At 45.2% G+C, this 115,343-nt stretch carries 75 protein-coding genes and 4 tRNA genes (1 of these 79 running past the window's edge); 42 read left to right on the top strand and 37 right to left on the bottom strand.

What is annotated here, in order from left to right; all coding sequences use genetic code 11:
• From K1X61_14760 to K1X61_14710, 11 genes are all read left to right on the top strand, one after another.
• Positions 1-587 carry the 3' end of a hypothetical protein gene (locus tag K1X61_14760; GenBank protein ID MBX7109907.1) on the top strand. It extends 847 nt beyond the left edge of the window, so 587 of the gene's 1,434 nt are visible here — the last part of the coding sequence; its start codon lies off the left edge, out of view; the stop codon is at positions 585-587.
• A gap of 55 nt (positions 588-642) precedes the next feature.
• Positions 643-1,509, top strand: coding sequence for an alpha/beta hydrolase (locus K1X61_14755; protein ID MBX7109906.1), 867 nt, complete (start codon positions 643-645; stop codon positions 1,507-1,509).
• Between the two features lie 134 nt (positions 1,510-1,643).
• Entirely contained in the window at positions 1,644-2,990 is a 1,347-nt protein-coding gene (locus K1X61_14750) for a sigma-54 dependent transcriptional regulator (GenBank protein MBX7109905.1), read from the top strand.
• A 66-nt stretch (positions 2,991-3,056) separates the two neighbouring features.
• A complete protein-coding gene (locus K1X61_14745) occupies positions 3,057-3,263 on the top strand; it encodes a hypothetical protein (GenBank protein ID MBX7109904.1) in 207 nt (68 codons plus the stop codon).
• Positions 3,264-3,374: 111 nt separating this feature from the next.
• Complete coding sequence (kdpF, locus tag K1X61_14740) at positions 3,375-3,452, top strand: K(+)-transporting ATPase subunit F (protein ID MBX7109903.1); 78 nt, start codon at positions 3,375-3,377, stop codon at positions 3,450-3,452.
• Positions 3,453-3,577: 125 nt separating this feature from the next.
• The gene (kdpA, locus tag K1X61_14735) at positions 3,578-5,278 is read left to right on the top strand and encodes a potassium-transporting ATPase subunit KdpA (GenBank protein ID MBX7109902.1); all 1,701 of its coding nucleotides are present in this window, start codon (positions 3,578-3,580) and stop codon (positions 5,276-5,278) included.
• Positions 5,279-5,799: 521 nt separating this feature from the next.
• Complete coding sequence (gene kdpB / locus K1X61_14730) at positions 5,800-7,839, top strand: potassium-transporting ATPase subunit KdpB (protein MBX7109901.1); 2,040 nt, start codon at positions 5,800-5,802, stop codon at positions 7,837-7,839.
• A 12-nt stretch (positions 7,840-7,851) separates the two neighbouring features.
• Positions 7,852-8,421, top strand: a complete 570-nt coding sequence (locus K1X61_14725) for a K(+)-transporting ATPase subunit C (protein ID MBX7109900.1) — start codon at positions 7,852-7,854, stop codon at positions 8,419-8,421.
• Between the two features lie 48 nt (positions 8,422-8,469).
• Positions 8,470-9,648 (top strand): porin, encoded by a 1,179-nt coding sequence (locus K1X61_14720; GenBank protein MBX7109899.1) that lies wholly within the window; start codon positions 8,470-8,472, stop codon positions 9,646-9,648.
• The gene (locus K1X61_14715; GenBank protein MBX7109898.1) at positions 9,648-10,772 is read left to right on the top strand and encodes a sensor protein KdpD; all 1,125 of its coding nucleotides are present in this window, start codon (positions 9,648-9,650) and stop codon (positions 10,770-10,772) included. The genes K1X61_14720 and K1X61_14715 overlap by 1 nt, the downstream gene beginning before the upstream one ends.
• A 351-nt stretch (positions 10,773-11,123) precedes the next feature.
• Positions 11,124-12,860: a cell wall metabolism sensor histidine kinase WalK gene (locus tag K1X61_14710; GenBank protein MBX7109897.1), complete on the top strand. Its 1,737-nt coding sequence runs from the start codon at positions 11,124-11,126 to the stop codon at positions 12,858-12,860.
• Positions 12,861-13,005: 145 nt separating this feature from the next.
• Here the strand turns inward: K1X61_14710 and K1X61_14705 are convergent.
• From K1X61_14705 to K1X61_14685, 5 genes are all read right to left on the bottom strand, one after another.
• A tRNA-Leu gene (locus tag K1X61_14705) sits at positions 13,006-13,089 on the bottom strand.
• Between the two features lie 64 nt (positions 13,090-13,153).
• The gene (hscB, locus tag K1X61_14700; GenBank protein ID MBX7109896.1) at positions 13,154-13,681 is read right to left on the bottom strand and encodes a Fe-S protein assembly co-chaperone HscB; all 528 of its coding nucleotides are present in this window, start codon (positions 13,679-13,681) and stop codon (positions 13,154-13,156) included.
• A 90-nt stretch (positions 13,682-13,771) separates the two neighbouring features.
• A complete protein-coding gene (gene rseP / locus K1X61_14695) occupies positions 13,772-15,094 on the bottom strand; it encodes an RIP metalloprotease RseP (protein ID MBX7109895.1) in 1,323 nt (440 codons plus the stop codon).
• Between the two features lie 45 nt (positions 15,095-15,139).
• Entirely contained in the window at positions 15,140-16,333 is a 1,194-nt protein-coding gene (locus K1X61_14690; protein ID MBX7109894.1) for a 1-deoxy-D-xylulose-5-phosphate reductoisomerase, read from the bottom strand.
• Between the two features lie 94 nt (positions 16,334-16,427).
• The gene (locus K1X61_14685; protein MBX7109893.1) at positions 16,428-18,071 is read right to left on the bottom strand and encodes a T9SS type A sorting domain-containing protein; all 1,644 of its coding nucleotides are present in this window, start codon (positions 18,069-18,071) and stop codon (positions 16,428-16,430) included.
• 512 nt (positions 18,072-18,583) lie between these two features.
• On the opposite strand from K1X61_14685, the gene K1X61_14680 reads away from it, so the two are divergent.
• The 3 genes from K1X61_14680 (at position 18,584) to K1X61_14670 (ending at position 26,191) form a co-directional block, all read left to right on the top strand.
• A complete protein-coding gene (locus K1X61_14680) occupies positions 18,584-22,012 on the top strand; it encodes a T9SS type A sorting domain-containing protein (GenBank protein MBX7109892.1) in 3,429 nt (1,142 codons plus the stop codon).
• Positions 22,013-22,128: 116 nt separating this feature from the next.
• Positions 22,129-22,839, top strand: coding sequence for an endonuclease III (locus K1X61_14675; GenBank protein ID MBX7109891.1), 711 nt, complete (start codon positions 22,129-22,131; stop codon positions 22,837-22,839).
• A 484-nt stretch (positions 22,840-23,323) separates the two neighbouring features.
• Positions 23,324-26,191: an SBBP repeat-containing protein gene (locus tag K1X61_14670; GenBank protein MBX7109890.1), complete on the top strand. Its 2,868-nt coding sequence runs from the start codon at positions 23,324-23,326 to the stop codon at positions 26,189-26,191.
• Positions 26,192-26,348: 157 nt separating this feature from the next.
• Here K1X61_14670 and K1X61_14665 read toward each other — a convergent pair.
• From K1X61_14665 to aroC, 5 genes are all read right to left on the bottom strand, one after another.
• Positions 26,349-26,430: transfer RNA gene (locus K1X61_14665), tRNA-Leu, on the bottom strand.
• A 126-nt stretch (positions 26,431-26,556) separates the two neighbouring features.
• On the bottom strand, positions 26,557-29,181 hold the full coding sequence (locus K1X61_14660) for a gliding motility-associated C-terminal domain-containing protein (protein ID MBX7109889.1): 2,625 nt from the start codon (positions 29,179-29,181) through the stop codon (positions 26,557-26,559).
• Positions 29,182-29,210: 29 nt separating this feature from the next.
• Positions 29,211-31,820, bottom strand: a complete 2,610-nt coding sequence (locus K1X61_14655; GenBank protein MBX7109888.1) for a gliding motility-associated C-terminal domain-containing protein — start codon at positions 31,818-31,820, stop codon at positions 29,211-29,213.
• Between the two features lie 45 nt (positions 31,821-31,865).
• Positions 31,866-34,085, bottom strand: coding sequence for a T9SS type A sorting domain-containing protein (locus K1X61_14650; GenBank protein ID MBX7109887.1), 2,220 nt, complete (start codon positions 34,083-34,085; stop codon positions 31,866-31,868).
• A 246-nt stretch (positions 34,086-34,331) separates the two neighbouring features.
• Positions 34,332-35,429, bottom strand: coding sequence for a chorismate synthase (aroC, locus tag K1X61_14645; GenBank protein MBX7109886.1), 1,098 nt, complete (start codon positions 35,427-35,429; stop codon positions 34,332-34,334).
• Positions 35,430-35,606: 177 nt separating this feature from the next.
• Between aroC and hutI the strand changes: the two genes are divergently transcribed.
• The 4 genes from hutI to K1X61_14625 all read left to right on the top strand — a co-directional run bounded on the left by hutI (position 35,607) and on the right by K1X61_14625 (position 40,141).
• Positions 35,607-36,851, top strand: a complete 1,245-nt coding sequence (gene hutI, locus K1X61_14640; protein MBX7109885.1) for an imidazolonepropionase — start codon at positions 35,607-35,609, stop codon at positions 36,849-36,851.
• A 37-nt stretch (positions 36,852-36,888) separates the two neighbouring features.
• Complete coding sequence (locus tag K1X61_14635) at positions 36,889-37,296, top strand: DoxX family protein (GenBank protein MBX7109884.1); 408 nt, start codon at positions 36,889-36,891, stop codon at positions 37,294-37,296.
• A gap of 557 nt (positions 37,297-37,853) precedes the next feature.
• A complete protein-coding gene (gene ftcD, locus K1X61_14630) occupies positions 37,854-39,512 on the top strand; it encodes a glutamate formimidoyltransferase (protein ID MBX7109883.1) in 1,659 nt (552 codons plus the stop codon).
• A gap of 122 nt (positions 39,513-39,634) precedes the next feature.
• Positions 39,635-40,141: a hypothetical protein gene (locus K1X61_14625; GenBank protein ID MBX7109882.1), complete on the top strand. Its 507-nt coding sequence runs from the start codon at positions 39,635-39,637 to the stop codon at positions 40,139-40,141.
• Positions 40,142-40,225: 84 nt separating this feature from the next.
• Here the strand turns inward: K1X61_14625 and K1X61_14620 are convergent, their stop codons facing one another.
• Positions 40,226-40,741, bottom strand: coding sequence for a DinB family protein (locus tag K1X61_14620; protein ID MBX7109881.1), 516 nt, complete (start codon positions 40,739-40,741; stop codon positions 40,226-40,228).
• Positions 40,742-40,996: 255 nt separating this feature from the next.
• On the opposite strand from K1X61_14620, the gene K1X61_14615 reads away from it, so the two are divergent.
• From K1X61_14615 to K1X61_14590, 6 genes are all read left to right on the top strand, one after another.
• On the top strand, positions 40,997-42,145 hold the full coding sequence (locus K1X61_14615; protein MBX7109880.1) for an aminotransferase class I/II-fold pyridoxal phosphate-dependent enzyme: 1,149 nt from the start codon (positions 40,997-40,999) through the stop codon (positions 42,143-42,145).
• Between the two features lie 315 nt (positions 42,146-42,460).
• Positions 42,461-43,732, top strand: a complete 1,272-nt coding sequence (locus K1X61_14610; protein MBX7109879.1) for a hypothetical protein — start codon at positions 42,461-42,463, stop codon at positions 43,730-43,732.
• A gap of 42 nt (positions 43,733-43,774) precedes the next feature.
• Positions 43,775-45,031 (top strand): hypothetical protein, encoded by a 1,257-nt coding sequence (locus tag K1X61_14605; protein MBX7109878.1) that lies wholly within the window; start codon positions 43,775-43,777, stop codon positions 45,029-45,031.
• Positions 45,032-45,064: 33 nt separating this feature from the next.
• The gene (locus tag K1X61_14600) at positions 45,065-55,144 is read left to right on the top strand and encodes a PKD domain-containing protein (protein MBX7109877.1); all 10,080 of its coding nucleotides are present in this window, start codon (positions 45,065-45,067) and stop codon (positions 55,142-55,144) included.
• Positions 55,145-55,343: 199 nt separating this feature from the next.
• The gene (locus K1X61_14595) at positions 55,344-55,754 is read left to right on the top strand and encodes a hypothetical protein (GenBank protein ID MBX7109876.1); all 411 of its coding nucleotides are present in this window, start codon (positions 55,344-55,346) and stop codon (positions 55,752-55,754) included.
• Positions 55,755-55,823: 69 nt separating this feature from the next.
• Entirely contained in the window at positions 55,824-56,246 is a 423-nt protein-coding gene (locus K1X61_14590; GenBank protein ID MBX7109875.1) for a hotdog fold thioesterase, read from the top strand.
• A gap of 4 nt (positions 56,247-56,250) precedes the next feature.
• On the opposite strand, the gene K1X61_14585 is transcribed toward K1X61_14590, so the two are convergent.
• From K1X61_14585 to K1X61_14575, 3 genes are all read right to left on the bottom strand, one after another.
• Positions 56,251-56,505: a SemiSWEET transporter gene (locus tag K1X61_14585; GenBank protein MBX7109874.1), complete on the bottom strand. Its 255-nt coding sequence runs from the start codon at positions 56,503-56,505 to the stop codon at positions 56,251-56,253.
• Between the two features lie 81 nt (positions 56,506-56,586).
• Positions 56,587-57,474, bottom strand: coding sequence for a UbiA family prenyltransferase (locus tag K1X61_14580; GenBank protein MBX7109873.1), 888 nt, complete (start codon positions 57,472-57,474; stop codon positions 56,587-56,589).
• Between the two features lie 67 nt (positions 57,475-57,541).
• Positions 57,542-59,086 carry an acyl-CoA carboxylase subunit beta gene (locus K1X61_14575; GenBank protein MBX7109872.1) on the bottom strand — a complete coding sequence of 515 codons (1,545 nt, stop codon included), beginning with the start codon at positions 59,084-59,086 and terminating at the stop codon, positions 57,542-57,544.
• A gap of 116 nt (positions 59,087-59,202) precedes the next feature.
• Between K1X61_14575 and K1X61_14570 the strand changes: the two genes are divergently transcribed.
• Positions 59,203-59,694, top strand: a complete 492-nt coding sequence (locus K1X61_14570; protein ID MBX7109871.1) for a DUF1572 domain-containing protein — start codon at positions 59,203-59,205, stop codon at positions 59,692-59,694.
• 196 nt (positions 59,695-59,890) lie between these two features.
• Here the strand turns inward: K1X61_14570 and K1X61_14565 are convergent, their stop codons facing one another.
• The 4 genes from K1X61_14565 to K1X61_14550 form a co-directional block, all read right to left on the bottom strand.
• Complete coding sequence (locus K1X61_14565; GenBank protein MBX7109870.1) at positions 59,891-61,105, bottom strand: hypothetical protein; 1,215 nt, start codon at positions 61,103-61,105, stop codon at positions 59,891-59,893.
• A gap of 200 nt (positions 61,106-61,305) precedes the next feature.
• Positions 61,306-62,646, bottom strand: coding sequence for an MATE family efflux transporter (locus K1X61_14560; protein MBX7109869.1), 1,341 nt, complete (start codon positions 62,644-62,646; stop codon positions 61,306-61,308).
• A gap of 146 nt (positions 62,647-62,792) precedes the next feature.
• Positions 62,793-62,866, bottom strand: a tRNA-His gene (locus K1X61_14555).
• Between the two features lie 139 nt (positions 62,867-63,005).
• A complete protein-coding gene (locus tag K1X61_14550) occupies positions 63,006-63,704 on the bottom strand; it encodes a superoxide dismutase (GenBank protein ID MBX7109868.1) in 699 nt (232 codons plus the stop codon).
• A 217-nt stretch (positions 63,705-63,921) separates the two neighbouring features.
• On the opposite strand from K1X61_14550, the gene K1X61_14545 reads away from it, so the two are divergent.
• Together K1X61_14545 and K1X61_14540 are read left to right on the top strand one after the other, a co-directional pair.
• Complete coding sequence (locus K1X61_14545) at positions 63,922-66,060, top strand: cation-translocating P-type ATPase (GenBank protein MBX7109867.1); 2,139 nt, start codon at positions 63,922-63,924, stop codon at positions 66,058-66,060.
• 5 nt (positions 66,061-66,065) lie between these two features.
• Positions 66,066-67,238, top strand: a complete 1,173-nt coding sequence (locus K1X61_14540; protein ID MBX7109866.1) for a glycosyltransferase — start codon at positions 66,066-66,068, stop codon at positions 67,236-67,238.
• Here K1X61_14540 and K1X61_14535 read toward each other — a convergent pair.
• From K1X61_14535 to K1X61_14525, 3 genes are all read right to left on the bottom strand, one after another.
• Complete coding sequence (locus K1X61_14535; GenBank protein MBX7109865.1) at positions 67,223-68,134, bottom strand: sulfotransferase; 912 nt, start codon at positions 68,132-68,134, stop codon at positions 67,223-67,225. The genes K1X61_14540 and K1X61_14535 overlap by 16 nt on opposite strands.
• Positions 68,131-69,465 carry an oligosaccharide flippase family protein gene (locus tag K1X61_14530; GenBank protein ID MBX7109864.1) on the bottom strand — a complete coding sequence of 445 codons (1,335 nt, stop codon included), beginning with the start codon at positions 69,463-69,465 and terminating at the stop codon, positions 68,131-68,133. Before K1X61_14530 ends, K1X61_14535 begins: the two co-directional genes overlap by 4 nt.
• Positions 69,466-69,561: 96 nt before the next feature.
• Positions 69,562-71,157: a gliding motility-associated C-terminal domain-containing protein gene (locus K1X61_14525; GenBank protein ID MBX7109863.1), complete on the bottom strand. Its 1,596-nt coding sequence runs from the start codon at positions 71,155-71,157 to the stop codon at positions 69,562-69,564.
• A gap of 245 nt (positions 71,158-71,402) precedes the next feature.
• Here K1X61_14525 and K1X61_14520 point away from each other — a divergent pair, with 245 nt between their 5' ends.
• The 6 genes from K1X61_14520 to K1X61_14495 all read left to right on the top strand — a co-directional run bounded on the left by K1X61_14520 (position 71,403) and on the right by K1X61_14495 (position 79,830).
• Positions 71,403-72,485, top strand: coding sequence for an adenylate/guanylate cyclase domain-containing protein (locus tag K1X61_14520; protein MBX7109862.1), 1,083 nt, complete (start codon positions 71,403-71,405; stop codon positions 72,483-72,485).
• A gap of 99 nt (positions 72,486-72,584) precedes the next feature.
• Positions 72,585-74,990, top strand: coding sequence for a penicillin acylase family protein (locus K1X61_14515; GenBank protein MBX7109861.1), 2,406 nt, complete (start codon positions 72,585-72,587; stop codon positions 74,988-74,990).
• A gap of 95 nt (positions 74,991-75,085) precedes the next feature.
• A complete protein-coding gene (locus K1X61_14510; GenBank protein MBX7109860.1) occupies positions 75,086-75,871 on the top strand; it encodes a hypothetical protein in 786 nt (261 codons plus the stop codon).
• 7 nt (positions 75,872-75,878) lie between these two features.
• The gene (locus tag K1X61_14505; protein MBX7109859.1) at positions 75,879-76,202 is read left to right on the top strand and encodes an SCP2 sterol-binding domain-containing protein; all 324 of its coding nucleotides are present in this window, start codon (positions 75,879-75,881) and stop codon (positions 76,200-76,202) included.
• A 26-nt stretch (positions 76,203-76,228) separates the two neighbouring features.
• Positions 76,229-78,202, top strand: coding sequence for a glycogen debranching enzyme N-terminal domain-containing protein (locus K1X61_14500; GenBank protein ID MBX7109858.1), 1,974 nt, complete (start codon positions 76,229-76,231; stop codon positions 78,200-78,202).
• Between the two features lie 215 nt (positions 78,203-78,417).
• Positions 78,418-79,830 (top strand): T9SS type A sorting domain-containing protein, encoded by a 1,413-nt coding sequence (locus K1X61_14495; protein ID MBX7109857.1) that lies wholly within the window; start codon positions 78,418-78,420, stop codon positions 79,828-79,830.
• 193 nt (positions 79,831-80,023) lie between these two features.
• Here K1X61_14495 and K1X61_14490 read toward each other — a convergent pair whose 3' ends face one another.
• The 4 genes from K1X61_14490 to K1X61_14475 all read right to left on the bottom strand — a co-directional run bounded on the left by K1X61_14490 (position 80,024) and on the right by K1X61_14475 (position 88,672).
• Positions 80,024-82,735: a T9SS type A sorting domain-containing protein gene (locus tag K1X61_14490; GenBank protein MBX7109856.1), complete on the bottom strand. Its 2,712-nt coding sequence runs from the start codon at positions 82,733-82,735 to the stop codon at positions 80,024-80,026.
• Between the two features lie 128 nt (positions 82,736-82,863).
• Positions 82,864-85,575, bottom strand: coding sequence for a T9SS type A sorting domain-containing protein (locus K1X61_14485; protein MBX7109855.1), 2,712 nt, complete (start codon positions 85,573-85,575; stop codon positions 82,864-82,866).
• A 503-nt stretch (positions 85,576-86,078) separates the two neighbouring features.
• A complete protein-coding gene (locus K1X61_14480; protein ID MBX7109854.1) occupies positions 86,079-86,465 on the bottom strand; it encodes a hypothetical protein in 387 nt (128 codons plus the stop codon).
• Between the two features lie 74 nt (positions 86,466-86,539).
• Entirely contained in the window at positions 86,540-88,672 is a 2,133-nt protein-coding gene (locus K1X61_14475) for a PKD domain-containing protein (protein ID MBX7109853.1), read from the bottom strand.
• Positions 88,673-89,079: 407 nt separating this feature from the next.
• On the opposite strand from K1X61_14475, the gene K1X61_14470 reads away from it, so the two are divergent.
• Positions 89,080-90,969 carry a polysaccharide biosynthesis protein gene (locus K1X61_14470; GenBank protein MBX7109852.1) on the top strand — a complete coding sequence of 630 codons (1,890 nt, stop codon included), beginning with the start codon at positions 89,080-89,082 and terminating at the stop codon, positions 90,967-90,969.
• 101 nt (positions 90,970-91,070) lie between these two features.
• Here the strand turns inward: K1X61_14470 and K1X61_14465 are convergent, their stop codons facing one another.
• Both K1X61_14465 and murQ read right to left on the bottom strand, forming a co-directional pair.
• Complete coding sequence (locus tag K1X61_14465) at positions 91,071-91,643, bottom strand: hypothetical protein (GenBank protein ID MBX7109851.1); 573 nt, start codon at positions 91,641-91,643, stop codon at positions 91,071-91,073.
• Between the two features lie 185 nt (positions 91,644-91,828).
• Complete coding sequence (gene murQ, locus K1X61_14460; protein ID MBX7109850.1) at positions 91,829-92,656, bottom strand: N-acetylmuramic acid 6-phosphate etherase; 828 nt, start codon at positions 92,654-92,656, stop codon at positions 91,829-91,831.
• Positions 92,657-93,006: 350 nt separating this feature from the next.
• Here murQ and K1X61_14455 point away from each other — a divergent pair, with 350 nt between their 5' ends.
• Positions 93,007-94,629: a S41 family peptidase gene (locus K1X61_14455; GenBank protein MBX7109849.1), complete on the top strand. Its 1,623-nt coding sequence runs from the start codon at positions 93,007-93,009 to the stop codon at positions 94,627-94,629.
• Positions 94,630-94,812: 183 nt separating this feature from the next.
• Positions 94,813-97,737, top strand: coding sequence for a T9SS type A sorting domain-containing protein (locus K1X61_14450; GenBank protein MBX7109848.1), 2,925 nt, complete (start codon positions 94,813-94,815; stop codon positions 97,735-97,737).
• Positions 97,738-97,988: 251 nt separating this feature from the next.
• On the opposite strand, the gene K1X61_14445 is transcribed toward K1X61_14450, so the two are convergent.
• From K1X61_14445 to K1X61_14410, 8 genes are all read right to left on the bottom strand, one after another.
• Positions 97,989-98,201 carry a hypothetical protein gene (locus tag K1X61_14445; GenBank protein ID MBX7109847.1) on the bottom strand — a complete coding sequence of 71 codons (213 nt, stop codon included), beginning with the start codon at positions 98,199-98,201 and terminating at the stop codon, positions 97,989-97,991.
• 70 nt (positions 98,202-98,271) lie between these two features.
• Complete coding sequence (gene der, locus K1X61_14440) at positions 98,272-99,576, bottom strand: ribosome biogenesis GTPase Der (protein ID MBX7109846.1); 1,305 nt, start codon at positions 99,574-99,576, stop codon at positions 98,272-98,274.
• Positions 99,573-100,457 (bottom strand): GTPase Era, encoded by an 885-nt coding sequence (gene era / locus K1X61_14435; protein ID MBX7109845.1) that lies wholly within the window; start codon positions 100,455-100,457, stop codon positions 99,573-99,575. The genes der and era overlap by 4 nt, the downstream gene beginning before the upstream one ends.
• Before the next feature lie 115 nt (positions 100,458-100,572).
• Positions 100,573-100,644 (bottom strand) — tRNA-Met (locus K1X61_14430).
• Positions 100,645-100,817: 173 nt separating this feature from the next.
• Positions 100,818-101,984 (bottom strand): acyl-CoA dehydrogenase, encoded by a 1,167-nt coding sequence (locus K1X61_14425; protein MBX7109844.1) that lies wholly within the window; start codon positions 101,982-101,984, stop codon positions 100,818-100,820.
• Positions 101,985-102,094: 110 nt separating this feature from the next.
• Positions 102,095-103,030 carry a helix-hairpin-helix domain-containing protein gene (locus K1X61_14420; GenBank protein MBX7109843.1) on the bottom strand — a complete coding sequence of 312 codons (936 nt, stop codon included), beginning with the start codon at positions 103,028-103,030 and terminating at the stop codon, positions 102,095-102,097.
• A gap of 91 nt (positions 103,031-103,121) precedes the next feature.
• Positions 103,122-103,886: an MBL fold metallo-hydrolase gene (locus K1X61_14415; protein ID MBX7109842.1), complete on the bottom strand. Its 765-nt coding sequence runs from the start codon at positions 103,884-103,886 to the stop codon at positions 103,122-103,124.
• Positions 103,883-104,155: a hypothetical protein gene (locus K1X61_14410; GenBank protein MBX7109841.1), complete on the bottom strand. Its 273-nt coding sequence runs from the start codon at positions 104,153-104,155 to the stop codon at positions 103,883-103,885. The genes K1X61_14415 and K1X61_14410 overlap by 4 nt, the downstream gene beginning before the upstream one ends.
• 182 nt (positions 104,156-104,337) lie before the next feature.
• Here K1X61_14410 and K1X61_14405 point away from each other — a divergent pair, with 182 nt between their 5' ends.
• A complete protein-coding gene (locus K1X61_14405; GenBank protein MBX7109840.1) occupies positions 104,338-104,949 on the top strand; it encodes a PorT family protein in 612 nt (203 codons plus the stop codon).
• A gap of 125 nt (positions 104,950-105,074) precedes the next feature.
• Positions 105,075-105,818 carry an NYN domain-containing protein gene (locus K1X61_14400; GenBank protein MBX7109839.1) on the top strand — a complete coding sequence of 248 codons (744 nt, stop codon included), beginning with the start codon at positions 105,075-105,077 and terminating at the stop codon, positions 105,816-105,818.
• Positions 105,819-105,853: 35 nt separating this feature from the next.
• Here K1X61_14400 and paaN read toward each other — a convergent pair whose 3' ends face one another.
• Positions 105,854-107,515 carry a phenylacetic acid degradation protein PaaN gene (paaN, locus tag K1X61_14395; protein ID MBX7109838.1) on the bottom strand — a complete coding sequence of 554 codons (1,662 nt, stop codon included), beginning with the start codon at positions 107,513-107,515 and terminating at the stop codon, positions 105,854-105,856.
• 106 nt (positions 107,516-107,621) lie between these two features.
• Here paaN and K1X61_14390 point away from each other — a divergent pair, with 106 nt between their 5' ends.
• Positions 107,622-108,395, top strand: coding sequence for a hypothetical protein (locus K1X61_14390; GenBank protein MBX7109837.1), 774 nt, complete (start codon positions 107,622-107,624; stop codon positions 108,393-108,395).
• Between the two features lie 560 nt (positions 108,396-108,955).
• Here the strand turns inward: K1X61_14390 and K1X61_14385 are convergent.
• Positions 108,956-111,382, bottom strand: a complete 2,427-nt coding sequence (locus K1X61_14385; GenBank protein MBX7109836.1) for a zinc-dependent metalloprotease — start codon at positions 111,380-111,382, stop codon at positions 108,956-108,958.
• A 455-nt stretch (positions 111,383-111,837) separates the two neighbouring features.
• Between K1X61_14385 and K1X61_14380 the strand changes: the two genes are divergently transcribed.
• The 3 genes from K1X61_14380 (at position 111,838) to K1X61_14370 (ending at position 114,988) form a co-directional block, all read left to right on the top strand.
• Positions 111,838-112,566: a DUF2807 domain-containing protein gene (locus tag K1X61_14380; protein MBX7109835.1), complete on the top strand. Its 729-nt coding sequence runs from the start codon at positions 111,838-111,840 to the stop codon at positions 112,564-112,566.
• Positions 112,567-112,603: 37 nt separating this feature from the next.
• The gene (locus tag K1X61_14375; protein MBX7109834.1) at positions 112,604-113,506 is read left to right on the top strand and encodes a DUF2807 domain-containing protein; all 903 of its coding nucleotides are present in this window, start codon (positions 112,604-112,606) and stop codon (positions 113,504-113,506) included.
• 222 nt (positions 113,507-113,728) lie between these two features.
• Positions 113,729-114,988, top strand: coding sequence for a dicarboxylate/amino acid:cation symporter (locus tag K1X61_14370; GenBank protein ID MBX7109833.1), 1,260 nt, complete (start codon positions 113,729-113,731; stop codon positions 114,986-114,988).
• Positions 114,989-115,343 lie beyond the last annotated feature (355 nt).

Raw genomic sequence — 115,343 nt, 5'->3', positions numbered from 1 at the left:
ACAACATTGAAATTCTTTATTGTCCTTGGGATGAGAATGATACTGTACCGGAACTCAAAGACTTCCGCGGTTCCACCAACCGCAGAGACTGTTATTTCTTCATACCTGCCGGACAAGCTGAAACAATCGGCTACGGCAATAATCTTAAAGATATTCTCGCCCGGCTGATTCGCGCTGCACCGGATGGATTCAAAGACCTTGCTACTCCTTTACTGGGTGATTACATGCGATTGCGAAAATCATATTCTTCTATGGGCATTCTCACTGCTGATGACTACAAAATCGGGCTCATTACCGGAGACGGCTCCGGCTATTTTCTAACCACAGGTTATACCGTTGACTCAACCGCCGCACAACATGATTTTGAAAAAGCTATGGATGATCTCAAAGCAGTAGCTATCACCAACTATGGCAGGCTCACTTTCGTTGAACAAAGCAAATCATATGTACAGGAAATTGACAATACCATTTACCTGGGTTCATTTGTATTGACAGATCCCGGCAGGCAGGATGTTACCGTGCATGCTGTCAGAATTGATGTAGGAAGCCATTACTATCTGTCCGGAATTTTGATTTCAAAAAATTAAGAAACGCATGGAAAAACGCAGTTCTTTGTCGCGCCCGACATTAAAAAAACAACAGATGAAAATCTTACTCAACCTGCTAGTTATTGTTCAGCTTTTGCCACAAACAATGGCACAAAACAAGAATGATCTCCCATCGTCAAAACCACTTGTTATCGGAACAACGGAAGAAATATTTTCCAGGGAACTTTCGGAAAACAGGATAGTGAATATTTATTTACCCGAAGGTTATAATGAAAAAGACAGCATAAGATATCCGGTAATATATGCGCTTGATGGTGGCATTGACGAAGATTTTCTCCATATAACAGGCATCGTCCAATACAATACTTTGCCCTGGATTAACCGGATTCCTGCATCCATTGTGGTTGGCATCGTAAATGTTGACAGGAAGAGGGATTTTACCGGTCCGACAAATTTCGTGAACGACAAAAAGCATGCACCCACAGGTGGCGGTTCCGCAAAATTTATTGCATTCATAGAAAAGGATCTGCTGCCATACATCAACGCAACGTATAAGACGAACGCGTCACGAACCATCATTGGGCAATCGCTTGCAGGACTATTGGCAACGGAAATATTATTTACAAAGCCAACACTCTTCGACAAGTATATTATTGTAAGCCCCAGCCTGTGGTGGAATGATGGTTCGCTGCTGAAATTGCAGCCGGAAATTCTTAATGCTACCTATTCGCATCCCACAGCTGTTTACATTGGCGTCGGAAAAGAAGGACTGACACCGGGACTTGACAGTCATGTGATGGAAGTTGATGCCAACCTGTTAGCCGACAAAATAAGTCAGTCGAAATCCAAAAATGTAACGGTATATTTTGATTACCTGCCTTCAGAAGACCATGCCACTGTAACGCATCCGGCTGTTTTCAATGCTTTCAGACTACTGTATCCGGACAAAAAAGAGCATTAGCAAATACCAGTTGAACAAAGGCAAATGCGGTCGGGCCGAAAAAAAAAGAGCCGGATCCCCAGCGCTTTATTGCTTCCTGTAGAAAATTCATTGCTTTAAAACTCTACCTTTGCTGCATAAAATATTTAAAGCATCTGAGCCGTATTTTACTTATAGACGATGAAGAAAAACTAAGCAACCTGCTGACTCGCATTATCAGTCTGGAGGGCTTTGATGTGGTTCAGGCGGCAGACTGCAAGTCGGCATGGAAGAAGTTGGATCATTCGGAATTTGACATTGCGCTATGCGATGTAAAACTGCCCGACGGCAATGGCGTGGAACTCTCCGGGAAAATCAAAGACAGGTTCCCGCACATGGAAATTATCCTGCTGACTGCCTATGGCAATATTGCAGACAGTGTGCAGGCAATTAAGAATGGTGCTTTTGACTACATCACCAAAGGTGACGATCACGACAAAATAATCCCGCTTTTGCATCGCGCAATGGACAAAGTGCATCTGTCTAAACGTGTGCAGCAGTTGCAGAAGCAGGTTGGCCACCAATATTCGTTTGACAACATCATTGGCCAATCAAAGGCCATTCTCGCGGCAATTGAAATGGCAAAAAAAGTTGCCGCCACCGACACAACGGTGTTACTGTTAGGTGAAACCGGAACAGGCAAAGAGGTCTTCGCACAAGCCATACATACTGCAAGTAACCGTGCTAATAAACCATTTGTTGCGATTAACTGCTCTGCATTCAGCAAGGAACTTTTGGAGAGCGAGATGTTCGGACATAAAGCCGGAGCATTTACCGGAGCCACTAAAGACAAAAAAGGATTGTTCGAAGAAGCCAGCACCGGCACTATTTTTTTAGACGAAATCGGTGAAATGAGCCTGGAGTTACAGGCAAAGTTGCTGCGGGTGATTGAAACTGGTGAGTTTATTAAAGTCGGGGAAAGTAAAACCAGCAAAACCAATGCGCGCATTATTGCCGCCACACACCGTGACCTGCCAAAAGAAATTGAAGCTACCCATTTCAGGCAAGATCTGTATTACCGCATTTCAGTTTTTCAAATCAGGCTACCTGCTTTGCGCGAACGCGCAGCTGATATTGAATCGCTGGCTAAGCACTTTGCAGTTGTATCATCTGCAAAAACCAATAAGAAAGCTAAATCGCTTTCTGCTGAATTTATCGAAGCGCTTAAACAACATCAGTGGCAAGGCAATATACGGGAACTGAAAAATGTAATTGAGCGCAGCGTTATTCTTTGCAATACTGACGAACTCACCACGGAGGACCTACCGGCAGAACTTCAACCTGCTTATTCTCCTGTAAAGAACCGAAAACAACTATCGGCTTTTGACTTATCCAGTGCCGAAAAACTCCACATTCAAAAAGTGCTGAACTACACCAATGGCAACAAAACCGAGGCGGCACGGCTGCTCAATATTGCCACTACCACCCTTTACCGCAAACTGGAAGAATACAAAATCAGTTAATAGAAGCTATCTCAAAAAAGGCAATCAATGCGGTCATGGCGGATTTATTCCGGCATCTGCCAATATATGGAAGAGATCCTGATCCTGATCAATCAGGACAGGATCACTCCCGGTATTTTTGAGACAGCTTCCAGCAAAATTATAGCGAAACGCTATGCCCGCCCGTTGCAAAATGAAACGGTTGTTTCCCACTCAATCTTCGTTTTGTATACTCAAACCCTTGTCAGCGTGAGGTTTCCGTTCCAATGCACCGAATGGAACGGCTTTGGCTGATCTTCTGCCAAAGCATATCAAAATGACTACAATAATTCTTATCGCAGCCGGGCTATTCTGCTTCGCGCTGTTTTTCAAATCCATCAACTTCTTTGAAAAAATCTGAACTACATGACAGCACTCTTCATTATCGCAATTTTTCTCTTCTGTTACATCGTCTATGTATTACTCAAACCGGAAAGATTCTGAACTATGAATTGGGAGAAAGTAAGAAAGGCCATCGTATTCATCATTTCCATACTATTGGTTGTGTCGATGTACTATCTTCTTTATTGGAAAGCCAAAATCTTATTTAGGTTCTAAAACAAAACAAAATGAATACTGAAATAACCGGAATAATCCTGATGTATGGCGTGATAGTACTGCTTGCCATTCCGCTTGGCAGATACATCGGAAAGATTTTCATGAATGAAAAAACATGGCTGGATAAAGTTTTCAATCCGCTCGACAACCTCTTTTACAAACTGAGCGGCATTGACATAAATAAAGAAATGAACTGGAAACAGCATCTGGCAGCACTGCTTACTATCAATGTTTTCTGGTTTCTCATTTCCATGTTCATATTGACCAACATGAGCTGGCTGCCACTCAATCCTGACGGAAATCCTTCTATGACAGCCGATCTGGCTTTCAACACTTCCGTAAGCTTCGTAACAAATACCAACCTGCAACACTATTCAGGTGAAACCGGCTTGTCCTATTTAGGCCAGTTGATTTTAATGCTTTGGCAATTCATCAGTGCCGGAACAGGTATAGCTATTTGTGCCGTTGTGTTTTTTGCCATGAGAGAAAAGACATCACTAACACTGGGCAACTTCTACTTCTTCTTTGTCCGCTCCTGCACACGCATTTTGTTGCCGCTGGCATTCACAACTGCCATCATTTATGCATTCAACGGCATACCGATGACCTTTGAAGGCAAAGACACCATGACAACTCTGCAAGGTGATACCGTACAGGTAAGCAGAGGGCCTGTTGCCGCATTTGTTGCGATCAAGCAGTTAGGCACAAACGGCGGCGGTTTCTTCGGATCGAATTCAGCCCATCCGTTTGAAAATCCTGGCTACTTCACCAATATCCTGGAGACCATTTCCCTTTTTCTTATTCCGATTGCGATGATTTTTGCAATGGGCTTTGTATTAAAGCGCAGAAAATTAGCACGGACAATTTTCGGTGTAATGACCATCGGTTTTCTGTGTTTTGTGATTCCATCGGTATATTATGAGATGCAGGGCAACCCTGCTATTTCACATTTAGGCATCGCACAAAATTCAGGCAGCATGGAAGGCAAAGAAATCAGGTTCGGCTCTGCCGCGTCGGCTTACTGGGCAATCAATACCACCTGCACCAGTAATGGTTCAGTAAACGCCATGCACGACAGTATGACGCCATTTACCGGAATGTTCACCTTGCTTGGCATGATGATAAATTGCTTTTACGGAGGAGTTGGCGTGGGCTTCCTAAACTTTTATGTGTTCATCATTCTTGCAGTTTTCATCAGCGGCCTGATGGTGGGCAGGACACCTGAGTTTCTCGGAAAGAAAATTGAAGCACGTGAAATGAAAATAGCTATGCTCATCGCTTTACTTCATCCGTTCCTGATTTTAACAGGAACAGCATTAGCAAGTTTTCTTTTTTCAGGTAACCCTGAAGCATACTCCGGTTGGCTTGCCAACCCCGGCTTTCACGGTTTCAGTGAAATGCTTTATGAGTTCAGTTCATCATCTGCCAACAACGGAAGCGGCTTTGAAGGATTGGGCGATAATACGCCATTTTGGAATATAGCCTGTGGTTTGGTCATGTTATTGGCGCGTTACCTTCCTATCATCGGGCCTGTTGCCATTGCGGGAATCTTAGCCTCTAAAAAATTCATACCGGAAAGTAACGGAACATTAAAAACCGATACTGCCACCTTCGGGCTTATGGTTTTCGCTGTCATCGCCATTGTAGCCGCACTTTCATTTTTCCCGGCACTCACATTGGGACCGATTGCAGAATATTTTTCATTACAGTGAAAAGAGATCAGTAAACAGTAAAATTTAAATACTATGCAATTCAACTTATGCCATTTACTAAACCTATCCTCACCGCTCATAATTAAGCCATAAAGAAGCTTTCCAATGAAATCCGATTTTTCGACCAACAAATCTGCTTCACTGTTGTCAATGAAACCAAGCTCCTCGCGAAGTAAAATAACTGTGACAAGTTCGGTCATTGAACCTAATGAAATGCGCACGAAATGGACAAACTCTTTTGGGCTTCTCCTGGCTGCACCCTCAGCAATATTTACAGGAATGGAAACAGCTGCCCATCGCATCTGGGAAACCAATCCAAACTCTTCCTCCGCAGGAAAATTGCTTGTAATGCCCTATATATCCTTTACAAAGCCAAAACTGCTACTCCATGCATGCAATTGCTTATGCGGTTTTATTATTCATGATTTTGTTATCTCAAAATTAAATCATCTCAGCTTCCGTATTTCACATCTCACTTTTCACATAACACATCTTACATTTCAAATTAAGTAAACAGCACCATGAAATCATCACCTGCTTCCTTATTTCAACCTCAGCTGCTGAAAGAGGCACTCATACAATCCTTCATTAAACTGAACCCGAAAACAATGTTCCGCAATCCGGTGATGTTCACCGTTTGGATCGGCACGCTTGTGATGCTCATTGTTTCTTTGTGGACTTTATCCGGTGCAAGCGGACAAGGTTCTTTCATTTACAACTTCCTTGTTTTTAAAGTGCTGCTGCTCACTTTGTTATTTGCCAACTTCGCGGAAGCTATTGCCGAAGCAAGAGGAAAAGCACAGGCAGACAGTTTAAGGAAAACAAGAGAAGAAACACCGGCAAAGAAAATCTCCGCTTTAGGTAAATACTTAACGAGCGATGTAGTAATCATTCCATCCTCACAATTAAAGAAAGGAGATTTATTTTTCTGCGAAGCGGGTGACATCATTCCCACGGATGGAGAAATTTTAGAAGGACTTGCCACAATTGACGAAAGCGCCATCACCGGAGAAAGTGCACCTGTAATCCGTGAAGCCGGTGGCGATAAAAGTTCCGTAACAGGTGGAACAAAAGTTTTAAGCGACAGAATTCAGGTAGTGGTAACTACACAACCCGGGGAAAGCTTCCTGGATAAAATGATAGCCCTGGTAGAAGGTGCAAGCCGGCAGAAAACACCCAATGAAATCGCACTGACCATTTTACTGGCGGGCTTCACACTGGTATTCATAATAGTTTGCATTACCCTTAAACCCTTTGCCGATTACGCCAACACACCAATAACTATTGCAGCGTTCATTTCACTTTTTATCTGCTTAATTCCGACCACCATTGGCGGACTTCTTTCCGCTATCGGCATTGCGGGAATGGACAGGGCTTTACGCGCCAATGTAATTACAAAAAGCGGCAAAGCGGTAGAAACCGCCGGTGATATTGATGTATTGTTGCTGGATAAAACAGGAACGATAACCATTGGCAACCGTAAAGCCACCAATTTTTATCCTGCTCATGATGTGGAACTGAATGCATTTGTGAAATCAGTTGCCTTAAGTTCAATGAGCGATGATACTCCGGAAGGCAAATCAATCATTGAACTGGCAGGAATGAAACCGGGCAGTATTACAATTGAAAATGCACGTTTCATAAAATTCACTGCCGAAACAAGAACCTCCGGAATTGATTTTGAAAACACCCGTATCAGGAAAGGTGCATCCGATGCCATTCGCAACCTGTGTGAAAAAGCCGGGAACACGTTCCCGCGCGAAACCATTGAAATTGTAAACGGAATTTCAAGCAATGGAGGCACACCGCTGGTTGTTTCTGAAAACGAAAAAGTAATCGGTGTAATTGAATTACAGGACATCATCAAGCCCGGAATCCGGGAGCGCTTTGAACGGCTTCGCAAAATGGGCATAAAAACAGTGATGGTAACCGGTGATAATCCGCTAACAGCCAAATTCATTGCAGGAAAAGCAGGCGTGGATGATTTTATTGCCGAAGCCAAACCCGAAGACAAAATGAATTACATCAAAAAGGAGCAGTCAGAAGGTCGCTTAGTGGCCATGATGGGCGACGGAACAAATGACGCTCCTGCTCTTGCACAGGCTGATGTGGGTGTAGCCATGAACAGCGGAACGCAAGCCGCTAAAGAAGCAGGCAACATGGTTGATCTTGACAACGACCCAACGAAACTGATTGAAGTGGTTGAAATCGGGAAACAGCTTTTGATGACACGCGGAACGCTCACCACTTTCAGCATTGCCAATGATGTAGCGAAATATTTTGCCATCGTTCCGGCCTTGTTCATCGCTTCCATTCCTTCTTTACAGGGTTTGAACATTATGCAGTTGCACTCTCCTGAAAGCGCAATTCTATCAGCAGTAATTTTTAACGCTATTATCATCCCCTTGCTCATTCCGCTTGCGCTGAAAGGAGTAGCTTACAAGCCTATCGGTGCCAGTGCGCTGTTACGCAGAAACCTTCTCCTCTATGGTTTGGGTGGCGTTATTGTTCCATTCATCGGCATTAAACTCATCGACTTAGCTGTTTCCCTGTACTTTTAAAACTAACACAATATGAAATCCAATATGCTTCCCGCCATTCGACTCACTTTACTTTGTTTAGTGTTTTTCAGTGGTATCTACACTTTAGCTGTTTACGGAATTTCCCTGTTCGCGCCCAACAACGGCAAAGGCGAAGTCATCTTATACAATGGAAAAACTTATTACGCCAACATCGGGCAAAGCTTTACTGATGATAAATATTTTTGGTCACGCCCAAGCGCGGTAAACTACAATGCAGCCGGAAGCGGAGGCAGCAATAAAGGACCCTCCAATCCCGATTACTTAGCCGTGGTGCAGTCGCGCATTGACACTTTCCTCGTTCATAATCCCGGCATTGACAAATCTGATATTCCTTCCGATTTGGTTACTGCAAGCGGAAGCGGGCTTGATCCGCATATATCCGTACAAGCTGCCAATGTGCAGGCAGCACGTATCGCAAAAATCCGCGGCATTGCCGAAGCCAACATTCAGCAACTCATACTTTCAAACACTGAAAAGCCATTGCTCGGTATGTTTGGAACCGAGCGCATCAATGTTTTACAACTTAATATCGCATTAGATAAATTGCAAATTGAAAAATAAAAAACTGAACTAATAAATCCAGTCAAACATAACGTCATGAAGTCATCAATGAAAATATGGATTACGATTGCAATTTTACACTGTCCATTTTTAACAATCCATTCGCTGAAAGCGCAGACAAATTTGTCGGAATCGGACAGACTGGCCATCATTCAGCAGGTACAACAGGATGTGCTGGATAGTTTGAATACTGAACCGCAAAAACCGGCCGGGCAAATTTCAAATACACTTTCTCTTTCCGGCTACGTCGAAATCTATTACTGTTACGATTTTGCCCAGCCAGCCAATCATGTTCGTCAACCCTTCCTTTATTCTTATAACAGGCATAATGAGATCAATTTAAATGTAGGACTCATTAAACTGGCTTATGCAACCGATAATGTGCGTGCCAACATTGCGCTCATGGCCGGAACATACAGCAATGATAATCTTTCAGCAGAACCGGGTGTTTTAAAAAATGTTTTTGAAGCCAACACAGGTATTAAAATTTCAAAAAATAAAGACCTGTGGGTTGATGCAGGCATCTTTGCATCGCATATTGGTTTTGAAAGTGCCATCGGCAAAGACTGCTGGACTTTAACCCGCAGCATCCTGGCTGAAAATTCACCATACTACGAGACAGGGGCAAAAATTTCCTATAGCACCGACAATGGTAAATGGTTTATCAGTGGCTTACTATTAAATGGCTGGCAGCGAATCTACCGAAAGGATGGAAATAACTTTCCTGCTTTCGGGCATCAGCTTATTTTCAAACCCAATTCAAAAATCATAATTAACAGCAGTTCATTTATAGGTAACGACATGCCGGACAGTGCCAGGCAGATGCGCTACTTTCATGATCTATATGGCCAGTTTCAGCCAGATAAAAGATTCGGAATCATAGCCGGATTTGATATTGGTGCGCAACAGCAATCAAAAGGCAGCAGTGTTTATAACACCTGGTATTCGCCCATCATCATTTTTAAAGTAACCCCAACCGACAAATTAACCATTGCGGCAAGAGGTGAATACTACAGCGATAAAAACGGCGTAATCATTGCCACCGGAACGCCCGGCAATTTTCAGACCTTTGGATATTCACTAAACTTCGACTATCTGATTCACAACCATGTTTTATGGCGGGTGGAAGGAAGAGGCTTTTCCGGTAAAGACAAAATATTCATGCTGAACGATGAGCCAAGCAACAACAATTATTTCATCACTACTTCACTTGCTGTTTCATTCTGATGGAAGAAACAAGAAAGTCGGCGGAAGAATTTCTGAACCTGATTAAAAAATCAAGGCGCGGAAAGTTTAAAATCTATATTGGCATGAGTGCCGGTGTGGGAAAAACATACCGCATGTTGCAGGAAGCCCATTCCCTGCTCCGTAATGGCATAGATATAAAAGTCGGCTATATAGAAACTCACCACCGGAAAGAAACACATGAATTGCTGGAAGGGCTACCGGTTATTCCGCGCAGGAAACTTTTTTACAAAGGAAAAGAGCTGGAGGAATTAGATGTGCAGGCTGTCATCAGCCTCCGTCCGGAGGTGGTGATTATTGATGAACTCGCACACACCAATATTCAGGGCAGTAAAAATGAAAAGCGCTGGCAGGATGTGCTTGAAATTCTGGAAGCCGGAATAAATGTGATCAGTGCCGTAAACATTCAGCATATCGAAAGCCTGAATGATGAGGTTAAAGCCATTACGGGTGTTGAAGTGGCGGAGCGGATTCCTGACAAGATCCTGGCATTAGCCGATGAAGTGGTCAATATTGACCTCACAGCGGATGAACTGATAGTTCGTTTGAAAGAAGGTAAAATTTACCAGGCAGAAAAAATTCAAGCCGCGCTAAACAACTTCTTCAAGCCCGAACACATTCTACAGTTACGTGAACTTGCCCTGAAGGAAGTGGCTTCGCAGGTAGAACGCAAAGTGGATATTGAAGTGCCGAAAAATGCTGCTCTTCGTCATGAAAAATTCCTTGCCTGCATCAGCAGCAATGAAAAAACTGCGAAGAATGTAATCCGCAAAACCGCACGGTTAGCCAGCTATTACAATGCGCAATGGTTTGTGCTGTATGTGCAGATTCCTGCTGAAGACACAGCCAATATTCCACTGGACAAACAGCGGCATCTCATCAACAACTTCAAACTTGCCACTGAATTGGGTGGACAGGTAATACAGGTGCAGGAAAAAAATATACCGCTGGCCATGATTGAGCAAGCAAAGAAACACAACATTACAACCATTTGCATCGGCAAGCCGCATCTCAATTTATTCAGAATCATCCTGGCTACCAATATCTTAAACGAGTTGCTCAAAAATCTATCAGCATCCGATATTGACCTTGTCATATTAAGCTGAAAATGTAAAATTGCAACCATGAAAATCGAGCATATCCTGAAAGCAAAAATTCATGTGTTTGCCATTCATGCTACAAAGCTTTTTCAGTTTTTACAGGCAGGCCAGAAAGAACTAATGCTTTCTAAACATGTATTGCGAAGCGGAACATCCGCCATAGTAAACAATCAAAACAAAGAATGCAGTTGCCGGATGATTTTTTTAAGTTTCAGATTTTACTGCTGCATGTTCCACTGTATTACCGATCATCGATGACGAAGAACCTGATAAACTTCTATGTGTATTCTTTAAAAACTATAAGCATAAAACTATGACAGCATTCCATTTTCCAGTGTCCACTTTCAATTTACTGTCATGAAAATCAAAGCAAAACTTACACTCTGGGTCAGCTTTCTCTTTCTGCTCATCATCATCCTGATTGCGGTGGGTGTTAAATACGCAAATCAGATTTCAAATGATACACAGAATATATTAGCCGACAACTACAACACCATTGACTATTCACGGAAAATGCTCATTGCCCTGGATAACCTGACTGTTTCCGATTCAGCTATTGACATCTTCCGGGAAAATCTGAACAAGCAGCAAAACAACGTAACAGAGAAGGGAGAAGAAGAACTCACTGCCAGGCTCACCCTTGATTTCGAAAAGCTGAAATCCAATCTTCATGACAGTGCATTATATGTAAGCATCCGCGCCGACCTTGCGGATATTATGTTGCTCAACATGCAGGCCATTCAACGCAAAAGTGAAATTGCAAAAAGCACTGCAAGAACAGCCACCATAATGATTTCCATAACAGGAGCTTTTTGTTTCCTGCTTGCCTTTTCACTGCTGCTTAATTTGCCCTCCAACATCGCCAATCCAATTAAAGAGCTTACCGAAAGTGTAAAGGAGATCGCCGCAAAAAATTACAACCAGCGTGTTCACTTTGAACAGCACAACGAATTTGGCGACCTGGCGCATTCATTTAATGTTATGGCAGAAAAATTACAAGAGTACAACGACAGCAATCTGGCTAAACTGATGATGGAGAAAAAGCGCATTGAAACACTAATCAATAACATGCACGACCCTGTTATCGGGTTAGATGAAAACCGCAAAATTCTTTTCATCAACGATGAGGCATTAAAAATTTCAGGGCTGAAACAGGAAGATGTGGTTGGAAAAGCGGCGCAGGAAATTGCAGTGCATAATGATTTAATGCGCTCTCTTATCCAGGAGGTGCTTAAGCCGGGAACCCACGGCAGCAAGCAGCAGCAGCCGCTCAAAATATTCGCAGATAACAAGGAAAGCTTTTTTGAAAAAGAAATCATTCCCATTTCAATCGTTCCCACTGCCGAAGAACAATCCAAACATATTGGTGATGTAATCATCCTTCAAAACATTACGCCATTCAAAGAGCTGGATTTTGCCAAAACAAATTTCATTGCCACGGTTTCACATGAGCTTAAAACACCCATTTCTTCCATCCTCATGAGTTTAGATCTGCTGGTGAATGAAAAAGTCGGCAGCGTAAATTCGGAACAGAAACAACTCATTCAAAGCGTTAAGGAAGACAGTCAGCGGCTTTTAAAAATAACGGGCGAACTGCTTAACATGACACAGGTGGAAACAGGAAAAATACAATTGAGTTTACAGGCCACACCACCGGTGGAAATCATTCGCTATGCTACTGAAGCCGTGAAAGTTCAGGCAGAACAAAAAAACATTGCTATAACAATTGATTGTCCGGATAACATTCCGCCGGTAAATGCCGACCGAGAGAAGACGGCATGGGTGCTGACCAATTTCCTGTCCAATGCTATCCGTTATTCTTACGAAAATTCAAATGTCCTGCTCACAGTAAAAGAGGTTGAAAATAAAATTCTGATCTCCGTTAAAGATTCCGGTAAAGGCATTGAGCCGAAATATAAAGACAAAATATTTGACCGCTATTTCCAAATTCCCGGCAGCAGTAAATCAGGAACAGGACTCGGGCTTGCCATCAGCAAAGAATTTATTGAAGCACAGGGAGGAGAAATATCCCTGCAAAGTGAAATCGGAAAGGGAAGCATTTTTTCAATAGCGTTAAATAAACCAGTTGCATAAAGTGCAATTTCAAAACTGTTTGCACTAGAGAAAAACTACCGGACGCCTCGTTAATATAAACCTGATTAAAAATTGCCTGCGCATCAGATTGGGCATCCGTAGTATCTGTCTTTTAACAATAAAAAAGCCGGCTTTCGCCGGCTTGTGCCCGAGAAGGGAATCGAACCCCCACAGTATTGCTACTACCAGATTTTGAGTCTGGCGCGTCTACCAGTTCCGCCACCCGGGCTGGTGGTGATTACTGCATGCTTGTCAATAATAAAGCACAATATCACTTATCTTCTTCATCCTTATCATTGACGGGCAGCAAAAGTATCTAAACTCTGCTGAATCCGCAACAGGTACCTCCTGCGGTAGTAACAGTCTTTGATTTTCTTTAGAACATTTTCATCAGGCGCATCTTCGCGGTAGGAAATTAATACAGGCCGCACCTCTTCGTCGAGCGATGCTGAAAGCGTTGCCACCTGTTTGCGTAATGCTGCTGCTTTGTCCGCATCCTTGTCATGCTCCAGTTCCATCAAAGCTTCATTGATCTCCATCATTTCCATTAAAAACGCCGGCGACAATTCATAGCGTTCACCCGCTGAAATCACTTGCTTCAATTCAAGAATATACTGCATCCGCCGGTCGAAATCAGACAAGACCTGGTAAGCACGTGTAATTATGGTTGACATTGCAAGCGCTTCCTGTTGTTCTGCTTCACTTTCATTAACAAAAAAATCAGGATGGAATTTTTTACTGAGCGCCAGGAACTTTCTTTTGACGGCTGCCTCTTCCAGCATAAAAGAAACAGGCAATTCATATAATTCGAAGAAATTCATAATATTAATTTACGGGCAGGTCGCTTCGGCTTGCTCCTCTGCAGTTAATCAGTATCCGGCAATGATTAACATGCCACACACAGAATGGTGTTACCGGAACAATCCGACAATATCGTTTCCATTAGCATAAACGAGTAAGCTCAGCAGGATGATCATACCGGCCACCTGAGCATATTCCAGGAATTTTTCATTGGGTTTGCGGCGCGTGATCATTTCGTACAGGGTGAACATGACATGTCCGCCATCGAGAGCCGGTATCGGTAACAGGTTCATGAATGCCAATGCAATGGAAAGAAAACCGGTGAAGGACCAGAATGATAACCAGTTCCAGGTGGGTTCAAATGCATTGGCAATGCTGATGAAACCGCCTACGTGTTTATACCCTTGCACCTTGGATGAGAAGATCAGCGCAAATTGTTTTACATAGTTGCTCAGTGTTTCCCACGCTTTATGAATACCGGCAGGAAGCGCGCTGATGAGCGAATACTTAATCACTTTCGTTTCCATGAAATCTGTTCCGGGCGCCACCTGCACGCCGAGCATACCATCGGAGGCAAGCGTGATTTTTTTTGCAATCGTGTCCGTCTTACGCTTCACGGTTACTTCAATTTCCTTTCCCTTATTCGCCATCAGGCTGTTGCGCACCTCATCATAAAAGAAAGCAGGCTGTTGGTTGATGGCAAGCACCTGGTCTTCGGCTTCCAGCCCGGCAGATTTCGCGACGGAATTCGGTGCAAAGGCTTTGATGACAAAAGGCATGCGGGCAGAAATAAAATCCACCGACTTGCTGTCAATGGCTTTTTTAATCATCAGCTCATCAATCGGCACCTTCACCTCCTGACCGTTCCGTTCCACCGTGACAACTTTGGCCATGTCAATAATAATAGTGGAGGTAACCCTGCTGAAATTTTCAACCGGCTTACCGTCAACAGCCAGGATCTTATCACCATTCTGAAATCCCATTTCCCAGCCGATAGAATCAACGGCTATACCATATTTAAGGCTGGTAGTCGGAATGTATTCTTCCCCGGAAAAGAACAACAACATCCAGTAAATAAAAATACCGAGCAGCACATTCATGATAATGCCTCCCAGCATAATGATAAGCCGCTGCCATGCAGGTTTGGAACGGAATTCATACGGCTGTGCAGGCAATTTCATCGCTTCCTTATCCATCGACTCGTCTATCATGCCGGCAATCTTGACATAGCCACCTAATGGCAGCCAGCCGAGCCCGTATTCCGTTTCTCCCTTTTTAAACTTAAACAGTTCAAACCACGGGTTGAAGAAAAGATAAAACTTCTCTACCCTTGTTTTAAACATCCTGGCCGCCATGAAATGCCCCAGTTCATGGATCAGGATGAGTATGGAAAGGCTTAAAAATAATTGTCCTGCTTTGATGAGAATATCCATCTATCTGTGTGTTCGTAATTTGATTTATAATACTTGAATCAGCTGTCAGGATGCAAAACCAGCAATTGCTTCCTTTGCATACATGCGGGCCTCTGCATCCGTTGCAACATAATCGTCGTAAGCAGGCTGACCAATAAAGGCAACACGCTCCATGCAAATTTCGATCACCTCAGGCATTTTATCAAAGCGTATGCTGTTGTGAAGGAAGGCATCTACGGCTATTTCGTTGGCTGCATTAATGATGCAGGGTACATTTCCACCCCTGTTGAGTGCTTCATAAGCGAGGGCAAGATTACGAAATGTTTTGGTATCGGGTTGTTCGAAGGTGAGTGATGGAAAGTTCACAAAATCGAATCTTGGAAAATCTGCTTTCAGCCTGCGTGGATAACCAAGCGCATACTGAATCGGTAAGCGCATATCGGGCAAGCCCATCTGCGCTTTCATGGAGCCGTCTTCAAACTGCACGAGCGAATGAATGATGGATTGCGGATGAATGATGACCTGCACCTGCTCCGATTTCAATCCAAAGAGCCATTTTGCTTCTATCACCTCCAGTCCTTTATTCATCAGCGTTGCCGAATCAATCGTCACCTTTGCACCCATCGACCAGTTAGGATGATTCAATGCCTGCTCCCTGGTAACTGTCTGCAGGTAGCTGGTGTCCTTTCCACGAAAAGGTCCGCCGGAAGCTGTCAGGTAAATTTTCTCCACCGGATTCATCCATTCGCCGGCAAGGCATTGAAAGATGGCGGAATGTTCTGAATCCACCGGATAGATATTGACACCATGCTGCTGAGCCAGCGAAGTAACGAGCTGACCGGCAACCACCAGTGTTTCCTTATTCGCCAGGGCAATCGGTTTTCCGGCCCTGATGGCAGCCAGGGTCGGACGCAGCCCTGCATAACCTACCATGGCTGTTAAAACCAGGTCAACACTGTCCATGCCGGTCACGGCACAGATAGATTCCATGCCCGTATACACTTTGATATCATGCGGATCCAGTGCTTCCTTTACTGCAGCATATTTATCCTGATCGCCAATCACCACACAATTCGGCTGAAATGTAATCGCCTGTTCAATCAACAGGCCGGCATTGGTGTTGGCACACAGCACCTCTGCTTCCAGGTAATCCCTTTGCTGCGCAATAACCTCCAGTGCCTGCCGGCCGATAGAGCCGGTGGAACCGAGTATGGCAATTCGTTTTTTTGCTGAAGAAGAATCTTGTGAGGAGGGTTTCAAAAGTGACGACTTTAAAGAATTTAAAATACTAAAGGTCGAATAAACGGGTCATGCTTAATGCAGATTCAATCCATTTCATCCTGCAACTTCTATATTATTCAAGTACCAGTTTCTTGCGAACCATCAGCCCGGCGTCGCCGGTGATGGTTACGATATAAATGCCGGCCGGCTGTTTATCACGATGCCAGTCCAGTTTATTGCCGGTGACCTTTAATGTCTGCAAATTGCTTCCGCTGATATCGGCAAGCTGTATCGTATAATGGCCCGGAGCGTCGAATTCAATGGTGGTCATCTCACGAATCGGATTGGGATATATGCTTACCAGTTGAGCAGGTATTTCTTCCAGGCCAACCTGAACCGGCAGATATATGGATGCATCCACGGGGCAACCTGTACTGTCTTTCACCACAACGGAATAAATACCGAATGTAAGATCAGTAATGGCGGAGTCTGTTCCGCCATTGCTCCATTGGTAAGTATATGGCGGATAGCCGCCGGTTACATGAGCGGTGAGGGAGCCATCGCCGGCGCCCACATAAGATTCAAATGTGTAATCAAACATCAGCTTGATTTTATCGAGCCGGAAGGTATCGAGCCAGAACTTTCCGCTCAGCAAAGAAGGGAAAGCGCAACCGGAATGATCCAGTCCGGCCCCTGAACTAACCAGTGAAATGGCAGTCGCACCCCTGGCAATAAACGTATCATAGGCGACATAAGCATTCAGGTAATTAACGTCATTATCACCTTCGCAGAAATACATGCGCATCGGTGCTTCCGGCTTCCAGTTGTAGGTATTATTTTTTTTAAGATAGGTGTGCAGCTTGTAATCCGGATCATTGTTGAATGAATCCAGCACAGCCGGCACGATGATATCATTGGGTACCGACGGCATCACGGCATTCACCTCGCTCATGCTATGCAGCCCGTCGAACAAAGGCGGCAGCAGCACGTCATAAGGCGATACCAGGAAATCAGCCACATTATCATATATGTGGTACACACTGTTATATGCCAGCAACAGATAAGGCAGGTAACCAGGATTCGGATATTCTCCACCCTGTGAAATTATGCCTGCCTGTACACCTGCAAGATCGTAAGGCCCTGACATGGGAGCAGATGCTGTTACCGTAAAGTAATTACTGTAATGTTCCTGTATCAATTGGTGCGCTGCCATGGTGGCATGCCCGCCCTGTGAATAGCCAATTAGAAATAGCTGGTTGTTTAATGTGATATCCAGCTGACTGCAAATAGTAAGCGATACTACAAGTAAATCCGCTACAGCTCTTGCTTCCGTTTCGGCGTGCACGTAAGGATGCAGCCCGGGAGAATCACCAAGCCCAAGATAATCCGGCATGCAAAGCACTGCGCCGTCTGCCGCCATCGAGAGCCCAATTATCACTTCCCCTCCTGCCAGCCTCGAGGGCACCTCTTCTTTCTGAAGGATGGTGCCATGCTGATAGCTTGCAAGCGGCGCATGGCAGTTGGGCGCAACGGGTACAAAAAGGGCGCCTGATGCAAGGATGGGCAAACTATCTGCATCCAGCGTATTATAGAGCACTTTATAAGCATTCACGCCATAGGTGCTCGGCAAGATAATGCCCGGAATTCCATTGGCGGTGTAGATACTGTCAATCTGATCCAGCGAATAGGAAGCGATTAATTCATACGAAACGAGTTGTTGTGCCTGGCTTCTTACCAGGAAAAAAACAAAAAGAAACAGCAGGCAGATTTTTCGCATAGGAAATTATCAAGGGAGCCCAAAACTACTCGGATTGCTGCAGATATAAAAACGTGAATAAACAGGACTGATTTCCTGCGCATGACTTTGCACCTTGCGGCGTTCCCGCGGTTTACATTTTCATCCGGCTTAAGATTAGCGAAGAGCAAAAAATGCTGTGGCAGCCAATATTACCAAAGTATAACCTTGAGGAAAAACTATCGCTTGCAGGGAAATACTTCCGAGCTTTGCTACTTATCCTGCAACGCACATGGTCAAATTGAATCCGGCTGGATGACGGATCATGCCTGCAGAACATTGGTTATACAGCCGCTTAACAGGAAATCATACAGTAAAAAAAGCTGGATTACTGAATAGAACAACTATGGAAACACCCTGTGGTAGTCATTACGGAGGCTCCATCTTATTTTTATTATAGCAACCGGATTACTATAGCCGCAATGATGCTTTGCTTATCTAAATTCATTGAAGCAGAATCGCTATTTTCGGCTTCATAAATACTTTCAAATCTCATGAAAAAGTTGCTGCTCGTGATTTCCATTATTGTTACTGCCGTTACCATGAAAGCGTTTGCAGGTCCGGGCGATACGATTGTTGTGCAGGCCTTCACATTTGGTTCACCGCAGGATGCATGGTTTGTATTTCCATCTGATACGGTGAGATTTGAGAAAATTCTCATGAAGTATACACTGAAATGCAATCCGGCACAAAGTCCGGCCTGCGGGGAATGGGACTACCTGACTTACACCTACCTCTACAAGAATACCGGCTTCCTGGACTCCACGCAGATTCATCAGCCAACCTATACTGTGAACGGTACAAGTCCTGACAGCTTTTCCTATATGCAAACACCATCATGGAAATATCTGCCTGCCTGGCAATATTTTATGGTGAATACGAGCACATCATCATTAAGCACTTATCAGTTAGGTACAGGAACCGTCGCAGCAACCGCACCTTTCGGAGCCTCTCATCCCGTTTCACGTTCTCAATATCTGTGGAAGGCAGGTGAAATCGCTGCCGCGGGCATGACGGCCGGAAGCATAACCGGCATTCAGTTTTATATTACTTCTTCAGGTGGTGAAGTACATAATCTGACCATCAGGATGAAGCCGGCTACACTTGATTCATTGACCCAAACAAACTTTGCCAACGACGGCTTTACGACCGTATATGCAAAGAATACCGCATTTCAACTCACGGGTTCAAACAGCTTGCAATTCACCACGCCATTTAACTGGGACGGCACTTCCAATATCATCATCGACATTTCATACGAGAACAATGCACCGGCCACCGATAATGTAGTGAATGCTGCAACAGCCGGCTTTACTGCAGGCCTCACCTCTTCAGGCAGTGATCGTGTTGCTGCCTTTCATAGCTTTGGCTACGTCGATGTGCCGGTTAATGATCAGGTTGCAGCCATCGACTCTTTTGTAACCATTTCATTCTGGTGCTATGGAACACCTGAACTGCAACCTATGGACGGTACTGCATTTGAAGCTGTTGACAGTCTGCAAAACAGGTTGTTGAACTCGCACCTTCCCTGGTCCGACAGTCACGTTTACTGGGATGCCGGCTTCTCGGGAACCGGTTATGACCGTATTCACAAAGTTGCTACGGCACCGCAGATAAAAGGCCAATGGAATTACTGGGCATTTACCAAAAATGTAGCAACAGGCTGGATGCGGATCTATCTGAATGGTGTGCAGTGGTACACCGGAAGCAACAAAACTAAAAGCATGAAGGGTATTAAATATTTCAAGATTGGTAAAGGAAACTGGAATGGTTCAAAAACATATGAAGGGAAAATAGATGAATTCGCTGTCTTCAACCAAGAACTGCCGGCTGCCATCATCCAGGAATATATGTACAAGAAAATAGATGCTTCGCATCCTTACTACAACAACCTGGCTCTATATTATCAGTTTGACGACGGCAACTATCAGACATTTTCCGATGCCGCACCTGGCAATCATGCTCCTGCTGATGCTGCTGGTGTTGACAATCCATTCCGGGATGCAGATGAGATCATTTCCTTCAACCCCACTTCGCTGCGACCAAACATAACTTTTGAAAGAGGTGTGTACGATCAATATATTGATTCCGTCTTCGTGGTTGACTCTGCTGTCACGACACCTGTGCAACTGATAACTTATTACGACTCCGTCAATAATCCCGGCGACGCTACCAGTATCGAGAATGTGTGGCTTCCTTACTATCACTATGTCTTTAATGCACAGGGTGAAGTTGTCGATTCTTCACTTGTTGCACCGGACTACACGCTGCTGCTTGATTACTACGACTGGTACCATAAGTACCCACAGGTAATCCGGTATGAACTGGCCCGATACATTACGCCCTATGGTATTAACCTGAGCCTCGGTGATGGTTTCACCTGGACATTTGATGTGAGTGATTACAGGCCGTTGCTTGCAGACAGTGTTCACCTGAATGCGGGCAACTGGCAGGAATTGCTGGATGTAAAGTTTTTGATGATAGAAGGAACGCCGCCACGCGATGTGTTAAGCGTTCAAAACCTGTGGAACGGCGGCTTCAACTACGGACAGAGCAGCGACCCGATAGAAAATCACCTGCAACCGCTCACCATCGATATTCCTGCTGATGCAGCTAATGCACGATGGAAGTCGCGCATCACCGGGCATGGCATGGATTCTCCGCAAAACTGCGCGGAATTTTGTGCCAAGACACATTATTACAAAGTGAACAATGTGCAACAGTTTTCAAAACTTGTATGGAGGAATAACTGTGATCTCAATCCCGTGTATCCACAAGGCGGCACGTGGGTTTATGACCGTGCGAATTGGTGTCCGGGCGCGGAAGTATGGACCTATAACTGGGAACTTTCCCCCTTCCTTACGCCCGGCAGCGCTGTCACACTTGATCATGATGTGCAGGCATATACCAGCACGTATGGCTGGGACTATTACCAGATAGAAGATCAGTTGGTCACTTACAGTGCACCGAATTTTTCGCTGGATGCATCCGTAGATGATATACTTGCTCCTGGCACTGATCAGATGTGGGGACGCATGAATCCGGTTTGTACCAATCCTGTCATTAAAATCAGCAATGGTGGCGCCACTACCCTCACCTCATTGACCATCAGCTATGGATTGAATGGTGCGACACCTTCCGTCTACAACTGGACGGGTAATCTGAAGTTTACCGAATCAGCTACTATCACGCTCGGATCTTTTGAATGGGTACCGAATGCCACAGAATTTGTGGTAACCATCGCTAAACCAAACGGCGGCAGTGATGAATATGATCATAACAATACTGCCACTTCCCACTTTGTTTATCCTGTTGTGATGCCGGGTGAATTCTACATTGAATTTAAGACCAACAACTATGCTGATGAAAACAGTTATACACTGAAGGATGAATCCGGTAATATTTTGATTGATAAAAGCGGCCTCGATCCGAACATCATCTACCGTGATACAGTATCACTGACTGCAGGTTGTTACAAATTTGAGCTGACCGACAGCGGAGAAGACGGCCTTACCTGGTGGGCCAATCCTTACCAGGGAGGCGGATATGTTCGCTTCAGGAATACGACCAATGGCGCCATCATCAAGAACTTCAACAGTGATTTCGGCGGACAGGTATATCAGCAGTTCACGGTAGGACTTACCACAGGCACCGGTGATTGTATCTTTACTGATAAGACCATGGTTGATATTTATCCGAATCCCACGAACGGGCGCTGTTACATTGATATCAGCCTGCCGGAGCGAACAGACGGGTACCTCGAGATTCGCGATCTGTTAGGTAAAATAGTATACACTGAAAAATTCCTAAATCAGACGGCGGAAAGTTTTGATGTTGACTTGTCTCCTTTCGGTCGCGGAGTCTACTTTATAACTTTCAGTTCCGGAAAAGATCACATCACTAAAAAACTGATGGTGCAATAATCCTTCACGTCAAAAGAACAGATGAATTCCATCATTTCATCATCTGTAATACATACGCTCAACCGTATGGCTGCAAATGCAAATTGTGACACCGGTAAGCAAAGCAACATTGTGTTATGGCAATAAAAACAGATTGGAAGAAAGCAATTAACCCGCTTCTGCGGAAGTATAAAACCAGAAAGCATCCGCTGAATTATGCGAATGAATATCAGTTGCTGGTGATGGTGGTGCTTTCCGCAAGGTCATCGGATGCGTATATTAATCAGATTGCACCCGCGCTCTTCGAACATTATCCTGACTTCCCATCCATTGTTGCAAAACCGGATGATCTGTATTCGCTGATTAAAGGTGTTCCCGGAGGCCGTAAAAAAGCTGAATGGATTATCAATGCCGCTGCTGAACTGGCTCGTAAGACACTGCCATCCACGATGCAGGAGCTTACAGGCCTTCCCGGCATTGGACGCAAGTCGGCCAATGTGATCATGCGCGAAACCGGCGCGATGGCAGAAGGCATTGCCGTTGACCTGCATGTGCTGCGTGTTGCACCCCGTTTGGGAATTGCAAAAGGCACTGATGCCGGAAAAGTGGAAGAGCAATTGATGAAAGTCATTGACAGAAAAAACTGGGGAGCGGCAGGAATGGCCATCTCTTTTCTGGGCAGGGAAATATGCAGGCCGACACCCATGTGCCCTGACTGTCTGATGAAATCAGCCTGTAATTTTTTCATGAAAGGCGGTTACGAAAAATTATCGAAGCAACAGGCAAAGAAGGCGAAGGTTAAGCATCAACTTGCTGTGCCAAAGCATAAGATGAAGGCAAAACGATAATTTGCAAAGAACAACCCGCTATTCACCCGTATAAACAGCGCCGGCCTTTCCGGGCCGCATCATCCTGACCCGTTGCCTGTATAGGCAGATCTTAACCTGCTGCATTATGAGCACTCAATGCATGTTTTCTAGCTGAAAGTGTTGACAGGTTTCTGCCGGCAGGCGACTTCGATTCATCCTGAAGGCCACTAATATGCAAAGTGAAGTTTTCTACCACAGGATGATGAAAAAACTATTTTTTCTATATTACAAATAATTATTTAATTATATTTCCTGATGAATTCCGGGGGCGGGATCAGTTTGAAGAATCAGCAGACATTAAAACAGCCGGTCTGTATTGTTCAAACTGCAATTATGTTTTATAGCATCAGTGATTACTGAGCATCATATAGGAAAATTCAATTAATGGCTTGAGCGCGAAAACCCTGAAATGCTGAACAGCATCATTCAAGATACTTCACTCACTCATTAAAATGCCGGTAAGATGAAAAAGCTATTCATGCCTTGCATTGCGCTCCTGCTATTAATCCATCTCTTTGCTTTTACACAGCCCGTTGATCAGGCATCAACAGCATATAGTGTCACAACGGGATTTGTAGAAAACAAAGGGCAGATTACCGATCAGTTTTATCGGCCGAATACAGCTGTCCGGTATATTTATGCCAGCGGCAGTTTTAATCTGCAGCTGAGAAATGACGGATTCAGCTATGAACTTTTCCAGTATATGGGCAAGGAATGCAATGTTACTAATGCGACCTGTCCTGAATATGATATTGACCGAAAAACCGGCTGCAGCAAAAAAGGCATCTATGTGATTTCAAATAGAATTGATATTACATTCCTCAATGCTGCCAATGCTGAATTATCAGCATCTCTTCAGGATAGCGCCCTGCTGCATTTTTATACTGCAGGCACCGGAGTCAGCGGCGTTACCCATGTACGCAGTTTCCGCACCATTACCTATAAAAATGTATATCCGGGCATTGACCTCGTGTTTTCCGCACCGGATAACCAACATGCATTTTTAAAATATGAATGGCATCTCCAGCCCGGCGCTGACCCCACTGTTATCCGGTTGCAGTATGATGGCGTTCCCGAAATGAATTTACTGGCAGACGGCAGTGTCGGTATCAAAGCAGTGAACGGAATGATTAATGAAGGCAGGATCAGTGCATATGCGGCCGATGATCTTTCACCGGTTGATGTCCGGTACACGATTTCAAAAAACAAAATCGGCTACAAATCTACCGGCCTGCATGGCCGTGCTGTCGTCATCGATCCCAACATCACCTGGTTCACTTATTATGGCGGAAATGCTGCAGAAGATTTATATGAAGGAGAGTTATCGGTAGACCTGAAAGGAAATGCCTGCCTGGCCGGCAATACGATGAGCACGCTCTATATTGCAAGCACCGGTGCACACCAGGTAATCTTCGGTGGAGGAGTTGTGGATGGCTTTGCTGCCAAGTTTAAACCAAGCGGCCTGCTGGCCTGGGCCACGTACTATGGTTCCAATGACCGCGATGGTTGCCATGCTATCGCTGCCGATGATTGGCAGAATGTTTTTGTAGGAGGCAATACCTTCAGCAATAATGGTATTGCTACAGCCGGCTCACATCAGCCGCTGTTCGGTGGAGCCATGGATGCATTCCTGGTGAAGTTTGACATCAATGGCATTCGACAGTGGGCAACCTATTTCGGAGGTACAGGATATGGTGATCAGATCAGTGCTATCGTTTGCGATGCCGCCGGCAATATATATTTTGACGGATACACCTGCAGTGCAAATAACATTGCCACCGCAGGCGCTTACCAGGAAATATACAATGGCAACCAAACCGAAGGCGATGTAATGGCAGGTGCCTTCACCAATAACGGTACACTCAGATGGTGTTCTTATCTGAGTGGGCCCGGGCAAGACCGCGCACACGATATCGCTCTTTTGAGCAACGGTGATTTCTATATCCAGGGTACTTGTGAAAGTACCTCGCAATTTGCAACGCCCGGTGTTCATCAAAGCGTTTATGGCGGTGGTCCGCAGGACGCATTTATCGCGAAATGGGATACAACCGGCCATCTGTACTGGTGCAGCTACTTCGGCGGTGAAGAAGATGAACACGGCAGAGGGCTGCAGACCGATGCGGATGGAAATGCATATATCGGCGGCTGGACAATCAGTCAGACCGGAATAGGAACACCCGGCACTGCGGATCCAGAATGGAATGAAGGATACAATAATGATGGATACCCATCCGCCGATGGTTACCTCGCCAAATTTACGCCCGACGGGCAGCTCGCATGGGGAACCTACTACGGCGGGCCCAGCCTGGATCGGGCAAGAGGTATAGCGATTGACAAAGAAAATAACTTCATCTACCTGGCAGGTCAAACCGGAAGTGACGAAGATGTGAACGGCAATATATTTATGGCAGATGAAGGATTATTCTTGCAGGATGGATTTGTTGCTAAATACACCGCTGAGGGAGCATTGGCCTGGAACTATATTGTGGGGGCCGGCGGCGAGCAAAATGTATTTGATATTGAGTGGGACAAAAAAAGCAAATCACTCTATATGGCCGTTGTTACGGATACTGCTTTCTTCAACTCATCCGGCGTTTATCAATCCGGCACCAATGGCGGCGATGAAGTGCAATTAATCAAACTGAATGTAAGTGATGCCTGCAAAGATAAATATGAACCGAACGACAGCTATCTCACTGCCGCGAAAATCAATGTTACTGCCGATCTTGGATTCTATGGCTACACCGGTGCCATTGCATCGTCCACTGATCAGGACTGGTTTCAGTTTAAAACAGTAATCACTACCAACCTTAAATTTGACTTATCGGATCTGCTGGCAGACTATGACCTTTTCCTCTACAAAAAAAACGGGCAGTTGATCAACTCTTCTGCCAATACCGGAACCACCGACGAATCAATCATTTTAAACAATGCTTCCAAAGGCACCTACCTGTTAAAAGTGGCATCCGCTAATGCTTCATCTGAACCGAATGCCTGCTACAGGATTAACGCATTCAGCAACATTTTGCCCTGGTTTGCAAGAGCCGCCAATGAAGGCATCATCTGCGGTGAGGGGGATCTTCAAATAGCGTTGCATCCGAATCCGGCAAGTGATCATGTTTTATTAAAGATCACCGGTGCGGCACCGCAAAAACTCAAAGTAAACCTGCTAACACCGCTTCACCAGGTGATCTGGTCGGAGGAATGGATAGCCGACCGGGAAAGCACTGATTTCTCCATCGATCTGTCAGGCTTTGCACAAGGGCTTTATCTGTTTGAGTTGCAGGCAATCGGAAATTGGTACCTGGCAAAGTTGCTTGTGCAACGATAAATACTGCCGGGAAAAGTCGTGTCCCTTTCTGTAAATATCATTAACATCTTCCCACAGAAAAACCGAATCGGTTATTGAAAAGAGAATGATGCTGAAAAGCCCGGAAGGATATGGACATCAGCATAAGCTGATCATCAGCTAAACATCAGCATCAATGTGCCCGGGACGAGATTCGAACTCGTACACCTTACGGCGCCACCCCCTCAAGATGGTGCGTCTACCAATTTCGCCACCCGGGCATAATAACTGAAGCGTATAATGTTTTGGAGCGGGGCAAAAGTAAAAAAACTTTACACGCGGGGTACTAAAAAAACAAACGCGCGGAAAATGGCATCCGCGCGTTTATTATGATCCAATAAAACGACCTACCTCACGAGTGTAAGGTTACCATGCTTGGCAATCGTAAGTCCTGTTGCGGAAGCTATCCCTTTAAGGTAATAGACATACACACCAACCGGCTGCGGCTCACCTTTATAGGTGCCGTCCCAGCTTAGGTTATCTGGTAATGGTCCACCAATGACATTTACATTACTGATCGCAAACACCTCTTCTCCCCATCGATTAAATATCCTGAATTCATCAAGGTGAGCAAGACCCAATATTAATGGCCTGAAGTAGTTATTCTTCGTATCTCCATTCGGCGAAAACGCAGTGGGGAATTCGACAAGCGGATTGGGATTTACCGTAATGGTTACACTGTCTATCGCAGGACAACCATCGGCTGTTGTAATGTAGACAATGTATGTAGTAGTCTGATCCGGTGATGCAACTGGTGTCGCACTGGTTGGATTGTCAAGGCCATCGGATGGGACCCATATATAGGACGCGCCACCGGTAATGGAAAGTGTTGTGTATGTACCGAGAATAATGGTGGTATCCGGACTGATGAAAATTGGCGGAATGGGAATAATGCTAACGGTAAGGCTGTCTTGTCCAACGAAAGGACAATCATTTACGTTGGTTGCAGAAACTGTATAAGTAGTTGTAACCAAAGGCGACGCAACCGGATTCGCGATATTGGGATTATCAAGGGTTCCTGCAGGTTGCCATGAGTAAGAGGTCCCTCCTGATGCTGAAATCTCCACGCTCTGCCCCTGGCAAATGCTCACATCAGGCCCGGCAACAATATTTGGAAACGGCTTCACAAATACCGTCACGGTGTCTTTTGCTGAACAGGATCCAACCGAAGTATAAAAAACATAGCTGGTGGTAGATGCCGGCGAAGCAATTGGATCCGCAATGGTGGTAGAACTCAGGCCATTGGGAGGTGACCATTGAAAATTGATTCCGCCCGTACCATGTAACTGTACAGAGCCGCCGGGACAAATAGTGGTGTCGCTGCCGGCTTTGGCAATCACTGTATCATATACTTCAATATGAACACTGTCCATGGCCACGCAACCAAAATTGTTGGAAACAGACACCGTATAAGTTACCGTAACATCAGGACCTGCAAATGGATTGGAAACAGACGTACTGCTCAGGTTATAGTTGGGCTCCCAGTTGAAATTGTTTGCACCTGTAGCCACTGCATTCATCTGAATCTGATCCAGTTTACAGATGATCGTGTCATCCGGCAGGGCACTTATGGTAGGGCTGGGAAAAATGTTTATTACTTCAGCAATAGTATCGATACAACCGGCTTCATTACCGGCAATCAGTGTTACCGTATAACTTCCCGGTGCATCGTAAATATTAGACGGGTTCTTTATGTTAGATGTATCGCCATCGCCAAAATCCCAGTGCCAGCTATTGACAGCTGTATAATTTGAAGTGGTGACATCACCAAACTGCACCGGCTGTCCCACACATCCGTCAGGCGCCGACATGGCAGCCGTGAAGAACGGATATACGTACACATCACCATAAGCAGTATCGGCACAGGTACTTCCCGGATTCACATAAAGTATGATGTGATAAAGACCGGTATCCGGAAAAGTAAAAGTGGGATTCTCTTGTGAACTGGTATCGGTTGATGAGCCTGAAACTCCGAAATCCCAGAAGTAGTTAGTAGCATTGGAAGAATTATTGGGGAAAGTAAAAGTGTATGACTGGCAGGAATTGAATACAGCCGGATTATCGATGGTATTGCTTCCGCCGTCAATGGAAGCCTGCGGGCCGATACATTGCGCCACATTAAATTGAAAATCGCGCTTATGCTCATCCAGAAACTGTCCGTTCCTGTATTCAGAAACGCAAATACCCACTACAAACTGTCCGGTGGCAGTTGGCGTAACCGTCAGTTGCCCTGTGGCAGGGTTAATCGTCAGAGAAGGAGAGCCGCCCATTGGATTAGATGAAGAGTAAGGGGCAACAAAAGTCACAAAACTATATGGTGGCGGACCGGGAGGATTTGGATATGGATTCAATGAACTTGCTCCCAGGTATGGGTCACAAATAGAATACACCAGTGAATCACCATCCGGATCAGTGGCGGAATGATCAAAAACCAATGGCTCAGCAAGACAGATCAGCGGTGGCGGAAAATTATTGAAATAAGGACTGCTGTTACATTCGGCAAGGTCAGGGTCAGGTATGTAACCGAGATAAGTGGCACCCGTGTTATCAGGACTCAGAATATTATCGATGGAATAATTACGGCAGCAGCGCTGATAAATCATTGTATAACCGCCCGGTGACGGATCGAGAAACACGTTATATTGAAAGATTGCCTCTTCCACGCAGATGCCCGGAGGCACCACGAGACATGGATTACCGGAATTGTTAGGAAGCGTATCTGATCCCGGAAACGGGATAGGCAGCGTGGCAACTATGTTTCCGTTAGCATCGAAGATGAAGACGTTGGTCGGATTATCATAAGCGGCAGTACCGTTAAAGCAGTCGCGGTACACCTTAAGCGTGATGAGGTATTCATTATTTCCAAGGCATTCATAAATCATTTCGCCCCCTACGATATGAGATGCTTTTGAAATGACCGGTTGAAGGCCGAGAATAGCTATACATAGGAAAAAGCGTAAACATTTTTTCATGTGAAATTCGTTTTTTTCAACTCATTTAGTCAACGTAATAATACAACATTTCCTTTTATGAAGTATGTCTTGCCGGTTGACAGTGATTTTCCAGAAAGTGCATAAACATACGTACCGATAGCTTCTTCTTTACCCTGATAGGTGCCGTCCCATCCTGTGCTGATATCCGTGGCGGCAAACACCATTTCACCCCAGCGGTTGAACACTTTAAAACTTTCTAATTCAAACATACCGAGCACCACTGGAAGGAATGCATCATTCAGCCCATCACTGTTTGGTGTGAAAGCATTGGGAAATACAACAAGCGGATCATCTATCACTGTAATTTTAAGTGATGCTGATAACGGACAGCCTTCAGCCGTGATGGCTTCAACTGTGTATTCAGTGGATGCTGTCGGAGAAGCAACAGGGTTGGCAATAAGTGGATCACTCAGATAGTCGGTTGGCGTCCAGCTGTAAGTATCAGCACCGTCTGCATGTAAAGTTGCTGTTGTTCCCAGGTAAATGGTGGTGTCCGGTGTAACGGATAACGGGGCAGGCGCAATCACAAAAACTGTCACTGAATCGTAAACCGTAACAGGGCAGCTGTTCGCATCCGATGCCTGCAGATGATAAATAGTGGTAATGGCCGGGCTGGCATAAGTAGTGTCTGCATTCGGATCACCTAATGCAACCACGGGGCTCCAGGCATAGCTTGTGCCACAGCATGCTGTTAATACAGCTGTGTCGCCAATACAAATCGTCGCATCAGCACCTGCTGCAATTTCGGGATCAGGTTTCACCAGTATCTGGATTGCATCAGTATCGATACAGGAACCAATGAAGGTTGTCATCACATAGGTGACCGAAGCGCCCGGCTGTGCCACCGGATCCGGTATATCATCAGCTGAAAGCCCTGCTGACGGTGACCAATTGAAATACACACCGCCGGTGCCATGCAGTTGTACCATGTCGCCGGGACAAATCGTAGTGTCATTTCCGGCAAAAGCAATTACAGAATCATAAACATTAACCTGCACACTGGCAGTGTCCACGCATCCCCACTGATTGGTAACAGTGAGCAGATAGAGCGTTTCCTCATCAGGGCTTGCCAGTGGTGTCTGCACTGTGTCACTATTCAATCCGTACGCAGGATCCCATTTATAATTTCCTATACCAGAACCAATGAGCTGAATAGTATCAAGCGAGCAGATGATCGTATCAGGATAGGCCATAGCTTCCGGCTTTTCGTGAATGGTAATGAAGCCCACCGTTGTATCCAGGCAGCCCAGGTCTGTGCCAACCACCAGTTGCACATAATAGGTGCCTAAAGTATCAAATGCAAAGAGCGGGTTTTGATCAAACGAACTGCCAAGGCTGCCAAAATTCCAGAACCAGTAATTGATATTTCCAACACCGCTGGTAGAAAGGTCCGTAAACTGCAGCGAATCAATTACACAACCGTTGGGAAATAAAAACTGTCCGTCGAGTACAGGATAAACATATACAATCCCGTACGCCGTATCACCACAGGAAGAGCCCGGATTGGCAATTAAGGTAACAGTATATATTCCGGTATCAGGAAAAGTATATACCGGCACTTCAAGATTGGAAGTATCATTGGTAAGGCCGGGAACCCCAAAATCCCAATGATATGATGTTGCATTATTGCTGTTATTCGGAAAATAAAAGGTGAAGCCGTCGCATGAATTAAAGAGCGCCGGGCTGTTCACTGTATTGCTGCCTCCATTGATAGATGCGGAGGCATTATTGCAGTTGGTTACATTGAATTGAAAATCGCGCCGATGAATGGACAGCAAATTCCCGTTTCGGTATTCACTCACACACACCCCCACTACATACTGTCCGGTTGCCGTAGGTGTTACGGTAAGTTCACCTGATGCCGGATCAATAGCCATCGGCGGAGCTCCGCCCATCGGATTATCGTAAGAATACGGAGCAATAAAATTGACGTTGTTGTAGTTTATGGGCGGGCTGCCAGGCGTTGGCTGCGGATTAAATGAAGTGGCACCGTCATAGGGATAGCATAATTCATAAACAAGGGAATCACCGTCAGGATCAGTGGCTGAATGATCAAATACAAATGGTGTATTGATGCAAATAATGGTGGGCGGAAAATTCACGAAGTAAGGACTGCTGTTGCAGTCGGCCAGTGCCGACCCGGGGATAGTAGCTTCATACGTTGCCCCGGTATTAGCCGGATCCACGATGTTTACGATCGTTGAGTTGCGGCAGCACCGCTGATAGATCATCCTGTATCCTCCAACAGTAGGCGGCAGGTGCACCTGCTTGGTAAAAATGGCTTCTTCCACACAAATGTTAGGCGGAACAATCAGGCAGGGATTACCGGTATTGTTCGGTAATTCATCTGCGCCCGGAAAGGTTATGGATAATGAGGTAACAAGCAGATTAGTGGTATTGTCATATATAAAAATATAAGTTGGATTATCGTACGGCGCCTGCCCGTTGTAACAATCACGGTATACTTTCAGTGTAACCTGGTAATTATCGTTGCCATTGCATGCATAAGAAAGTTCGCCGCCGATGATATGCGATGAATAGGAAAAATACGGCAACAACGACAACACTGCCGTAGCTAAGAGATACATCAAAGGGGTGGCTCGTAAAAATCGGTGCATCTGCTCAATTGGACGTCGCCAAGTTAGCGAATCTTTGCGGAGTTATCAGTGACTGATCAGAAGTTTACCCACAAAGTTGTTTTTATCCGCACTGATCCGGGCAAAATAAACTCCGGGCGGCAATCCTGCAACATCCAGTGAAACTGACCTTCCTGCATTTTCAACGTGGCGTGTCAGCACTGATTCCCCCAGGTTATTCACCAGCGTTAGGTTAAATCCCGCACGATTAAGCGCCGGAGGCACAATAAGACTAACAGACTGCGCTGCAGGATTGGGGAAAAGTTGCAAGACAACATTCACCGGCGCAAATGGCACTGCAACCTCTGGTGCCTGGTTATAATATGTTACGCCACCTCGGTAATTACCCACCAGCAGCTCGATTTTTCCATCATCATCCGCATCAGCGCCTGAAACAGTGGAACGGAGTCCCTGGTAAATATCTGCATACGTTGAATCCATCTTCGTAAAAACTCCATCCAGGTTATTATCAATATTTCCATATTGAAAAATGAATCCCCGTTCACAGCCAACAAACAAGGTATAAGGATCGCCGGGTGAAAGCTGCACAAGAAATGGTGCACTGTATCCTGTCGTGTATCCGGGCTGACGGACATCCACTTCACCGAAAAAATTATCGCCGGTTGCGAAAACAGGATTTGCTGCAGTGCCGGTATTCCGGTAATAGTTCAGGTTGCCATCCCGTTCCCCAATCAAGAGGTCAGGCAACCCATCATGATTGACATCCACGAGCTGAGGTGTACTGAAATTGCCCACGTCAATGCCTGCGTAATTCTGCGCCATAAAAACAAAATCTGCCGCTGTACCGGATGCTGCGATATTCCTGAAATACAATAAGGTGCCATCATCTCTTCCCGTAATCATATCGGCATCTCCGTCGCCATCCAGGTCGCCAAAGGTAGGACAGACAGACTTCACGGCCAGTGAGAGAACATCTGCATAATTAACCGTAATCAACTGAAAGGCAGGTGCTGTGGCTGTGCCCGTGTTTCGATAGTAAGCCAGTTGCCCGTCGTAAATGCCCGGAGCGCTCAGGTCGAAATAACCATAGTTGCCCACAATAATATCTTTCAGCCCGTCATTATCAGCATCAAAAAAAACAGGGCAGGCTCCCTCACCTACATCAATCATGTCTGATACCATAAAATTTTTTGCCTGGAAATCAAACTCAGCAGTAGTACTGTTTCCTTTATTCTGATAATACCAGGCACAGTTATAATTTTCGGTACCCTGCTGATTATTCGGTGTCACTAACAGGTCCCTTAATCCATCATTATTCACATCGGTATAGAATGCAGCAGGGAAAGTATATACATCAGCACTGATGTTATAGGATGGAAACAGCGTGTCAAGGCTGTTGATGTTGGCATCAGCTGGTGTACCTCCGTTGTGCAGGTAAACGATATTCGAGAAGGAGATATCGCCGGTAATCAATTCCACATCATTGTCACCATCGTTATCAAATGCCAGCAAAGTGGAACCGGTGTGCCGAAGCTCCCGAATGTCATCCTTTTGCTGTTCACCACCCGTCATAAACGGGCAGGGGACATTTAGCGAATCAGCCCGCACAAAGCCACTTTCAAAAAAATCTCCCCAGCACTGATCAACCGGCTCATAGTCTAAATCGCTGCAGCCATGTCCGTTCTCCTGCGACCTGTTTTCATAATAAATAGCATAGCCGCCGTTTTGCTGAAAGGTGAGAATATCGACATCACCATCATGATTTACATCCACGATGGCGGGTATATCCACGGCGCTGACAAACAGGTTTACCTGGAATGAGTTAAAAGGGTATTCCAAAAGGTCGTCTGCCAGCTGAAACTGAATCACATTATTTGCATCATATGATCCGTTGAAAACACGTATGCCTGTGGCAGGGTTATGCGTATGGGTGAAAATATCCGCAATGCCATCGCAATTGTAATCCAGCAGCAGCGCCCAGTTTTCCAGCGCAGGGAAATGCACTTTGTATTCAGGGTTGTAGCTGAAATTTATGGTGTTAGGTGTTCCATGATTGATGAAAGTGTAGATGGTGTTTCCCGTACGATCGAAAACAAAAAGGTCATTGATGCCGTCATTGTTCAGGTCAACGGTTGAAAACTGAGCATTGTTGAAACCGCCCGCCCACGGATATTGCATGGCATTACCTGCCGGATCCTTCACTGTAATACTCTGGTCTATCGCATATTGCCCGTACGCGGTAATACAGGAAAACAGGAATGAAGCAATAAGAAAATTTAACTGCATCTGGCTGGCATTTGATTGAAAGTGGAAAATTAGGCAAAAGGCATAATAGAATGGATAACCCGGTATTAATATTGAGGACGTTTATTTTGTGTGATACATCAGCATTTACAACATTGTAATATTTGTCAACCGATAGTATCCACTATTTATCACAAACCATTCTGGAACTGTGATTTGATTTTGAAAAACAGCAACGCATTTCCTGCTGCTATGGCACATTGAAGGAATAAACAATTATTCTATCGCTCAAACCTTTGACGACCGGTTTCTCAGCAATTGGTCGGCCACCATGATGGCTGCCATCGCTTCTACTATAGGAACTGCACGCGGAAGAACACATGGATCATGCCGGCCACGGCCTTTCACCGTAACCGGTTCACCTTTCATATTCACAGATTCCTGCGCTTTCACGATAGTAGCAACAGGTTTAAATGCAACGCGGAAATATATATCCATACCATTGGCAATGCCGCCTTGTATGCCGCCGGAATAATTGGTTCGGGTTAAAATTGTATCTCCGTCTGAAAAAAAAGCATCATTATTCTCTGAACCCAGTTTGGAAGATCCTTCAAATCCGCTTCCATATTCAAAACCATGCACGGCGTTGATAGAAAACATCGCCTTTGCCAAATCGGCCTGCAGCTTATCAAACAAGGGCTCACCCAATCCGACCGGACAATTTTTGATGACACAGGTAATCACACCACCCACCGTATCACCTTCCAGCCTTACCTGGTCAATCAGCTCAATCATATTTTCAGCGGTTGGCTGATGCGGGCAACGAACAATGTTATTTTCTGCTACCGCAACGAGTGCTGCCAGGTCTTTCACTGCATTGAAATTAACGTGCGATAACCTGATGGCTCCAACTTGCGTGACGAATGCCGCTATCTGTATTTTATCATGGGCGGCCAGTTGTTTTGCAATGGCTCCGGCAGCTACAACAGATGCCGTGGTTCTGGCTGATGATCTTCCTCCGCCGCGGTGATCACGCCGTCCGTATTTAACCTGGTAAGTGTAATCGGCATGTGACGGACGAAAGGCCGCTTCAATATGATCATAGTCTTTAGATCGCTGATCTTCATTGGGAATAAACAGTGCGATGGGAGTTCCGGTTGTTCTTCCCTCAAAAATGCCCGACAACAATTGAACAATATCACTTTCCTTGCGCTGCGTGGTGATGAACGATTGCCCGGGCCTGCGCCGGTCAAGGTCGTGCTGAATTTTCTCCACTGAAATTTCCAATCCTGCCGGGCATCCGTCAATCACTGCACCGATGCCGGTTCCATGTGATTCACCATAAGTTGTTACCCGGAATATGGTGCCTATTGTATTTCCTGCCATAAATTTATCAACCTTTTATCAAACAGCTTCTTAAGCTGTTGCGTATTATTTCTTCCGCCTGGATGAACCCGCTTCACGAAGTTAATGATGAATTAAATTGCCGCTCTTATCAATTCGGGCATCTTTCCTGTATGGTGCGAATAACGGAAAAAAGTATCTTCGCGCCCGTAAATTCCGGTGATGAATGTACTGATAAAAAATATTAAGTCGCTGGCAGGAATCAGGGACGCCGGTGTTCAGCACGTCAGCGGAAATGAACTGAAGAAACTTCCGTCGGTTGAAGATGCATACCTGCTCATCCGCGAAGGCAGGATTGCTGCTTTCGGTGCGATGGAGCATATGCAGCAGTCCGTTAATGAACAAGATTTATCCAGTGCTGCACCTATTGATGCAGGCGGCAGGCTCGTACTACCCTGCTTCTGCGATTCGCATACTCATCTTGTTTTTGCTGATACTCGCGAGAATGAATTTCTATACAAGATCCAGGGGCTTACCTATGAAGAAATTGCCGCGAAAGGCGGAGGCATCCTGAATTCTGCCAGGAAGCTGCTTAAAATGCCGGAAGATTTACTGCTGGAAAAAGCGATGCGCCGTATCGAAGAGATAAAGCAGCAGGGAACCGGCGCCGTAGAGATCAAAAGCGGCTACGGATTGAGTTATGATGGTGAGTTGAAAATGCTGCGCGTGATTCAGCAATTAAAAACAATTTCACCTATTCCTGTGAAGGCCACTTTTTTAGGGGCACATGCCATTCCTGCTGAATTCAAAACCAATCGTGAAGGCTATTTGCAATTATTGATTGAACAGCTGCTTCCCAAAATTGCAGATGAAGGGCTTGCAGATTATTGCGATGTGTTTTGCGATAAAGGGTTTTTTACCCCTGAAGAAACGGACCGCGTTTTACTGGCCGGATGGAAATACGGATTGAAACCAAAAATTCACGCGAATCAACTGGCAATTTCCGGTGGTGTGCAGGCCGGTGTACGGAACAATGCAATTTCTGTTGATCACCTGGAAAGCATGGGCGATGAAGAAATTGAATGCCTCCGCAAATCGAATACAATTCCAACCATGCTTCCCTCTGCCGCCTTTTTTCTGCGTATGCAATATCCTCCTGCACGGCAGATGATTGAAGCCGGCTTGCCGGTTACACTGGCTACCGACTACAATCCGGGCTCCTCTCCTTCCGGTAGAATGAGTTTTGTGATTTCCTTGGCGTGCATTCAAATGAAGATGACTCCTGAAGAAGCGATCAATGCTGCTACTATAAATGGTGCAGCTGCGATGGAATTGAGTCATGAAACCGGTTCGATAACCATTGGAAAAAAAGCAAACCTTATCATCACGAAACCTGTAAATTCCATTGCAAATATCCCATACAGTTTTGGAAACGATGTGATTGAGCAGGTAATTATTTCGTAAAAAATATTTACTACAGCCTGAAAAGATTAAATCACAGATGCCGAAAAATTTTTTATCTAAAACATATCCTGATCTCGGTTTACTGATCATCCGCATTGGGATTGGCGCCACGATGTTTCAATATGGCTGGCCGAAGATTACCGGCGGCGCAGATATATGGCAGGATCTCGGGAATAATATGAAGGTAACCGGCATTACCTTCCTGCCGGTATTTTGGGGCTTTTGTGCTGCAATCGCGGAAACACTTGGAGCTTTGCTTTTTGCAGCCGGACTTTTTTTCCGGCCCGCTGTTTTACTGTTGTGGTTCACCATGCTGATCGCAGTTTTAGCCAACATGCAGGACAGCACCTCCTTTAACAATTGGGCACACCCTGCAGAACTTGGCGTCGTATTCTTTGGTTTGATGTTCACCGGTGCAGGGAAATATGTCCTGAAGTTCGGATAAAGCATTTGCGGTTCATCCGGGTCCGATTGTGCCGTTGTCAAATTACCACGTCCCTCTTGATTTTTCCAAGCCCTGCATCTACGGAAATATAAAACGGAAACAATCACAGAATCAACTAGCGGCGATAAGTAGATAATATATAAAATTCCCGATTTGTCAGCCACGCGGTTCATCAGTACTTTATTAAGAAACTATCTCAAATTAGGTATTTCATGCGGTCATGCCGAATTTATTTCGGCATCTGTCAACGCATAAATGAGATTCTGAATTAAGTTCTGCATAGCTACAGGTATTTTGAGATAGCTTCCTGCTGCTTCCGGCTTCGCAGGAAGTTTTCCTGAAATCAATGTGCAGCACTGGCTATAAAACACCCGGTTCTTCACGGACATCGAACAACAGGTGAGTCTCCTGACGAATTAGCAATAAATAAACCCTGCTTTGATCTTACCATTTTGAATACAGGTATAACCCTGTTCCTGCAGTTCCGGGTTACGAATTCACAAATTTTAAAATCATCAAAATCACGGAGTACTTTTGTCGCAAAATTTTCCTCAAACATGAATCAACAACTCATTGAATGTGTACCGAACTTCAGCGAAGGACAAGACTTATCCATCATTAAACTGATCACTGATGAGATCGAAAGTGTAGCGGGTGTCCGCCTCCTCGATGTTGATCCGGGAAAAGCAACCAACAGAACGGTGGTAACTTTTGTGGGCACGCCTGATGCCGTTATAGAAGCCGCCTTTCTTGCCATAAAAAAAGCCGGTGAATTAATTGACATGAGCAAACATACAGGGGAGCATCCGAGAATGGGCGCTACGGATGTTTGTCCGTTGATTCCTATTGCCAATATCTCGATGGAAGAAACAGCTGAATATGCGAAAAAATTAGGCGCACGTGTTGGCAATGAAACCGGCATTCCTGTGTATTTATACGAAGCTGCGCAAGACAATCCTGCACGAAAAAATCTTTCTGTGATTCGCGCGGGCGAATACGAAGGCTTCTTCAAAAAAATCAAAACAGCAGAATGGAAACCTGATTTTGGTCCGGATGAATTGCCGGTGAAATCAGGTGCAACAGTAATTGGCGCCCGTGATTTCTTAGTGGCTTATAATGTGAATCTGAACACCACTTCTGTTCGCCGTGCGAATGCAATTGCGTTTGATGTGCGCGAAGCAGGCCGAAAAGTAAAAAATGAAAAAGGTGAAGAGGTCGTTCAGCCTGGAACCTTAAAAGCCGTGAAAGCGATTGGCTGGTTTATCAAAGAATATGGCATTGCACAGGTCAGTATCAATCTCACCAACATCAACATCACACCACTGCATATTGCTTTTGATGAATGCGTGAAAAGTGCAGCTGCAAGAGGAATGCGTGTAACAGGATCAGAACTGGTTGGATTGATTCCATTAAAGGCAATGCTGGATGCAGGAAAATATTTTCTGAAAAAACAAAAGCGCAGCGCCGGTGTTGCGGAAGAAGAATTGATACACATTGCCGTGAAATCATTGGGCCTGGATGAACTCGCGCCTTTCGATCCGCATAAAAAAATTATTGAGTACCTGTTGCGTGATGATCAGCAAAGCAGGCTGGTCAACATGAACCTGCGCGCGTTTGCCAATGAAACGGCAAGCGAGTCACCTGCACCGGGCGGTGGTTCCGTGGCAGCTTATATGGGTTCATTGGGCATCTCCCTGGCTAGTATGGTCGCCAATCTCTCCTCCCATAAAAAAGGGTTTGATGAGCGCTGGGAAACATTTTCAGGTTATGCAGAGAAAGGTCAGTTGATAAAAGACGAATTGTTGAGATTGGTGGATGAAGATACCGCCGCTTTCAACCGTATCATGGAAAGTTTTGCACTGGCAAAAAACACGGATGAGGAAAAAAAGCTTCGCAGCGCAGCCATCCAGGATGCCACAAAAAATGCTATTGAAGTTCCATTGCGCGTGATGCAGTGTTCATCTGATGCTTTTGAAGTTATTGAAGCCATGGTAAAAACCGGCAACCCCAATTCTGTAACGGATGCCGGTGTAGGTGCACTGGCAGTGCGCAGCGCTATACTGGGCGCTTACCTGAATGTGAAGGTGAATGCTACGGGACTGAAAGATGAAGCCATGAAAGCAGCCTTCTTAAAGCGGGCGGATGAATTAAAAAATAAAGCTGTGATAAAGGAAAAGGAAATATTCAGCATGGTGGAGGATAGAATAGTCAATTAACATGGCAGGAAGATAACCTTGCAGCACGTGATAAGTGAGACAAGATGAAGCTATTGATCTTCCTTTGCAAAAGCCGCATTTTCAACTACCTTTGCCGACTTGAAAAAAAATTCAACCAACTCATGAAAAAATTCCCTGTTACAATGCTCATTCCCTTTTTGAGCATTGCTCTTGTTTTTACCGCTTGTAATTCAGCCGGGTTAAAGAATCAGATCCTTGGTAAATGGAAGATTGACGAAATGCACATTCAATACTATATACAACAACAGGAATACGGGGAGAAACAAATGCAGTCATTGAAAGACAGTGCTGCGCGTACCACGGATACTGCCAAGCTCAAAGTTTATAATGAGCAGATTGATCAGATCGGCAAACAACTCTCAGCATTCCAGTCAAGCCGCGACTCTGCCATGAAGAAAAATACCTGGGAATTCCAGCAAGACGGAAATTTTATCGCCACTGAAAATGACGGCCCGCGCAAAGGATTATGGTCTTATGATGATAAGCTCGGTATGCTTTTTACCGTAATCGAAAACCAGACTTCATCCGTGAAAGTGAAGTTCAATAATGATACGATGGTGCTGCAGCTCGATTCCGTGAATTATATGAAGTTTACACCGCTGAAATAAAGCAACACCTTCAACACATCAGCTTCAAGTTTGCATGATTTGTACAATAACAGCCATAAAATCCGGCAGCGGCATTTATGGCAGTTACTTTTTATGTGCAGTCTGCTTGTCCTGTTGCCAGAAAAAAGCAATCAGGTCGGTAGACAGAATTTCTGTTTTACCGGCTTGCCTCAACATGGTTACCAGCTGCCCACGGTGATAGGTGCCATGGTTAACAACATGCATCAGGATCTTGTAAACGGACGACCTGCCTTCGGTACCGTTTAATGTTTTATAGCTGATTTCCTCCCGCAGTTGTTTTTTGCCGTAATCAGCTGCTCTTTCTTCCAGTGCATGAGATGAAGCCATCAAACCGGCTTTCAGCGCTTCCTTTGTTCCATCAAATGCCACAGCGGGCCATTGTGCCGGCGAATTACCTTTCAGCCTTTCCAGCCAGATATTCTGTGCGTTCCAGATATGCTGCATTGTTTCGCTGATATTTTTGAAGCTGCTCTTCATTTCCTGCAGCAACTGTTCATCTGTCAGTGTTATTATTTCACCGCTGATTCTTTCATTCGCCCAGGTATTGAAAGCCACATAGTTGCGTATCATTTCTTTCATGGATGAAAATTTTTATTTGCTGAAAACACAAATAAACGATGTAAAAACCTGAATCAGAAATACCGATGATACACCGGATACAGCAATCTTTAAACATGACTGCAGTTCTTTCGGCAGAAAACACAAGCATGCAATTACCACAAAGCATTGACTTGTTGCTCTTTCCATACCTTCGTAAAAAAAGTTATGGACCTTCATTTCGGATCAATCTGCGTGCGCAACGCGCCTGCAAATTTCCAGCATGCTCAGCCGCATATGGAACCCATCATCGCCAGCACCACGTTTTCATACGATGATCCTGAAGCGTTGATGGAAGTATTTTCAGGAGAGCAGAAAGGATTTATCTATTCCCGCTGGAGCAATCCCACCATTGAACTGGCTGAAAATAAGGTTGCAGCGCTTGAAGCCTGCGGCATCCGACATGCAGACGACACGTCACTAAAACTGACGGCCCGGATGTTCAGTTCCGGTATGGGTGCGATCAGCACCCTGTTCATGTCGTTTCTGAAGATGGGTGACAAAGTGCTCGCACAGGAAAACCTCTATGGCGGCACAGCAGAGCTGCTCAACAAAATACTGGCACAACAAGGCATAGTGCCCGTGCTGATGGATTTAAAGAACCTGCAGCGAGTGGAAGAAATGGTGAAGCAGGATCCAAAGATTAAATTGCTGTACATCGAAACGCCTTCCAACCCTACCATCGATTGCTATGATATTGAAGCATTAACAGCAATTGCCAAAAGCAGGAAGTTGAATGTTGCAGTGGACAACACATTTGCATCGCCTTATCTGCAACAGCCGTTTCGGTTTGGTGTTGACTTCGTGGTGCATTCTACAACAAAATATATGAATGGCCATGGTAATTCCATCAGCGGGATGCTCCTCTACCCGGAAAATGCTGCCATAGATAAATCCGTCTTCGACTACCGGAAGCTGTTAGGATCCAACAGCAATGCATTTGATGCCTGGCTCTTACTACAGGGAGTGAAGACACTGGAAATACGCATGCAGCGGCATTGCGGGAATGCCGGTAAGGTTGCAGCATTCCTTCAGGCACACCGTAAAATCGCCAGAGTAAATTATGCCGGCCTGGCCTCACACCGTGATCATTTAGTAGCCAGAAAACAAATGCGTGATTTCAGCGGCATGCTTAGTTTCGAATTAAAAGACGGACTCGAAGCCGGAAAAAAACTCATGCAAAGCATCAGGCTTTGTCAACTCGCTGTTTCGCTTGGTACGGTAGATACCATCATTCAGCATCCTGCTTCCATGAGCCATGTTGGTGTAGCCAAAACGGTTCGCGAGCAATATGGTATCACCGACGGGTTAGTACGCTTGTCGGTTGGACTGGAAGATGCAGCGGACATTATCAATGACCTGGAACAGGCATTGGAAGGCATTTAGCAATGATTCATCATTGAAAATTATCGTTATAGCAGATTGCCCTTAGCGTTGATTAAATATAGGCAGCAACATCATATGTTCAAAACATTGACCGGTAACGTCTTTAAATACATATGTTGTGCACCAACTGACTGAAGCCAGGTAAATAAGTCATTCCCTGATAAATAGTATTTTGCTTACATATGTATTATCCGGCAGCATGGTGATAGGGTCAATCATTATTAAAATTTTTCTTACCATCATTGAATAAGTGAATCCAAACTTGCTACATTTGGTTTTCTTCCCTCTCATACAAATAAAAACAACATGAAAAACATGAAGCTTCTGATCGCGCTATTGGCCATAATAGCAGCAGCACCATTTGCACGCGCTACTGATCGTATTGTAGCGGACGGCGGACAAGGCGGTGCATTTCCCACCATCAATGCGGCTCTTACGGCAGCATCGGCCGGTGACCGCATTCTTATTTATCCCAAAAGCGGCGGATCTCCGTACACAGAGAATATCGTGATCAACAAAAACATTCAGTTACTCTGTGCCGTGGAAGGAAAATACTTTGGCGTGAATGGCGCCGTCAACGTGGATGGTGCTTCGATGCCGGCGAATGGTGTGGTAACCATTATCGGCATGAACCTGCAGAACGGGAATATCTCTTCCATCTCGCAGGCCAATGCCGGCGGAAAAACAAAGGTGAATATTCTCGGCTGCCGGCTGGATAATGGTATCATCAATTTCTATAGTTCGCATTACTACGACCTGAATGCTTCGAGTGACTCCTTGAAAAACGGTGTGATACAATTCCGTTACGGAAAGGTAATCGGTTGTTACATACAAAATCAAACGGTCACCAGCACACACAATATTTATGTTACCAGTGATGCCGTAAGCACCAATGACAGCATCCTGATAATCGGCAACCACATCATCACCTGCCCGCAGAATGGCTACAATGCCGGTATCTACTGGGAATCAACCACGCAGTTTCATTATATCGCCAATAATTACATCAAATGCGGCAACACCAATGGCTATAGCGGCTGCATTTTCATCTACACCAATAAGCCTTCCCTCGCAGGAAGAAATACAGTGGTGAACAATACCTTGTATTCCGCAGGGTATATGTGGATGGCCATCTATGAATACAGCCTCTACAGTAACAGCTACAACGACGTATTCAATAACCTGATTATGTCCACGCTCAGCAGTGGTTACGGCGGCATTTACTGGGGAACCACTTCTTCCTTCAATGCCATGAGTTACAATTATATCAAAAGCACCACAGGCGGACTGACCGGTTTGGCCAACGACGGAACCAACAACCTGAATACAAATGCAGCAAGTTTCTTTGATGCCGACAATGGATCGCTACTTGCAGGCGCCGATGCAATTAATGCCGGTTATGGTGATTCTGCCTTCTATGACCTGGATGTGACCCGTAATGATGTGGGCTGCTATGGCGGCTCTTTCAGCTTTGGACAATTTCATCCAATGAACCTTGGCGCTTCCCGCATTACCTATATGCTTGCACCAAGAAGAGTTACCATCGGGCAATCGGTTAATATCAAAGCCAGTGCCTTCGACCGATAGAAACTGAAATCAATTATTTGTCATCCAAAAATCTTCGTCATCATGAAACTCATACATAAACTTTCAGCGATTGCCCTCTTTATCACCTTCACAAGTAATTTTTCAAATGCTACTGATCTTGTTGTGGTAAGCGGTGGTGTTTTACCGCAATATTCAACGATCAGCGCTGCCATCAATGCTGCTTCCAATGGCGACAGGATCCTCGTAACACCAGGCATTCAATACAATGAAGCCAGCATCAATATCAACAAAAACGTACAGATCCTCAGCAATACCGAGGGTCAGCAATTCCAGGTAAGTGCAAATATTACCGTCACGCCTCCGGTGGCAAGTTCGAATATAATAATACAGGGCATGGATCTGCTGCTGGGCAATATAGTTGGAGCTGCCGTTCCCGGTGCAGTGCGGTCAAAGTTTACCCTGGTTGGCAGTAAAATCAGGAATGGTTATGTTGACTTTTATTCTAATTCCTATTGGGAACTCAATATGATGCAGGACTCCCTCTTAGGAACCAATCCTTCCATTACGCTTCGCTTCGGTAAGATAATCGGCAATTATATTAATGCCGGTACTGGTACCGCGAATACCATTTATATCCTGGGTGAAAACACAGTGGCCACAGACACCGTATTCATTGTTGGCAACAGGATTGAAATGTCCAGCTCCGGTGGCGGACAAGTGGCGCTGTACTGGGCTAACAGCACCAATTTTTTCTATATCGCAAATAACTATATAAAAAACAATGCATATGCAGAATACCCGATGTATGTCTATTACACCAATTCCAATCAGAGTGGTGGCAATACCCTTATCAATAACACTTTTTACAATAACAGCAGCGGCTATCAGACGATAACCTTTTATACTGCCAGTTCATTCACTTTCATTTACAATAACCTTGTGATGAATGGAGGCTCCGGCGCATATGGTTTTTACCTGGTTGCCAGTCAAAATAATTATGTTTTCAGTTATAACCATTTTCAGCTGGGCACTTCAAATGCCCTGTACGGTATCGTGAATGACGGTACCAACGTTACAGGATCCAATAGCACTTTTGATATCAATACAGGCATTGCCCTTACCGGCACTGCCGTGGATGGCGGATATCCTAATGACGGATATGCAGATCATGACCTTAGCAGGAATGATGCAGGCTGCGGCGGCGGTTCGCTGCGCATCACCAACTTCCACCCGATGAATAACCTGACGAACGGAGCACGCGTGACCTATGTGAATGCGCCGCGAAGAGTGCTGATGGGAAACAATGTGAGTCTGAAAGCCGACTCATTTGACAAGTAGTTTGCAGTTATCCATCTCCCTAAAATGATTTTCGTGAAGCCATTTCTACTCATAAAATGTTGCCTGCTCGCTGCAGCTTTACTGATGGCGCAACTTGCACAGGCACAATATCATTACGTAGCCGGCGGTGAATACTATGTTGACACCGATCCGGGTATTGGTTTAGCCACACCACTGAATGCCGCAGACGGCACGTTCGATAATATCACAGAGCAGGTCTCCAAAAACATCAGCGGACTCACCACTGGATTACATACGCTCAATGTGCGGGTACGCGATAACAACAACAACTGGGGACCTGTATTTACGACCGTCCTGAAAGTGGATGATGCCGTTGTCGCACGGCAGGTGAATATTACGCAGGGCGAAGTTTTCTGGGACAATGATCCGGGACAAGGCAACGGTTCAGCCATGATAGCATTTGATGGCAACTTTAATGATGCCCTGGAAAAAGTGATGAGCAATAATTTTTTGCCGCCGCTTACAGCCGGTATGCATACACTGAATGTGCGTGTGAAAGGCCATGATGCTACCTGGAGTGATGTGTTTACGACTGTAGTGAGAGTCGATCCAGCCATCACGGCACGTGATATCAGGATCACTGCAGGTGAAGCATTTTTCGATACGGATCCGGGAGAAGGCGCCGGTACGCCACTGATCGCTTTCGACGGCAACTTCAACAGTGCATTGGAAACAGTTATGGCCGGAACATTTCTGCCGCCTACCGTCGAGGGACTTCATACACTTAATATCCGGGTGCATGGTACCGACGGTACCTGGAGCCCGGCATTCACCGTGGTGACAAGGGTGGATCCCGCACAGGTGCCCCGCACAGTGAAAATCACCGCCGGCGAAATATTCTTTGACACAGATCTCGGTGAAGGCGCGGCTTTGCCATTAATCGCCTTTGACGGAAATTTCAACAGTGCACTGGAAACACTGGCGGCAAGCAATGCGGGATCATCACTAACACTGGGTCTTCATACTATGAATATCCGGGTTATAGGCAATGATGGCGCATGGAGCCCTCTATTTACCACCGTGCTTTCCGTGGATACTCCGCTTACCATACCTAACGTACATATCACGGCAGGTGAATGCTGGTGGGATGAAAATATTGCAGGAGCTATAGCACTGATTTCATTTGACGGTTCATTTAATGATGCACTGGAGACCGTGATGAATAATGCAGCACTTCTTCCTCCTGCAGCAGGATTTCACAAAATCAGCATGCATGTGAAAGGACTTGATGGAAACTGGAGCAACACCTTCAGTGCAATTATCAGTGTTGAACAAGCCATTGTTGCCGGCAGCTTTTTTATCACAATGGGTGAATGCTGGTGGGATAATGATACTATCAACATCATACAACTTATTTCCTTTGACGGAACTTTCAATGATGCATTGGAAACCGTAATAAATAACGGAACATTCTATCCGCCTTCAGCTGGATTTCATAAACTGAATATCCGCGTAAAAGGATTTGACGGTAACTACAGCAACACCTTCAGCAGTATCATCAGCGTTGAACAACCTATTACGGCAACCACCTTCCAGGTTACCATGGGTGAATTATGGTGGGACAATGATACCAACAACACAACGCCACTCATATCTTTTGACGGGACCTTCAATGATGCCTTCGAGACACTGATCAGCAACGGGGCGATCGCTCCGCCTTCAGCCGGGTTTCATAAATTGAATGTACATGCGAAAGGTTATGACGGAAGTTTTGGCAACACTTTCAGCACTATCATCAGTGTAGAACAACCGATTACCGCACGCGATGTTAAAATTATCAGCGGTCAATACTGGTGGGATTCAGACAGCACCAACGCGGAAATGATGTTCGCTTTCGACGGAAGTTTTAACAATGCGCTTGAACAAATTACTGCATCGGCCAACTCGGGTTTAACCGGATCCGGTTTTCATTTGCTGAACGTGCGTGCCAAAGGACTTGACAACGCATGGAGTAATACTATGAAGTCGATGGTATTTGTTGATCCATGTATTTCCTCACCTTCCGTTTCCGTCACACCATCCACTCCCCAGCAAATCTGCACAGGCAGCAGCATTTTACTAAGTGCCGTGCCGGCCAACCTCGTCAGTTATACGTGGATTCGCGGTGTTGTTACTGTCGGCAGCGGGTCAACCTATTCGGCATCAGAACCTGGTTTCTATAAAGTTATTGGTTACGATGCCAACGGCTGTCCGGGTCAGTCAGCATACGTGCAGGTTGATACTGTATCCGCCAGCAGTGTGACAATTACGCCACTCGGTGCAACCACATTTTGTGAAGGCCCTTATCTTACGCTTGTTGCCTCCGGAGGTTTCTCTCAATACCTATGGAGCACTGGAGCCACAACGCAATCTATCAATGTATCAGCAACCGGCACCTTTACGGTTTCCGGAACTTCCGGTGCAGGTTGCTCAGCTACATCACAACCACTTTCGGTAACGGTCAATCCTAATCCTGCCGCCCCCACAATCAGCACTAGTGGTGCGACGACATTCTGTACAGGCGGAAGCGTACAACTCACTTCCTCGGCTGCAAACAGTTATCTATGGAATGACGGAGGCAGCACCACCCAATCTATCAATGCAACTTCATCAGGAGCCTACTTCGTGACTGTTTCCAATAGCTACGGATGCCAGGCAACGAATTCAGTACCTGTGATTGTTGACGTTCACAATCCTACCATCAGCGTTTATCCGGCCGGCCCCCTGACAGTGTGTAATTACAACCAGGCATCATTAGCTGTGTATGCAACAGGAACAAGCCTGAGTTTTCAATGGATGGAAAGCGGAATTGATATCAGCGGCGCTACCAATGCATCATTTAATACCACAGTACCTGGTAATTATTCTTGCCGCGTCACAGATGGGATTGGATGCACAGCCAGTTCAAATGTTGTAGCTGTTTCCTTCGTGGCCCCACCGGTTGTAACCATTGTGCCTTCCGGCCCAACTGCGATATGCAGCACAGGCAGTGTTGACCTGATGGCATCGCCTTCCGGTTTAAACTATTACTGGTCTAATGGCGCCACCACGCAAACAATCACCGCCACGCTGCCGGGTGAGTATAATGTAAATGTTACCGATGCCAATGGCTGCTTTGCTACGGCCACACCCGTTACGGTAACAGTTTCATCGCCGGTGAATGGCTTCGTTGCTGACAGCATAGAAAGATTTTTACCCGATAACGGATCCGTTCAGTTTACTTCCAGCACAAATGGAACTATAACAGGTTATAACTGGAAATTCGGCGATGGCGGAACTTCAACCCTCGTCAATCCTTCTCATACCTATACTTCGTCGAGTGCACCGGGATTTTATACCGTGAAACTTACGGTTACCAATGATGCAGGATGCACTGATTCCATTGCAGCTTATAACATGATCAGGGTGTGGGATGAATTCCCGCATGCAGGTACCACCTTCTATTCCTATTCAACGGAAGATGTTACCAATGCTTCCTTCATTTCTTCGCTTTACGGTTGCGCCATACAACCAAACGGGCAAGTATACATCACCAGCAACGGCGGAGATACATGGGATACCCTTGGCCTCCCCTGCACTTGTCATCTGAATGGTGTAAGCTATGTGGGCTCACAGGGTAACAGTGCCATTTGGGTGGCAGGTGAAGACGGTTTCACTGCTGTCAATTACACCGGAACACCGGGAGGATGGATCACTTACATTATACCTTGTGGTTGTTCCATTTCCAATATTTATTTCAGCAGTCCTGACAATGGATATGCAGTAGGAACAAACGGACAGGTATGGTTCTGGAATGGTACTTACTGGGGCAATATATCTCCCGGAATTTCCAATAATTTCTATGCAGTAAACTATTGGGGTGGTTACCTGTGGGCTGTGGGTTATGGCGGTATTATCTGGCAATATCAACCTGGTTTTGGGTGGGTAAATATAGTCTCCGGCACCATCTATAATCTTTACAGCATCAGCTTCGGCTGCACCTGTTCAGGCGGCGGATACAATGGTGGCGGCGGTGGATATGGCGGTGTGGGACTCGGCGTAGGTGCCGGCGGAACAATCATCATCAGTAATGATGGCGGCTCAACATGGCATAATTCATATTCAGGAACAACTTACGATCTGACAGGCGCATATGTGATTGATTCACTCCACATGATTTGCGTGGGTCAACATGGTATTGTCTTAACAACTGCTGATTGCGGTCTTACCTGGGTTCCCTGGAGCATAGGCAATACTGAAGATCTGACCAGCATCACTGCCAGCGGATGCGTGGCCTATATCACCGGAAACAATGGAGGCGTTTACACATTCCCCATTAATTTCAACGCAGCACCACCGGCATTCACTTTATCTGACGACACAATTTGTGCCGGCAGTTTCGCGACGTTAAGCGTGGTGAATCCAAAGTTTGGAAGTCAATATGTATGGAGTAATGGCAGTGCAGGAAACACACTCGTCACCAATGTGCCCGGAAATTATTCCGTAACGGAATATTCCTTGTGTGATACGCTAACGTCAGCGGTACAAACAATTTACCAGGGTGTGTCGACTGCTTCAATTGATGTGAGTGGTTCCACTAACCTATGCGGAATTGAAACCGTTACACTCACTGCCAGCAGCGGGGTGAGTTATCTGTGGAGCAATGGCTCTGTCGCCAGTTACATTGTTGTGAATGATGCCGGAAGCTATAGTGTAACCGTAACAGATGTATCAGGTTGTTCGGCCGTTGCAGATCCTGTTCTTATTACCAGCGAAAGCCCGCTGAACAGTATTGCCGCCGATAGTCTTGAGCGCTTCCTTCCCGGAAACGGCACAGTGCATTTTTCAGCCAGTACCAACGGTAACATAGTTTCATACCTCTGGGATTTTGGTGATGGAACAACAAGTGATGTCGCAAATCCTTCGCATACCTATAACGCTGCGAATGCTCCCGGCTTTTATGCCGTCAGCCTTACCGTCACGAACGACGAAGGATGCAGTGACGTGATCATTAACACTAACATGATCAGGGTATGGAACAAATTTGCGTGCACGGGAACTTCCTTTGCTACCTACTCATCGACGGATGTTTATGGTGCTTCATTTATTTCACCGCAATACGGTTGCGTGGTACAACCTGATGGTCACGTCTATCAAACTATTGACGGCGGCACTACCTGGCTGTCGCTTGGCTTGCCCTGCACTTGTCAGCTCAATGGCGTAAGTTATGTGGGCACACAGGGCAACAGCGCCATCTGGATTGCCGGAGCCGGCGGATTTACTGCTGTTAATTACTCCGGCCTGCCTGGCGGCTGGACTACCTACATCATTCCTTGCGGATGCGATATTCAAAATATTTATTTCAGCAATCCCAACAGCGGTTATGCTGTGGGTACCAACGGGCAGGTTTGGTATTGGAACGGCACTTTGTGGAGCAATATCTCTCCCGGTGTAACCAATACTTTTTATGGGGTGAACTATTGGAACGGTTACCTGTGGGTCGTGGGTTACAATGGTATCATCTGTTATTATCAGCCCGGCTCCGGATGGATTGCCGTTAACTCCGGCGTGCTTTACAACCTGTATGCTATTGCCTTTGGCTGCAACTGCCCCGGCGGCGGATACAGCGGCGGTGGTTATGGTGGCGTGGGTTGCAGCGTTGGCGCTTATGGAAGTATCTCCATCAGCAACAATGCAGGCGCTTCCTGGCATCCCTGCAATTCCGGCACTACCTATGATCTCACCGGTGTGATTGTGATTGATTCATTACACATGATTTGTGTGGGACACCACGGTATCATTCTCACTACTTCAGATTGCGGAATGACCTGGGTACAATGGAGTGTTGGCAATACGGATGACCTCACAGGAATTACTGCGAATGGTTGCCTTGCCTATATTACCGGTAAGAGCGGGAAAGTGTACACCTTCCCTGTGAACTTTGACCCTATTCCGCCTTCATTCACCGTTTCTAACGATACCGTTTGTTCATCAAGCCCGGTAACCTTAAGTGTAATCAATCCGAAAGTCGGAAGTGAATACAAATGGAGCAACGGAAGCACGGGAAATTCTATCATTGTGACAGCAGGTGGAGATTACTTCGTTTCAGAATATACAGCCTGCGACACACTCATAGCGGTCACACAGACGATTGTTGACGGTGTTGTTACGCCAACCATTCAGGCAAGCGGCTCCACCAACCTTTGCGGCAACAGCACAGTGACACTGACAGCGAGTGATGCATCAAATTACCTGTGGAGCAATGGAGCCACCACAAGTTTCATCGTAGTGAATACTCCCGGAGATTATAGCGTCACGGTTACCGATGGACTCGGATGCAGCGCCACTTCAGAGACCGTTACTGTTACGGCAGGCTCTCCGCTGAATGGTTTTGCTGCCGACAGCCTGGAACGATTCCTGCCCGGAAACGGAACAGTTTACTTTTCCAGCAACACCAACGGAACGATTGCGAGTTACTTGTGGGATTTTGGCGATGGCGCCACATCTGATCTGACCAATCCGTCACATACCTATTCACTGGCCAATGCTCCAAACTTCTATACTGTTAAATTAAAAGTGACAAGCGAAGATGGATGCACAGATTCGCTAACGATCAGCAATATGATCAGGGTATGGAACAAATTCAATTGTACACCAACATCATTTACCACTTATTCTACTATTGATGTTCACAGCGCGTCTTTCATTTCACCACTGTACGGTTGCGTGGTACAACCTGACGGTCACGTCTATCAAACTATTGACGGCGGCACTACCTGGCTGTCGCTTGGCTTGCCCTGCACTTGTCAGCTCAATGGCGTAAGTTATGTGGGCACACAGGGCAACAGCGCCATCTGGATTGCCGGAGCCGGCGGATTTACTGCTGTTAATTACTCCGGCCTGCCTGGCGGCTGGACTACCTACATCATTCCTTGCGGATGCGATATTCAAAATATTTATTTCAGCAATCCCAACAGCGGTTATGCTGTGGGTACCAACGGGCAGGTTTGGTATTGGAACGGCACTTTGTGGAGCAATATCTCTCCCGGTGTAACCAATACTTTTTATGGGGTGAACTATTGGAACGGTTACCTGTGGGTCGTGGGTTACAATGGTATCATCTGTTATTATCAGCCCGGCTCCGGATGGATTGCCGTTAACTCCGGCGTGCTTTACAACCTGTATGCTATTGCCTTTGGCTGCAACTGCCCCGGCGGCGGATACAGCGGCGGTGGTTATGGTGGCGTGGGTTGCAGCGTTGGCGCTTATGGAAGTATCTCCATCAGCAACAATGCAGGCGCTTCCTGGCATCCCTGCAATTCCGGCACTACCTATGACCTAACCGGTGTGATTGTGATTGATTCACTGCACATGATTTGTGTGGGGCACCACGGTATCATTCTCACTACTTCAGATTGCGGAATGACCTGGGTACACTGGAGTGTCGGCAATACGGATGACTTGCTTCATATAACAGCCAACGGATGCCTCGCCTATATCACCGGGCGCAGCGGAAGGATTTACACTTTCCCTGTGAACTTCGACCCTGTGCCACCTGCATTTACAGCATCAGCTGATACAGTATGCTTAACGAATCCTTCCACACTAAGTGTTGTCAATCCTAAAGTTGGGAGTGAATACATGTGGAGTGACGGAAGCACAGGAAATTCAATTGTTGTTACAGAAGGGGGCGACTATTCAGTTACTGAAATTTCTTTCTGCGATACAATCGAATCACCTATTTTAACCATTGCAGCAGGTGTTGTGACACCGGTGATCACCACGAGCGGTTCTACCAATCTTTGTGGCAGCGGTACTGTTACACTTACCAGCAGCGAAGCAGCAGGCTATTCATGGAGTACCGGAGAATCAACTCAGTCAATTGTAGTGAGCGATGCAGGCAGCTACAGTGTAACAGTGTCAGATAACTCAGGCTGCAGTGCAACCTCTGAGGCAGTAGTGGTAAGCAATATTGATCCTTTAACCGGATTTACTGCGGATAGTCTCGAGCGATTCCTGCCCGGAAACGGAACAGTTTACTTTTCCAGCAACACCAACGGAATGATTGCGAGTTACCTGTGGGATTTTGGCGATGGCGCCACATCTGATCTGGCCAATCCGTCACATACCTATTCACTGGCCAATGCTCCAAACTTCTATACTGTTAAATTAAAAGTAATAAGCGAGGATGGATGCGCAGATTCCATTACATCCACCAACCTGGTAAGAGTATGGAATATTTTCAGTCATACTTCAACAAATTTTGCTGCTTACTCCACCATTGATGTGGTGCGTGCATCCTTTATTTCACCTTTGCACGGCTGCATCGTTCAACCCAATGGCGAGGTTTACCAGACCGGTGATGGCGGAACAACATGGCTATCGCTCGGCCTGCCATGCACCTGCCACCTTAATGGTGTGAGCTATACAGGCATTCAGGGTAACAGCGCTATCTGGATTGCTGGTGAAGGAGGATTCACCGCAGTGAATTATACGGGCACCATTGGCGGCTGGATCACCTACATCATTCCATGCGGATGCGATATTCAAAATATTTATTTCAGCAATCCCAACAGCGGTTATGCTGTGGGTACCAACGGGCAGGTTTGGTATTGGAACGGTACTCTGTGGAGCAATATCTCTCCCGGTGTAACCAATACTTTTTATGGGGTGAATTATTGGAACGGTTATCTGTGGGCAGTGGGTTATAATGGAATCATCTGCCGTTATCAGCCCGGAATTGGATGGATTGCTGTTAACTCCGGCGTGCTTTACAACCTGTATGCTATTGCCTTTGGCTGCAACTGCCCCGGCGGCGGATACAGCGGCGGCGGTTATGGTGGCGTGGGTTGCAGCGTTGGCGCTTATGGAAGTATCTCCATCAGCAACAATGCAGGCGCTTCCTGGCATCCCTGCAATTCCGGCACTACCTATGATCTCACCGGTGTGATTGTGATTGATTCATTACACATGATTTGTGTGGGACACCACGGTATCATTCTCACTACTTCAGATTGCGGAATGACCTGGGTACACTGGAGCATTGGCAATACCGACGACCTGCTGCATATCACGGCCAACGGATGTCTCGCCTATATCACCGGGCGCAGCGGAAGGGTTTATACTTTCCCTGTGAACTTTGATGCCATCCCGCCTGTCTTCACTGCTTCAGCTGACACCGTATGTGAGGGAGACAGCATTACACTCAGTGTTACGAACCCGAAAATCGGAAGCGAATACGTCTGGAGCAATGGAAGTACCGGTATTACTGTTTCAGTTAACGAATCCGGTTCTTATTCATTGAGTGAAATTAATTATTGCGATACAGTAGCATCCGTGCAAATTACACCGGTTGAGGTACTGCCCGTCGTCGCTTACTACCAGGATGCAGATGCTGATTTATATGGAAATGCATCAGTATCCACTCAATCATGCATTCCTGTTTCAGGTTATGTAACCGACAGCACTGATTGTAACGATACAGACGCTGCTGTCAATCCCGGAGTGGTGGAAGTGATTAACGGCATTGATGATAATTGTGATGGACAGACCGATGAACCTGCCTGCTTCATTCCAATTGGCCTTGCACATGCCGAGATCACTTCGTCGAGTGAACTGGTAAGCTGGGATCCTGTACCAGGCGCAACCAAGTACAAAATTCAGTATGGTCTTGCTCATCCAAACACAACGTGGTATCCGAAGAGTGTTGTTGCTCCGGGAACATCCATACTGATAAAAGGCCTCACTCCGTCCACCAATTACAAGTGGAAAGTGCGCACCATTTGCGGCACTTCCAAAACCGTCTTTTCACCGACCGACAAATTCACTACCCTTCCTTTGAAATCAGCAATGCCGGCGGATGCAATGAGTCACGATCCTGTCTTTGAAGTCTATCCTAATCCGAGCAATGGCCATTTCGTAGTTGAATTATCGCTTGATGCTAAAGAGAGCAATGAGGCCATGATCCAGATCACTAACCTCATCGGACAGGTTGTGTATGAAGAAAAAGTGGCCGTTCCGGATGGAAGACTGCATGATGAGATACAGCTGGCTGCTTATCAGAAAGGTGTTTTCCTGCTGCACATTGCAGTGGATGATCAGACCTTTACCAGGAAACTTGTGATTGAAGAATAATTTTAAGTGATGTATCAAAAAATCCGGAATGGCGACAATCATTCCGGATTTTTTATTTTATCAGTGCACGTTGCAAGACTATTGCATCACCAGTAAAAACCAATTAATAGATCAGTTTTTCTTTCCATCGCGCAGTCGAAGCCGACTGATCTGACACAGTGAATAATTTGCTTACATTTGGAAATTGCAGTCCGCAAAAATGTCGATACTCAATCACAGGTTCGGTACCCTGGCACATGCCCTCACAGGATTTGCACTCGCATTAAAGGGATATACTAAAATGACTGACCATCATGCCGTCATTGGAGGCATCATCCTGTTTTCAGGCCTTGTAATCATAGGTTATGTATTGTATGAAAGAAAACAAAAAACACACAGCAGAATGCTTGGCGTCGGCATCCATTTCCTGGAAGGCCTTGCCCTGCTGTTTACTTCATGGGTTTATTTTGAAGAAGGGAAAACCTATTTGCCCTATGTAACACTGATTGCCGCGATCGGTTTTTTTATCACTGTACCGTTTATCTACAGGAAAAATAAACGCTTAAACAACTCGCATACTACCAACCTGCCGGAACAAAAGCGTGTGATGACCAGCCCGGATGAACAATAACCGAGGACGACAACAGTCATCATTCTCCTATGCTGCATCAACCCAATAACGAAAATCTCGTATCAACCCATGATCTGGAAATCAGTAATCGACCTTCAGGAACTGAACGAATGGCACAATAACAGTATGCAGCAGCATGTTGGTATTGAGTTTACCGAGGCAGGTGACGATTATCTCAAAGCAACAATGCCGGTTGACTACCGTACCAAACAGCCAATGGGTTTGCTGCATGGCGGCGCTTCCGTTGTTTTGGCTGAATCGCTGGGAAGTGTTGCTTCTGTCCTGTGCATTGATACAACTACACAAACGGTAGTCGGCCTGGAAATAAATGCCAACCATATCAAAACGGCGCGTGATGGTTATGTTACCGGCGTGGCCAGGCCCATTCATTTAGGCAGAAGCACGCAGGTTTGGGAGATTAAAATTTATAATGAGCAGGAGAAACTGATTTGCATCAGCCGCATCACCAATGCCATTCTCGATAGAAAATAATTACCTACCGGAACCTGAGTTTAAAGTATAGTATCACCAGGCAAAGCAACAATGTAATTGTATTTGCGGCGATTACCGGAATATTGTGAACCCTGATGCCATAGATCAGCCAGACAGTGATGCCGGCTGAAAAAATTCCGAACATGCCAAGCGAAAGGTCCTTTGCTGATTTCGACCGCCAGGTTTTAAGAACCTGTGGCAGAAATGAAACGGATGTAAGTGCTCCGGCAACTAACCCAAGTGTATCATCTGCTGTCATTGGAAAGTATTTTATTTTGTTTTTAATCTCCGGTTGGAATCCGACAAGTATATTCCGGGTGAAACTGAATTAACAATCACGTTAAAACAAGGCGGAGAGCAATGCGATCAGCAGAAATTGCAATATCATCATACCGTCCACAATAAAAATATAGTAGTAATCTGATTGCTTCGAACTTGTTCGTTGCACGACGAAGTATGTGATGCCGGCTGACAGGATCATGGCCAGCCCTGTTGCGTAATCCTGTAGCAGCAATACATAATGAATTACAGCCATGATAATCAGCATAGCACTTAATCCTTTGTAGAGGTGCTGCGTAAATACAGGGCCATAAAGTATGGGAATGGTCTTTAAACCTTCCTTACTGTCAAATTCAACGTCGCGTGCATCGAAGCAAAGCGCGATTATAAAAATAAACAGCATACGTTCTGCCAGCACCAGCCAGAGGTGGTAATCCGATAGCGGCACATGCGCATTCACAGCTGGCAGAAATGCCGTTGCCAGTGTCCACACAGAAGTAATCATAAACGCCTTATGAATCCAGAGGTTCCGCAGGCTCCTGAAACGGCTTGTCTTTTTTATCAGCGGTAATTCATATAACAGCGAAACGGCACCAAGCACTGCCAATATTCCGAAAATCAGCAATGAAGTCTGAAAAACAAAAAATGCAACGCCGCCCGCGCCAATGAGGGCAAGCATGAAGAGGGTGAAACGATGTTGTGCAGCCCATGCCGTCACAACACCATAATCCTGCGGCTGCAGGCGTGCGACCACCAGCAGGCGATGCACGTTGTACAATGATAGTGTTGCAAAAAAAATCAGCATCGCCAATCCGTCCAGCCGGAGCGGCAATTGCAGCTGCTGGTACGTTTCCAGCGAAAGCACTAATGCACAAATTGCAATAATGATATTCCCAAAGATAAACGGGTTAAGTATTCGACTTGTCAGCTCATTATAATTTGCGGGCATGAGGGTGCTTTTGACAAAATTCCGTGACCTTGCAGCAAAGCCGGATTATGCTGCAGCATGCTGTTACTTACAAAGGAATGTTTCCATGCTTCTTCCTTGGGCGCTTGTCCACTTTGTTTTCAAGCAATGAGAATGCCCTGATCAGCTTAATGCGTGTTTCATCGGGCCTGATCACTTCATCAATATAACCGTGAGCCGCGGCTCCATACGGATGAGCGAATTTCTCAGCATATTCATCCACCTTCTCCTGCAACTTTGCTTCTTTGTCTGCAGCGGCATTAATTTCTTTTCTGAAAATAATCTCCGCTGCACCCTTGGCGCCCATCACTGCTATTTCCGCCGTTGGCCATGCATAGTTCATATCCGCGCCAATGTGTTTCGAGTTCATCACATCATAGGCGCCACCATATGCTTTACGCGTAATAACAGTGACACGTGGCACAGTTGCTTCGCAAAAGGCATACAACAATTTAGCGCCATTGCTGATGATACCATTCCATTCCTGATCGGTTCCCGGCATAAATCCGGGCACATCTTCGAGCACCAGCAGCGGCACATTGAATGAATCGCAGGTACGCACAAACCTTGCACCTTTTGAAGAGGCCTTGATATCCAGCACACCGGCCAGCACAGCAGGCTGATTGGCTACAATACCGATACTGCGGCCGGCAATTCTCGCAAACCCAACCACCATATTCTCTGCAAAATCCTTATGCACTTCTAAAAAACTTCCCGGGTCAACAATTGCGTCAATCACATCCTTGATGTCATACGGATGATTCGGGTTGTCGGGAATAATGGAGTTGAGTTTCGGTCGCCGTTCATCAGCCGCTTCATAAGGATATGCCGGTGCAATATCTTCACAGTTCTGCGGCAGGTATGATAACACATTTTTAATCTTTTGAATACAGTCAGCTTCATTGGCCGATGTAAAATGTGTCACTCCCGATTTAGTCGCATGCGTCATTGCACCACCCAGTTCTTCAAAGGATACTTCTTCATGGGTTACCGTCTTCACCACATTAGGACCAGTGACAAACATGTAAGATGTATTTTCCACCATCAATACAAAATCGGTGATGGCAGGAGAATACACGGCTCCGCCGGCACAGGGCCCCATAATTGCAGATAGCTGTGGAATAACGCCGGATGCTTTTGTATTCAGGTAAAAAATATCAGCATAGCCTCCCAATGAAACCACCCCTTCCTGTATACGGGCACCACCACTGTCATTCAGACCAACAACAGGGACACCATTTTTCAATGCCATCTCCATGATACGGACAATTTTAGCGGCATGCGTTTCGGAAAGTGAACCGCCAAAGACCGTAAAATCCTGAGAATACACATAAACCATTCTGCCATTCACCGTGCCATAGCCTGTCACAACACCATCTCCGAGATACACTTCTTTCTCCATGCCAAAATCAGCGGAGCGGTGCATGACAAACATGCCTACTTCTTCAAAAGAACCTTCATCCATCAGCAATTGAATACGTTCTCTTGCTGTTAGTTTTCCTTTCTTATGCTGATCCTCAATACGCCTGGCCCCACCGCCTTCAAGTGCTTTGGTAATTTTTTCTTCCAGCTGCTGAAATTTCGCTTGGGTCATGTTGTTTAGATTAATTCCTGATGACTTATTAATAGATGGTTGCTAAGATAGAATTAAATCGGTTTCATGGAATTGTACCTAACTTGTATTTTTACGATTCACTAATTTGCCGAAATATGCTGCAAGAATACCTGGCTGGACAGTTTGAAAGCGCCCTCATACAGCTCAAGAATGAAATCAACAGCTACACGCATAAAGAAAACATCTGGAAGCTGAAAGGTGAAATCAAAAATTCCGGCGGTACGCTGGCACTGCACCTTATTGGCAACCTGCGTCATTTTATTGGTGCTGCACTTGGCCAAACAGGATTCGTGCGTAACCGGGAAGCTGAATTTAACGACCGCAATGTGCCTTCTGCTGAAATCATGAAGAACATTGATGAGCTCGCTTACATGGTGAAAATAACGGTAAGCAACCTTACGACGGAACAACTCTTTGGTGAATATCCGCTGAAAGACGGCAAACCCGCGAAAATTACTTCAGAAAGATTAGTACAATTGCTGGGGCACCTACAATACCACGTCGGGCAGATCAACTACCACCGACGTATGATAGATGCACCGGTCAGTTTGCCGGATGGCGTTGATTCACTTGAAAAAAGGGTTTGATGATGTGATACTGGTAATTGATAGCAGGTCATCAGATAGCGTGCCTTGCTATTCAACCGGTACTACTGCGTAAGCTTGCCTAAATCCTTGGGCCCAATCAGATGCTGTAAGCCATATATTGCTGCATTGCTCATAACAGAATATTTTCCGCATAATCAGCAATGCATTCAGTGACCAGAAGGATGCAGATGCAGTGCTATTGCTTCCTGATATATTCCAGTGCTTCATCTTCTCCCTTCAGAAAATTATTATAACTGTGGTGGATCAAAATATCAGGTAGCAGCGGCCCGTCGTGGCCGGGCCAGTTGTTCCAGAATTTGGTGGAATAGTAAACGGTAATTCTTGATATAGGTAATTCAAAACTCCTTACTTCACCAAAGTGATTGATGTTGGCGCCGGTAGGTTCACCCACAGCAATAGCATGGTTTTCCTTCACGAGTTCAACTGCATTCATCAATGCAGAAGAAAATGTTTTCCTGCCAATCAGCACATATAACTTCCCTTCCGCATTTAAATAACTACTACGGATGCTTCGCAGAAAAGGGTTTAATACGCTGGAATACCCACCACCATTGTACCGGAGATCAACAATCAGTTTTGATGGCCTGCGAAGTTCAATCTCCTTAAACAGTTGCCTGTTAAACGTTTCGAACGGAAGATGATCGTCCTCTGCACATTGTGTGTAATTAAAATATAGCGCATCGTAGGTTGTATCGAATTGATACCAGTAAAAATCATCACGCGAAAATGCCATGAGATTGTTTAACGGTTCCGCTTTTTGCAACATTCCTGCCTGATCAACCGGAACAGCGCCGATAATTACAGATATCGAATCACCTTGCAGCGTAAGCAGCCGGAAGTGTGCCTCTTTCTCCTGTTCAATAATACCAAGTCCTTTTAACAATTCCGGTTTGTTGCAATAGTAAGCTATCCAGAATTTAATGAATGATGCATTGTCCTTTTTCAATATCCCTGATAGCTTTGTTATTACTTCATCAACCGTATGATTGTCAATTGCCAATAGCCGGCACGAAAGATATCTGCTGTTCGCGCTGTCTGAAAGTATAATCGCCAGGCCTTCATCAAAGTAATCGAAACGCAATGGGAATACCTTTTCAAATCCGGGATCAATCCGTGTATGTTCATCAGCGATAAGGGCATTGATGCTGCACAGTCGCACAATGAATGTTTCCCTCGACAGTTCACTTGCATGACTTTTCAGATCATTGGTCAGACTGTCAAATACTTTTCTGCTGATATTGACAAACAGGTTTTTATGCCTTGCAATTAACTGATCGTGGAAATAGTCAATATCTGCCGTATAGTCCTGCTTAACAGAAGATGACTGAGCATATAGCACAGCATAGCTGAACATAACCTGAAAAAAGAGGGTAAAGATCATTTTTGTCATGCTATAGATTTAACTGGAATCTAATACGTTCACTGCCCTACTTTCAAGTGATAACTAATCTGATGAAAAGATAAATATCCTTCCGGAAAAGATTCCAATGTCATATTTCGGGAAATGAGTGAGCAATGTTTTTTGACGCGAGGAAGCTTTCCGTCGCATGGATCATCGGAGTCCGTCTATAGTTTGCATGGATAAGCCCGTTAAACTTTTTTTTCCTTCCAGTTACCGTTTTTCAGGTACCAGCCGCACATCAAAAAAGTTATGATCCAATAGACGGCTTCCGCAAGCCATATTGTCGGCAGGTTCCAATGAAACACCACGGCAGCCAGCATGGTATAGGTAACATAGAATGCAATGGCCACGGCTTCAATCAATAAAGATACACGGGTGGCGCCTGTACCACTCACTGCAAAAATGGTGAGTATGGAAAAGGAGAACAGCACTATGGCAACTGTCAGCGTACGCAAAGTTGGTATGCTGTCAAGTATTAACTCTCTTTCATTGGTGTAAACCGATAAGGTGGCAACAGGAAAAATATTAATGAGCAATCCGAAAAATATGGAAAAGCCAATGCTGATATAGGAAACTTTCCTGATCAGTGGAATAACATCGACAGCCCTGCCTTGCCCGATCAGGTTGCTGGTCATGGAATTAACCGTTGATGCCAGCGCCCAGACCGGAATTCCGTAAAAGGTGTAGAGGCCGCGTACCAGATTGGATATGGCTAAAGGATGTTCACCAAGGTGCTCAATGGCCAGGAAAAACAGCCACCATGATCCGACACTGATCACCTGCTGAAACATAAGCGGAGTTGAAAGCTTGAGCATATTGCCCATCAACTGCAGCTTTATTTTTGCAAACTGAAAAAGATGATAATCTACTCTGAATTTCTTCACCAGGAAATAGATCACGAATACTATGGTAACGCTGACTTCAGCAATGGATGAAGCAAGACCGGCCCCGCCAACGCCCATTTGCGGAAATCCAAAATTGCCAAATACAAGACAGTAGAGAAAAAACACATTTATCCCAACCATCGCCCCGGTAGTCCACACGGTTACGCGCGTATTTCCGATGCCGATAAAAAATGACATGAAACAGGAATTCAGCAATCCGAACAGGATACCGTAAGAACGGTAATGCAGAAAATAAGTGGCCTTCTGTAATATGATATCAGATTGAATAATGACGGACAGCATCTTTTGAGATAAGTAATGCATCAGCATAAATTCCAGTATCGCCAGTAACAATATCATCCTGAGCTGATGGTCGAGCACTTCACCAATCGCTGCATTGTTTCCCTCTCCTTTTCTCCTTGCTATCATCACCTGCATGCCGATATTCATGGCATAACCGATATTGAATAAAAGAAAATAATAGATGCCGCCAATGGCACTTCCTCCCATATCAGTTTCACCAATACGGCCAATAAAGGATGTATCTACGAGGTAAATAAAATTTTGACCCAGCGATCCAAGCATGATCGGCCAGGCAATGTGGAAGATATTACGGTAAGAGGAGTATGAATGCTTATCTGTCATACAAAGAGCGACAAGATAATTATACTGTAAGATGATTGTCGCTTCGCTGTATTTTTATGAAGATGCAAGCTGATACACTAACTGCAAAGCAGACCGTACCGATTATTCAAAAAAAAGGCCGTCTTCCGACAGCCTTTTAATTTTTGGGTGGATGATGGGGCTCGAACCCACGACCCTCAGCTCCACAAACTGATGCTCTAACCAACTGAGCTACAACCACCGTATAAGGCTGCAAATATAAATGAAATCGGTAAAGGTTCAGATTTTAGGCGTCAGATTGTTGGTCAAATGGTATGGATTGCACCTACCGTTAATTTCCCCGCCCTTTGTGCATTAACGTTTTTAATACTTCAGCAAATCTAACTGCCGTAAAGTTCTGACACTTTTTTCCAGTTCACTACATTCCAGATACCTGCCAGGTAGTCGGCACGTTTATTCTGGTACTTCAGGTAATAAGCATGTTCCCAGACATCAATGCCGAATATTGGTTTGCCCTTTTCTTTTACAATATCCATGAGCGTATTATCCTGATTCGGAGTAGTAACGATCGCTAACTTTCCGTCGCTGCCGGCAATCAGCCAAACCCATCCCGAACCAAAGACACCCATGCCTGCTTTGCTGAATTCCTCTTTAAATTTATCCATGGTTTCCCATTTGGCAACCATTGCATCTTTCAATTTACCGGTTGGCAGAGCATCAGACTTAGGGCCGATCACCTGCCAGAAGAAAGTGTGATTCCAGTGTCCGCCGCCCATGTTACGAATTGCAGACCTTGAACCATCGGGCAGTTTTTCAATTCCTGTCAGCAACGCTTCCAGCGATCTGCCCTTCAGCTCCGGTGCCTTTTCTATAGCAGCATTTAATTTGTCGACGTAACCCTGGTGATGTTTCGTGTAATGGATCTCCATCGTGCGGGCGTCAATGAACGGCTCAAGGGCATCATATGCATAAGGTAACGGGGCAAGCCTGAAAGCGCCATCATCAGCCGGTTGAAACGACTCATCTGCAAATAATGGAGTGGCGGAAGATAAATGCCAGTTGAGAGAGATCAAGCTCATAGTGCCCGCTGCGGCTAAAGCTCCCTTCCTGATAAATTCACGACGGGAATTTTTTGTTACGGTTTTCATGTTATTGGTTTTTGGTTTGTAATCGGAAAATGGACAAGTTTCGCAATGGCTAAATTGGGTAATTTTACGAAAGCAAAAATAATTGGTTGTTAACAAAAGAATACGTACGAGAAACAAATGGTGTACTGCATCCTGAAAATGAAACCTTATGGAATCTGTCGATAACGAGCTTGAAGTAATGATGCAGGTGGAGGGTATGACTTGTTCCAGTTGTGCCATGACGGTTACAAAATTCCTGCAGAAACGCGGCATGAAAGAAATATTTGTTGACTTCGCTTCCGGAGCCGTAAAATTCAGTGCCGACGCAACCTATAATGCCGAAGATATTTCAAGAGGCATCGAAGGCTTGGGCTATCACGTGCATAAGGCAGCCGGATCTGGTAGTATTTCCATACTACCGGATTGGCTGAAATCCCTGGAAACGAAATTCTATTGCGCCCTCGCCTTTACTTTCCCATTACTGCTGCACATGGTTTTGCCCTGGCCATTGCTGCACCAGCCTGTTGTACAACTGCTGTTGTGCATGCCGGTCATGTTGATTGGCTTCCTTCATTTCGGAAGAAGTGCATGGGGTTCCCTTCGCGAAGGTGTTCCCAATATGGATGTACTCATTTTTGTTGGCAGCACGGCTGCTTTCCTATATAGTGTCATCGGATTGTTTGTCTATCAGGATGCCAACTATTTATTCTTTGAAACTGCCGCATCTATCATAACACTGGTATTGCTGGGCAACCTCATAGAAAAACGATCTGTGCAAAGAACACGGTCAGCAGTAACCGAACTGGGCAAACTTCAGCCGCATAAAGCCAAACGCATTGACTTTTACGGAATCCAGGCTTTCGAGGTGATTTCCGAAGTTGACCTGCATGATATCAAAACTGATGACTACGTACTGATCAATTCAGGCGACAGGATTCCGGCCGATGGTAGCGTTGCATGGGGAGAAGGCTGGGTCGATGAAGCAATGATTACCGGTGAGAGCATTCCGGTACCCAAGCAACCCGGCGATGAACTTATCACAGGTACCGTACTCAGCGAAGGTTCTCTTAAGATGAAAGTGATGGCAGTCGGTAAGCAAACAGTGCTCGCCCGCATCATTGAGCTGGTAAACGATGCACAACGGAACAAGCCCCGCATTCAACGGCTCGCCGACCGGATCACCGCCATTTTCGTACCTGCAGTATTCATGATTTCCGTGGTAACATTTGTAACAGGTTATTTTCTTTTCCACCTTCCTTTTCAGCATAGCCTGATGAGCAGCATTGGCGTATTGGTGATTTCCTGTCCATGTGCCATGGGTCTCGCTACCCCAACAGCAGTAATGGTAGGCATTGGCCGGGCCGCAAAAAAAGGCATCCTGATAAAAGGCGCGCAGTCACTCGAAACGCTGGCAGGTATTCAAACAGTGGTGTTTGACAAAACCGGAACACTGACCACCGGGAAATTTAAAATCAACCGGATGCGGAGTCACGGCACAACAGAAGAAGAAGAATTAAAGAGCATTCTGCTGAGCGTGGAGAAATTTTCATCGCACCCCATCGCCATGAGCATAACCAAAGAATTGCAGCAGGCATCATTTTTCCCATTGTACAGGATAAGCGAAAAAAAAGGATTGTCTGTTTCAGGATACGATGAAGCGGGCAACTATTATGAAGCAGGATCTTACCAGGTTGCTGCCGGACTAACGAATGATGACAGCTTTAACGTATATGTGCTGAAGAACAATCAGCTGGCAGGCATGGTGGATATAAGGGATGAAGTACGGGAAGAAGCGAAAGCCGCATTGCAATACCTGAAGGAGAAAGGCATAAAATCAGTAATGCTCAGCGGTGACCGGCAGGCTGCCTGTAATGCCATTGCCGCACAGTTGGGAATTGATGAATTCCATGCTGAAAAAAACCCGGAACAAAAGCTGCAAATCATTCACGGCCTGATGAAGAATTCGGCCGTTGCCATGGTAGGTGATGGCATTAATGATGCACCTGCACTTACCGCTGCCAGCATTGGCATTTCGCTGAGTGGCGCAACGCAGATTGCCGTGGATGCAGCACAGATCATCCTGCTGCACAACGATCTGCGGCTGCTGCCCGAAGCATTCCGTATCAGCAGGCATACATTACTCACCATTCGACAGAATTTATTCTGGGCTTTCTGTTACAACATCATAGCTATCCCGATTGCCGCATTTGGCTGGCTGCGTCCTGTTGTGGGTGCCGCCTCCATGGCTTTCTCCGATGTAATGGTAATCGGTAACTCACTCCGCTTGCGCGCAAAAAAATTATCTTAGTGCCGATGCGGAAAAAAATTTTATTTATCACCAGGTGGTATCCCAACAGGGTCGATAAACTCGATGGAAATTTTATTGAGAATCATGCACGTGCCGTGGCCATCTATGCCGACCTTGCCGTATTATATGTCGGCGCTGATCCGGCTATGAGTGACAAATCATACGCATCTGAAGTATCCACCGAACATGGATACAAGGTTATCCGTGTATGGTATCGGAATAATGATGTCTCAACTAAAATCAACGGCCGTATCATCAAGTTCTTCCGTTATATAAGAGCCACTCGTATCGGTTGGTTGAAAACACGAAAAATGTTTGGCCTGCCCGATGTCAATCATGTGCATATTTTCACACGCCCTGTATTGCTGGCATTTTACCTTCGCTTTAAATATGGTATCCCATTCCTGATCACCGAACACTCCAGTCATTTTGTGCATGACCTGCCTGTGTTGCTTCCTCCGATGAAATGGTTTGCTCAGTATGCCGCCCGGCAGGCAACGATTATTACGGCCGTCTCCAATACGCTGAAAGAAGCCATGATTGCCTTTGGCCTTCATGGTAATTACAGGATTATTCCCAATGTTGTTTTTGTACACGAAGCCACTCCGGTAAGTCATGCGCCATCAGATCTGATAAGCATCATAGCCATTGGAGGGCTTACCGACGGCCGGAAAAACATCAACGGGCTGATCCACACCTTTGCCGGCATACATGAAAAGATGCCGAAGGCCCGGCTGAATATCGTCCGGCCTGTGACTGATCAGTCATTGTATGACGCCGCGATAGCATCCGGATTGCTCAACAAAAAAATTTTCTTTCATGATTATCTTTCCAACAGCGAGGTATATGCCTTGCTGAATGAGTGTGCCTTCCTGGTGGTGAACAGCATATCTGAAACATTTTCGATGGCTGCAGCGGAAGCGCTCGCCTGTGGCAAGCCGGTGGTTACTACCCGTTGTGGCGGACCGGAGGAATTCATCACCGAAGAAACCGGTATGCTGATTGACATCAATGCCCCGGAACAACTGTCGGCAGCCATGCTAAAAATGTATGGGGCATACACCAACTATGATCCTGCTAAATTAAAGCAGTATGCTGCTGCGCATTTTTCGGCGGAAGTGGTGGGCGCCAATCTGATACAACTTTATGATCATGTCATAGCTCAGGCGCGCCAGTGAGAGAGGTCCCGCCCAAGCAACTCCTCCAAAGCGTTAATCTCTTCTTTCATTTTTGAGCTGATCAGTTTGCGTAATGCAGGATTCATTGATGGTCGTTTTAATTCCTTGCTGTTAATCTTCCACAGCCAGTACATAAGCCGGTCACGGCGCACCGACTGATGCGGGAATAACCATTTGCCCGCCCTCCTTAATATTCGTGGTGTATGTACTGTCAGCCGTTTCAACAGGTTGCTTCGTGTCGTCTTGTTCCTGTTGAATTGCGTGAAAGTGGCCGGCATGATCTCCTCCACTTCAATGAACTGAAGAAGTCCGGCATACGTCCTTTTAGTATCCGCCACAAGATCATCAAACAGGATAACCTTTACCTTCTCCTTCCCAAATATCTCCAGGTAACGCTGCACCTGAGTGGCATAGGCTGCAACATCATAATAGTATAATCCTTCTACCGGACATTTGATAGAGGCCGAGATCCTCAATCCCTGCTTGCGGTCCGGTATGGCATGCAACGCCTCTTCAAAATCGGCAATAATCTCATTATCATTAAAAACATGATTGCTGTGGAGTGCATACATCATATCTGCCGGATTCCGCAAAAGGATAATAATCTTTGCATCAGGGTTGAATCGAAAAATATGCTGCGCCGCATCACTGGAAAAGAGATTCCAGACAGAAACTTCGCCGATGGCTTGCTCATTTTTATAATCCCTGTAATAAGCGAGAAACTGTTGCTCATCCAGCAATGGATACCTGAAATGAAGATCAGTACAAAAGAAATTCAGTTCCTTAATGCGCGGCAGGTAAACCTGCGGATGTTGCTTTAGATATTCATACAGCGAGGTAGTTCCGCTCTTCGGCGCACCGACTATAAAAAATCCTGGCTTCACTCCGGCGTTCATCGTATTCGAAACAATGTTGAATTGATTCCGGTTTTACGAAATACGGCGATGGACATGGCGATATTCAACACTATATTATTCACCGCCGCCGCGATGGCAGCACCCTCCTTTCCCCATACTGGAACAAGCAGGAAACATAACAGTGTGGTTAACAATGCACACAACAGCAGCAGTTGAATAGCTGTTTTCTGATGGCCTGTCATGGTTAACAGGTAACCGACTGATCCGGTGGCAAAGTTTACAACCTGTGAAATGGTTAGCAAGACTAACACCAGGCTGCCATCGCCAAACTCATCTCCAAAGAGACTGAGAAAAAATACGGGGAAAAACAGGAAACAAAAAATCAATGGAAGGGAAAACAACAAGCCAAACCACAAGCTCCTTGTCATCACCGATTGCAACTCTGCCTTCTTCCCTTCAGCAAACAGCTTTGAAATTAACGGCGCCATCACCACATTCAACGCAAAGAGCATATATCCTTCCAGGTCGGAGAGCCTAGCGGCAATGGCATAAACGCCCGCTTCCGAAGCACCGCGGAATGATCCTAATATCAACAGTTGCACTTGTGAGAGGTAATAATAAATTCCATTGACCATAAACAGTGACAATGCAATCCTGTTCCAATTTGCTTTGTCAAATAAAGGTGTGGCAGTTGAAACGGCCTGCAGTACTTTCCGCCTCACGAAATATTCACCCGCAAGCAGCGCGACCAATATACTCGCTACACTCATTACAATCAGGACAAATGCATTGATGTATTCACTGAAAAATAAAAACCCGGTTCCTATCAATATCAGCAATAATACGGGTCTCAATAACTTATCAGGAAACTGGCTGAGTGTGTTAAACTGAAAACTCCGCAGCCAGGAAAACCTGAGATTGAGCATGGCTGTTAAAGGCAATGCAGTAAGTGCCAGCCAGAGGCCCGTGCGCAGCATTTCATCACCGGGCTGATGAAGAAAATAAGACAGCAAAAAAAACAGGATGGAAACAACTGTTGACACAATGATTATCCTGCGCGTGGCATATTGAAAGTAGCCGCGTATCAGTTCACTTTTTCCCTGAACACGATAGGCTGGTAATTCTTTCAGGGCAAGCTGCTCAAAGCCCATGCAACTGAAGACCGCCAACAGGTTCACCCATGAAAAACCATAGCTGAATATGCCATAGGCCGCTGCACCCAGCATATTGGTGATGAGCAGGCTGAGCAGTAAAGAAGCGATCAGAGAAGCAGCTTGCAGGCTGAAGACGAGCAATAGTTCCCGCGCATGACGGCCGGTTAACCATTCACGTACATTTTTAACAGAAACAGATTTCAGAATAGAATCCATTCAGCGTTGTGAAGGATTATTTTTTGAAGGAGGCAAAATAGTCAATATTACATTCAGGCAACGGCTGATTTGCCTCCATCCGGTCGGACACAGCGATTACCTTACCAGGGTTACATTGCCGCTTTTATTCACTACTGTACCGTCGGTAAGCTTGCCATGCAGCTGCCAGACATAAACACCGGTTTCCTGTTTCTTTCCATTGTAAGTACCATCCCAGCCATCCTGTTGGTTATTGCTTTTAAACAGCTGCTCACCCCATCGGTTATAAATGGTGAATTCCACTGAAACAACTCCACTGCCAAGTACACGCAGCACATCATTTTTTCCATCGCCATTCGGCGAAAACGCTGTTGGTAGTTCCATCGCCGGCGGGATGAAGATATTGCAGCTGTCATCCACTGTAATCATCACGGTGTCAGCTCCTGCAAGACAATCATTATTGTCCGTTACTGTAACAATGTAAACAATGCTGGTATCCGGAAAACACAATGGCTGACTGCATGCCGTACAACTTAAAAAATCACCGGGCATCCAGGTGATGCCGGCAAGTTGATTTACTACGAGCAATACCGCTTCACCCAGGCAAACAGTGGTGTCATTACTCGCTATCACCGGGCCGGTGAATGGCCATACTGTAATATGAATCGAATCATATTGCGGGCAATTAAACTGATCGGTTGCAGATAACTGATAGGTGATGGAAGCATCCGGTGTACTTACAGGAGCGGCAATCGAAGCATCAGACAATCCTGATGCAGGAGACCATTGATAAGAGACAGCACCTTCTGCATATAACTGAACCGGCTCACCAAAACATACTGTTGTATCATCCGGCACCATCATGTCTATCGGAGGGTGGATAATCACGGTAACGGTGTCCGTTGCCACGCATCCTCCGGGGCCATTTGCTGTTACTGTATAGGTTGTTGTCGCATCCGGCATGGCAAACGGATTGTCGCAGGTAAAACAACTGAGGCTGTTGGTGGGCGTCCAGTAGTAGCTTGTTGCACCGGTGCCCGTTAACAATACTGAATCGCCATAGCAAACCGCTCCGCCTGTTCCCGCATCAATCGACAGCGCGCACTCACATTTCATGACAGTGATGTCATCGATGCCAAAATCATTGCCTGTACCGTTATTGTTACCATTCACGAGACACATAGTAACGGAGGTATTCAATCCAGAGGTCCATGTCTGCGAAAAATTAATCCACTGATTAATACTTGCGGGCGCACTCGTAGGACCAAAAAAAGGAAAGCCGTTCAAGGTTACCTGTAAAGAAGCAGGACTTTGGGCAACCAACGAAGTAAGCCAGTAACTTATCCTGTAAAATGAGTTGGGATCTACCGGAATCGTCTGGCACCATGTAGATGAAGCAGCGGTGGTGGCACCGTTGACTATCAGAAAATTCCCTGTTCCGGTAGTGTGATCTGCACCGGTAAAAGCCGACTGATAAACTGAAGGGTCAGTATCTACGGTATAACGTCCCTCCGTGAAAAGACAACCCGGCGTGGAACAATAATTATGATCAGAAATAAACCCTGTATTACCCGCGCTGAAATCACCGTTTACGACAATACTTTCCGTGGAGAGTTCAAGGCCGATCGGACATTGGGCATCAGCCACCGGCGACAAAAACTGTCCGGCAACAAATACAATTCCGCAGAGTAATTGCCTCAACATCCTGGTCATTACCGGCGAAGTTACTGAAATGAATGTATTTTGCCTTTACGGCCATCAGGATTATTAACCTCATTCCTTCCATTCCCATTGTATGTATAGTTTCTCTCCCGAAAACGACATCGAACTTAACATCGCCGCGCCCATATAATGGCAGTTTACATATGCTGCAACAATGCTTAGTTGCCAGGCTGTAAATATCAATTTCAGGTCGCTTATAAATATTTATATTTGACTTAAGTGATTTATGTTTAAACATGTTTTCACGTAACATCCGCCGCAACGTACCATTCCAGATAATTTGCTGGACAATAGCCGCATGGCTCTATATGGTATTCCGCGTTGTTGGCCTTGCCGATTATGAACGTATCCGTGTTATTGAACCCATCCGTTATCATGTTGTTTTCCTGCAGAGCACTGCAGCAGGAATCATCATCGGCCTGGTATTGGGCGTACTCGATATCTTCCTTTCACACAGCAGCCTTCGTAAACGGTCGTTTGGCTTCCTGGTGATGACAAAAGGATTTATCTATATCGGGAGCATCATTGTCATTGTTTCCATTATTCATTTCTTCACGGGACTGATTGATCAGCTTAGCATAAGAGAGGAACTCATGAAGCTGAGGGATTTTTACCGGCAGGGCTTTCTCATTTCCATTCTTATATATGCGCTCTTCATATCCTTCCTGATCAGTTTCATCAAACAGGTGAATCAAAAGTTCGGGCCGGGCATCCTGCTGCCGATGTTGCTTGGAAAATACTTTAAGCCGAAGCAGGAAAACAGGATCTTTCTTTTCCTCGACCTGCGTTCATCTACCACTTATGCTGAAAAAATAGGACATGTGCTTTTCAGCGAACTGATACAGGATTGTTTCTATGACCTTGCCACGCAGGTGGAGGCCTATCGCGCGGAAATAGTACAATATGCAGGCGATGAGGCAATACTTACCTGGAAACTAAAAAACGGCCTTCAGAATAATAACTGCCTGCGCATCACCTTTGCCTTTAATGAACAGCTGCAATCGAGATCCGAACACTACCTTGAGAAGTATGGCATAGTCCCGGAATTCAAAGGCGGAGCAAATGCAGGACTGGTTATGGTGGCTGAAATAGGTGAAATCAAAAAAGAGATCACTTATCATGGTGATGTGCTGAATACCGCAGCACGCATTCAGGGGCTCTGTAATCAATATCAAAAAAACCTGCTTATATCCGAACAACTGCGAAATCAGCTGCCGCCCGCTCCCGATCTTGCAGTACAGCTTATTGGATCGCTTGAACTCAAAGGAAAAAAAGAACCGGTGAGCATTTATAGTGTTACTGAAGGCTTTGATGGTTAACACTTCCCTGTTACAGGTATGTTATCTTACAGATTGCTCATCCTGCCAATCATATTCTCCGCTATATTCTGCAAATTCACGCCATAAAAAATTATCCGGATGAAAGTAATCAAGTGGACATTGCTGATACTGATGCTATTAATTGTGCTTATTACGATTGGCGGATATCTCTATCTCCGCTCTACCGGGCCAATCTATAATGGAACCGTAAAATTGATTGGCCTGAACAAAAGCGTCAGTGTAAAATATGATGACTATGGCATCCCGCATATTTATGCCGGCAGCGAAGCAGATGCCTTCTTTGCGCTTGGCTATGTGCATGCACAGGACAGATTATTTCAGATGGAACTGCTGCGCAGAGTTGGTGCAGGAAGACTCTCAGAAATATTCGGAGCAGACATGGTGGAAGCAGATCGACTCTTCCGGACACTGGGCATCGCCGAAATGGCCAAACAATCCACCGCCCTGTATCTGAGCGCCGACACAGCGGCCTATCAGCAAAATGCAATGGCTTACCTGAGCGGCATCAATCAGTATATTGCGCATGGCAAAACGCCGGTTGAGTTTCAATTAATGGGCATCAAAAAACAGCCATTTACTCCTGAAGATATCTACTGCATCATCGGCTACATGTCATTTAATTTCGCAGAAGCACTTCGCTCCGATCCTGTATTTGAAAAAATAAAAGAACAGTTTGGCACTGCCTATCTCAGCGATATTGCAAAAGAATACCAGCAGGGCACCACAAAAATTCCGGTACACGTCGCGGATGCTGCCTTAACCCAAATATCAAAAACAGTTACCGCTATCCTCAACGGGATTCCTGTTGCGCCGTGGATTGGAAGCAATGGCTGGGTGCTGAGCCCTGCAAGGTCGGCTTCCGGTAAAGTATTATTCGCAAATGATACACATATCGGCTATTCACAGCCTTCCGTCTGGTATGAAGCACATTTGGAAGCGCCGGGTTATAGCTTCTACGGTAATTTTCTAGCCGGCGTGCCATTTGGCGTTGTCGGCCATTCACGTTTTGCCGCATGGGGACTCACCATGTTTGAAAATGACGATATGGATATCTTCAGGGAGAAAGTCAATCCAGGCGACTCCACACAGTTTTGGTTTATGGATCATTGGGAAACTGCCACGTCGAGGGAAGAAACGATCATCGTGAAAGGCGCTGAACCTGTACATTTCAGGATAATCGAAACAAGACACGGCCCGGTATTCAACAATGCATGGGAAGGGCTGCATGAAATCAAAGACCGTTTATCACTGCGCTGGACGTTTACTAAGTTTCCATCTAAGACCCTGCAGGCAACTTATTTGTTCAGCAAAGCAAAAAAGATGGCTGATTTCAAAGAAGCCGTTTCATGGGTGCATGCGCCGGGCCTTAATGTGATGTATGGCGATGCGGACGGAAATATCGCCTGGTGGACAGCCGCCAAAATTACCCGGTACCCGGAAGGCGTTGATGCAAAAGTATTTCTCGATGGCAGCAGCGGATTGAATGAAGCGGATTACTATCCGTTCAGCGATAACCCACATTCCGAAAACCCTCCTTCCGGATTTGTCTATTCCTGTAATAATCAGCCTGACACGCTCAATGGCATATTTCTCTCAGGTTACTTCTATCCTGAAGACAGGGCGAAACGGCTGAATACACTCTTGAATGCAAAATCAGTCTGGTCGCTGGAAGAAATGAAAAGTGTGCAGACAGATGTCACCTCATCTACAAAACCCATCGTCGCTAAGGAATTTGCCGCTGTCATCAGGTCGGCAAAAAAATACGCAGATGGATCGGTACAAGCCGCTGCACTCAATGCACTGGCAGCATGGGATGGCCGGCATGAACTGAACGACATCGCGCCTTCAATCTATTATACTATGATGGCGTACCTCTTATTCAATACCATGGCTGATGAATTGGGCCAGGCAGACTTCGATGTTTTCAGCAGTACATGGTGTATGCGTGCCACTACCAATGTTTTACCCTTAAATGCGGATTCACCATGGTGGGACAATGTGCATACCGGCGGCAGTAAAGAAACACGCAGCGAAATTTTTCAGCTTGCATTTGACAGCGCTGTGTTAAAATTAGAAGGTGAGCTCGGAAAGGATGTTTCAGAGTGGACCTGGAACCGTGTACACACCATTCAGCAGGCGCATCCTTTTGGGAAAAAAACACCAATGGATTTATTTTTTAATGTTGGTCCCGCGCCGGTAAAAGGCGGTATGGAAGTCATTAATAACACCGGCTTCGACTTAAAGCGATCCGGAAAATTTGAATCAACCTACGGGCCGGCCATGCGCATCCTGATTGACTTCAATGATGTGGATCATTCCCTAAGCGTCATTCCCTCCGGGCAATCCGGCAATCCGGTCAGCCCGCATTATGGCGATCAGTTCGGGCTCTATAATACAGGTAAATACAGGCCGCAAATGATGAATGCAAAAGAAATTGAAGCAACAAAAAAGGGAGAACTGATGCTGATTCCTGCACAGGAATGAACAAGCACCGATGATTCAATTGCCGGCAGCCATGCACAATGAGTATCAGCTTTTAACCATGTATTAAGTATCATTACATCGTCAATCTCCTTTCCGTGCCGCACTTGTTTGAATTCGAAGATCTGCCCTGGTTTCCACAGGTTATAAGGGAAGGAATGATGGATTTTTTACGGCATGGCATTTCATGGACTGACTTTTATGAGCCGGTTGCTCCGCTGATTAAAGAGACCTTGTCCAATCAGCAAACGAATCAACTCACCGAGCTTTGCGCCGGAGGTGGCGGCGGAGTGCTTAAAATGATTGAGTACCTCAATGCCATAGATTGTCACCCGCAGATTGTGCTCAGTGATTTGTATCCTAATATCGCCACCTACGCAAAACTAAAACAATTGACCGGCGGGAAAATAGATTTCATCAGCAAACCGGTGAATGCCCTGCGTGTTTCTCCTGCCCTGAAAGGTATGCGCCTTCTGTTCTCCTCTTTCCACCATTTCAGCCCCGAGCAAGCCACGCAAATATTGAATGATGCAGTAAGAAACAAAGTTGCAATCGGAATATTTGACGCTGGCAACAAAGGTCTCTTCACAATAGTATTTGGTGTTCTGCTTATTCAACCAATCGCATTCCTCCTGCTCACACCATTCTTTAAGCCTTTCCGTTGGAACAGGCTGTTGTTTACGTATCTCCTGCCGCTGATTCCACTGTGTACTTTATGGGATGGTGCAGTATCAGTAACCAGGTTTTATACCGTCGCTGATTTGCAGCGCCTCACCAGTCAAATTCCAAGCAATGGTTACATTTGGAAAGCAGGCCAGGTAAAAAACAGGTGGGGACTTAAAGTAAATTATGTTATAGGTCAGCCTTCCGTCAATCAAAAATAAATCATACATGACAGCAGCAGCTATGATTGAATCATTACCTCAAAGGTTTAGACCGGGCAGTGGTGCAGGCCTTGATCTCATTTATCATTTTAAGATCGCCGGCGATCGCGGTGGTGAGTTCACCGTCCAAGTCAGGGATGGAGTTTGCTCAGTGGAGAAAGGACTCAACGGTAACCCAAAATGCGAAATATCCGCGAGCGATACCGATTATGAAGATGTGGAATTGGGACGTACCAATGCGCAAATGGCCGTGCTGTTCGGAAAAATAAAAGTCAGCAACATTCCATCCATGCTCAAATTTGTAGAAATGTTTGAACGGGTAACTGAATAGATTACGATAACCAATACATTATCACAATGAAGCTTTTTAAGGAGAAGGAATTTTTTGAAGATTACGCACGGGCCATCAGATGCGAATGGCTTGAAACCAATGGATTGGGAGGCTACGCCAGCTCAACATTGACCGGATGCAATACGCGGCGATATCACGGATTGCTCACAGCCGCGGTCACGCCGCCAGCGGAACGCATGCTCTTATTAAGCAAACTGGACGAAACGATTGTGTCAGGTGGCCTCCGTTTTGAACTTGGATGCAACAACTATGGAGATGTTATCTCACCGGAAGGTTACCGCTATCTAACTTCCTTTACAAAAAATCTGTACCCCGAATTTTTATACGATACCGGTGATGTTCAGCTTAAAAAGCGCATCATCATGCCGCATGGCGAAAACACAACGCTGATTGAATATGAAGTCATAAAAACCGGATCTCCTATTAAACTTGAACTGACTCCGCTGATAGCGGCGAGAAATTATCATTCGCTCAGATCGGAGATCAACGTACCCGAACAGGCGACAGCATTCTCATCGGGCACGCTTTCACAACGTATGGATGATATAGACCAGGAAGTGTTTATTCATATTGATAATGCTGTTTTCCGCCATGCTCCGGCATGGTACAGGAATTTTGAATACACAGAAGAAAAAGAACGCGGACTCGATTGCCATGAAGATCTTTTTTCTCCCGGAACACTCAGTGTTCAGCTGGAACAGGGGCATAAAATTATTGTCATCATCAGTTCGAAACGCCCGGCAGACTATAATGCAGCAGGAATACTCGAAGCTGAAATTAAAAGACGCGCTACAATCGCTGCACCCGGACAAAAGCAGGAGGTAATCCGGCAACTGCTGCTCGCCGCTGATCAGTTTATTGTGCAGAAAGATGCTGACCTGAAGACTGTCATCGCCGGCTATCATTGGTTTGCTGACTGGTGCAGGGATACCATGATTGCACTTCCGGGCTTATGCCTTGTCACGAAACGATTGGAAGATGCAGAAAAAATACTGCTTGCCTTTGCACGCTATGTGAACAATGGTATGTTGCCAAACCGTTTCCCCGACCAGGCCGGCCAGGAACCGGAATACAATAATGCCGATGGTACACTATGGTATTTTATTGCGGTCAAGAGATATCTCGATGCCGGCGGCAACAAAAAATTTATCTGGAAAAACATCCTGCCGGTACTAAGCGATATCATCCACTGGCACTATAGCGGCACACGTTATGGCATTCATGTAACAGATGATCAATTGCTATCGGCCGGTGAAGATGGAATACAATTAACCTGGATGGATGCAAAGGCCGGTGACTGGGTGGTCACACCAAGACAGGGCAAAGCTGTGGAGATCAATGCACTTTGGTATAATGCGCTGCGCATCTATGCAAAACTGCTGAAGCAAAGCGGTGCACGGGCAGAAGCAAAAATTTTTCGCGCGAAAGCAAAAATTACAAAGAAGAATTTTCTGGCTGCTTTCTCCAACACCTCACAACAACACCTCAATGATGTCGTAAACGGGCAGGCAACGGATTCCTCTCTTCGCCCTAATCAATTGTTCGCCCTTGCACTATGTTACCCGCTGATCAAAAAAGAAAAGGCAAAAAAAATTCTGGAAGTGGTGCAGGCAAAACTGCTCACCCGTTACGGACTGCGCAGCCTCTCTCCCGATGATGTTCATTATGCCGGAAGATACGAAGGCGATGTGCTGCAACGCGACGGGGCCTATCACCAGGGCACTGTTTGGAGCTGGCTGACCGGAATATACATTGATGCGCTTTTTAACTGCTACGGTAAAGATGCAAAGCCGGCCGCGCAGCAGGCAATCAATCAGCTCGTCGAACAGCTTAATGAAGCAGGAATTGGTTCCGTTTCAGAAATATTTGATGGCGACGAACCTCATACGCTCCGTGGCTGTATTGCACAGGCCTGGAGTGTTGCCGAATTACTCCGGGTAATATTCGAATACGAACTTTTCGCTTTTCCTGATGCATGACCGGCTCGCGAAGGTTTAAAAGGATGGCATCTTAATATCACCTCGCTTATATTTATGGAGGATAGTTGATAAACCGGTTACACCATAAAATTCCTGTGGCCGCCAAACAGTTAACAGGTGATGTTCGGGGGCATTCCAAAAACGTTTGAAAGTCTGCATGAAATGCCCCTTTATTTTGGTAGCTTTATTTTTCAACAGCTGCCCTCGTTTCAGCCATGAAGCATCTCCTTTTTCTTACGTGTGGTATTAGCGTTGCTTTAACGTTATCTGCGCAACAAGCCGATAACTGGTATTTCGGCGTACACGCAGGTCTGAATTTCACTGACACAGTACCCATTGTACTGACGGATGGCAGCATTTATACACCGGAAGGTTGTTCTTCCATCTCCGATTCCGCAGGCTCATTGCTTTTCTATACCGATGGCATCACCGTTTGGAATAAGCTGCATGCCGTCATGCCGAATGGCAACGGATTATTTGGTGGTAGTTCTTGTACGCAAGCCGCCCTGGTTGCTGCACAACCCGGAAGCAATACACTGTATTATGTCTTTACACTGGACGAGATCGGCGGTCCGCTTGGCTTTCGCTACTCCATAGTAGACATGAGCCTTTCCAATGGTTTGGGCGATGTGACTGAAAAAAATATTTTGCTTCAGGAGGCAGTCACCGAGAAATTAACTGCTGTCAGCAGTGTTGATGGCTCAGAAACATGGATCGTTGTGCATGGCTGGGGAACAAATGCCTTCTTTGCATACAAGCTCACCGCTTCGGGAATAAACACCACGCCTGTTGTCAGCAATGCAGGTATTATTCACACTACAGCGCAGATTCAAAATACATACGGGCAGATGAAGTTTTCCGGCTGTGGAGGAAGACTTGCCGTTGCAGCCGGTTATCTTGATACGGTGGAAGTTTTTGATTTCGGTGTTGCGGGCGGCTTTGTTTCGAATCCGGTCACAATTCCGGTATATGCACATGTTTATGGCGTGGAATTTTCACCGGACAACAGTAAACTCTATGTAACATGTTATGACCCTGAAGGAACACTGCTGCAATTTGACCTGTTGCAGGCCAATCAAACTGCCATCATTAATTCAAAGGTGACACTGAACTCAACCGAAGATTTATATGCACTGCAACTCGCGCCAGATGGAAAAATATATGTGGTTAAATCTTATGGCGCTATGCTCGGGGTCATTAACTATCCTGATGTTGCAGGAAGCGGCTGCGACTTTGTATTAAATGGAATCAACCTTGATCCGGATTATCTTGGTGCATCAGCTGCACTGGGATTACCCAACTTTGTTCAGTCTGATTTCGACAGTTATCAAAAAGGCTGTTCATTGCCAACATCATCTGTGCAATCAGTCCCAGATAACACACTTTTGATATTCCCTACGCCGGCTTCCGACTATCTTTATTTTAATCGGGAAGTTTTTGGCAATGACTTATTTAACATCTTTATTACTGACATGAGCGGTAATATTATAGCTGAGGAAAAAGCAGATCTTACCGCAGCAAACGCACGCATTAGTATTGCATCACTTGACGCAGGTATTTATTTTCTACAGGCAGTTAACAGCAGGAAACAATTCAATCAAAAAATAGTGATTGCCCGTGCTCATTGAAGCAGGATCTTTCGCATATTAGTACCGGCCTGATTGCCCTTCCCATATTGAATGCTGGCTGATGATGTCAGCTTCGGCCATTTGAAGCAGATTGATTTAATGTCAGCCTCAGCATAGTCACACTCCGATGGTCTTTTACCCAATAAAAAAGCCACCCGTGGAGAGTGGCTTTTTTAAGATCAGGTACTTTCAATTACTCCTTCACCAGCTTTATCGCATGTTCCGTTCCGTTGATCATCACACGGATGATATAGAGTCCCGGACTTAATGGTGCAAGGTTTAGCTCATAGATAAAAACTCCATTGTCAGCCAGCAACCGTTCTGACTGCAGATTTCTGCCTAAAGCATCAAATACGGTCATCACGGCTTCGCCTGCCTCATTATTCGTAAACTGAAGTGTAGTGCTGCCAGACGCAGGATTCGGATACAGGCTCAATAAACCTGATTCATTCAACGATTCACCTTCCTTCAGCGCTGCTGTGGTGAAGGTAGTGATAGCGGAATATGCACTTGTCGCCTTTTCACTCAGTGTATCCACCACATGCGCCACCATCCATTCATACATGGTTGAGGCAGTCAGCCCGGTAAGGTTATAAGCTGAATTATTCGTACCCGTTTTTATTTTACTCCAGGTACCGGAACCCACAACACGATAATAGATACTGTCGTAATCCACGCAAACCAGCGTATCCCAGTTCAACGTCGCTTTGGCTGACTTGATGTTGCTTGTTGATAGATTGGTTGGAACAGGTACCAGTGTAGTGGTTACACTGGTTCCTTTGCCCTGTCCTGTTGCGCCATCTCCGTAAACCGTAGCGTAATAATTGCCGGGAGGCAGTGAACTGATGGTAAACGGCGTTGAGTTCTTCACATTCAGCGGATCACCATATTTCTTGCCAAACCGGAACAGTTGAACCGTGTATGGCTTTTCACTCTTAGTACACTTATAGGTCAGCGAGCTGCTGGCACAATCAGACCCTGTCACCGATGACTGTAAAGTGATCTTTGCCTTCTCCTTTTGCGTAAAAGTCGGAGTCAGGTTATAACCTGTCGCTTCCGTAGAATAATACATTACTACCTGTACATAGTAGTATTGTTTGGCAAGCGCGGTTAAATTGGCATTAATAGTGCCGCTGCTGTTGTAAGTACTGAAAATCGGTGAAGCGGCCGTATCAGCATATATTTTCAGGTAAACGTATGGGCTACCACAGCAAAGCCTTGGTTCCCATTTTAAGGTAACGGTAAGATCACCTTTACCGGTATAGTTAATCTTCCACCAGTCTCTCACGTCTCTTGCGCCGCCATTATATCTGAATCCGACATGGCCTGGCGTTTCAAGATTGGAACCCAGTGTTGCGGCATTCTTGGCAAGATCATTATCAAGGCCATCATTCGCATTGGTATAGGTTGCCAATGAATTGGTTAATGTATATGGAATAAAGCCACTGCTATAATACGGATATACTTTGACAAAATATGTTCCCGCAGCAAGTCCGTCGGTTGAGTGGGAGGCTGTTCCGCTGGTGAATGATGATTTTAATAGCGTGGTTGCGTCATTGTCGTACAATTGATAGTAAATATACTGCCCGTTATTCGAGGTGATGGTGATAGAGATCTGTCCATCTTCGGTAGTAATAATTTTATACCAGTCCGAACTATCTGCAACTCCATCATAATAATAGCCGGAATGGCCGGTTACTGTACCACCTACCGCAAAAGATGTTGCCTGCGACTTCCCGTTATTAGGCTCAGGATCGTTGGCAACAGGAGCAACAATGAGTGTATCCTCTATGGTATATGGAACAAAGCCATTAGCATAGAAAGGATGAATATTAATATAGTATGTGCCGGCCGCTAATCCATCAACTGTATAAGATTTAGTACCGCTGGTATAATCGGATTTCAGTAGCGTGGTACCGTTTTTGTCATACAGCTTGAAATAAATATATTGCCCGTTTTGAGAAGCCATAGTCAACTTCAGGGCACCATCCAGGTCGGTGGTAACCTTAAACCAATCCGAACTGTCAGCGACATGGTTATAGTAATAACCCACTTGCCCGGTCTTTGATCCGTTTAGCGGAAGATTCTTTGACTGGCTTTTTGAGTTGTTGGGTTCTACATCATTTGCCACTACAGGATCCGTAAATGTTGAAGACATGGTATACGGTGTAAACCCACCGGCATAAAAAGGATACACATATACGTAATAGGTACCTGCTGCAAGTCCATCAACAAAATAGGTTTTTGTGCCACTCGTGTAATCAGACTTCAGCAAAGTAGTTCCATCGCCGTCATAAAGCTTCCAGTAGAGATACTGTCCGTTGTCAGAAATCATTTGCAGGTCAAGTTTTCCATTGCCCGTGGTAGTTACACTCCACCAATCAGCCACATCAGATACCCCGTTATAGTAGTAACCGATATGTCCGGTAACCGAACCATTCAGCGCGAAAACATCGGCTTGGGTATATGCATCATTGGGTTCTGCATCATTAGCGATTGCTATGGTATTTAACACATTGGATATGGTATAGGCTGGTAATTGACCTGCGTTAAATGCATAGATATAAATGTAATAGGTGCCGGGCGCAAGTCCATCCTGCGAGTAGGTCTTGGTTCCGCTGGTATAATCACTTTTCAGTAAAGTGGTGCCATCATTATCATAAAGTTTAAAATAACAGTAGAGCCCATTACTAACGGCTAACGTAACATCCAGTTTGCCATCTGAAGTGGTGGTAACTTTCCACCAGTCCACATCATTAGCAATATCTATTGCGCCCGTATTGCTTGAATTTAAAGTGAGTTTATCTGCGTCATTTCTGACATCATTGGGCTCTGATTCGACTGCATAAAGCCAACCGGTAGAGAGCAGCAATAAAGCGATGATTGTGTTTAGGATTTTTGTCATAACAAGTAATTTTGAGGTGAATAATTGGTAAAGAAATTTGATGTTGTAAGATATGTTTTGATCATTATCGTAATGTCATCCAACAACCAGTCAAGCCTGGCTGTTGGATGATACTGTTTGGTTACATTCTATTGTTTAATGAGTTTGATGGATTCTTCGCTCTCCTTAATCCGTAATGTTAACAGGTAGAGGCCCTGGCTCAACCCAGAGAGATCCATTTCATAACTGGATAGGCCACTGTTTACCTGCAATTGCTCTGACAGCACTATTCTGCCTAATCCGTCAACTACCTTAATCAGTGCTTCACCGGATTCTTTATTTTCGAATTGCAGCGTGGTGATATTTGCAGCAGGATTAGGATACAAACTTAAGGTACCAGTTTCATTCAGCAATGCTTCACCTTCCTTCAGGGCTGCTGTGGTAAATGTGGCAATTCCGGAATAGGCACTCGTCGCTTTTTCATTCAGCGTGTCTACAACGTGTGCCACTTTCCATTCATACATTGTTGATGCCGTCAGTCCGGTCAGATTATATGCTGAATTGTTCGTGCCCGTTTTTATCTTATTCCACGTACCCGAACCCACCACACGGTAATAAATGCTGTCATAATCTACACAAACCAGGGTATCCCAGTTTAAAGTTGCTTTAGCTGACTTGATGTTGCTCGTTGACAGATTGGTTGGAACTGGTACCAGCGTAGTCGTTTCACTGGTTCCTTTTCCCTGTCCGGTTGCGCCATCTCCGTAAACGATAGCATAGTAACTGCCGGGAGGCAGCGAATTGATCGTAAATGGCGTTGAGTTCTTCACATTAATGGCATCTCCGTATTTCTTGCCAAACCTGAATAGTTGAACCGTATATGGCTTCTCGCTCTTGGTACACTTATAGGTCAGTGAGCTGCTGGCACAGTCTGTTCCCACTACAGAAGACTGTAAGGTGATCTTTGCCTTTTCCTTTTGTGTAAAAGTTGGCGTCAGGTTATAAGCCATCCATTGATAGTTGTAGTACATATATACCTTTACATAATAATATTGCTTGTCAAGATTGGTGAGATTCGCATTCAGGCTGCCTGAATTGCTGAATTGCTGAAAAATAGGTGCCTGACTGGTATCCGCATAAATTACCAAGTAAACATATGTTTGGCCACAGCAGATTTGAGGTTCCCAATTCAGTGTTACGGTCATATCACTTTTTCCGGTGTAATTAATTTTCCACCAATCTACATAGTCTATGGTACCACCATTCGCCCGGAATCCCACATGACCCGGTGTCGGCTCGTTAGCATTAAGCGTTGCCGCATTCTTTGGAATTTCATTTACCCTGCCGTCATCAATATTGGTGTATCCCGTAAATGTATTGGACAGTGTATAAGGAACAAACCCGTAGACATAATATGCAAAAATCTTGGCATAATAGACACCGGCAGCCAGGCCATCAGTATTAACGGTGATGGATCCGTTTGTATAACTTGATTGCAGCAAAGTGGTGCCATCATTATCATATAACTGAACAAAAAGGTACTGTGCATTATATGAGGTAATGGTAAGACCGATTTGTCCATCCTCCGAAGTTGTCAACTTATACCAGTCAATGGAGTCACGCTCATTATCGTAGTAATAACCAATATGACCGGTTACACTGCTCCCAAGTGCAAAAACGGTGGCGGTGGATTTACCATTGTTAGGTTCAATATCATTGGCTACCGGTGCACTAAACAGGCTGTCAGAAAGTGAATAAGGAATGAACCCATCCGAATTGTAAGCGTACACTTTTACATAGTACGTACCGGCAGCGAGGCCATCCGCGGAATAAGATAACAATCCATTGGTATATTGATTGTAGATGCTGGTTACCCCGTCTTTATCAAAGAGTTGCCAGAAAATATATTGATTGTTATAGGAATTCATGGTCAGCTTCACCAGGCCATCAGCATTGGTGGTAAACTTATACCAGTCAACCATATCCCTTGCACCATCGTAGTAGTATCCTACATGACCGGTTTTCGAACTGTTTAAGGGTATATTCTTGGCTTGTGATTTTGAATCGTTTGGCTCAGCATCGTTGGCAACAGGCGCCGGAGTAAATGCACTGGTAAGAGAATAAGAAGTAAAACCATCGGTGGAATAACCAAAAACTTTCACATAATAGGTTCCTGCTGCAAGTCCGTCTACTGAAAAAGCAAGTGTTCCGTTGGTATATTGCTGAGATATTAAAGTAGCGCCGTTATGGTCATATAACTGCCAGAAAAAATATTGGGCATTTTGTACAGACAGCGTAAGTGTAAGCTTCCCATCGCCGGTTGTGGTAACGCTCCACCAATCCTCCATGTCCCTTACCTGATCATAATAATAGCCGCAATGTCCGGTAACACTGCCATCAGGTGCCAATGGGTTGGAAATTGTATAAGTATCATTTGGTTCCGGGTCATTGGCTAATGGTGCTACTGTAAGAAGGTTAGAAATAGTGTATGTAGGGAGCTGCGAATTATCATATGGGAAAATGTAGATGTAATAGGTGCCGGGTGCCAGTCCGTCCCTGGAGATTGTGAGTGTACCATTGGTGTAGTTATTGGCCAATACGGTGATGCCATCCTTATCATACAGATAAAATTGGCAATAGATACTATTCCCCACCGCGAGGGTGACATCAAGTTTTCCATCTGCTGTGGTGGCAACTTTCCACCAGTCAACATCTGACGATGAACCTATTGCACCGGAATTGCTGCTGTTTAAGGTCAGTTTGTTAGCCTGCGCCTTTGTATCATTGGGTTCCGTTTCTGCATAAGCCGAAAACCAAAGTACGCAGCTCAATATGCTGAGTAAAGTAATTGTTGATTTCATAAAAAGTTTAGATTTAGTTTGAAAAAATGAAATGAATATTTTGCACTCAAAAGAATTTGTCAGATTACAATATAAAACTATGCAAATCTCCTATCTTATGCAACAAAATTCGGCAGTTTTATTGCACTAAAAACTTATTTCTTTGCTGCTCCCATCCATCAGTTATTCTTCGGCAGAAATAGATTAAATGGTTGAAATGTTCCTGTCCATGAGTCCACATTTTCATGGTTAAACCGGTGAGTTGTCAAGTACGGAACCTGATAATCAGTAAATCGCACGCATGCATATTTCACAGAATCTGACACTGGTACCTGTGACACCATTGCCTGTTGCTGCAACGGAGAAAGAGTGAAGGGCTGGTAATATGCTTAAGCTTAAGCTTAAGCTTAAGTTTAATTTTAAGTACTAGAATCAGACATGGGTATTCAATTGGAATAATGCCTCCAGGCTAAACTGCCATACTATTAAAATTGATCGACCGCGATCAACCGGCACTATCCGGGTTAGTCCTTCAGCAGGCTGCCGCTGAAAGTATAATTGACCGGGTTTTCAACTTTCCGGCTCCATATACACGTGCCTTCAATTTTATCCTGTATCACTTTCCCTTCCCACGTCATAATACCATTCTTAACGCTTTTGTTTATGGAAAGAAAAGTCCAGGTGCTGTCATTTTTTTGCTTCCACTTGAAAGATGCCGGCTCAAATCCGTATTGCCCGGCTTCCGAAAAGGTCATACCTGCATCTTCAAATGACAAGGTTTGCTTTGAATCAAATTCTTTACCCGCATACAGGCTTATCAGATAATGGCTCCCGGTAAAAGGTGATTCCGCTACCTGTCCGTACAACTGATTACAGAAGATAAGCATCAAAAATGGCAGCAATTGTTTCATCCGATTGTGAGCATTTTAAAACAACTTAACCGGCAATGAAGGGAACACCTAACTCCTGATTGTTGCACTGTTACTCAACGTAAAACGGTCACATTTCCTGTTCTTGACACCGCTTCGCCACTCACATATGCGCCCTTCAGCACATATACATATACGCCCACCGGCTGCGGCTCGCCGTTAAATTCGCCATTCCATCCTGTTTGCAGGTTATTGCCTTCGTAAGAATATACTTCCTGTCCCCAGCGATTATAAATATGTAAAGAATAATCTGCCAGTAAGCTGCCTAATGGATGCAACAGATCATTTACGCCATCACTGTTTGGCGAGAATGCGGCCGGCAGTAATAGAAGGCAATCAGGTGTAATCAAAACACTGTCCGTCCCCTTGCATCCGAAATTATCAACTATCACCGAGTAAGTGGTGGCTGTTTCCGGGGCTGCAATTGCAATTGATTCAGTAGTCGCACCGGTAGACCACAGATAAGAAGTGCCTGCTGCATCAGCATGCAACATGAGCGGCTCATTGGGGCAGAGCATGGTGTCTTCTCTTAGTTTCGGAGCAGGTACAAAATTTACGGTGATAGTAGTTGCAGATTCTCCGCTGCCGCAAAACGCATCATCAATGTCAACATGTATGGAATAACTGCCCGGGTTTGCATAGATATGAGATGGGTTTTGCAGATCAGAAGTGCCTCCGTCTCCGAAATCCCATGTCCAAACAGAAGGATTGGCGGATGAACCATCTGTAAACTGCACCGGTGCTCCGACACAATAGGGTGGATCCTGTACCGTAAATCCAACTACAATGTTGGGTTGCACAATGATGGTCTGCTGAAAAGTATCTGTGCAACTTCCACCTGCATTGGTAACAATCAATTGAACCGTATAGGTACCGGCAGCAAAGGAGTTGGAGGGATTTTGTTGTGTGGAGGTGGTGCCATCGCCAAAATTCCAGAAGTAGGAAGCAATTGGTCCTGTTGAAATATCGGTAAACAATACCGGTGCATCAGCGCACAAAACTGATGGACTGACCGTAAATCCGGCATTGAATGGCGGCGGTCCGATAGAATATGTATGTGTAATGAAACAGCCGATGCTGTTGACAATAATAACAACATATTGCCCGCCATTGAGGAATTGTAATTGATCTGCATCAGCATTATGCGTAACCTGCATGGTATCGCCATTACTGTCGAGCCATACAAAAGTGCAGGGCCCGAAATTCCCTTCTGTGGCTGCAGCAACAGATCCGTCTCCGCTGGTAGGACAACTCGGATCAACCTGGCTATACGTACCGGTTAAGGTATCCACCACTATTGTCACCGTATCCGCAACATCAAAACAGGAAGAAACCTTCGCATAATATGACGTGGTAACCTCCGGTGTTACGGTTATTGTTGCGCCGCTTCCAAGAAAATTCCCCGCTTCATCGTACCATTGTGGCAATCCGGCTGCAAAAGGAATAGACTGGTAGGGAATGGTGCTTATATCATAGGAGTCTCCGTTTGGAGTGAACCGTGTGCCTTCATTAAATGCTTCCCATTGTTCCGGATAGTTTCTTCCGGGCACTACTACTGCTACAGTGCCATCTTCATTATGTAATCCCTCAATGGCATGCCCACCATTCCAGTCTGTACATAAAATTTTGTTCCCGAGATAAATATCTATGATGTTGCTTTCTTCATATAAAATGATCTGACCGGTAAAAGTAAGGTCATTACAGATCGTGTAATACATCGGTACGTTCGTAAAATTGTAAATGAAAAAGCGGTTGGGTGCTTCGCCGAACTTACCATAGGAGATACATGGATCCGGAATAACAGAAGGGTCTACATCATGCCAGGGCCCCATGATGGAATTTTTCGGATTAAGTGGCGATGGGATCGGGTTTGAAATCTGCCAGGGTGAATAAGTCAGGGCGACAGTAGAATCAAAAGTGATATATGCATTGGTTGACAAGACACACTTCTTGTAAGTATTGCCAAAAAAAGTGAAAGAAAAGCCAAGGTCTATCAGCTGACTGTGCGTATCATCAAGGATAGATAATAGTTCGCCATAATTACTCGTATCGATGGTTGCGGAGAGTTGTACGGCTGTACCCGGTTGGCAAATTGTATCATTACAACAAACCTGAATGATATCCTGTGCATTCATCCGGTGGGCTATAAAAAGCGACAAGACCACATACAGGAGTGTAAATTTTTTCATGAGCCGTAATTTGAATCGCGTTAAAGTTAAAGATTTTCAAAACACAGAATCCGCTTGCTCAACAAAGTATCATTTTTCCCGTCATTCCTCCGCTTAATCGCTTATCTTCTTGTACACATCACATTTGAAATCAGCTGCAAGTATTGCTCATCCTGGTAAGTCTGACAGGCCTGCTGTATGCAACCCGCAGGTTGATTCAGTCCGGCTTTACCGCACTGCTGAACGCCAAGTAAGCTTATTTCTTCAAATGAAACCTCCTGTCAATGCATCACTAATAAAGTTTCGTTTTGAAATCAGGTTTTGTTCCGATCAGAAAAACACTCTTAAATGTTTTAACTTGGCAACGAAACTGCTCCCGGATCTGTCTTGTGGCTATAAACAGGCTTCGCTTTAAATATCGTTCGTTCGTGCCCAGGTGGGCAATTTTCGCCATCGATACATTTATTGTTTCGACCGCGCTGCTTTTTGCATTCCTGTTACGTTTCAATTTTCATATCCCGCCGCACGAACTTGCCTTCATGTATGTTTCAGTTCCGGTTGTACTCAGCATCCGCATTGCCGGTTTTTTTGTATTCCGCATCTATGCGGGAATGATTCAATATACCGGCTCTGAAGACGCACAGCGTGTTGCCATTATGCTGGCGCTTGGAACGTTGACAGCAGGCGTTATAAATTTTATCTCTTTAGAACTGAGTGGCTATTACATCGTCCCTTTTTCTGTTATTATCATTGAATTCTTTATCTCGGTGTTTTCCATGTCAGCCTACCGGCTGGGTGTTAAACTATTGTATGAAGAGCTGGCACAGGTCAGCAAGGAAAAATCAAAAGTCATCATCCTTGGAGCAAATGAATACGGGCTGATTACCAAGAAAACACTGGAACGCGACCCTAAGAAAGATGTCCAGGTGATCGCCTTTATCGATAACAAGAGCGAACTCCTGCGTCAAAAACTGGAAGGTGTTTCCATCTATGATTCAAAAAACGACCTTGAAGACCTGCTGAAAGAGCAACCGGTTGATCTCCTGATTATCGCTGTGCCGAATATTGCTGCCAGCCGGAAAAAACAAGTAGTGGATGCCTGCCTCAAATATAATGTAAGGGTACTGCATGTACCACCGATGTCAAAGTGGATCAACGGCGAACTGAGCATGAACCAGATCCGGGAAGTAAAAATTGAAGAGCTGCTCGAAAGAGATCTCATTCAGCTTGACTATGAGCGGATCAGTCACCAATTACTCGGCAAACGTATCCTGATTACCGGTGCGGCCGGATCCATTGGCAGTGAAATCGCCAGGCAGGTTGCCCGTTTTCGTCCCGAGAAGCTCTTCCTGCTCGACCAGGCAGAAACTCCGCTCTTTGAACTGGAACAGGAATTACGTGGCGTGATCGCCTGGGAAAAATTTGAAGTCGTTATTGGTGATGTGAGGAACCAGGAACGTATGGAAAATGTAATCGCATCGTTCCGGCCGCAGATTATTTATCATGCCGCCGCTTATAAACATGTGCCGTTGATGGAAGACAACCCTTCCGAATCATTACTCACCAATGTGCAGGGCACGATGATCTGCGCTGATTTGTCAGTGAAATATGAGGTGGAGACTTTTGTATTTGTTTCAACCGACAAAGCCGTTAACCCGACCAATGTGATGGGAGCATCGAAAAGAATAGCGGAGATTTATGTGCAGTCGCTGAACCAGTTCCTCGCCGAAAAAGATATTGAAGCCGGCACTCATTTTATCACCACACGGTTTGGAAATGTGCTGGGCTCTAATGGTTCGGTGATTCCGCAATTCAGGAAACAGATCGCTGAAGGAGGACCGGTTACGGTAACCGATCCGGAAGTGACGCGGTTCTTCATGACGATTCCGGAAGCCTGTCAGCTTGTGCTAGAGGCAGGCGCCATGGGCCAGGGCGGAGAGATCTTCATATTTGATATGGGTGAACCGGTAAGAATCGTGGACCTGGCGAAAAAGATGATTCAGTTGTCGGGCCTCGAACTGGGAAAAGATATCCAGATTGTTTTCACCGGTCTGCGCCCCGGTGAAAAACTGGTGGAGGAACTATTGAATACCAATGAAAATACGATTCCGACACATCATCCCAAGATCATGATTGCCAAGGTGCGGGAGTATTCTTTCACAAAAATTGACCGTGATGTCAGGGAACTTATTGATATGTTCGGGCACCAGGATAACATGGAAATAGTTTCTAAAATGAAAGAACTTGTTCCTGAATTTATCAGCAATAACTCTGTGTATGAAAGGCTCGATGAACAGCAGGTCAGAAGCCAGACGTAATATCAATGCTTTAAACTTTGAGCCATACTTTCAATTCTTTACCCCGCATAGCAATCAGATGCTGCAATGCCGGCATCATGGCTGGAACAGTGCCGGCCCATCTATTTCAAAGCCTGCATCATCCTGCTTTCCACCAGGTGATGCATGTGAAAAGGTTTTACAGCCCTCCAGTTTACATCATTCAGGTTCTCCCCCATCTGCACATAATTTGACAGCCGCACTTTGTTCATTTCATCCAGCACATGATCCCTGATGTTGAGCAGCGCAATCCATCCGCCGGCATCTTTCACATCATCAAACCATTCTTCATAATAGCAGTCATCAGACTCATGAAAGTTGAGTACGTTTTCACCGATGAGCACGAATTTGGTGATCCCGTGTTGCATAAATACGTCGGCCACTTCCCTTTTCAGAAACATGATGTCGTTATTGATTGCATCATTCCATTCACCGATCAATTCAATTACAACAAAGTGATGCGAATAATCAGCGAACAATACTTTCAGGTAAAGCGTGGGCGATCCGAAACAATCCCATTGCGGATGGATAAAGAAATTGTAAATCGTGTTTGAATATTCAAACTCGCTGTATTCCTGCCCGTAAAAAGGCGATAATCTATCTTCTTCAGATAGGTAGCTGTCGCGCCAGTTATAATATGGTTCAATCTCGTGCATTAACTATGCTTATCCTGTTAATCCAGTGTCACCTATGAATATCCGCTGTCATTTTCTACTCTCCCCGGCATCCAAACGTGAATCATTTATCACTTTTGAATGCATACATGATCACTGTTGATGCATGCTATTCTCTTTCTTCATTAAACTGTAAAACCCGAAGGAATGTTTCATCCTGTGCTTTCTTATGCTTTAGGTTTGCGCCGGTGCAGTTGCATCACCTTACGCACACTGCCGAACTCCTGTAATATCGCACGTGCCCGCTTATAGTCCCACGCAAACTCATGCATCAGCATGCGGGTGCCGCGGTCTATGAGTTTTTCATTGGTCAGCTGCATATCCACCATTCTGTTTCCTGAAACCCGGCCAAGCTGAATCATCACCGACGAACTGATCATGTTTAAAATCATCTTCTGCGCCGTGCCTGCTTTCATCCGCGTACTGCCGGTGATAAACTCCGGCCCTGTAATAACCTCTACCGGAAAGTCAGCAAGGCCGGCTACTGTTGTTGCTGTATTGCAGGTAATGCAACCCGTCAGCACACCCTGCTCTTTACATTTTTTTAAAGCACCTGTTACGTATGGCGTTGTGCCGGATGCGGTAATACCAATCACAACGTCACGGTTGCTGATATTATGCTGCAGCAGATCATTCCATCCTTGCGTTGTATCATCTTCCGCAAATTCAACTGCCTTCCTGATGGCGCCATCTCCTCCGGCTATCAGGCCGGTCACCATTCCGTCTTCCACTCCAAAAGTGGGCGGACACTCTGAAGCATCTACAACACCCAACCTCCCACTGGTGCCGCTGCCAATGTAAAATAGCCTTCCTCCCTCCTTCATTTTTACGACGATGGCGTTGACCAGCAATTCAACTTGCGGTATCACTTTCTCAACAGCATCCGCAACTGTTTTGTCTTCAGCATTTATACCGCTCAGCAATTCACGTACTGTCAACTGCTCGAGGTTGCTGTATCTTGAAACAGCCTCCGTAGTTTTCTTTATTTGCTCCATCATTGGCGAAGGTAGCGCACGCTAATGAGATTTGTGAGTGATTAATCACTGGAGAATTAATATCCATACACTACGCTGTCAGCATCAATCGATATCAAAAGAAGGAAGTCGGCGGACACAAGTTTCATTACCAGCTAACAGTTACGGACTGATTCAAATCGTAACTGCATTAAGGCAAGTTTTCCGTTTCAGGAGGCAGTCTGTTGGCAACTGGAAATTTACAAACAGTAACAGGAACAGAAACGTTGAATTAAAAAGTCCATGCAGCGCATGAAATAAAAAAAGTTGACTCCGGCTGTCCGGATTTATCCTCCTTTAAAAATCGCATATTTGCCGTTCCAATTAATCACATGAACAGGAAATTCAACATCTGGCTACCGATCATTATGGCATTTATGCTGGCAGCCGGAATACAAATCGGTTTGGTATTGCATGGCACCGGGAAGCCACCTGTTTTCAGCAATTCGAGGAGCAGTACGCTGGATCAGGTACTGCAGTATGTACAGGCAAAATATGTCGACACGGTGAATATAGAACGCTTGCAGGATGGAGCAATTGAACGTGTGCTGGAAAATCTCGATCCTCATTCAACATTTATTGCTGCGGCCGACCTGAAAGAGGTGAACCAGGAACTGGAAGGAAATTTTGAAGGAATAGGTATAGAGTTTTTTATTGTAGCTGATACGGTGATGGTGGTAAATGTTATTGCAGGCGGTCCGGCGGAATCAGCAGGTTTGCTTTCCGGCGATAAAATCATTTCCATCAACGATTCTTCTTTTACCGGCAATAAGGTACGGGACCTCGATGTAGTCAATCAGCTTCGCGGCAAGAAGGGAACAAAAGTGAAAATCGGCATACTCCGCAAACACAACAGTCCGATTTTGTATTTCACCCTTACGCGCGACAAAATTCCGATATATAGCGTAGATGCGGCTTATATGATTGACGCAAAAACCGGCCTCATCAAGATTAACCGGTTCAGCGAAACTACTTATGATGAATTTATGAAGTCGCTGAAAGAACTTAAACAACAAGGTATGTCCCGCCTCATTATTGACCTGCGGCAAAATGGCGGCGGTTATCTCAATGCTGCGACTGATATCGCCGATGAATTGCTTGATCAGCAAAAACTGATGGTATATACAAAGGGACGTGTTTATACGCGCACCGATTACAAAACACGTGTATTGGGTCAGTTTGAAGAAGGTCCGCTCGCCATCCTGATTGATGAAGGATCGGCATCGGCAAGCGAAATTGTCACCGGCGCCATGCAGGATTGGGATCGTGGAATTGTGGTGGGAAGGCGTTCTTTCGGGAAGGGCCTGGTTCAGGAACAATACGGTTTGAATGACGGATCTGCGCTTCGCCTGACTGTCGCCAAATATTATACTCCATCCGGCCGCTGCATTCAAAAGCCTTATCATCAGGATCTGAATGAATATTACAATGATCTTTCCGACCGGTACAGGAATGGGGAATTTATGAGCAAAGACAGTATTCACCCGGCGGATACAACCAGGTATTACACTGCCAATGGCAGGCTGGTATATGGCGGCGGTGGCATTATGCCCGATATCTTCGTACCGTTGGATACGAGTAATAATAACAATGCCTTTCTCAATGCCATACTCAGCCAGGGCTTGATACAGCAGTTTGCTTACAGTTACTATCATGATCATCCCGGATTGCTTAATGCATATAAGGATCTGACGAGTTATCGTAATAATTTCCAGGTAAGTGATCAGGTCTTTGCTTCGTTTTTACTCCTGGCCGACAGCAAGACTATAGCGCACCGGGAAACGGAATTGACTCACGCTAAATCATATATCAACCTGCGCATAAAAGCGTTCCTCGCAAGGGAAAAATTTTCACAGGACGCTTTCTATGCAGTTTTGTTTGATGATGATCCTACTGTGCTGAAAGCTGTTGCTTCCATGAGTAAAGAAGTTTCTTCCTTTAGGCCATCAGAATAGTTTGTAGATGTTCTAAAAGGTATTGATCCTTTTCAATGTTATACAGGAAGACTGATACAGCACCACGGCCATAAGACTGGTATTCGTCACAACTTTTTAATTGGTTAGTTATATAGAAGCTATGTAAATTTAGCACCTTGTTAAAACACTCCTACAGCCTGTACAGCCAAATTGATTTACGCCATGCAGATATTTTGTAATCAAAAGAAAAAGAGCAGCGAATCTTCAGTGATGAAACCATTCTATATGCTGTTAAGTTGTATACCGGCTATTGTTGTGCAGCTGCCTTCATCCAACGCACAGCCTGTTATTCAGTCTTCATTTCAAAGCGCTTCGCTCACAAAAGGTTTCGTGGAAAATAAAGGACAGGTGCTGGATCAATACCAAAAGGCAAATACTGCAGTGGAATATCTATACACGAATGGACTGTTCAGTCTGCAATTGAAAAAAAACGGTTTCAGCTATGAAATGTTTCAGCTCGCTGAAAAACAAAATAACAGTTCAAAAGGAAGCAGATTTGAATTTGACCCGGACAAAGCAACAAGTGATAATCTTAATGAATTCGAATTTCATTCTTCACGGGTTGATGTAACCTTTGCCGGAAGTGCAGCACCCGTTCTCATACCATCAAATGCAACAGGCGCAGTGAATAATTATTATACAGTGAACTCTGGCAGCGACGGCATAACCGGTGTTCAGAGCTATTACACGGTCACCTATTCAAATGTTTATCCCGGCATCGACCTCTGCTTCTATGCGCCCGACCGGGAAAGTCATTCGCTAAAGTATGAATGGATCATCCATCCTGGTGCAGATGCTTCGGCAATCAGGTTGCACTATAACGGTGCGATGGCACTCGCAACTGCAACAGATGGCAGCGTGGAAGTCTCTACTCCGAAAGGAATCATCCGCGAAGGAAAAATTGTTGCATTTACTGCTGAGGATAATAAAGCTGTGCAGGCAAATTACCGCCTGGAGGGTAACATCATGAGTTATGCTATCGCCGGACTAGCCAATCATACGCTCATTATTGACCCAAACATTACCTGGTTCACCTATTATGGCGGCACTGATACCGAAGATTTGTTTGAAGGGGAATTGGCCATCGACGGCAAGGGGAGCCCTCTATTGGCTGGTAACACCAGCAGCCCTCAATATATTGCAAGCACCGGTGCCTACCAGGTAACCTATGGTGATGGCGGCGTGGATGGCTTTGTCGCTAAATTCAAGCAAAATGGCCAGTTGGCATGGGCCACCTATTATGGTTCTTACGACCGAGATGGTTGCCATGCGATTGCCGCTGATGGTGCTTATAATGTTTTCGTAGGTGGTAATACATACAGTAATTCCGGTATCTCCACCGTTGGCGCTCACCAGGAAATTTTTGGCGGATCAATGGATGCATTTCTCGTAAAATTCAACAGCAGCGGCATTCGCCTTTGGGCCACTTACTATGGAGGAACCGGTTATGGCGACCAGATAAACGGTGTGGAATGCGATGCATCAGGTAATGTATTTTTCACAGGCTATACCTGCAGCCCTAACAATATTTCCACGCCGGGCGCATACCAGGAAGTGTACAATGGCGTAGATGATGTTACAGGTGATGTCATGGTTGGCGAATTTACCAATGACGGTAGCCTGGTCTGGGCTTCCTATCTCAGTGGTCCGGGTCAGGACAGGGCGCACGACATTGTGCTGATGCAGAACGGAGATTTTTATATTGAAGGTACCTGTGAAAGCACAACAGAGTTTACCACTGCCGGCATTCATCAGAGTACTTATGGTGGTGGTCCGCAGGATGCCTTTATTGCGAAATGGCATGCAAACGGCGCACTTGCATGGTGCACCTACTATGGAGGCGAACGCGATGAACATGGCAGGGGTCTCGCTATTGATTCTGCCAATAATGCTTACATCGGCGGGTGGACTTCCAGCACTACCGGCATCAGCACACCCGGATCGGCACAACCTGCCTGGTTTACCGGCTATAATAATCAGGGCGTGCCTTCACCCGACGCTTACATCGCCAAGTTCACTCCCGAAGGTACACTGGCCTGGGGCACGTATTATGGCGGAAAAGACCTTGAACGTTCGAGAGGCATTACGGTTGACAAGAAGAAAAATATCATTTACGTAGTTGGACAAACCGGAAGTAAGAGCAATGTGGCTTCTGTCAATATCTTTAAACCTGATACGGGATTGATTGAACAGGAAGGATTTATTTCAAAGTATTCCGACTCCGGCGCTCTTATGTATTCCTACCTGTTGGGCGGCCCGGGCAAACAAAATGTTTTCGATGTTGATCTTGATAAATCCAATTCCCTGTACCTTGTAATGACTACTGACCAGGTCATCTATACAACAGGATCTGTCTACCAGGGGAGTCCGAAGGGTGGTGACGACGTAATACTGCTCAAACTGAATCCTGCTGATAGCTGTTTCGATAAATATGAACCAAACAATTCCAGCCTCACGGCCAAAACAATGGCCTCTTCTGCCGATACATTATTCTTTGGCTATACGGGTGTTATCGCTGACGCTGCTGATACTGACTGGTTCTTAATTAAAACCGGGCTCAGCAATCTTAAGGTTGAATTGCTTGATCTGGTCGCTGACTATGATATTTTTCTTTACAAAAGCAATATGCAGTTAATTGCATCTTCAGCTAATATCGGAACAGGCGATGAAAGCATTGTGTACAACAATATACCGAAAGGAAAGTATTACCTCCGCATCAATGCTGCCGGAACTGATTTTGCACCGGATGCCTGTTACAGGGTGCGATCACTAATCTCATCTGTGCCCTGGCCATTAAAGCGAAGTGACCCTGCTACGCTTTATGATCAATTGGATGTAGAGGCAGTTGTTTTTCCGAATCCTGTTACGGATATGCTGCAGATAAAAGTTACTTCCCCAGTAACAGTTTCCCTGCAGGCTACCGTTTATGATATGCGTCAACAGGTTGTTGTAACATCTGCAGATATGATCAGTGAAGGAACAAAAACAATTTCCATCAATTTGAAAGAAGTTCCCCCTGGTTTATACCTGCTGCAACTGGAAGCTGATGGAAAAAAGATGCTTGCAAAAATAGTGGTGCAGCGCTGACAGGTTCATTTCAACAGATGCGATGCACAGCGCCTGCTTTATGTTCTCACCGATGAAACAGGAGTAGAGAGCTGCGATTCCCATTGATAATATTCCAAATTGCGATGCATCTATCCCGCAGGCAATAGTCTTGAAATCCTGACATAGGCGTGGTTGTAAAAAAAAAGCCCCCTGAATCAGGAGGCTTGATCTTCAAGCACAATTTGCGCAGAGCAGGATATTATCAATCCATTTGAAGCTCAGCGTCCTGCTTACATATGCTTTGCCGTATCAACCGCAGCGTTTATCGCTTTGTTGGCTGAATCAGCAACCTGTCCCATATCGGATTTCACTGAATCCAATACTTCATTGACAGCGTCCTTCACTTGCGTAGAATCCATCGTTTCAGCTTTTTGCTCGCCGGATGTGCAGGCGGTGAATGACAGAGCTACTGATGCAAGGAGAACAAAAAATAATTTTTTCATTTGATTTAAAAATTTAGGTTAGAAATTGCGGGGGCAAAGGTAACAAAATATTTGACAATTCGTTAAAGATCTATTTTTTTCTGAAAAAGATGTTTAAGGGTACGCCCGTGAACTTAAAATGTAACCTCAGTTGATTATCAAGGAATTGACGATAGCTGGCCTTTACGTCATTCGGGAAATTGACCCAAAAAATAAAAGTAGGCGTGGTGGCAGGCACCTGAATCACCCCTTTCACCTCCAGGAAGGCGCCCCGTATGGCCGGATGCGGAAATTGGGCTATCGATTTTAGCATTTTATCATTTAACTCTTTCTCGTCCACCACTCTTTTCCGGTTTTCCTGTACTACTAATGCGGTCTCAATCACTTTAAAAACCCGCTGCTTCTCCATTACACTGGAAAAAATGATCGGAACATCCTTAAATGGCGCCACTTTCTTTCGAATCTCTTCTTCCATCTGCTTCATGGTATTGGTCGACTTGTCAACCAAATCCCATTTATTCACCACGATAACAACACCTTTCCTCTTTTTTTCTGCCATGGAAAGAATGCTCAGGTCCTGCTTCTCAATACCCATTTGCGCATCCAGCATCAGCACACAGATATCAGCTTCATCCAGGGCTTTCACTGCCCGTATCACCGAGTAGAATTCCAGATCCTCATTCACTTTTGCTTTCTTCCGGATGCCGGCAGTGTCAATCAGAATGAACTCCTTCTGAAAAAATTTATAATGGGAATGAATGGAGTCACGCGTGGTGCCTGCAATATCTGTCACGATATTCCGCTCTTGCCCCATCAGCATGTTAACCATGGATGATTTACCCACATTCGGTTGGCCCAGTATGGCAATCCTGGGCAGGTTTTCGTTGAGGTTAGCAGCCGGTACTTCAATATAAGAAACGATTGCATCCAGCAGTTCACCGGTACCGCTGCCGCTGATAGCCGCCAGGAAAAAGACCTGCTCAAACCCCAATCCATAGAACTCACTCCCCTGGTACATGCGGGTGGGATTGTCCACTTTGTTCACCACCAGCAAAACCCGTTTGTTGCTCTTACGCAACTTCGCGGTGATATCCTGTTCTAGGTCAGTAATGCCAACAACGGCATCCACTACAAAGAGCAATACATTAGCTTCTTCTATTGCCAGCAGTACTTGCTTGCGGATCTCCTTTTCAAATGTTTCATCCGAATTGGTGACGAAACCACCGGTATCAATAACATTAAATGTTTTTCCGTTCCAGTCGGCCAAACCGTAAATGCGGTCGCGTGTAACGCCGCTCACATCGTCAACAATGGCCTTCCGTGCGCCAACCAACCGGTTAAAGAGTGTAGATTTTCCCACATTGGGACGCCCGATAATGGCAACCGTATTGTTCATGATTTTTCGTACCCGAAATATTTTAATTGCAACGGACTGTTCCTCCAGTTGGCATTCACCTTTACGGTAAGCCCGAGAAATATTTTCTTTTGAAGAAAAGATTCGATGTCCTTTCTCGCCGCCATTCCCAGTGCTTTAATAGCACTTCCGCCCCTTCCCAGCAAAATGGCTTTTTGCGATTCCCGTTCCACAATCACTTCTGCACGGATGTGAACAATATCAGGCTGATCCTTCCAATCCACCACAATCACCTGGCAGGCATAAGGAACTTCCTGATTGAACTGATCAAATATTTTTTCCCGGATCAACTCTGAAACAATAAACCTTTCAGAACGGTCCGTTAATTCATCTTCCTGGTAAAACGCAGGCTGCTCTTTCAGCTGCATCTGTAATGCTGCCAGTAAACCATCCAACTGACGATTTTGCAAAGCAGAAATATTCAGGCAATCTGCTTCCGGAAAAATGCCACTGCAAAAAACCCGGTAAGCAGCAAGCTGCTCAGGGCTTACCAAATCTGACTTATTGATGGCTACAATCACCGGAATCTTCCCTCCATGAATTCTCGCCGCTACTTCCTGCAGTTCCGCTTCCGGCGCAGTAGGATCTGCAAGCACTACCAGCACGTCGGCATCTTCCAGCGATTCATCCACCATCTTCATCATGCTGCTGTGCAAACTGTATTTCGCTTCAATAATGCCGGGTGTATCAGAGAAAACAATTTGGTAATCTTTAGTGGTGAGAATGCCTTTAATCCTGTGCCGGGTGGTTTGTGCTTTACGGGTTATAATCGAAATTTTCTCACCAAGTAATGCATTCAGCAGGGTTGACTTGCCGGCATTCGGTTTACCGATAATTGCCACGAAACCGGAACGATAGGCCATTGGTTGATGCGTTGAATTTCGAATGCGAAATGGGGAACATGAAAAATCAAAGACTGAATGCAATATTCGCAGAAACAAAAAAATCCTTCAGCAGGAACCGAAGGATTTTTTTTAGTTGCGGAGGCAGGACTCGAACCTGCGACCTTTGGGTTATGAGCCCAACGAGCTACCGCTGCTCCACTCCGCGATGTAATCTCTACTGACTATCCAAGTGCCGTACTCCCATTCAGCTCATAAGCCTGAATCCTCTTTTTCAATACGTCTTTCCGGCGCGGGTGCAAAAGTAACCTTAAACTCCGAAATATTTGCTATCCCGCGAAAAATTGATCGTGCAGAGAATGCTGTGATGCCGATCCGGCATTATTTAAGAATCTCCCGGGCAATCACCAGCTTCTGTATTTCAGAGGTGCCTTCTCCTATTGTACAAAGCTTGGCATCTCGGTAAAATTTTTCTACCGGAAAATCTTTTGTATATCCGTAACCTCCAAATATCTGCACCGCCTCATTGGCAATCTTCACCGCAATTTCTGAAGCGTAATATTTTGCCATTGCAGCTTCTTTCGTCATGGGAAGATGCCTGTTCTTCAGGTCTGCTGCCTGATGCGTCAGCAACTCAGCCGCGTTGATTTGTGTAATCATATCAGCCAGCTTAAAACTGATTCCCTGGAAGTTGGAGATAGGCTGATCAAACTGTTGACGCTCTTTCGAGTATTTAACTGAAGCATCATAGGCGCCTTTGGCAATGCCGATGCTTAAAGCAGCTATGGAAATCCTCCCGCCATCCAATACTTTCATTGCCTGCCGGAAACCGTCACCCACCTTACCCATCATGCTGTCCTTTGAAACACGGACATTATCGAAAATAACCTCTGTCGTTTCTGAAGCCCGCATGCCCAGTTTATTTTCCTTCTTTCCGGCGGAAAGACCGGGCGTATTTCTATCTATGATAAATGCAGTGCTGTTGTTTTTCGTGCGCGGATCTCCTGTGCGGGCAATCACCACCACCACATCACCTGATTTTCCATGTGTAATCCAGCATTTGGTGCCATTGATAATCCAATCATCGCCATCCTGTACTGCAGTACATTTCATGTTGCCGGCATCGCTGCCGGTATTCGGTTCTGTTAATGCCCACGCACCTAACCACTCACCGCTCGCCAGTTTAGGCAGGTACTTTGCCTTCTGAGCGGCATTGCCAAAGGTGAGAATATGTCCCGTGCAAAGTGAGTTATGAGCAGCAAGTGATAATCCTATTGATCCACAGACGCGGGCCACTTCGGCAACAACCGTGATGTACTCATGGTAACTTAAACCTGCCCCTCCGTATTCCACAGGCACTAATACACCCATGATACCCAAGTCGCCAAATTCCCTGAAGATTTCACGGGGAAAAATCTGTGCTTCATCCCACTCCATGAAATTTGGACGGATACGTTTTTCGCAGAAATCACGGATCATTTGCGTGATGTGCTGCTGATCTTCAGATGCGGCGAAATTGAGGGTGGATTCGGTGGCTACGGAACTCATCTATGCAGTTTTTTTGCAAAAATAGTCAGAATCTTAATAGAGGAGTAGTAGAATTCAACGATCGACATTGCCCGGCCATCCGCCATCACGCAATCGATTCCTATCGTGCATCAATATTGCAGGTAAGGTTCAATTTTATCAAGGATTGAATCAGTAATCAGATCAACATTCCTCAATTGCTCTGCAGAAGTAAAGACACCATGCTGATCGCGATAATTGATGACCATTTTGGCAAGTGTATACCTGAAGTACGGATGCAACTTCAGCTCATCAACAGTTATGGTATTGATATCCAGCTTATGCACGGCTGTTGCATCGATCGTACACTGACCACTGATAAGCTCATACGATTCAGGCGATAATCCGTAAATTTCTTTCAATTGTTCGATCGAATGGAAACCGCCCAGCTTATCCCTGTACCTGATAATCCTCGAAGACAATACCGGTCCCACTCCCTGCAGTGCAAGTAATTGCAGCGAATCTGCTCTATTAAGCTCGGTCACAGGTTTTGATTTTACAGGAACTGTTATTCCGGTTGAAGCACTGTCCTTCTCCATGAAAGTTACTGCAGAAGGAAATTGAATATATGATTCCAATCGATCATAGTCAGCTTCACTGAAACCATAGATCTTTTTTAGATCTTCCTTCTTATAAAATTTTCCGCCTTTAGCCTTGTAGTTTAGAATGGTACGGATTGTTTTCTCCTGAATGCCTAACCGCCGCCATCCCTGCGCATCCAGCAAATTCGGGTTAAATGGATATGGAGTGAGCGCGTAATCACTTTTGCCGGATAAACCATCTTTTGCTTCCTGATCCAGTACATCCAGTGCAGCAACTTCCCCATCCTGTGCTTGTCCGGATACTGAAGATTCTTCCACCCTCTTCCTGAAAGAATCAATTGACCGCTGAAAAGCAGTAAAGTCTACCGGTTCATCCTTATGAAGGCGTTTGAAAATGGCAGGCCAGCACGCAATCGCAGTCATGATGGCCAGCAAAACAATTAAGCCGTTACGTTCTCTCTTGTTAAACGTGAAATAGTCACGCATGAATTTTTTCCACATATATAGAAGCAGATAAATTGCCCTTAAATATTCTTACAAGTGGAAAGATACAAACCGCCGCCGAACTACGCAATCATCACCACGCTATTTTTAATCCGTCATAAGCCAGGAACATATTTCGGGGAAGCTTTGCTGCTACTTCTTCGTGTTTGCCAAGCTGATGGCTGATGTGCGTAAAATAGGTTGCCTCGGCACCAATCTCTTCTGCCAATGCGATCGCTTCATCAAGATTGAAATGAGAAATATGTTTCTCCTTTCTCAGTGCATTTAAAACCAGGAAACGGCTTCCGCGGATCTTTTGCTTTTCTTCCGCTGCTATAAAATTTGCATCGGTTATATAGCTGAAATCACCGAACCTGTAACCCAGCACAGGCAGCCTGTAATGCATGACCTGGATAGGCAAAAAATCAATGCTGCCGATACGAAATGCATTTGTACTTATAGTATGCAATTTAATTTTGGGAATGCCAGGATAATCAATGACCGGGTCGAAGGCATAGGCAAACTCACTTCTAATCACCTCCTGCACTTCACGGGTTGCGTACACATCCATAGGCTTCTGTAAGAAATAGTTGAATGCACGCACATCATCCAGCCCGGCAAGATGATCCTTATGCGCATGGGTGAATAATACGGCATCCAGTCGCCGCACATCTTCCCGTAACATCTGCTGGCGAAAGTCAGGCCCGGCATCCACCGATAAACATGTGGATGCATCTTCAATCATGATCGAAGTACGCAGCCGCCGGTCCCTGCTGTCTGCGGAACGGCAAACAGAACAGTTACAACTGATTACCGGAATGCCTTGCGAAGTACCCGTTCCTAAAAATGTAACCTTCAATTTTTTATTCTTTCCTCTTTTATCTGCGCCAAAAATTCCAGCGATTTCTCCGATAGCTTCGCAGGATCAATTTCAATCTGCGACAGTATATCGAGCAAACTGTTGATACGCGATTCCGTATCAAAGTATTTGTTGATCACCAACACCTTCTTGTCTTCCAGGATGCAATAACCCGATTTAAAAGTCCCTTTCTCATAACGCACGACATAGTCGCTTTCCTTATAGAGATGTTCAAGTTTTTGAAGGGTGGCAGGTGTGTAACGGAACATAAAAATCTGGCAGTGGTTTAAATGCTATGGCTCATCAAATGCAGCTGCAGTATTCACGGAAGCAAAGACATTGCTTTGTTAATTGCATTGAATTACTTTACGTTTGTAATGCTGAAACTGACGGGTAAAGATAACAGTTACAATTCAGTAACAGCGGTTCCGATATCAACAATGGATCAATCATGATGAAGATAATCCTATCCTTGCTTTTCCTTACCGGTCTCCTGCAAATGACTTATGGGCAGGATGCCGCTAATACAGAACTTCGCTTTCGCGGTGGGGCAGTGTTAGGATTAAATGCCTGCCAGGTGGATGGGGACGATTATGCAGGCTATCATAAGCTGGGATTCAATGGTGGCTTTCTTGCGGAAATCCCCGTCGCCAAAAAATTCTTTGTCAGCATGGAGATTCTTTATAGCCAAAAGGGTGCTAAAAGCAGGACTTACCAGGGAATTCCCACCGAATACCAGGCTAACCTTAACTACGCGGAGATTCCGGTGCTTTTCAATTTCCAGGAAAAGTCGGCCGTCAATTTCGGATTAGGTGCTTCTTATGGACGCCTTGTGAAATACAAAGAATTCAGGGATGAACTGCAACAACCTCCCACCGATGATTTTAATCGCGATGATATTTGCGGAATAGCCAATGGGAACTACCTGATTTCTGATCACTTTCACCTGAATATCCGATTCGCTTATTCTATTGTTCCGTTCGGACATCGCGATACAAGTAATTTCAACAAGAGAGGAATGTATAATAATGTGCTCTCATTCCGCTTTGCCTATGTATTGTAAATAATTAACGAACGCGCAGTGCCGGAATAATCGCTTATCTTTAATGAACGTCCTGTTGTCACGTGCCAACGCTGTCTATCCTATTGGTAAGTTAATATGCATTAATATTTAAAACATCCAACGCTATGAGTGAAATAACCAATTCCAAGATTGCCCTGCTTATTGACGGAGATAATGCGCAGCCCAAACTGATTGCCCTTATACTCTCGGAAGCATCGAAGTACGGGAAGGTTACCATCCGGCGCGTTTATGGTGACTGGACACAACAATCGATGAATGGATGGAAAAATGTGCTGAATGAAAATGCGATCAGCCCTATTCAAAAGTTTTCCTATACAACCGGCAAAAATTCCACCGACAGCGCGCTTATCATCGACGCCATGGATATTTTGCACGGAAAGCTTGTACATGGTTTTTGCATTGTATCAAGCGACAGCGACTATACCGGCCTTGCCAAACGCATTCGCGAAGAGGGAATATTTGTTCTCGGAATTGGTGAGCAAAAAACGCCTAAAGCCTTTGTGCATTCATGCGATAACTTCACTTTTTGCGAAACCCTGCTGGCGGAAGAGGAGGCAGAAAAAGCTCCCTATACAAAACAGAAAATAAAATATACAGTGCTCAATAAGTCAGCTGCCAGGCACGATATCAATTTGCTGAATAAAGCATTCAACATGGTGGTAGGTGATAATGAAACAGCCTATCTATCTGAAATTGGACTCGGCCTTCGCAAGCTTGATCCCAGTTTCGACCACCGCACCTATGGCTTCAAATCATTAGCCGAGCTTTTCCGTTCGCTCGACAACCAGTTTGAAGTTCTCACCAATGATGTAAATGGCATGAAAGTATATATGGTAAAAAGGAAATAATCCGGTTGCTGCAAAGTACGTCTGCTGCGTCTCCGCTAGTTCGATCCAACCATTTTCCTGCTGCCTACCCATACAAATCGCTTGATTACAAACTCAGGGTTAGTGAAAGATGCATTGCCTGCAGGATTTCCACCAGTAACATGAAAATCAGAAAATGCCGCATGCTGATTGACCCATATTGGTCCGGTGAGGTTAAATGTAACGGGAGTGAAAACTTCTTCCAGTTCATCTGTAATCATACGCATAACCGCTTCATCAGTTGTATAAGCCGCACAGGTAATAGCACCTTGCTTTACCGCCAGTTCTTTAGCCAGCCTCACTGATTCAGCGGTATTCTTTGTTCGGACAGCAATTACAATAGGCCCGAATAATTCACTTTCAAACATTGCTGTATCAGCAGCCTGCACTTCCATCAGCACGGGAGATATTGTTCTTGAATTTTCAAATTCCTCATTCTTAACGGCTATGGAACTCAGCCATAACTTACCACCGATGCCTCCGGCTTTATGCGCCCTGTTTTCGGTCATCTCACTCTGCACAGCACCCAGCACGCCGGCTCCCATTTTTGGGTTATTCGCCAGGCCACTCATATGCTCTTTAAGCTTTGCTACTATTTCGTCGAATGAAAGCATTGCATCACCTGCCTTTACTAATTCAGGCATGAAGAAATTTTGCGGAGCAGTACACATCTGCCCACTGTACAATGAAACTGAAAATGCGAGATTTTGCAGTACCGGTTCCAAATCCTTAACAGAATCAATGATGACAGAATTCACACCTGCCTTTTCCGTAAAAACTGTTTTTCCCGGAATCGATTCGATATAATTTCCGAATGCAGTACCACCCGTGTAATCAATCAGTTTAACAGCAGGATGAAGGGCCAGTTCTTTCGTGTTTAACTTTTGGGAAGAATCCGCAGCCAGTTGCACCGTGTTTGGATCAAAACCATTGTCCCTGAATGTCTCCTGCAACGCAACGACACAAATAGCAATCGGTAAAACTGCAGCAGGATGAGGTTTAACAATAACAGCGTTACCGGTTACCAGGTTTGCAAATAATCCTGGCAGCGTATTCCACACCGGAAATGTGCTGCATCCGATAACCAAACCGATACCCTTGGCCTTCGGCGAATAGCTTTTTTCCAGCTTCACTGTAAATTTTCCCATCGGCTTTTCCCACATTACTTTTTCAGGAAAACGCGATTGCTCATAATAACCAAGTGCAATGGTTTCCAATGCGCGATCCGCTGCATGCGGACCTGATGCCTGAAATGACATCATCCACGACTGACCCGTCGTGTGTTGTGTGGCAAGAGCAATATCAAAAAAGTGCGCTTTTATCCTTTCAAGCGATTCAACCAGCAATCCTGATCTTTCAGCCGGAGTGGTGTTCTTCCACAGGTTAGCTGCTTGCCGTGCATTAATTATCAGTTCTTCGGATTCATAAACAGGATAAGTGATATCCAGGGGTGTTTTGGTATATGGAGAAATTTCCTCCCCCTTCCATACCTCCGTAACACCTTGTGAAGGCAATTCAAACCGTTTACCTTCATATGCACGGTATATGGCAGCACCTTGTGCCGGAGCTTCATCTCCATACGCTTTGGGATGTTCAGGAAAAGCAGCATAATAGGTCCGTTCATGAATAGCCTGTATGGCACGGTCAATCGTGGATTTGTGTTTTTCGAAAAGTGTCATGTTATGTATAGTTTTGACTCTGGTTATTTTGGAAAATCACACGTGTATACAGCACTTTTAATACAGTCACACGCCAAAACAGTTCGCTAAATTAAAACCATTTTTCGTGCGATTGACAAGAGATTTCAGGGATCAAACAGCAGGTCAAAAAGCGCCTGGCCGTAAAGATGCATCGCTTGATTCAGTTCAGCCTGAACTATCACCGCTTAAAAAACCGGTTTTAGCTGCCAGTTCAACCAAATGGTTAGCTTATCTGTGCCTGATACTTCCATTGACACTTTTGTTTCCCTTTAACGTACGTGCACAGCAAAATTCGCAGGCACCTCCCAAAGGATATGAATATGGCAGGTACTATATAGAAAATCTTCGTGATCACGGTGCTTTGATTGTCAGGCTGAATTTCAAATCCAAAGCAATCAATGCATTGCTGCTGGCTGGTAACAGCAACTATGCCACTCAGATTCGCTACCAGCAAGCGGAAGAAAATACCAAAATCGTGCAGGCTTTCCTGAAGTATTTTACATTTTGCCCGGTCTATTTTATTGCATATGATTCAACCGGCGCCTTTATGGAAGGAAGGCGAACTTCCATTTTTTTAAATAGTAATCTGAAAACAGACAGCAGCATACATGCTGCACCTGATTTTTATCTCTTTGCTGAAACCGGTGCATTGGAGACGCGTGTTGCTGCGGATAAATTGCAACCGGAACAGGAAAGCACGCAACGGGGATTAATGGATGACGTGCTGATTATCCGCAATGCTGACCTGAACCTGCTCCATGATCCGTTTCCTTATTATGTTCAGCGTCCGGCAAGCTGGGAAGGCCGTGTGAAAAAGCTGGAAAAAAAATTTCAGCAATACTACCTGAAAAAAAGATAGGGTTTCTCCTCGCTGCATAAAGCCATTTTCGAACCTTCGCAGTTATTGGTATGATTCATTATTCCTGCCGGTATAATTTCCTTTCCGGTAACCAATAGCCGCGTTTTTACCACTACGGTTGCTGACAGCTTATAGACTGATAATGCCGTTCCTGCCTGTCAATGGCATTTTACATTGCAGATTTACCTATATAATCAGAAAGCTGAATGGTAGTTTCCTGATGATGTCACTTTACGCTTAAGATTTTGCCGTGATAAACTGAATATAAAAGCGTAACACAATACAGCATCATAAGGCAAGTTCATTGGGGTAATATTTTCATAGTGCAAATTGTGTTTATTTTACCACCACATAGGAGCAGAATTAAAAAAACAAATGCTATTATTATGGCAACTGTAATTTGATTGACAATCTTTAACAGGAATATTCAATGCATATCTTTCCTAAAAGATAATTCTGCAATCACCATTTGAAATTTCATTTACGAGGGAAAGCAATTCACCTTATGGCAGGCAATCTAAATGGAGGAAATATGCAGTTGAAATTACCCCGGGATGCCATCAAAGCTTAATCCATTTAATGGTTTCGGGATTTCTTCCGGGAATAACAACCTGCAACAAATAAATGCCGGGCGCCAGCAATCCAACGTCCAAATCAAGATCAATTGTCTCGTCCTGAAAGGAAATGTCATCAACAACTTGCCCGGTCAGGTTAATCAACCTGGCATGCCCTGCCGCTACCGGTACATTAAAATGCGCCCTTACAACTGCCTGTGCCGGATTGGGATAAAGCTGCACTTTTAAAGGCGGTGTCGCTGCCAAAAGCGACTCACCGATATCCAATGGAATTATTTGAATAGAATAATCTTCCACCTCACCATGCAAAAAAGTATCGCAAGGGCTTTGGTCATCGCCCCGCTTCATAGAAACTCTCATTCTGGTTTTGCCCGTTGATGCAGTAGATGGAACCGTAAAATTTTTGGTAATGAGACCTTTTTTGTTGGATTGTTTATTGATGATGGTCTCATTGTTTTCGAAGATTCCATTACCATTGAAATCAATCCACACCTTCCATGATTCGTTAAATCTTGCTCCGGAAAATCCCGCGCTGAAGGTTAATGAATTTTCCGAGTTGAGAAGGAGCGCAGAAGCTAATGACGTACCATTAAAATAGCCGCTGTCAGCGCCCGAAGTGCGCTCAATCGCACCACATTTTACATAATCTATCCATTCCTTATCCGTAAGTTTTCCAGCAGATCCGCAATAGGTAACCAATGGAGCGAACGATACGGTATAGTCCTCCACCTCGCCATATTTAAATGATTCACAGGTACTCGATGCGGTATCAAATTTCATGGAGACCCTCATACGGGTGTTGCCTGCCAGTCCACTTGGGATGGAAAACGAACCGGTTACCGGGCCGCTTACGGGTTGCGACTGAAACACCTTTTCATTCAAGTCATAGAAATCAAAGTCCTTATTGTAGTCAATCCACACAGTAAAAATTTCATCATAATTGGTACCGGCATAACCGGGTGTGAGTGTAATAGAAACATTGCTTCCCGGTTGAAGATCAGCAACATGATTCGTGAAATCGGAATAACCCGTTCCGGCACCGGATACAAAATTCAGCGTGGTGAGTTTAACAGATTGTATCCATTCGCTACTTGTTGACTGACCTTTTGAAAGACAGTAGGAAGGCGGATTAGGAACACAGGATGAACCCAGGCAAGATGATGCATCAACAGCCGACCGAATTGCATCGCCCGGTAAAGGGCCAAATCCTTTGTTGAAATTGATGCCAAATGCGGTAAGCTGACAATAACTCATAATGGTACCGCCATCAACGGGCGACGGGCCGGGCAGGCAGGTACCACCTTCATTGGGATACCCGGCAAGCGGCCCGCAATTATCGATAGGTCCACCCGGCCAAAGGCAGCTATGCGTATGGTAGGCGCCTAACAAATGTCCGAATTCATGCGCTACTACATTCACCGTCCAGGAATAAGCTGGCACGGTGGAAAATGAAAATTCAACATCACTGTATGCATATTTATTTTCGGAACTGCACAAACCGTTCACTGCGGAGGCAATGCCGCCCAAAGTACCCGGCTCAATGGTTAGGAGTTGACCAATATCCCCGTTAAACGAAGCGCGATAACTTTTAAAGGTATTAAGCTGTGTAACGGCAGATGCGGCTGTAAATGGGTCGGCCTGAGTCCATATAAAAATTTCAGATACGGCGGTTTTAATATTGTCGTTGGTGTATAGCGTGGCAACATCATTATGCACTGCGGTGATCCAATTAATGGTACTGCTCAAACTAAGTCCATTGTTCTGGTAAATTGTGAAATCAGCTTCATAATACATTCGTACACAATTGCTGGTTCTTATACTACCTGCGTTTTGCAGCAATTGTGCAAGTTGTGAAGCATAAGCCGGATCATCATATGTTGAGCAGGCATTAAGGAAGGGAACTTTGCTGTCACGGTCGGAATAAATAATATACTCATTCGTTTCCATGTCTCCATTCAACTCCTTTCCCAGGACAATATTTCCATTTTCACCGGCAATCATTCCTACAATTTCATTTTCAAAAAAAGAAAAAGCGGCGACAGTGGAAGGCTCCCCTTTTACAACGCCACGGTAATAAATACCGGGCTTATAATTCACTGGCTGACCACCGGAAGCATCAGTAACCACTTTGAAATCTTCTGTGAAAAGATTTGTCTTTACCAGCTCGATCGTCAGGATGGTATGCTTGTAAGGTAATAGCAGTTCCATTGCTCCCGGGGCTTCCTTTAAACACGTTTCCAAAGCGGACCTGTCCAGGTGAATGCTGGTGAAATCATTCAGTATTGCTTCAGCAGCTTTACTGCTGACAGCAGATGCGCTAAAAAAAGATTTTGGAGTCAGTGCAGGATAAACCGACTTATACTGATTCACCAGGGAAGCGACTCCATCCTGCTTCCATTGCTGAGCCTGCACGCAACATGTCAATAAACATACTGGCATGAAAAAAGCGCGCAATACAAATTCCCGGCAATGACTTAACATTAGTCCCTTAAATTCAAGTCAACCAAGTTATAATAAAATCCATTATTAAACCACAATTTGTCAATGATTTTTTCCCAAATTGCATAATTACGCCACGGGGTAATACTCATTCAGATTCATATTATTAAAAATTTTGCAGTTATATTGGAATACAACCCAAACTATTCAATTGAAAAACTTAAGGAGACAACGCTACTGCCTTAAGAATGACTTGTTTTTTCTGCTGAAAAATAGCTTATTTCCTAACCCTGAAAAGTTTTATGCAGCGAAAAAACCCAATGTAGTCACCTGATGAAAATTTATTGCTTAAATTATTCAGCAGAACCTGTAACATTTTATTGGCCTGCCCGTCACACCTCCATTCATTTAACTTCAACCATACAGCCATGAAAATTTATCGAAGTTCAGCCGTTTTGCTATTCGTTCTGATGATAGCAGGACATTTCTCCTTTGCACAGACTGGTCAGGCCACAAACAGCAGTAATGTCCAGGTACGACAACTTGAAAATTTTAATGGTATACAGATGAATGTGCCGGCTGTGCTTACGATCAGTCAGGCAGTCACTTATTCAGTACGGCTGGAGGGTCGTGGAGAGATCATGGATCAGGTTATTACAGAGGTTAAAGGCAAAAAGCTGGTGATCCGCTCAAAAGACAATAAGTGGAAAGGTGGAAATGATAATAGTTTGCACATTTTCATTGAGTTGCCTCAATTGAATTACCTGGATCTGAATGGATCAGGCGACGTAGTGGCAGCTACAGAAATTGTATCAGATAACATGGAACTTGAAGTGAATGGTTCAGGGAATATTTCCTTACAAAAAGTAACTTTCGGAGGGTTGAAGGCAACGATTAATGGTTCCGGTGACATTTTTTTAGCCGGCGGAAATGTGCGGGAATCTTCCTTCTTAGTGAATGGATCCGGGAATATTGATTGTAATCAGCTGTCAATTGTACAAGTTACAGCGATGATAACGGGCTCCGGGAATATTGCAACCGGCAATGTGACCTCCATAGATGCGGCAATAACCGGAAGTGGCAATATCTCATACAAAGGCACAGATGTGAATGTCAAAAAACGTGTGACAGGTTCCGGCAAACTGATCGCAAAGTAAATGCACCTCAATTTCTTCAATCTAAAATCAATAACCCATGAACAAAAAATTCACAAATGCAGCATTGCTTTTGATCCTATTAATATTGCCCTCTTCAATTTTCGCACAGCAGGTTACCTCAGGAAAGCGCAGTTCACAGACAAGATCCACTGCTAATTTCAATTTTATTAATCTCAAGATCAGTGGCATGCTTTACGTAAGCCAGGCTGATCAGTTCAGCCTTGTGATAGAGGCACCTGCTGAAATCATCGATAAGATCACAACTGAAGTTGCTGAGAACACGCTTGTGATTGAGAGTAGCAATAGGTACACGGTTGGCGTTGCGCCTACAATCAAGATTTACGTAACCATGCCACGGCCCAATGGACTGGAAGTAAATGGTTCAGGCAGTATCGTAGCACAGACTGATTTCACTACTAATTTTCTGTCTGCTTCTGTTGCAGGATCAGGCCGCATTAAACTGATGGATGTTGCTGCCGGAAAGCTTAGCATTCGTTTGGATGGCTCCGGTCAGATCTCACAGACTAAAACCACCGCTGAGAGCGCAATGATTGAAATACACGGATCAGGAAGTTTTCAGGGAGATAATTTCACCTGCAGGTTACTCTCGGCCTCGCTTGATGGTTCCGGTGATATTCAACTAACCGGCATTGCCGCCGGCAAACTGTGGATGCAGAACAGCGGCTCAGGCAGTATTCGTCACGTCAGCGGTATGGCTACTGAAGTTTTGCTGGAGAATACCGGATCGGGCAGTATTGATGCTGATGCGTTGAATGGCGGCACAATCTCTGCTTCCAATGCAGGATCGGGCGATATCGAAGTGGGAATCAGTGAAACACTAAATGCCCAATTATCGGGTAGCGGAAGCATACACTACCACGGAACCCCAAAGACCATGCGAAAGGATGTGTCAGGCTCGGGAAGAGTCTCGCAGAACTAACCCTGCTGATCAGCAACAAAAATCAGGCGCATTCAGCGCCTTTTTTTGTTTGTGTCAAGCGCACAGGAATGAGGGATATACACTGATCACGTTCGTACCGAAATATTAGTTTATTCAGCCGGTCGTTTATCCACAGCGCACGCAAAGCAGCAGCAAGAAATTCGAAACGCTACCTGCTATTGAAAAATAATATATAGCTTCCGAGCCGAACACACGCTGCTTATGCTACGCCGGATCAACCTAACCACTCAGATTATTATAGGAATGTTGCTGGGCATTCTTATCGGACATGTATACCGGACCACGCACACCAATCCGGATGACCTGAAAGCATTTGCCGGTAATATTCAAATCTTCAGTGACATCTTTCTGCGGCTGATTAAAATGATCATTGCACCGCTTGTTTTTTCTCTATTACTGGTGGGTATTGCGAAAATGGGCGATTTCAAATCAGTAGGCAGAATCGGTCTGAAAACTATTGTCTATTTCACTTTTGCCGCCTTGCTGGCAATGATGGTAGGCTTGATTATTGTAAATATTGCAGAACCCGGAAAAGCATTAAGCCTGCACGCGGTTGGCAACGATGGGCCGGAACCGAAAGCGTTTAATGTCCGTGAATTTATTGCGCACCTGTTTCCCGAAAGCGTGGTTGATTCCATGGCTCATAACCAGATTCTGCCCATCATCATCTTTGTCTTATTCTTCGGTATCGCCACGGCAGCCATACACGAAAAAGGAAAAATTATCATCGAATTCTTCGACGCAGTAGCGCATGCCATGTTAAAGGTAACTGCGTACGTTATGAAGCTTGCACCATTAGGTGTGTTCGGAGCAATTACGGCAGTCATTACAGAAAAAGGAATATCAATTCTCTCCGGTTACTTCACCATCATTATTGCATTCTTTTTGGGCCTTGTCGTATTTGTCTTTGTGGTGCTTTATGTGATATGCCTTGTGATGCGCATCAATTTTTACTCATTGCTTTTACACGTGCGCGAACCGATGCTGCTTGCATTCACAACTGCCAGTTCTGAAGCAGCCATGCCCAAAACCATCCTGGGACTGGAGCGGTTCGGATGTTCTAACAGGATAGTCAGTTTCGTCTTGCCGCTTGGGTATTCATTTAACCTTGACGGATCAATCATGTACATGATCTTTGCCACCATTTCCATAGCGCAAGCTTACGGAATGGAGATATCATTGGCACAGCAGGTAACGATGATGTTGATTTTGTTGATCTCGAGTAAGGGCATGGCGGGTGTTCCAAGAGCTTCTCTTGTAGTGATTGCCGGCATGTTACAGATTTTTCATATTCCTGCCGAAGGGCTCACCCTGCTACTGGCTATCGACTGGTTGTTGGATATGGGAAGGGCAAGCACTAATGTTATTGGAAATGCGGTTGCTACTGCGGTGATCAGCAAATGGGAAGGTGAGTTAGGCAAAACTCTCCTGCCGGATCATACGCAGGATGAAGGCAAGTAATCAATTTCTGATCAGAACATAACTACAGCTGAATCTATATGGGCCGTAATTCGGTCAGTTTCTTGTATTGAGTTTCACATCAACCAATAGAGGTTGAATAGACAAAAATGGCTGGTAAAATCAGCTAGGAGCCTATGCTGGTATGAGTTTGAAGAAGGGAAATTGAAAAATGATTTACTTCCCGTTGTACGATGGTAATACTGCACTCGCTTCAATGACAGCAATATCCTGGGTATTCCCGAAAATGTTTTTAGATCTATACTACACATGAGCAAATTATGATACGGATGCTTTTTTGCAGTTCAATATTATTGTGTGGCAATAATGAATGGGGTTTCCTTTGTTGCTGGACATA

This window comes from Chitinophagales bacterium, from assembly GCA_019694975.1.
Taxonomy (GTDB): domain Bacteria; phylum Bacteroidota; class Bacteroidia; order Chitinophagales; family UBA10324; genus JACCZZ01.
Note: the sequence above shows the minus strand (reverse complement) of the source record. Positions and strands in the feature narration are given on the sequence as shown.

Coding starts and splice junctions, on each gene's coding strand:
- K1X61_14755 (MBX7109906.1), top strand. CDS start 643: ATGAAAATCTTACTCAACCTGCTAGTTATTGTTCAGCTTTTGCCACAA.
- K1X61_14745 (MBX7109904.1), top strand. CDS start 3,057: ATGGAAGAGATCCTGATCCTGATCAATCAGGACAGGATCACTCCCGGT.
- kdpF (MBX7109903.1), top strand. CDS start 3,375: ATGACAGCACTCTTCATTATCGCAATTTTTCTCTTCTGTTACATCGTC.
- kdpA (MBX7109902.1), top strand. CDS start 3,578: ATGAATACTGAAATAACCGGAATAATCCTGATGTATGGCGTGATAGTA.
- kdpB (MBX7109901.1), top strand. CDS start 5,800: ATGAAATCATCACCTGCTTCCTTATTTCAACCTCAGCTGCTGAAAGAG.
- K1X61_14725 (MBX7109900.1), top strand. CDS start 7,852: ATGAAATCCAATATGCTTCCCGCCATTCGACTCACTTTACTTTGTTTA.
- K1X61_14720 (MBX7109899.1), top strand. CDS start 8,470: ATGAAAATATGGATTACGATTGCAATTTTACACTGTCCATTTTTAACA.
- K1X61_14715 (MBX7109898.1), top strand. CDS start 9,648: ATGGAAGAAACAAGAAAGTCGGCGGAAGAATTTCTGAACCTGATTAAA.
- K1X61_14710 (MBX7109897.1), top strand. CDS start 11,124: ATGAAAATCAAAGCAAAACTTACACTCTGGGTCAGCTTTCTCTTTCTG.
- hscB (MBX7109896.1), bottom strand. CDS start 13,681: ATGAATTTCTTCGAATTATATGAATTGCCTGTTTCTTTTATGCTGGAA.
- rseP (MBX7109895.1), bottom strand. CDS start 15,094: ATGGATATTCTCATCAAAGCAGGACAATTATTTTTAAGCCTTTCCATA.
- K1X61_14685 (MBX7109893.1), bottom strand. CDS start 18,071: ATGCGAAAAATCTGCCTGCTGTTTCTTTTTGTTTTTTTCCTGGTAAGA.
- K1X61_14680 (MBX7109892.1), top strand. CDS start 18,584: ATGAAAAAGTTGCTGCTCGTGATTTCCATTATTGTTACTGCCGTTACC.
- K1X61_14675 (MBX7109891.1), top strand. CDS start 22,129: ATGGCAATAAAAACAGATTGGAAGAAAGCAATTAACCCGCTTCTGCGG.
- K1X61_14670 (MBX7109890.1), top strand. CDS start 23,324: ATGAAAAAGCTATTCATGCCTTGCATTGCGCTCCTGCTATTAATCCAT.
- K1X61_14660 (MBX7109889.1), bottom strand. CDS start 29,181: ATGAAAAAATGTTTACGCTTTTTCCTATGTATAGCTATTCTCGGCCTT.
- K1X61_14655 (MBX7109888.1), bottom strand. CDS start 31,820: ATGCACCGATTTTTACGAGCCACCCCTTTGATGTATCTCTTAGCTACG.
- K1X61_14650 (MBX7109887.1), bottom strand. CDS start 34,085: ATGCAGTTAAATTTTCTTATTGCTTCATTCCTGTTTTCCTGTATTACC.
- aroC (MBX7109886.1), bottom strand. CDS start 35,429: ATGGCAGGAAATACAATAGGCACCATATTCCGGGTAACAACTTATGGT.
- K1X61_14635 (MBX7109884.1), top strand. CDS start 36,889: ATGCCGAAAAATTTTTTATCTAAAACATATCCTGATCTCGGTTTACTG.
- ftcD (MBX7109883.1), top strand. CDS start 37,854: ATGAATCAACAACTCATTGAATGTGTACCGAACTTCAGCGAAGGACAA.
- K1X61_14625 (MBX7109882.1), top strand. CDS start 39,635: ATGAAAAAATTCCCTGTTACAATGCTCATTCCCTTTTTGAGCATTGCT.
- K1X61_14620 (MBX7109881.1), bottom strand. CDS start 40,741: ATGAAAGAAATGATACGCAACTATGTGGCTTTCAATACCTGGGCGAAT.
- K1X61_14615 (MBX7109880.1), top strand. CDS start 40,997: ATGGAACCCATCATCGCCAGCACCACGTTTTCATACGATGATCCTGAA.
- K1X61_14610 (MBX7109879.1), top strand. CDS start 42,461: ATGAAGCTTCTGATCGCGCTATTGGCCATAATAGCAGCAGCACCATTT.
- K1X61_14605 (MBX7109878.1), top strand. CDS start 43,775: ATGAAACTCATACATAAACTTTCAGCGATTGCCCTCTTTATCACCTTC.
- K1X61_14595 (MBX7109876.1), top strand. CDS start 55,344: ATGTCGATACTCAATCACAGGTTCGGTACCCTGGCACATGCCCTCACA.
- K1X61_14590 (MBX7109875.1), top strand. CDS start 55,824: ATGATCTGGAAATCAGTAATCGACCTTCAGGAACTGAACGAATGGCAC.
- K1X61_14585 (MBX7109874.1), bottom strand. CDS start 56,505: ATGACAGCAGATGATACACTTGGGTTAGTTGCCGGAGCACTTACATCC.
- K1X61_14580 (MBX7109873.1), bottom strand. CDS start 57,474: ATGCCCGCAAATTATAATGAGCTGACAAGTCGAATACTTAACCCGTTT.
- K1X61_14575 (MBX7109872.1), bottom strand. CDS start 59,086: ATGACCCAAGCGAAATTTCAGCAGCTGGAAGAAAAAATTACCAAAGCA.
- K1X61_14570 (MBX7109871.1), top strand. CDS start 59,203: ATGCTGCAAGAATACCTGGCTGGACAGTTTGAAAGCGCCCTCATACAG.
- K1X61_14565 (MBX7109870.1), bottom strand. CDS start 61,105: ATGACAAAAATGATCTTTACCCTCTTTTTTCAGGTTATGTTCAGCTAT.
- K1X61_14560 (MBX7109869.1), bottom strand. CDS start 62,646: ATGACAGATAAGCATTCATACTCCTCTTACCGTAATATCTTCCACATT.
- K1X61_14550 (MBX7109868.1), bottom strand. CDS start 63,704: ATGAGCTTGATCTCTCTCAACTGGCATTTATCTTCCGCCACTCCATTA.
- K1X61_14545 (MBX7109867.1), top strand. CDS start 63,922: ATGGAATCTGTCGATAACGAGCTTGAAGTAATGATGCAGGTGGAGGGT.
- K1X61_14540 (MBX7109866.1), top strand. CDS start 66,066: ATGCGGAAAAAAATTTTATTTATCACCAGGTGGTATCCCAACAGGGTC.
- K1X61_14535 (MBX7109865.1), bottom strand. CDS start 68,134: ATGAACGCCGGAGTGAAGCCAGGATTTTTTATAGTCGGTGCGCCGAAG.
- K1X61_14530 (MBX7109864.1), bottom strand. CDS start 69,465: ATGGATTCTATTCTGAAATCTGTTTCTGTTAAAAATGTACGTGAATGG.
- K1X61_14525 (MBX7109863.1), bottom strand. CDS start 71,157: ATGACCAGGATGTTGAGGCAATTACTCTGCGGAATTGTATTTGTTGCC.
- K1X61_14520 (MBX7109862.1), top strand. CDS start 71,403: ATGTTTTCACGTAACATCCGCCGCAACGTACCATTCCAGATAATTTGC.
- K1X61_14515 (MBX7109861.1), top strand. CDS start 72,585: ATGAAAGTAATCAAGTGGACATTGCTGATACTGATGCTATTAATTGTG.
- K1X61_14505 (MBX7109859.1), top strand. CDS start 75,879: ATGACAGCAGCAGCTATGATTGAATCATTACCTCAAAGGTTTAGACCG.
- K1X61_14500 (MBX7109858.1), top strand. CDS start 76,229: ATGAAGCTTTTTAAGGAGAAGGAATTTTTTGAAGATTACGCACGGGCC.
- K1X61_14495 (MBX7109857.1), top strand. CDS start 78,418: ATGAAGCATCTCCTTTTTCTTACGTGTGGTATTAGCGTTGCTTTAACG.
- K1X61_14490 (MBX7109856.1), bottom strand. CDS start 82,735: ATGACAAAAATCCTAAACACAATCATCGCTTTATTGCTGCTCTCTACC.
- K1X61_14485 (MBX7109855.1), bottom strand. CDS start 85,575: ATGAAATCAACAATTACTTTACTCAGCATATTGAGCTGCGTACTTTGG.
- K1X61_14480 (MBX7109854.1), bottom strand. CDS start 86,465: ATGAAACAATTGCTGCCATTTTTGATGCTTATCTTCTGTAATCAGTTG.
- K1X61_14475 (MBX7109853.1), bottom strand. CDS start 88,672: ATGAAAAAATTTACACTCCTGTATGTGGTCTTGTCGCTTTTTATAGCC.
- K1X61_14465 (MBX7109851.1), bottom strand. CDS start 91,643: ATGCACGAGATTGAACCATATTATAACTGGCGCGACAGCTACCTATCT.
- murQ (MBX7109850.1), bottom strand. CDS start 92,656: ATGGAGCAAATAAAGAAAACTACGGAGGCTGTTTCAAGATACAGCAAC.
- K1X61_14455 (MBX7109849.1), top strand. CDS start 93,007: ATGAACAGGAAATTCAACATCTGGCTACCGATCATTATGGCATTTATG.
- K1X61_14450 (MBX7109848.1), top strand. CDS start 94,813: ATGCAGATATTTTGTAATCAAAAGAAAAAGAGCAGCGAATCTTCAGTG.
- K1X61_14445 (MBX7109847.1), bottom strand. CDS start 98,201: ATGAAAAAATTATTTTTTGTTCTCCTTGCATCAGTAGCTCTGTCATTC.
- der (MBX7109846.1), bottom strand. CDS start 99,576: ATGAACAATACGGTTGCCATTATCGGGCGTCCCAATGTGGGAAAATCT.
- era (MBX7109845.1), bottom strand. CDS start 100,457: ATGGCCTATCGTTCCGGTTTCGTGGCAATTATCGGTAAACCGAATGCC.
- K1X61_14425 (MBX7109844.1), bottom strand. CDS start 101,984: ATGAGTTCCGTAGCCACCGAATCCACCCTCAATTTCGCCGCATCTGAA.
- K1X61_14420 (MBX7109843.1), bottom strand. CDS start 103,030: ATGCGTGACTATTTCACGTTTAACAAGAGAGAACGTAACGGCTTAATT.
- K1X61_14410 (MBX7109841.1), bottom strand. CDS start 104,155: ATGTTCCGTTACACACCTGCCACCCTTCAAAAACTTGAACATCTCTAT.
- K1X61_14405 (MBX7109840.1), top strand. CDS start 104,338: ATGATGAAGATAATCCTATCCTTGCTTTTCCTTACCGGTCTCCTGCAA.
- K1X61_14400 (MBX7109839.1), top strand. CDS start 105,075: ATGAGTGAAATAACCAATTCCAAGATTGCCCTGCTTATTGACGGAGAT.
- paaN (MBX7109838.1), bottom strand. CDS start 107,515: ATGACACTTTTCGAAAAACACAAATCCACGATTGACCGTGCCATACAG.
- K1X61_14380 (MBX7109835.1), top strand. CDS start 111,838: ATGAAAATTTATCGAAGTTCAGCCGTTTTGCTATTCGTTCTGATGATA.
- K1X61_14375 (MBX7109834.1), top strand. CDS start 112,604: ATGAACAAAAAATTCACAAATGCAGCATTGCTTTTGATCCTATTAATA.
- K1X61_14370 (MBX7109833.1), top strand. CDS start 113,729: ATGCTACGCCGGATCAACCTAACCACTCAGATTATTATAGGAATGTTG.